The organism is Leifsonia sp. 71-9 (genome assembly GCF_001898805.1).
Classification (GTDB): Bacteria; Actinomycetota; Actinomycetes; order Actinomycetales; family Microbacteriaceae; genus Leifsonia.
In genome coordinates, this window is sequence record NZ_MKVJ01000021.1 from 289,100 (window position 1) to 402,967 (window position 113,868).

General features: G+C 71.2%; 103 protein-coding genes and 1 pseudogene (2 of these 104 only partly in view). 58 read left to right on the forward strand and 46 right to left on the reverse strand.

The window, feature by feature from the left end; genetic code table 11:
• From BGO91_RS17940 to BGO91_RS17970, 7 genes are all read left to right on the forward strand, one after another.
• On the forward strand, positions 1-400 hold the 3' end of the coding sequence (locus tag BGO91_RS17940) for a TIGR03364 family FAD-dependent oxidoreductase (RefSeq protein WP_290474099.1). 755 nt of this gene lie to the left of the window's left edge; the window shows 400 of its 1,155 coding nt (coding positions 756-1,155); the start codon falls outside the window, past its left edge; the stop codon is at positions 398-400.
• A gap of 33 nt (positions 401-433) precedes the next feature.
• Positions 434-1,372 carry an HAD family hydrolase gene (locus BGO91_RS17945; RefSeq protein WP_290474100.1) on the forward strand — a complete coding sequence of 313 codons (939 nt, stop codon included), beginning with the start codon at positions 434-436 and terminating at the stop codon, positions 1,370-1,372.
• Positions 1,369-2,532: an alcohol dehydrogenase catalytic domain-containing protein gene (locus BGO91_RS17950; RefSeq protein ID WP_290474101.1), complete on the forward strand. Its 1,164-nt coding sequence runs from the start codon at positions 1,369-1,371 to the stop codon at positions 2,530-2,532. Before BGO91_RS17945 ends, BGO91_RS17950 begins: the two co-directional genes overlap by 4 nt.
• 68 nt (positions 2,533-2,600) lie before the next feature.
• Positions 2,601-3,266 carry a TIGR00645 family protein gene (locus BGO91_RS17955; protein ID WP_290474102.1) on the forward strand — a complete coding sequence of 222 codons (666 nt, stop codon included), beginning with the start codon at positions 2,601-2,603 and terminating at the stop codon, positions 3,264-3,266.
• A 31-nt stretch (positions 3,267-3,297) separates the two neighbouring features.
• Positions 3,298-3,918 (forward strand): uracil-DNA glycosylase, encoded by a 621-nt coding sequence (locus BGO91_RS17960; RefSeq protein WP_290474103.1) that lies wholly within the window; start codon positions 3,298-3,300, stop codon positions 3,916-3,918.
• Between the two features lie 80 nt (positions 3,919-3,998).
• A complete protein-coding gene (locus tag BGO91_RS17965; RefSeq protein WP_290474104.1) occupies positions 3,999-4,577 on the forward strand; it encodes a PadR family transcriptional regulator in 579 nt (192 codons plus the stop codon).
• A 13-nt stretch (positions 4,578-4,590) separates the two neighbouring features.
• Positions 4,591-6,279, forward strand: coding sequence for a DHA2 family efflux MFS transporter permease subunit (locus BGO91_RS17970; protein ID WP_290474105.1), 1,689 nt, complete (start codon positions 4,591-4,593; stop codon positions 6,277-6,279).
• Between the two features lie 85 nt (positions 6,280-6,364).
• On the opposite strand, the gene BGO91_RS17975 is transcribed toward BGO91_RS17970, so the two are convergent.
• The 3 genes from BGO91_RS17975 to BGO91_RS17985 are packed head-to-tail and all read right to left on the reverse strand — an operon-like array spanning position 6,365 to position 8,737.
• Positions 6,365-7,279: a phosphoribosylaminoimidazolesuccinocarboxamide synthase gene (locus BGO91_RS17975; RefSeq protein WP_290474106.1), complete on the reverse strand. Its 915-nt coding sequence runs from the start codon at positions 7,277-7,279 to the stop codon at positions 6,365-6,367.
• A gap of 22 nt (positions 7,280-7,301) precedes the next feature.
• Entirely contained in the window at positions 7,302-8,036 is a 735-nt protein-coding gene (locus BGO91_RS17980) for an SDR family oxidoreductase (protein ID WP_290474107.1), read from the reverse strand.
• A complete protein-coding gene (locus BGO91_RS17985; RefSeq protein ID WP_290474108.1) occupies positions 8,033-8,737 on the reverse strand; it encodes a hypothetical protein in 705 nt (234 codons plus the stop codon). The genes BGO91_RS17980 and BGO91_RS17985 overlap by 4 nt, the downstream gene beginning before the upstream one ends.
• A 53-nt stretch (positions 8,738-8,790) precedes the next feature.
• On the opposite strand from BGO91_RS17985, the gene BGO91_RS17990 reads away from it, so the two are divergent.
• The gene (locus BGO91_RS17990; RefSeq protein WP_290474109.1) at positions 8,791-9,258 is read left to right on the forward strand and encodes a MarR family winged helix-turn-helix transcriptional regulator; all 468 of its coding nucleotides are present in this window, start codon (positions 8,791-8,793) and stop codon (positions 9,256-9,258) included.
• Between the two features lie 17 nt (positions 9,259-9,275).
• Here BGO91_RS17990 and BGO91_RS17995 read toward each other — a convergent pair whose 3' ends face one another.
• On the reverse strand, positions 9,276-9,626 hold the full coding sequence (locus tag BGO91_RS17995) for an SHOCT domain-containing protein (RefSeq protein WP_290474110.1): 351 nt from the start codon (positions 9,624-9,626) through the stop codon (positions 9,276-9,278).
• 10 nt (positions 9,627-9,636) lie between these two features.
• Positions 9,637-10,089, reverse strand: coding sequence for a DUF6325 family protein (locus BGO91_RS18000; protein WP_290474111.1), 453 nt, complete (start codon positions 10,087-10,089; stop codon positions 9,637-9,639).
• A 181-nt stretch (positions 10,090-10,270) separates the two neighbouring features.
• Between BGO91_RS18000 and BGO91_RS18005 the strand changes: the two genes are divergently transcribed.
• Entirely contained in the window at positions 10,271-11,515 is a 1,245-nt protein-coding gene (locus tag BGO91_RS18005) for an FAD-binding protein (RefSeq protein ID WP_290474112.1), read from the forward strand.
• A gap of 90 nt (positions 11,516-11,605) precedes the next feature.
• Here BGO91_RS18005 and purD read toward each other — a convergent pair whose 3' ends face one another.
• A complete protein-coding gene (gene purD, locus BGO91_RS18010; protein WP_290474113.1) occupies positions 11,606-12,859 on the reverse strand; it encodes a phosphoribosylamine--glycine ligase in 1,254 nt (417 codons plus the stop codon).
• Between the two features lie 57 nt (positions 12,860-12,916).
• Here purD and BGO91_RS18015 point away from each other — a divergent pair, with 57 nt between their 5' ends.
• The 4 genes from BGO91_RS18015 to purM are packed head-to-tail and all read left to right on the forward strand — an operon-like array spanning position 12,917 to position 16,483.
• Positions 12,917-13,273, forward strand: coding sequence for a sterol carrier family protein (locus tag BGO91_RS18015; RefSeq protein WP_290474114.1), 357 nt, complete (start codon positions 12,917-12,919; stop codon positions 13,271-13,273).
• Positions 13,274-13,333: 60 nt separating this feature from the next.
• A complete protein-coding gene (locus tag BGO91_RS18020) occupies positions 13,334-13,708 on the forward strand; it encodes a hypothetical protein (RefSeq protein WP_290474115.1) in 375 nt (124 codons plus the stop codon).
• A gap of 33 nt (positions 13,709-13,741) precedes the next feature.
• Positions 13,742-15,319 carry an amidophosphoribosyltransferase gene (purF, locus tag BGO91_RS18025; protein ID WP_021763721.1) on the forward strand — a complete coding sequence of 526 codons (1,578 nt, stop codon included), beginning with the start codon at positions 13,742-13,744 and terminating at the stop codon, positions 15,317-15,319.
• A 42-nt stretch (positions 15,320-15,361) separates the two neighbouring features.
• Positions 15,362-16,483, forward strand: a complete 1,122-nt coding sequence (purM, locus tag BGO91_RS18030; protein WP_290474116.1) for a phosphoribosylformylglycinamidine cyclo-ligase — start codon at positions 15,362-15,364, stop codon at positions 16,481-16,483.
• Between the two features lie 18 nt (positions 16,484-16,501).
• Here purM and BGO91_RS18035 read toward each other — a convergent pair whose 3' ends face one another.
• Positions 16,502-17,473 (reverse strand): hypothetical protein, encoded by a 972-nt coding sequence (locus BGO91_RS18035; RefSeq protein ID WP_290474117.1) that lies wholly within the window; start codon positions 17,471-17,473, stop codon positions 16,502-16,504.
• Between the two features lie 167 nt (positions 17,474-17,640).
• Between BGO91_RS18035 and BGO91_RS18040 the strand changes: the two genes are divergently transcribed.
• On the forward strand, positions 17,641-18,912 hold the full coding sequence (locus BGO91_RS18040) for a Calx-beta domain-containing protein (RefSeq protein WP_290474118.1): 1,272 nt from the start codon (positions 17,641-17,643) through the stop codon (positions 18,910-18,912).
• A 23-nt stretch (positions 18,913-18,935) separates the two neighbouring features.
• Here BGO91_RS18040 and BGO91_RS18045 read toward each other — a convergent pair whose 3' ends face one another.
• The gene (locus BGO91_RS18045; protein WP_290474119.1) at positions 18,936-19,481 is read right to left on the reverse strand and encodes a small multidrug efflux protein; all 546 of its coding nucleotides are present in this window, start codon (positions 19,479-19,481) and stop codon (positions 18,936-18,938) included.
• Positions 19,482-19,625: 144 nt separating this feature from the next.
• Between BGO91_RS18045 and BGO91_RS18050 the strand changes: the two genes are divergently transcribed.
• Together BGO91_RS18050 and BGO91_RS18055 are read left to right on the forward strand one after the other, a co-directional pair.
• Positions 19,626-20,840 carry a histidine kinase gene (locus BGO91_RS18050; RefSeq protein ID WP_290474120.1) on the forward strand — a complete coding sequence of 405 codons (1,215 nt, stop codon included), beginning with the start codon at positions 19,626-19,628 and terminating at the stop codon, positions 20,838-20,840.
• A 28-nt stretch (positions 20,841-20,868) separates the two neighbouring features.
• Entirely contained in the window at positions 20,869-21,471 is a 603-nt protein-coding gene (locus tag BGO91_RS18055) for a response regulator transcription factor (RefSeq protein WP_290474121.1), read from the forward strand.
• A gap of 9 nt (positions 21,472-21,480) precedes the next feature.
• Here BGO91_RS18055 and BGO91_RS18060 read toward each other — a convergent pair whose 3' ends face one another.
• Positions 21,481-22,179 (reverse strand): DUF998 domain-containing protein, encoded by a 699-nt coding sequence (locus BGO91_RS18060; RefSeq protein WP_290474122.1) that lies wholly within the window; start codon positions 22,177-22,179, stop codon positions 21,481-21,483.
• An 80-nt stretch (positions 22,180-22,259) separates the two neighbouring features.
• Here BGO91_RS18060 and BGO91_RS18065 point away from each other — a divergent pair, with 80 nt between their 5' ends.
• The 6 genes from BGO91_RS18065 to BGO91_RS18090 all read left to right on the forward strand — a co-directional run bounded on the left by BGO91_RS18065 (position 22,260) and on the right by BGO91_RS18090 (position 27,078).
• Positions 22,260-22,868: a TetR/AcrR family transcriptional regulator gene (locus tag BGO91_RS18065; RefSeq protein WP_290474123.1), complete on the forward strand. Its 609-nt coding sequence runs from the start codon at positions 22,260-22,262 to the stop codon at positions 22,866-22,868.
• Positions 22,869-22,905: 37 nt separating this feature from the next.
• A complete protein-coding gene (locus BGO91_RS18070) occupies positions 22,906-23,484 on the forward strand; it encodes a helix-turn-helix transcriptional regulator (RefSeq protein WP_290474124.1) in 579 nt (192 codons plus the stop codon).
• 154 nt (positions 23,485-23,638) lie between these two features.
• The gene (locus BGO91_RS18075) at positions 23,639-24,562 is read left to right on the forward strand and encodes an ABC transporter ATP-binding protein (protein ID WP_290474125.1); all 924 of its coding nucleotides are present in this window, start codon (positions 23,639-23,641) and stop codon (positions 24,560-24,562) included.
• Positions 24,559-25,302 (forward strand): ABC transporter permease, encoded by a 744-nt coding sequence (locus BGO91_RS18080; protein WP_290474126.1) that lies wholly within the window; start codon positions 24,559-24,561, stop codon positions 25,300-25,302. The genes BGO91_RS18075 and BGO91_RS18080 overlap by 4 nt, the downstream gene beginning before the upstream one ends.
• Before the next feature lie 25 nt (positions 25,303-25,327).
• Entirely contained in the window at positions 25,328-26,473 is a 1,146-nt protein-coding gene (locus BGO91_RS18085) for a histidine kinase (RefSeq protein WP_290474127.1), read from the forward strand.
• Positions 26,470-27,078, forward strand: coding sequence for a response regulator transcription factor (locus tag BGO91_RS18090; protein WP_290474128.1), 609 nt, complete (start codon positions 26,470-26,472; stop codon positions 27,076-27,078). The genes BGO91_RS18085 and BGO91_RS18090 overlap by 4 nt, the downstream gene beginning before the upstream one ends.
• Before the next feature lie 13 nt (positions 27,079-27,091).
• On the opposite strand, the gene BGO91_RS18095 is transcribed toward BGO91_RS18090, so the two are convergent.
• Positions 27,092-27,304, reverse strand: coding sequence for a DUF3073 domain-containing protein (locus BGO91_RS18095; RefSeq protein WP_290474129.1), 213 nt, complete (start codon positions 27,302-27,304; stop codon positions 27,092-27,094).
• Positions 27,305-27,445: 141 nt separating this feature from the next.
• Between BGO91_RS18095 and BGO91_RS18100 the strand changes: the two genes are divergently transcribed.
• Entirely contained in the window at positions 27,446-28,519 is a 1,074-nt protein-coding gene (locus tag BGO91_RS18100) for an NAD(P)-binding domain-containing protein (RefSeq protein ID WP_290474130.1), read from the forward strand.
• 677 nt (positions 28,520-29,196) lie between these two features.
• Here the strand turns inward: BGO91_RS18100 and BGO91_RS18105 are convergent.
• The 5 genes from BGO91_RS18105 to BGO91_RS18125 are packed head-to-tail and all read right to left on the reverse strand — an operon-like array spanning position 29,197 to position 35,288.
• On the reverse strand, positions 29,197-31,194 hold the full coding sequence (locus BGO91_RS18105; RefSeq protein ID WP_290474131.1) for a glycogen debranching N-terminal domain-containing protein: 1,998 nt from the start codon (positions 31,192-31,194) through the stop codon (positions 29,197-29,199).
• A complete protein-coding gene (locus BGO91_RS18110; protein ID WP_290474132.1) occupies positions 31,191-31,979 on the reverse strand; it encodes a Type 1 glutamine amidotransferase-like domain-containing protein in 789 nt (262 codons plus the stop codon). Before BGO91_RS18110 ends, BGO91_RS18105 begins: the two co-directional genes overlap by 4 nt.
• A complete protein-coding gene (locus tag BGO91_RS18115; RefSeq protein WP_290474495.1) occupies positions 31,976-32,875 on the reverse strand; it encodes a carbohydrate ABC transporter permease in 900 nt (299 codons plus the stop codon). The genes BGO91_RS18110 and BGO91_RS18115 overlap by 4 nt, the downstream gene beginning before the upstream one ends.
• 8 nt (positions 32,876-32,883) lie before the next feature.
• Positions 32,884-34,023, reverse strand: a complete 1,140-nt coding sequence (locus BGO91_RS18120; RefSeq protein WP_290474133.1) for a carbohydrate ABC transporter permease — start codon at positions 34,021-34,023, stop codon at positions 32,884-32,886.
• A gap of 14 nt (positions 34,024-34,037) precedes the next feature.
• The gene (locus BGO91_RS18125) at positions 34,038-35,288 is read right to left on the reverse strand and encodes an extracellular solute-binding protein (protein ID WP_290474134.1); all 1,251 of its coding nucleotides are present in this window, start codon (positions 35,286-35,288) and stop codon (positions 34,038-34,040) included.
• Between the two features lie 402 nt (positions 35,289-35,690).
• Between BGO91_RS18125 and BGO91_RS18130 the strand changes: the two genes are divergently transcribed.
• Positions 35,691-36,743, forward strand: a complete 1,053-nt coding sequence (locus BGO91_RS18130; RefSeq protein WP_290474135.1) for a LacI family DNA-binding transcriptional regulator — start codon at positions 35,691-35,693, stop codon at positions 36,741-36,743.
• 21 nt (positions 36,744-36,764) lie between these two features.
• Here the strand turns inward: BGO91_RS18130 and BGO91_RS18135 are convergent, their stop codons facing one another.
• The 5 genes from BGO91_RS18135 to pxpA are packed head-to-tail and all read right to left on the reverse strand — an operon-like array spanning position 36,765 to position 40,968.
• Positions 36,765-37,739 (reverse strand): biotin-dependent carboxyltransferase family protein, encoded by a 975-nt coding sequence (locus tag BGO91_RS18135; RefSeq protein ID WP_290474136.1) that lies wholly within the window; start codon positions 37,737-37,739, stop codon positions 36,765-36,767.
• A complete protein-coding gene (locus BGO91_RS18140; protein WP_290474137.1) occupies positions 37,729-38,625 on the reverse strand; it encodes a carboxyltransferase domain-containing protein in 897 nt (298 codons plus the stop codon). Before BGO91_RS18140 ends, BGO91_RS18135 begins: the two co-directional genes overlap by 11 nt.
• On the reverse strand, positions 38,622-39,965 hold the full coding sequence (locus tag BGO91_RS18145; RefSeq protein WP_290474138.1) for an acetyl-CoA carboxylase biotin carboxylase subunit: 1,344 nt from the start codon (positions 39,963-39,965) through the stop codon (positions 38,622-38,624). The genes BGO91_RS18140 and BGO91_RS18145 overlap by 4 nt, the downstream gene beginning before the upstream one ends.
• Positions 39,962-40,210 (reverse strand): acetyl-CoA carboxylase, encoded by a 249-nt coding sequence (locus tag BGO91_RS18150; RefSeq protein WP_290474139.1) that lies wholly within the window; start codon positions 40,208-40,210, stop codon positions 39,962-39,964. The genes BGO91_RS18145 and BGO91_RS18150 overlap by 4 nt, the downstream gene beginning before the upstream one ends.
• A gap of 26 nt (positions 40,211-40,236) precedes the next feature.
• Entirely contained in the window at positions 40,237-40,968 is a 732-nt protein-coding gene (pxpA, locus tag BGO91_RS18155; RefSeq protein ID WP_290474140.1) for a 5-oxoprolinase subunit PxpA, read from the reverse strand.
• A 116-nt stretch (positions 40,969-41,084) separates the two neighbouring features.
• Here pxpA and BGO91_RS18160 point away from each other — a divergent pair, with 116 nt between their 5' ends.
• The 8 genes from BGO91_RS18160 to BGO91_RS18195 all read left to right on the forward strand — a co-directional run bounded on the left by BGO91_RS18160 (position 41,085) and on the right by BGO91_RS18195 (position 50,972).
• The gene (locus tag BGO91_RS18160; RefSeq protein ID WP_290474141.1) at positions 41,085-42,524 is read left to right on the forward strand and encodes a PucR family transcriptional regulator; all 1,440 of its coding nucleotides are present in this window, start codon (positions 41,085-41,087) and stop codon (positions 42,522-42,524) included.
• A 44-nt stretch (positions 42,525-42,568) separates the two neighbouring features.
• The gene (locus BGO91_RS18165; protein WP_290474142.1) at positions 42,569-43,150 is read left to right on the forward strand and encodes an antibiotic biosynthesis monooxygenase; all 582 of its coding nucleotides are present in this window, start codon (positions 42,569-42,571) and stop codon (positions 43,148-43,150) included.
• Positions 43,151-43,307: 157 nt separating this feature from the next.
• Positions 43,308-43,793: an aromatic ring-opening dioxygenase LigA gene (locus BGO91_RS18170; RefSeq protein ID WP_290474143.1), complete on the forward strand. Its 486-nt coding sequence runs from the start codon at positions 43,308-43,310 to the stop codon at positions 43,791-43,793.
• Positions 43,794-44,119: 326 nt separating this feature from the next.
• A complete protein-coding gene (locus BGO91_RS18175) occupies positions 44,120-44,971 on the forward strand; it encodes a DUF4097 family beta strand repeat-containing protein (RefSeq protein WP_290474144.1) in 852 nt (283 codons plus the stop codon).
• A complete protein-coding gene (locus BGO91_RS18180; RefSeq protein WP_290474145.1) occupies positions 44,968-45,609 on the forward strand; it encodes a PadR family transcriptional regulator in 642 nt (213 codons plus the stop codon). Before BGO91_RS18175 ends, BGO91_RS18180 begins: the two co-directional genes overlap by 4 nt.
• A gap of 294 nt (positions 45,610-45,903) precedes the next feature.
• Entirely contained in the window at positions 45,904-48,036 is a 2,133-nt protein-coding gene (locus tag BGO91_RS18185; RefSeq protein ID WP_290474496.1) for an APC family permease, read from the forward strand.
• A 129-nt stretch (positions 48,037-48,165) separates the two neighbouring features.
• On the forward strand, positions 48,166-49,530 hold the full coding sequence (locus BGO91_RS18190; protein ID WP_290474146.1) for an NAD-dependent succinate-semialdehyde dehydrogenase: 1,365 nt from the start codon (positions 48,166-48,168) through the stop codon (positions 49,528-49,530).
• Between the two features lie 176 nt (positions 49,531-49,706).
• The gene (locus tag BGO91_RS18195; RefSeq protein ID WP_290474147.1) at positions 49,707-50,972 is read left to right on the forward strand and encodes a Glu/Leu/Phe/Val dehydrogenase; all 1,266 of its coding nucleotides are present in this window, start codon (positions 49,707-49,709) and stop codon (positions 50,970-50,972) included.
• A 58-nt stretch (positions 50,973-51,030) separates the two neighbouring features.
• On the opposite strand, the gene BGO91_RS18200 is transcribed toward BGO91_RS18195, so the two are convergent.
• The 4 genes from BGO91_RS18200 to BGO91_RS18215 form a co-directional block, all read right to left on the reverse strand.
• Positions 51,031-51,564: a GNAT family N-acetyltransferase gene (locus tag BGO91_RS18200; protein WP_290474148.1), complete on the reverse strand. Its 534-nt coding sequence runs from the start codon at positions 51,562-51,564 to the stop codon at positions 51,031-51,033.
• Positions 51,565-51,718: 154 nt separating this feature from the next.
• Positions 51,719-52,837: a hypothetical protein gene (locus tag BGO91_RS18205; RefSeq protein ID WP_290474149.1), complete on the reverse strand. Its 1,119-nt coding sequence runs from the start codon at positions 52,835-52,837 to the stop codon at positions 51,719-51,721.
• A 141-nt stretch (positions 52,838-52,978) separates the two neighbouring features.
• On the reverse strand, positions 52,979-53,764 hold the full coding sequence (locus tag BGO91_RS18210; RefSeq protein ID WP_290474150.1) for a peptidase dimerization domain-containing protein: 786 nt from the start codon (positions 53,762-53,764) through the stop codon (positions 52,979-52,981).
• Between the two features lie 21 nt (positions 53,765-53,785).
• Entirely contained in the window at positions 53,786-54,304 is a 519-nt protein-coding gene (locus tag BGO91_RS18215) for a M20/M25/M40 family metallo-hydrolase (RefSeq protein ID WP_290474151.1), read from the reverse strand.
• 122 nt (positions 54,305-54,426) lie between these two features.
• Between BGO91_RS18215 and BGO91_RS18220 the strand changes: the two genes are divergently transcribed.
• The gene (locus BGO91_RS18220; RefSeq protein ID WP_290474152.1) at positions 54,427-55,188 is read left to right on the forward strand and encodes a MerR family transcriptional regulator; all 762 of its coding nucleotides are present in this window, start codon (positions 54,427-54,429) and stop codon (positions 55,186-55,188) included.
• 99 nt (positions 55,189-55,287) lie between these two features.
• Here BGO91_RS18220 and BGO91_RS18225 read toward each other — a convergent pair whose 3' ends face one another.
• On the reverse strand, positions 55,288-56,457 hold the full coding sequence (locus BGO91_RS18225) for a hypothetical protein (protein ID WP_290474153.1): 1,170 nt from the start codon (positions 56,455-56,457) through the stop codon (positions 55,288-55,290).
• Positions 56,458-56,840: 383 nt separating this feature from the next.
• Positions 56,841-57,401 (reverse strand): annotated as a pseudogene (locus BGO91_RS18230) (membrane protein); the annotation flags it as partial.
• 81 nt (positions 57,402-57,482) lie between these two features.
• On the opposite strand from BGO91_RS18230, the gene BGO91_RS18235 reads away from it, so the two are divergent.
• Complete coding sequence (locus BGO91_RS18235) at positions 57,483-58,961, forward strand: PLP-dependent aminotransferase family protein (RefSeq protein WP_290474154.1); 1,479 nt, start codon at positions 57,483-57,485, stop codon at positions 58,959-58,961.
• On the opposite strand, the gene BGO91_RS18240 is transcribed toward BGO91_RS18235, so the two are convergent.
• A complete protein-coding gene (locus BGO91_RS18240) occupies positions 58,925-59,863 on the reverse strand; it encodes an SDR family NAD(P)-dependent oxidoreductase (protein WP_290474155.1) in 939 nt (312 codons plus the stop codon). The genes BGO91_RS18235 and BGO91_RS18240 overlap by 37 nt on opposite strands.
• Positions 59,864-59,970: 107 nt before the next feature.
• Between BGO91_RS18240 and BGO91_RS18245 the strand changes: the two genes are divergently transcribed.
• The 3 genes from BGO91_RS18245 to BGO91_RS18255 all read left to right on the forward strand — a co-directional run bounded on the left by BGO91_RS18245 (position 59,971) and on the right by BGO91_RS18255 (position 65,210).
• Complete coding sequence (locus BGO91_RS18245) at positions 59,971-60,672, forward strand: TetR/AcrR family transcriptional regulator (RefSeq protein WP_290474156.1); 702 nt, start codon at positions 59,971-59,973, stop codon at positions 60,670-60,672.
• A gap of 99 nt (positions 60,673-60,771) precedes the next feature.
• Positions 60,772-64,200, forward strand: a complete 3,429-nt coding sequence (locus BGO91_RS18250) for an efflux RND transporter permease subunit (RefSeq protein ID WP_290474157.1) — start codon at positions 60,772-60,774, stop codon at positions 64,198-64,200.
• Between the two features lie 95 nt (positions 64,201-64,295).
• Complete coding sequence (locus BGO91_RS18255) at positions 64,296-65,210, forward strand: arginase family protein (protein WP_290474158.1); 915 nt, start codon at positions 64,296-64,298, stop codon at positions 65,208-65,210.
• Between the two features lie 85 nt (positions 65,211-65,295).
• Here the strand turns inward: BGO91_RS18255 and hutI are convergent, their stop codons facing one another.
• The 3 genes from hutI to hutH form a co-directional block, all read right to left on the reverse strand.
• Entirely contained in the window at positions 65,296-66,462 is a 1,167-nt protein-coding gene (gene hutI, locus BGO91_RS18260) for an imidazolonepropionase (protein ID WP_290474159.1), read from the reverse strand.
• Positions 66,462-68,201, reverse strand: coding sequence for a urocanate hydratase (hutU, locus tag BGO91_RS18265; protein ID WP_290474160.1), 1,740 nt, complete (start codon positions 68,199-68,201; stop codon positions 66,462-66,464). The genes hutI and hutU overlap by 1 nt, the downstream gene beginning before the upstream one ends.
• A gap of 100 nt (positions 68,202-68,301) precedes the next feature.
• Entirely contained in the window at positions 68,302-69,852 is a 1,551-nt protein-coding gene (hutH, locus tag BGO91_RS18270) for a histidine ammonia-lyase (RefSeq protein WP_290474161.1), read from the reverse strand.
• A 92-nt stretch (positions 69,853-69,944) separates the two neighbouring features.
• Here hutH and BGO91_RS18275 point away from each other — a divergent pair, with 92 nt between their 5' ends.
• From BGO91_RS18275 to BGO91_RS22165, 10 genes are all read left to right on the forward strand, one after another.
• Positions 69,945-70,703, forward strand: coding sequence for an IclR family transcriptional regulator (locus tag BGO91_RS18275; RefSeq protein WP_290474162.1), 759 nt, complete (start codon positions 69,945-69,947; stop codon positions 70,701-70,703).
• A gap of 363 nt (positions 70,704-71,066) precedes the next feature.
• Positions 71,067-71,975: an ABC transporter ATP-binding protein gene (locus BGO91_RS18280; RefSeq protein ID WP_290474163.1), complete on the forward strand. Its 909-nt coding sequence runs from the start codon at positions 71,067-71,069 to the stop codon at positions 71,973-71,975.
• Positions 71,972-72,733, forward strand: coding sequence for an ABC transporter permease (locus BGO91_RS18285; RefSeq protein ID WP_290474164.1), 762 nt, complete (start codon positions 71,972-71,974; stop codon positions 72,731-72,733). The genes BGO91_RS18280 and BGO91_RS18285 overlap by 4 nt, the downstream gene beginning before the upstream one ends.
• A 156-nt stretch (positions 72,734-72,889) precedes the next feature.
• On the forward strand, positions 72,890-73,441 hold the full coding sequence (locus tag BGO91_RS18290) for a hypothetical protein (RefSeq protein WP_290474165.1): 552 nt from the start codon (positions 72,890-72,892) through the stop codon (positions 73,439-73,441).
• Positions 73,434-74,432 carry a TOMM precursor leader peptide-binding protein gene (locus BGO91_RS18295; RefSeq protein WP_290474166.1) on the forward strand — a complete coding sequence of 333 codons (999 nt, stop codon included), beginning with the start codon at positions 73,434-73,436 and terminating at the stop codon, positions 74,430-74,432. Before BGO91_RS18290 ends, BGO91_RS18295 begins: the two co-directional genes overlap by 8 nt.
• The gene (locus BGO91_RS18300; protein ID WP_290474167.1) at positions 74,425-75,462 is read left to right on the forward strand and encodes a YcaO-like family protein; all 1,038 of its coding nucleotides are present in this window, start codon (positions 74,425-74,427) and stop codon (positions 75,460-75,462) included. The genes BGO91_RS18295 and BGO91_RS18300 overlap by 8 nt, the downstream gene beginning before the upstream one ends.
• Before the next feature lie 344 nt (positions 75,463-75,806).
• Positions 75,807-76,625, forward strand: coding sequence for a SagB/ThcOx family dehydrogenase (locus BGO91_RS18305; RefSeq protein ID WP_290474168.1), 819 nt, complete (start codon positions 75,807-75,809; stop codon positions 76,623-76,625).
• A 209-nt stretch (positions 76,626-76,834) separates the two neighbouring features.
• Positions 76,835-77,272: a CPBP family glutamic-type intramembrane protease gene (locus tag BGO91_RS18310; protein WP_290474169.1), complete on the forward strand. Its 438-nt coding sequence runs from the start codon at positions 76,835-76,837 to the stop codon at positions 77,270-77,272.
• A gap of 20 nt (positions 77,273-77,292) precedes the next feature.
• Positions 77,293-78,156, forward strand: a complete 864-nt coding sequence (locus BGO91_RS18315; RefSeq protein ID WP_290474170.1) for a trans-aconitate 2-methyltransferase — start codon at positions 77,293-77,295, stop codon at positions 78,154-78,156.
• The gene (locus BGO91_RS22165; RefSeq protein ID WP_349866325.1) at positions 78,131-78,262 is read left to right on the forward strand and encodes a plantazolicin family TOMM peptide; all 132 of its coding nucleotides are present in this window, start codon (positions 78,131-78,133) and stop codon (positions 78,260-78,262) included. The genes BGO91_RS18315 and BGO91_RS22165 overlap by 26 nt, the downstream gene beginning before the upstream one ends.
• Positions 78,263-78,380: 118 nt before the next feature.
• On the opposite strand, the gene BGO91_RS18320 is transcribed toward BGO91_RS22165, so the two are convergent.
• Complete coding sequence (locus BGO91_RS18320) at positions 78,381-79,145, reverse strand: trypsin-like peptidase domain-containing protein (protein ID WP_290474171.1); 765 nt, start codon at positions 79,143-79,145, stop codon at positions 78,381-78,383.
• 879 nt (positions 79,146-80,024) lie between these two features.
• Between BGO91_RS18320 and BGO91_RS18325 the strand changes: the two genes are divergently transcribed.
• Positions 80,025-87,023 carry a glycoside hydrolase domain-containing protein gene (locus tag BGO91_RS18325; RefSeq protein ID WP_290474172.1) on the forward strand — a complete coding sequence of 2,333 codons (6,999 nt, stop codon included), beginning with the start codon at positions 80,025-80,027 and terminating at the stop codon, positions 87,021-87,023.
• Here BGO91_RS18325 and BGO91_RS18330 read toward each other — a convergent pair.
• The 3 genes from BGO91_RS18330 to BGO91_RS18340 all read right to left on the reverse strand — a co-directional run bounded on the left by BGO91_RS18330 (position 87,008) and on the right by BGO91_RS18340 (position 91,480).
• Positions 87,008-89,401 (reverse strand): excinuclease ABC subunit UvrA, encoded by a 2,394-nt coding sequence (locus BGO91_RS18330; protein WP_290474173.1) that lies wholly within the window; start codon positions 89,399-89,401, stop codon positions 87,008-87,010. The two genes, BGO91_RS18325 and BGO91_RS18330, sit on opposite strands and share 16 nt — an antisense overlap.
• Before the next feature lie 152 nt (positions 89,402-89,553).
• Positions 89,554-90,012 carry an SRPBCC family protein gene (locus BGO91_RS18335; RefSeq protein WP_290474174.1) on the reverse strand — a complete coding sequence of 153 codons (459 nt, stop codon included), beginning with the start codon at positions 90,010-90,012 and terminating at the stop codon, positions 89,554-89,556.
• A gap of 4 nt (positions 90,013-90,016) precedes the next feature.
• Entirely contained in the window at positions 90,017-91,480 is a 1,464-nt protein-coding gene (locus BGO91_RS18340) for an NAD(P)/FAD-dependent oxidoreductase (RefSeq protein WP_290474175.1), read from the reverse strand.
• 263 nt (positions 91,481-91,743) lie between these two features.
• On the opposite strand from BGO91_RS18340, the gene BGO91_RS18345 reads away from it, so the two are divergent.
• Positions 91,744-93,960 (forward strand): DEAD/DEAH box helicase, encoded by a 2,217-nt coding sequence (locus tag BGO91_RS18345; RefSeq protein ID WP_290474176.1) that lies wholly within the window; start codon positions 91,744-91,746, stop codon positions 93,958-93,960.
• Positions 93,961-94,038: 78 nt separating this feature from the next.
• Here BGO91_RS18345 and BGO91_RS18350 read toward each other — a convergent pair whose 3' ends face one another.
• The 4 genes from BGO91_RS18350 to BGO91_RS18365 all read right to left on the reverse strand — a co-directional run bounded on the left by BGO91_RS18350 (position 94,039) and on the right by BGO91_RS18365 (position 98,097).
• Positions 94,039-94,944 carry an aminoglycoside phosphotransferase family protein gene (locus tag BGO91_RS18350; protein WP_366925301.1) on the reverse strand — a complete coding sequence of 302 codons (906 nt, stop codon included), beginning with the start codon at positions 94,942-94,944 and terminating at the stop codon, positions 94,039-94,041.
• 99 nt (positions 94,945-95,043) lie between these two features.
• A complete protein-coding gene (gene gap, locus BGO91_RS18355; protein ID WP_290474177.1) occupies positions 95,044-96,042 on the reverse strand; it encodes a type I glyceraldehyde-3-phosphate dehydrogenase in 999 nt (332 codons plus the stop codon).
• 138 nt (positions 96,043-96,180) lie between these two features.
• Positions 96,181-97,128 (reverse strand): DJ-1/PfpI family protein, encoded by a 948-nt coding sequence (locus tag BGO91_RS18360; RefSeq protein ID WP_290474178.1) that lies wholly within the window; start codon positions 97,126-97,128, stop codon positions 96,181-96,183.
• A 45-nt stretch (positions 97,129-97,173) separates the two neighbouring features.
• Positions 97,174-98,097: a DMT family transporter gene (locus BGO91_RS18365; protein WP_290474179.1), complete on the reverse strand. Its 924-nt coding sequence runs from the start codon at positions 98,095-98,097 to the stop codon at positions 97,174-97,176.
• Positions 98,098-98,128: 31 nt separating this feature from the next.
• Here BGO91_RS18365 and BGO91_RS18370 point away from each other — a divergent pair, with 31 nt between their 5' ends.
• The 3 genes from BGO91_RS18370 to BGO91_RS18380 all read left to right on the forward strand — a co-directional run bounded on the left by BGO91_RS18370 (position 98,129) and on the right by BGO91_RS18380 (position 101,564).
• Positions 98,129-98,680, forward strand: coding sequence for an XRE family transcriptional regulator (locus tag BGO91_RS18370; protein ID WP_290474180.1), 552 nt, complete (start codon positions 98,129-98,131; stop codon positions 98,678-98,680).
• 117 nt (positions 98,681-98,797) lie between these two features.
• The gene (locus BGO91_RS18375) at positions 98,798-100,048 is read left to right on the forward strand and encodes an MFS transporter (protein WP_290474181.1); all 1,251 of its coding nucleotides are present in this window, start codon (positions 98,798-98,800) and stop codon (positions 100,046-100,048) included.
• Between the two features lie 139 nt (positions 100,049-100,187).
• On the forward strand, positions 100,188-101,564 hold the full coding sequence (locus BGO91_RS18380; protein WP_290474182.1) for a pyridoxal-dependent decarboxylase: 1,377 nt from the start codon (positions 100,188-100,190) through the stop codon (positions 101,562-101,564).
• A gap of 172 nt (positions 101,565-101,736) precedes the next feature.
• On the opposite strand, the gene BGO91_RS18385 is transcribed toward BGO91_RS18380, so the two are convergent.
• Genes BGO91_RS18385 through BGO91_RS18395 form a run of 3 tightly spaced genes read right to left on the reverse strand, consistent with a single transcriptional unit; the run spans position 101,737 to position 102,756 of the window.
• Entirely contained in the window at positions 101,737-101,991 is a 255-nt protein-coding gene (locus BGO91_RS18385) for a DUF6458 family protein (protein ID WP_290474183.1), read from the reverse strand.
• 13 nt (positions 101,992-102,004) lie between these two features.
• Complete coding sequence (locus BGO91_RS18390; protein ID WP_169730356.1) at positions 102,005-102,169, reverse strand: hypothetical protein; 165 nt, start codon at positions 102,167-102,169, stop codon at positions 102,005-102,007.
• A gap of 50 nt (positions 102,170-102,219) precedes the next feature.
• Entirely contained in the window at positions 102,220-102,756 is a 537-nt protein-coding gene (locus BGO91_RS18395; RefSeq protein WP_290474184.1) for a MarR family transcriptional regulator, read from the reverse strand.
• Positions 102,757-102,877: 121 nt separating this feature from the next.
• Here BGO91_RS18395 and BGO91_RS18400 point away from each other — a divergent pair, with 121 nt between their 5' ends.
• Positions 102,878-104,227, forward strand: coding sequence for a serine/threonine-protein kinase (locus BGO91_RS18400; protein WP_290474185.1), 1,350 nt, complete (start codon positions 102,878-102,880; stop codon positions 104,225-104,227).
• Between the two features lie 291 nt (positions 104,228-104,518).
• A complete protein-coding gene (locus BGO91_RS18405) occupies positions 104,519-105,496 on the forward strand; it encodes a diacylglycerol kinase family protein (protein WP_290474186.1) in 978 nt (325 codons plus the stop codon).
• Here the strand turns inward: BGO91_RS18405 and BGO91_RS18410 are convergent.
• The 4 genes from BGO91_RS18410 to BGO91_RS18425 all read right to left on the reverse strand — a co-directional run bounded on the left by BGO91_RS18410 (position 105,459) and on the right by BGO91_RS18425 (position 109,368).
• A complete protein-coding gene (locus BGO91_RS18410) occupies positions 105,459-105,908 on the reverse strand; it encodes a MarR family transcriptional regulator (RefSeq protein WP_290474187.1) in 450 nt (149 codons plus the stop codon). The genes BGO91_RS18405 and BGO91_RS18410 overlap by 38 nt on opposite strands.
• 4 nt (positions 105,909-105,912) lie before the next feature.
• On the reverse strand, positions 105,913-106,635 hold the full coding sequence (locus BGO91_RS18415) for an alpha/beta hydrolase (RefSeq protein ID WP_290474188.1): 723 nt from the start codon (positions 106,633-106,635) through the stop codon (positions 105,913-105,915).
• Positions 106,636-107,429: 794 nt separating this feature from the next.
• A complete protein-coding gene (gene argG / locus BGO91_RS18420; RefSeq protein ID WP_290474189.1) occupies positions 107,430-108,866 on the reverse strand; it encodes an argininosuccinate synthase in 1,437 nt (478 codons plus the stop codon).
• Positions 108,867-108,876: 10 nt separating this feature from the next.
• Complete coding sequence (locus BGO91_RS18425; RefSeq protein ID WP_290474190.1) at positions 108,877-109,368, reverse strand: MarR family transcriptional regulator; 492 nt, start codon at positions 109,366-109,368, stop codon at positions 108,877-108,879.
• A 59-nt stretch (positions 109,369-109,427) separates the two neighbouring features.
• On the opposite strand from BGO91_RS18425, the gene BGO91_RS18430 reads away from it, so the two are divergent.
• Entirely contained in the window at positions 109,428-110,048 is a 621-nt protein-coding gene (locus BGO91_RS18430) for an NAD(P)-dependent oxidoreductase (RefSeq protein WP_290474191.1), read from the forward strand.
• 34 nt (positions 110,049-110,082) lie between these two features.
• Here BGO91_RS18430 and BGO91_RS18435 read toward each other — a convergent pair whose 3' ends face one another.
• Complete coding sequence (locus BGO91_RS18435; RefSeq protein ID WP_290474192.1) at positions 110,083-110,649, reverse strand: M15 family metallopeptidase; 567 nt, start codon at positions 110,647-110,649, stop codon at positions 110,083-110,085.
• 111 nt (positions 110,650-110,760) lie between these two features.
• Between BGO91_RS18435 and BGO91_RS18440 the strand changes: the two genes are divergently transcribed.
• The 3 genes from BGO91_RS18440 to BGO91_RS18450 form a co-directional block, all read left to right on the forward strand.
• A complete protein-coding gene (locus BGO91_RS18440; RefSeq protein WP_290474193.1) occupies positions 110,761-111,423 on the forward strand; it encodes a hypothetical protein in 663 nt (220 codons plus the stop codon).
• Between the two features lie 1,429 nt (positions 111,424-112,852).
• On the forward strand, positions 112,853-113,266 hold the full coding sequence (locus BGO91_RS18445; protein ID WP_290474194.1) for a hypothetical protein: 414 nt from the start codon (positions 112,853-112,855) through the stop codon (positions 113,264-113,266).
• 285 nt (positions 113,267-113,551) lie between these two features.
• Positions 113,552-113,868, forward strand: the 5' portion of a protein-coding gene (locus BGO91_RS18450; protein WP_290474195.1) for a hypothetical protein. The gene runs 241 nt beyond the window's last position; 317 of the gene's 558 nt are visible here — the first part of the coding sequence; the start codon lies at positions 113,552-113,554; its stop codon lies off the right edge, out of view.

Sequence of the window (113,868 nt, forward strand, 5' to 3'; positions counted from 1 at the left end):
GCGGGAGCGGCTGGCGGCGGAGCATCCCGCGCTCGCCGCCCTCGATGTGAACCAGATGTACACGCAGCGGCCGGACGGTTCGCTCCTCGTCGGCGACACCCACCGCCTCGGCTCGGACGTCCCGCCCTTCCAGTCCGAGGAGGCTTTCGAGCTGCTGCTGGAGCGCGCCCGCGCCCTCTTCGGCACCGACCGGCTCCGCGTGCGCGAGCGCTGGCAGGGCGTCTACGCATCCGCCCCCGACGAGTTCCTGGTCGCCGCCCCGCAGCCCGACGTGCGCGTGGTGTCGGTGATGACGGGCATCGGGATGACCACCGGGCTGGGCCTCGCCGACCGCGTCGTCGACGAGCTGTTCGCCTCCGCCCCCGGCGTGCTGGCGACCGCCGGCGCACGCGCCCACTGACACGTCTGCACGAGACACGAGAAAGGCACCACCGTGACCCCTGACGGCCGCATCACCAGCGAGTTCGACGACACCGCCATCATCGAGCCCGAGGAGGACGAGGAGCTCGCCGACCTCGAGCTCGTCGTGCTCGGCCTGATCGGCACGACCGTCGCCGACGACGGTCTCGTCGAGCGTGCCTTCGTGCACGCGGCCGACGCCGCAGGGCTGACGACCACCGCCGGGGAGCGCGCCGCCGCGCTCGCCTATGTGCGGCGCACCCGGGGCCAGTCGACGCGCGCCGTCTTCCGCGGCCTCACGGGAGACGACGACCAGGCGGAGCACGCCAACGCCCTCTTCGAGTCGGCCTACGCCGACCTCGTCGCCGCCGAGGGTGTCCGCGCCGTCCCGGGTGCGGAGGAGCTCGTCGGCCTCCTGCGCGAGTCGGGGGTGGCCGTGGCGCTCACGACCGGATTCTCCCGCGCGACCCTGGACGCCGTTCTCGACGCGCTCGGCTGGGCGGACCTCGCCGACGCCGCCCTGAGCGCCGACGAGGTCGGACGCGGCGGCCCGTACCCCGACCTCCCGCTGACCGCGGTGCTGCGGACCGGGACGACCACGGTCGACGGCATGGTCGTCGTGGGCGACACGGCCACCGACCTCGCGGCCGGCATCGCGGCGGGCGCCGGCCTCGTGGTCGGCGTGCTGAGCGGATCGCACGACGAGCGCACCCTGCTCGACGCGGGAGCGGACGCCGTCGTCGACAGCGTCGCCGCCCTCGCCGAGCTGCTCGGCTTCGCCGACGAGGACGCCGAGTACGACGACGAGGAATACGACGACGAGGACGACGACCTCGCCGACTTCGAGGACGAGGACGAGGACGAGGACGACGACGAGGATGACGCCGCCGCCCTGGCAGTCTCCGCCGACGACCGCGCCGCCCCCGCCACCCCCTCCGCTCTCGCCCCTGCCGAGGGGTCGGCCGCCCGGTGACGATCAAAGCCGTGACCCCGCGCGTCGTCGCACCGCCGGCGAGCCTGGGGATGGGGGTCAGCGTGTATCCGTCGGCGACGGCGATGGTGTGGCCGGGCGAGGGGCACCGGCATGAGGCCGTCGCCGTCCCCGGCGTGCGTCTCGCGCCCGGTGACGTGCTGGTGGAGGTGGAGCTCGCGACCGTCTGCGGCTCCGACGTGCACACCGTGCTGGGTCACCGGTCGGCGCCCACGCCGCTGGTGCTCGGCCACGAGCAGGTCGGCCGGGTCGTCGCGCTCGGGCGGGGCGGAGCCAAGACGACCGACGGGCACCGGGTGTCGCTCGGGGAGCGGGTCGTCTGGTCGGTGGCCGTGCCCTGCGGCCGGTGCGCACGTTGTCGCCGCGGCCTCCCCCAGAAGTGCCTGAACCTCCAGAAGTACGGTCACGAGCGCATGCGCCGCGGCTGGGAGCTGTCCGGCGGTTTCGCCACGCACACCCACATCCTCGACGGCACTCCGATCGTCCCGGTCCCCGACGACCTCCCCGCCGCCGTCCTGGCCCCGGCCTCGTGCTCGACCGCGACGGTCGCGGCCGCCCTCGAGGCGGCCTCCGAGATCGTGCCGCTGGACGGGTCGCTCGTGCTCATCGCCGGCGCCGGGATGCTCGGCCTCACCGCGGCCGCCATGGCGACCGAGGCGGGCGCCCGCGTCGTCGTGAGCGACCCCGTGCCCGAGCGCCGCGAGCTCGCCCTGGCGTTCGGGGCCGCCGCGATCGTCGACCCGCGCGCTGCCGCCGACTCGCCGGTCGGGCTCGCGACCGCGCTCGCCAAGGCCGGAGGTCGCGCCGCCGCGCCCACGATCGCCCTGGAGCTGTCGGGGACCGCCGCCGCCGTGCGGAGCCTGCTCGCCACCGTGGACGTGGGAGGCGTGCTGGTGCTCGTCGGCTCCGTCTTCCCCGGACCCGACCTCGCCGTCTCGCCCGAGCAGCTCGTCCGCCGCCTCCTCACCATCCGCGGTGTGCACAACTACGCCCCGCGGCACCTGGAGCAGGCGGTCCGCTTCCTGTCCGACGGCGGCCGCCGCTACCCGTTCGCCGAGCAGGTGGGCGTCGTCTTCCCGCTGGAGGAGGTGGATGCGGCCCTCGCCGCGACCGGGCACCCGCGCGTGGGCGTGCGGCCGTAGCCGTTCCTGAGCGTTCTCACATGTTCGGTTCTCTAGGATCGAGCTCCCGAACCCCGTGAGGAACCCCCGTGATCGAGACCGTCGACCCGACCACCCGTCCCCGCACCACCGATTCCGAGGCTCAGCCGCCCGTGCCGCCGAGCCCGCCCACGCCGTCGCTGCAGCACCGGCAGCCCGGTCCGGCGAGCCGCGCCATCGGCTCGCTGATCTTCTTCAGCCGCTGGCTGCAGGCTCCCCTCTACCTCGGGCTGATCGTCGCGCAGGCGATCTACGTCTGGGTGTTCATCGTCGAGCTGTGGCACCTCGCCGAGAAGGTCGTCGTCGAGGGCAACATCAACGAGGCCGAGGTGATGCTGGTCGTGCTCGGCCTCATCGATGTCGTGATGATCGCGAACCTCCTGATCATGGTGATCATCGGCGGCTACGAGACCTTCGTCTCGCGCGTCAACACCGACGGGCACCCCGACCAGCCCGAGTGGCTGTCGCACGTCAACGCCAACGTCCTCAAGGTGAAGCTCGCGATGGCGATCATCGGCATCTCGTCCATCCACCTCCTCAAGACCTTCATCGAGGTCGGCGACCTCGGTGCCCCGGGCGCTGAGAATGTGACCGGCGACACCTACACGTCGCAGGGCGTGCTCTGGCAGGTCGTCATCCACTGCGTCTTCATCCTCTCCGCCGTGGCGCTCGCCGCGATCGACCGGATGTCGAAGAAGTCCGACGCCGGCCACTGACGCCGTCGGTGCCAGGTGGCATCGTGGAGGCATGAGCGACGACCCCCTCGCGACCTTCTTCCGCCTCCTGGCCGAGGTGCCGGTGCCGCCCGACGCCGAAGCCCTGTACGGGAGCGACCCCGAAGGCCGTCGCCGCGAACGCAACCTGCGCCGCTACCTCGCGATGCCGCACGCGCCGGTGCTGCTGCTCGGCGAGGCGCCGGGATGGCGCGGGATGACGATCACCGGCGTCCCGTTCACCTCCGTCCGCGAGGTGGAGGCCGGGGTCGTCCCCGAGCTCGCCGCGCTCGAACTGCCTCCCGAGCCGCAGGCACCGTGGGAGGCCTCCAGCCGCGACGTGTGGGCGGCCTTCCGCTCGTGGGAGGGGCCGCTCCCGCTCTCCTGGCCGGTGTATCCGCATCACCCGTTCGTCCCCGGCGACCCGCGCACGAACCGCACGCCGCGCCCCGCCGAGGTGCGCGCCGGTGCACCCGTCGCGCTCGAGCTGATCCGCGCCCTCGGGGTGGAGACCGTCGTCGCCGTGGGTCGCAAGGCCCAGGGCGCGCTTGCGGTGGCGGGCGTGGAAGCGCCGGCCATCCGGCACCCGGCTCAGGGCGGCGCACGCCAGTTCACGGAGCAGCTGCTGGCGCTGAATGCGGGGATGCGCGGCTGAGGGTTGACATCCGAATCCTTCGCCGCGTACTATTCCACACGGAATAATCACCACGGAACAATCGATCCGGAACAACACACATGACTCCCACCCCCCTCACCCCGCTCGCCGTGGCGGCGCTCGCGCTGCTCGCCGAAGGGCCGACGCATCCGTACGAGATGTACCAGACCCTCGTGCAGCGCTCGGAGGACCGGCTCGTCAAGGTGCGCCCCGGATCGCTCTACCACACGGTCGATCGGATGGCCGGCAACGGCCTCGTCCGGGCGACCGGCACCGAGCGCGAGGGCAACCGTCCCGAGCGCACCACCTACGAGATCACCGCCGAGGGCACGCAGGCCCTCCGTGAGCGGATCGCCGACATCGTCGGCACACCCGTCAACGAATATCCGGAGTTCCCGGTCGGGCTGGGCGAGTCCAACAACCTCCCCGCCGAGACCGTCGTCGCCCTGCTCCGGCAGCGCGTCTCCCTCATCCGCGAGGACATCGAGCTCCTCGACGAGGCGATCCGCAAGGTCAAGGCCAAAGGCCTCCCCGCCCGGTACTGGATGGACGTGCGCTACCTGCGCGCGATGGCGGAGGCCGACGTGGCCACGCTCGAGGCCCTCATCGACGACCTCGTCTCGGGAGAGATCTCCTGGGACGACCACAAGCAGCACTGAGAGAAAGACACCCATGGAACGAGAACTGAAGCCCTGGCCGGCCCTCTGGGCCCTGGTCGTCGGGTTCTTCATGATCCTCATCGACACCACCATCGTGTCGGTGGCCAACCCCTCCATCATGAAGGGGCTCGACCTCGGCACCGACTACAACGCGGTCATCTGGGTCACCAGCGCGTACCTGCTCGCCTACGCCGTGCCCCTGCTCATCACCGGCCGCCTCGGCGACCGGTTCGGCCCGAAGAACATCTACCTGGTCGGCCTCGTGATCTTCACGCTGGCCTCCGCCTGGTGCGGGTTCGCCGGCGACATGCCCGGCGGCGGCATCGGGATGCTGATCACCGCCCGTGTCGTGCAGGGCCTCGGCGCCGCACTCATGACGCCGCAGACGATGGCGGTCATCACCCGCATCTTCCCGCCGGACCGCCGCGGTGCGGCCATGGGCCTGTGGGGCGCCGTCGCCGGCGTCGCGACCCTGATCGGCCCGCTGCTCGGCGGCATCCTGGTCGACACCCTCGGCTGGGAGTGGATCTTCTTCATCAACGTGCCCGTCGGCGTCGTCGCGTTCATCCTCGCGATGCGTCTCGTGCCGAAGCTCCCGACGCACTCGCACAGCTTCGACATCCTGGGCGTCATCCTGTCGGCCGTCGGCATGTTCCTGCTCGTCTTCGGCATCCAGGAGGGCGGCACCTACGACTGGGGCGTCATCTGGGGCCCGATCAGCGTGTGGGGGCTCATCATCTCGGGCATCGTCGTGCTGATCGCGTTCGTGATCTGGCAGGCGATGAACAAGAAGGAGCCGCTGCTGCCGCTCCCGCTGTTCCGCGACCGCAACTTCTCGCTCTCGAACGGCGCGATCACGACCGTCGGCTTCGCCGTCACCTGCATGGCGCTGCCGCTGGTGTTCTACTTCCAGACCGTCCGCGGCCTCACGCCGACCGAGTCGGCGCTGATGCTGGCGCCCACCGCCGTGTTCTCCGGCGTGCTCGCGCCGCTGATGGGTCGCCTGATCGACAAGATCAACCCGAAGTACATCGCCGCGCCGGGCCTCCTGCTCTTCGCGATCGCGCTGTTCCTCTACTCGCGGATGCTGACCCCGGATGTGACCATCTGGTGGCTGCTCATCCCGAGCGCCCTCATGGGCATCGCGATGTCGGGCGTCTGGGGGCCGATCTCGGCGACCGCGACCCGCAACCTCCCGATGAACCAGGCGGGCGCCGGCTCGGGCGTCTTCAACACCACGCGTCAGATCGGTGCGGTGCTCGGCAGCGCGTCCATCGCCGCCCTGATCTCCAGCCGTCTCGCCGTCGACCTGCCGAAGGTCCCCGGTGGTGGCAACGTCAACGAGGCCGCCGCCGGCACGGAGCTGCCGCAGTTCCTCCACGCCGGGTTCACCCAGGCGATGTCGGAGGCCCTGCTGCTCCCCGCGGCGGTCGCCTTCCTCGGCGCGCTGATCGTGATCTGGTGGGCGAAGCCGAAGCCGCCGGCGTGGGGGCCCCGTGCCGACGCCGCGCGTGACGCTGCCGCAACCGAGGCCGCCGGTGCCTCGGCCGGGGCTGCGGGAGGCCACGGTGCGCACGCCGCGCCGGTCCCGGTCGACGCCGTGGTCCACGGATCGCACGCCGCCGACGTCCCGCCCGCGACGGACCTGTCCGACGGCGAGGAGCCGCCGCACGGCCTCCACGCCGCTCCGGTCACGGACTGACGCTCCGGCGCTCCGACAGCACGAAGCCCTCCCGCCGTTCGGTGGGAGGGCTTCGTCGTGCGTGCGGGCGCGAGCGCGCCGGGCGTCACGCCCCGGTCAGTCGCTCCAGCAGCTCGCGGTACCGCGCGGTCGTGCGCTCCACGATCTCGGCGGGCAGCTCGGGCGGGGTGCCGGTCTTGTCCCAGTTGGCCGCCAGCCAGTCGCGCACGATCTGCTTGTCGAAGCTCGCCATGCGCTCCTCGGCGGTCCCCGCGGTCGCGTAGACCTGCGCATCCCAGTACCGGCTGGAGTCGCTCGTGAGCACCTCGTCGGCCAGCGTGATCTCGCCGGTCGCGCGGTCGGCGCCGAACTCGAACTTGGTGTCCGCGATGATGACGCCGCGCTCCTCGGCGATGCCCGCCGCGCGCGAGTAGACCTGCAGCGAGAGACGGCGCAGCTCCTCCGCGATCTCGGGACCGACGAGCTCGACCGTGCGCTCGAAGCTGATGTTCTCGTCGTGCTCGCCGAGCGGCGCCTTCCACGCGGGGGTGTAGAGCGGCTCGGGCAGGCGGTCGCCGTTGCTCAGGCCGTCGGGCAGCGGGATGCCGCACACGCTCCGGCTCGCCTGGTACTCCGCCCAGCCGCTGCCGGTGAGGTACCCGCGCACGACGCACTCGATCGGGAACATGTCGAGCGGCTTCACCAGCATCGCGCGGCCGGAGACCTCCACCGGGATGCGCTCCACGACGCGATCGTCGGCGCCATCGCGGCGCAGCTCGTGGTCGGGGACGAGGTGGTTGGGAACGTCGTCCAGCTGGTCGAACCACCACAGGCTGAGCGCGGTCAGCAGCTCGCCCTTGCCCGGGACGCCCGGCGACAGCACGTGGTCGAAGGCGCTCACCCGGTCGCTGGCGACGACCAGGACGGCGTCCGCGTCGTCGAGACCGGTCGCGCCCTCGGGCACGTAGAGGTCTCGGACCTTGCCCGAGTAGCTGTGGACCCATCCCGCCAGTTCGCTCACCCGTCCATCGTAGGGGCTGGCGTCAGGCCGACTTGCCGCCGTCCACGGGCAGGACGACGCCCGTCACATACGAGGCGGCGGGGGAGGCGAGCCACGCGACGGCGGCGGCGACCTCGTCGGCGCGACCCATCCGCCCGACGGGCATCTGCGCCCCGACGTGGGCGCGAGTCTCCGCGCTCTGCGCGAGGATCGGGCCCGATTCGATGGGGCCGGGCGCAACGGCGTTGACGCGGATGCCGCCCCGGGCCTCGTCGAGGGCGGCGGTGCGGGTCAGCCCGACCACCGCGTGCTTGGCGGCGACGTACGCCGACATCCCGGGAGCCGCTGCCATGCCCGCGCTCGAGGCGACGTTGACGATCGCACGCGGCCCGTCGATGGCCCGGAGCGCCCGCAGTTCGGCGCGCATCGCCACGGCCACGCTGCGGAAGGTGACGGCGACGATCGCATCGAACTCGGCCGGATCCTGGTCGGCGAGCGGGACGGGCCGGTGGCCGCGTCCGACGTTGTTGACGCAAACGGTGAACGCCCGCTCCCGGGCCAGCCGCTCGATGGCGCCGGTGAGGGCCGCGTCGTCCGTGGCGTCCACTGCGATCGGCGCCCCGCAGTCGATCCCCTCGGCGCGCAGTGCGACGACCAGCTCGTCGAGCGCGATCGCGTCCCGGGCGAGCGGCAGGATCGTGTGGCCGTCGGCCGCGAGCGCACGGCAGATCTCCCGGCCGATGAGGCCGTTCGCGCCGACGACGAGCGCGGCGCTCACGCTGCCGCCCGGTTCCGCTCGCGCACATCCCGCCGGTCCGTCGGGAAGAGGAAGCCCGCGACGACGAGCCACGCGATCCCGCCGAAGCGGGCGATCGGCAGCAGGAACTGCAGCGGCTCGATCGCGAGCGAGAGGAAGGTCAGCTCCGCCAGCGCCGCGATCACGAGCCCCGACCACGCCAGCCAGCGCGGCACCAGTCGCAGGATGAGCGCGGGGACGGCCATCCCGGCGACGAGGAGGCCGAGACCGGTGGCGTAGCCGACGCCGCCGGTGAGGAACGCCGCGAACGAGAACGCGAGCGCGAGCCGCGGGTCGGTGGTCAGCTCGGGCCGGGAGAGCAGGAAGGTGCTGAACGCCGAGATCATCAGGAGGACCGACGCCGTCAGACCGCCGGCGAACCCGATCGAGGGGCCCGGGACGCGCACGCCCAGCCGCTGCAGGCGTGCGAAGGCGGTGGCGGCGAGGATGCCGAGCGGGACGGCCGAGCCGAACTGGAGGAGCGCGACGACCCGGAGGGCGACGGGATCCTGCTGAGCGTGAGCGGCGACGGCCGCGGCCCCCGCGTAGGGCGAGACGAACGCGTCCGGCCCGGCGGCGGCGAACCCGACGACGAGGGCGAGGAGGACGAGCGCGGCGTGCACGACGGCGAGGCCGCCGAGCGGTGGTCCGCCGGAGCGCCGCTTCGTGGGTGAATCGTTCATAAACGTAATCGTTACATAGTGTAATCGTTACACGCAACAGCTATTCTGTTCAGGTGAGCTCCCCATCCGACGCCGTGCCGCCGCGCACCGCCTTCCTGCTGGCGCAGGTCGGCGCCTCCGCCGCGGACCGCTTCCAGGCCCGCGTCGCCGCGCTCGGACTCAGTGCGCGCGAGGCCGGAGCGATCCGGATCATCGGCCAGCGGCCGGGGATCAGCCAGCGGGAGGTCGCCCACGCCCTCGGTGCGCCGCCGAGCCGGATCGTCGCTCTGCTCGACGAGCTCTCGTCGGGCGGGCTGGTCGACCGCGAACGCAACGAGGCCGACCGGCGCAACAACGCGCTGTCCCTGACCGCCGAGGGGCGCGCGATGCTGGGCCGCCTGCGCGCCGTGGCCGAGGAGCATCAGGCCGACGTGCTCGCCGCCCTCGAACCCGACGAGCGCGTCACCCTCGCGGCGCTGCTCCAGAAGCTGTCCGCCGGCACCGGTCTCACGCCCGACGGCCACCCCGGCTACCGCGGCTGACGCCGGGCGGGGGAGGCTCAGCCCAGCAGCTTCGCCTTCGCCGCGGCGAACTCGGTGTCGTCGAGGAGCCCCTGCGTGTGCATCGTGGCCAGCTGCTGCAGCTGCGCCATGAGATCGTCGGCGGCAGAAGCGGGTGCCGCAACCGCCTGTTGCGGCTGCTGCTGCGCGACGGCCTGCTGAGCCGCCGCCTGCATCTGCGCCTGCTGCTGCTGGGCCTCGTACTGCTGCTGCTCGTAGCTGTCCTGCGCGCGCTGCTGCTGCCGGCGGGCCATGCCTCCGGAGACCGCGGTGGCGGTCCCGGCGACGACGGCGGTGCGCGCCGCGAGCCCGAGCAGTCCCGGGCGTCCCATTCGTCCGATGAACGGCATGGTGTCCTCCTCAGCCTTCCGCGCCCGCGGGCGCGCTCTCGTCGAAGTCGCCCGCGACGATCGCATTGACCACCGGCGCGGGGATGCGCTCGGTGTGCACGACGGTGCCGCCGGCCGCGAAGAAGCGGCTGGCCAGGTCTTTGGCCCACACGTGCTCGATCACGAGCACCGCACCGGCCCGGCCGGGCTCGATGAGGTCGGCGATGTCGGTCACGTCGTCGTCGCCCGCCAGGCCGCTCGCCTCGAGCTGCACGTCGGCCATCCCGATCTGATCGCCGATCTCCTCCAGCTCGAGCAGCTCGACGCTCCCGTCGACGCTCCGCCGGATGATCAGCAGGTCGAGCAGCCGCACGGTGCCGCTCGCCACGAGGTCCAGGATGGCCTGCACGACCCCCGGCGACGGCAGGTCGCTGTCGAATTGGGCGACGATGAACTCCGCGGGTCCGTACTCGAATTCGGCCACCGTGGTCCTCCTCCTGCGGCGGACGCCGCTCCTGGGGCCGACGCTACCCGTGCCCGGTGCGGCGCGGCAATGACCGACGTGGGCGATCTGAGCGGACCGCGTCGATGCGCACGTTCACATCCTTAGACTGAAGGCGGTCGAGGGGCGCGGGCATCCGCATCCCGGTGCGAAGGAGGACCACGTGGACGAATGGAACTGGGCCGGCAACCACCGCTACGCCGCGAGCCGCATCGCGACGCCGCGGAGCGTGGACGAGCTGCGCGAGCTGATCGCGGGTGCGCGGTCGGTGCGGGCCCTCGGCAGCCGCCATTCGTTCAACGACCTCGCCGACACCGACGACCTCCTGGTCAGCACGGCCGGTCTGCCGGGCGGCGTGCGCATCGACGCGGAGGCGCGCACCGCGACCGTCGGCGGCGGGGTCCGCTACGGCGACCTCGCGCGCGAGCTGGAGGCTGCGGGCTGGGCCCTCCACAACCTCGCCTCCCTCCCGCATATCTCGGTGGCGGGCGCGATCGCGACCTCCACCCACGGCTCCGGCGACCGCAACGGGACGCTCGCGACGGCGGTGGCCGGGCTCCGCATCCTTCGTGCCGACGGCGAGGTCGTCGAGCTGCGTCGCGGGGACGACGACTTCGACGGCGCGGTCGTGTCGCTCGGAGCGCTCGGCGTCGTGCTCGAGGTCACCCTCGACATCCGCCCCACCTTCACCGTGCGGCAGCGGCTCTTCGGCGGCGTGCCGTGGGAGGCGGTCACGAGCCGGTTCGACGAGGTCACCTCGGCGGCCTACAGCGTCTCGCTCTTCACGAACTGGGACGAGGAGGCCGTGAGCCTCGGCTGGATCAAAGAGCTCGCCGACACACCCTCCCCGATCGGCGACGACTTCTTCGGCGCCCCCGCGCTGACCGAGGCCCGGCACATGATCGCGACGATGGACGTGCGCAACACGACCGAGCAGCTCGGCGTGCCCGGACCGTGGAGCGAGCGGCTCGCGCACTTCCGCTTCGAGTTCACGCCGTCGAACGGCGCGGAGATCCAGTCCGAGTACCTCGTGCCGCGCGCCAACGCGGTGACGGCGATCGACGCGGTCCGCTCGCTCGCCCCGCTGCTCGCGCCGCTGCTGCAGATCAGCGAGATCCGCACGGCGGCGGCGGACGACCTCTGGCTGTCGAGCGCCTACGGCACCGACGTGGTCGGCCTCCACTTCACCTGGGTGCGCGATCAGGAGGGCGTGGAGGCGGTGCTTCCGGCGCTCGAGGACGCGCTGCTCCCCCTCGGCGCCCGCCCCCACTGGGGCAAGCTCTATCTCGACCTCGCGGGCGTCGTTCCGACGCTCTACCCGCGCCTCGACGACTTCCGCACCCTCGCCGAGCGCTTCGACCCCACCGGCCGCTTCCGCAACCCCTTCCTCACCCGCCTCCTCGGCTAGCCGGCCCGCGAGCACAGGAAAAGTGCTCGATTCCGCCCGGCTTTCGAGCACTTTTCCTGTGCTCGGCGGCTGACTCGCGGGCCGGGTGGGTCAGGAGACGCGGGCCGCGATGTCGGTGCGGTACTGGGAGCCGTCGAGGTGGATGCGGCCGACGGCCTCGTAGGCGCGGTCGCGCGCCTCGGCGAAGGTCGTGCCGCGGGCGACGACCGAGAGCACGCGTCCGCCGGTCGCCAGCAGCGCGCCCGACTCGTCGCGGGCCGTCGCGGCGTGCGCGATGGTGACCTCGGGAACGCCCGCGGCCTCCTCCAGCCCGGTGATCGGGCGGCCGGTCAGCGGCGCCTCCGGGTAGCCCTCGCTCGCGACCACGACGGTCACGGCCGTGTCGAGCGCGAACTCGGGGCGCGGCATCCCGGCCAGCGCGCCGGTCGCGGCCGCGAACAACAGCGACGACAGCGGCGTGACCAGCCGGGGGAGCACGACCTGGGTCTCCGGGTCGCCGAAGCGGGCGTTGAACTCGATGACGCGAATGCCGCGCTCGGTCATGATGAGCCCGCAGTAGAGGAGGCCGATGAACGGCGTCTGCTCGACGGCCAGCCGGCGGACGGTCGGCAGCGCCACGGTGTCGATGACCTCGTCGACGAACGTCTCCGGCAGCCATGGCAGCGGCGAGTACGCGCCCATGCCGCCGGTGTTGGGGCCGGCGTCGCCGTCGAGGAGGCGCTTGTAGTCCTGCGCCGGGCTGAGGGGGAGGACGGTGTGGCCGTCGCTGACGAGGAAGAGGGAGACCTCCTGGCCGTCGAGGAACTCCTCGATCAGCACCCCGCCCTGGGTGAGGTAGTGCTCCGCGTGGGCGAGCGCGGCGGCGCGGTCCTCGGTGACGAGCACGCCCTTGCCCGCGGCGAGTCCGTCGGCCTTGATCACATAGGGGGCGCCGAGGTCGTCGAGGGCCGTCTCGACCTCGGCGAGGGTCCCGGCGCGCACGGCACGGCCGGTGGGCACGCCCGCCGCCTCCATGATGCGCTTCGCGAAGGTCTTGGAACCCTCCAGCTGCGCGGCGGCCTTGCCCGGGCCGAAGACCGGGATGCCGCGGGTGCGCAGCGGGTCGGCGACGCCGGCGACCAGCGGGGCCTCGGGACCGATGACGACGAGCTCGATGCCGTTCTCGATCGCGTACTCGGCGACGGCGGCGCCATCGAGCGGATCGAGCGCGGTGTCCACCGCGACGTCGGCCGCGATCCCCGCGTTGCCGGGGGCGGCGACGATCTCGTGACCCGCCTCCTCCGCGAGGAGCGCGGTGATGATGGCGTGCTCGCGGGCACCGGAACCGAGGACGAGAATCTTCACGCGACCATGCTAGAGGGCCGCGGTGAGTGCCCGCCGCCCCGGTGGGAGGATGGACGCATGGCCCGAGCGAAGATCCCCGACTCCGAGGGCGGCCCCGCGGTGCGTGCGGCGCTCGCCGAGGGCGCCGACCGCAACACCACCGCGACCGCCGTGCGCTACCTCCTGCAGCTGCTGGCGGAGCGCGCGCCGGGCAACACCGTGGAGGTGCGCGTGCCGCCGTTCGGGGCGACCCAGTGCATCCCGGGCCCCCGCCACACGCGCGGCACCCCGCCCAACGTCATCGAGACCGACCCGACGACCTGGCTCGCGCTCGCCTCCGGCGCTCTGACCTGGGACGACGGCCTCGCCTCCGGCTCCGTGCACGCGTCGGGCCAGCGCGCGTCCCTCGACGGCCTGCTCCCTCTCCGCTACTGAGCGGGGGAAGCCGCTGCCGGGGTGGGCGTCCACCCAGGCGGCGTAAGGGACAATGGACGCATGACCGATAATCCGGAGGAGCAGGCGTCCGTCACCGAGGCGGAGGTGCGGGTGCACCGTTCGCCGCGCTACTTCCGGTTCATGCTCACCGGCGCCATCCTGTTCGCGATCGTCGCGCTGGTGCTGACGTTCGCCTTCCCGGAGAATCCGACGTACGACCGGGGCACGGTCTTCGGCTTCCTGCTCGCGATCTGCGTCGTCGTGGGCGTCGCACTCGGCTCCCTCGTCGCGCTGCTGATCGACCGGGCGACCTCCCGGCGCGCGCGCAGCGTGCAGGCCGATAGAATCGACGTGCACATCCCCGCGGAGGAGCCCGGCGACGAGCTGCAGAGCGACGAGCCGAAGAGCGACCGGCCCGCGACCCCCGAGAGCTGAACATCACGACACACCTTGAGAAAGGGGTCCGCTGTGGCCGGAGGCGACGGTCTTCTCACCCACGATCTGCTGCCCGGTGAGAAAGGACCCCAGGACGCGTGCGGCGTCTTCGGCGTCTGGGCTCCCGGTGAAGAGGTCGCGAAACTCAGCTACTTCGGCCTCTACGCCCTGCAGCACCGCGGGCAGGAGTCGGCCGGCATCGCGACCAGCGACGGCGACAAGATCCTCATCTACAAAGACATGGGTCTCGTCTCGCAGGTCTTCAACGAGAACGCGCTCAACTCGCTGACCGGCCACATCGCCGTCGGCCACACGCGCTACTCGACGACCGGCGCCTCCAGCTGGCAGAACGCGCAGCCGACCCTCGGCCGCACCGCCAGCGGGACCGTCGCTCTCGGTCACAACGGCAACCTCACCAACACCGCGCAGCTCATGCAGCTCGTGCACGAGCGGTACCCGGAGCTCGACGGCGAGCTGACCCGCGGCAACACCACCGACACCGCGGTCGTCACCGCGCTCCTCACCGGCGACCTCGACCACACCCTCGAGGCGACGGCCCTGGAGGTGCTCCCGCGTCTGCGCGGCGCCTTCTGCCTCGTCTTCATGGACGAGCACACCCTCTACGCGGCCCGCGACCCGCAGGGCGTGCGCCCGCTGGTGCTCGGCCGCCTCGAGCGCGGCTGGGTCGTCGCGTCCGAGACCGCGGCGCTCGACATCGTCGGCGCGAGCTTCGTGCGCGAGGTCGAGCCGGGCGAGCTGATCGCCGTCGACGAGAACGGCCTGCGCACCACCCGCTTCGCGCCCGAAAAGCGCGCCGGCTGCGTCTTCGAGTACGTCTACCTCGCGCGTCCCGACACCACCATCTCCGGTCGCGGTGTGCACGAGGCCCGCGTCGAGATGGGCCGCCAGCTGGCCCGCGAGCACGCCGTCGAGGCCGACCTCGTCATCCCGACTCCCGAGTCCGGCACCCCCGCCGCCATCGGTTACGCGCAGGCGTCCGGCATCCCGTTCGGGCAGGGCCTGGTCAAGAACTCCTACGTGGGCCGCACGTTCATCCAGCCCTCGCAGACCATCCGCCAGCGCGGCATCAAGCTCAAGCTGAACCCGCTCAAGGAGGTCATCAAGGGCAAGCGTCTCGTGGTGGTCGATGACTCGATCGTGCGCGGCAACACGCAGCGCGCGCTCGTCTCGATGCTGCGGGAGGCCGGAGCCGCCGAGGTGCACGTGCGCATCTCCAGCCCGCCCATCACCTGGCCGTGCTTCTACGGCATCGACTTCGCCTCGCGGGCCGAGCTCATCGCGACCGGCCTCGGCGTCGAGGAGGTGCGCCAGTCCATCGGCGCGGACAGCCTCGGCTACCTGTCGGAGGACGGCATGATCGGCGCCACCGAGCAGCCGCGCGAACTGCTCTGCACGGCCTGCTTCACGGGCAAGTACCCGATCGAGCTTCCGGATGCGCACCACCTGGGCAAGAACCTGCTCGAGCGCCCGCAGGAGACCGTCGCCGACACCGACACCGGTGCGGACGCCGCCTCCGACGGCTGCGAGCCGGGACCGGACTCCGAGTACGAGCGCCTGCTCTCCTTCGGGGACCCGGGCCGCCAGGAGTAGGCCAGGGGGAGGGGCGGCCCCGTCGCCCGGTACGATTGGCGGGTGACCGAACCCACCGCATCCTCGTCCTCCTCCTACGCCGCCGCGGGCGTCGACACGGCCGCCGGGGACCGCGCGGTCGAGCTCATGAAGGCCGCCGTCGCCCGCACCCAGGGCCCCGAGGTCTTCGGGGGAGTGGGCGGCTTCGCCGGGCTCTTCGACGTCTCGTTCCTGAAGGACTTCCGCCGGCCGTTGCTGGCGACCTCCACCGACGGCGTCGGCACCAAGGTCGCCATCGCCCAGGCGATCGACAAGCACGACACCATCGGCCAGGACCTGGTCGGCATGGTGGTCGACGACATCATCGTGGTGGGCGCGCGCCCGCTGTTCATGACCGACTACATCGCCTGCGGCAAGGTCGTGCCCGAGCGCATCGCCGCGATCGTCGCGGGCATCGCGGGCGCCTGCGAGGCCACCGGCACCGCTCTGGTCGGGGGCGAGACCGCCGAGCACCCCGGGCTGCTCGGCCCCGACGACTACGACGTGGCGGGAGCCGCCGTGGGCGCGGTCGAGGCCGACGAGCTGCTCGGCGCCGAGCGCGTGCGCGACGGGGATGTCGTGCTCGCGATGGCCTCCTCCGGCCTGCACTCCAACGGCTATTCGCTGGTGCGCCACATCCTGGCCCAGCGCGGCATCGGCTTCACCGACCACTCCGACGAATTCGGCGGCCAGGTGGGCGAGGCCCTCCTGGAGCCGACCCGTCTTTACACCTCCCCGCTGCTGCGCGTGCTGCGGGAGCCGTCGCTGCGCGGCGCCGTGCACTCGCTCAGCCACGTGACCGGCGGCGGCATCGCGGCGAACCTCGCCCGCGTGCTCCCGGTCGGCTCCTGGGTCGAGGTGGAGCGCTCGACGTGGTCGCCGAGCCCCGTCTTCCGCATCCTGAGCGACCTCGCGGGCAGCACGCTCGAGTCGTCCGAAGGCACCTGGAACCTCGGCGTCGGGATGTTCGCCGTCGTCGCACCGGAGGCCGCCGACGCGGTCGCCGCGGCGATCACGGCCGACGGCATCCCGACCTGGCCGGTGGGCACCGTCTCGACCTCGGCCCGCGACCTCACCGGGTTCGAGCAGGGTGCGAAGGGCGTCGACGGAGGCGCGGTGCGCTTGACGGGTTCGTACGCCGGTTAGGCGCCCCGCCACGCGCCCTCACACCGGCGACGCGCCCGCGCCCTCCGCCATCGCGAGGAGGGTGCTCGCCGGCTCCTCCGGATCGTCGAGCGTGATCGCGAACTGGCGGTCGTCGTGCTGGGTGATCACGAGGCCAGGGCCTCGCCGGAGGATGATCGCCGATCGTCCCGGCATGACCCGGTACCCCCAGCCGCCCCACTGCATCGGTTCGAGCGTCGTGACCTCGATCGCCGCGATCTCCGCGGGGGCGATGCGCTTCAGCGGGATGCCCAGCAGCCCGGACGTGATGCGGAGGCCTCTCGCGTCGACGGTCACCCGGAAGACGCAGAAAGCGGCGACGATCAGCACGACGGCGAGATAGACGACCGCCGTCCACCCCAGCGCGCCGATCCCATCGCGGGCGGCGGAAGGCGCGAAGAGCACGACACCGAGGATCAGCAGCAGGGCCGTCGCGCCGAGGAGCAGCCGGGAGGTCACCGTGCGGCTCCACGGACGGGCGGGAAGCGACGCTGCTGCGAGCGGGCGGTCGGCGTCGGCCGACAGCTCGACCGGCGGAGTCGACCCCCGGGGCAGGAGTGCGAGCTGGACCAGGCCGTAGCAGGGGGCGGCGAGCGTCACCAGGGCCCAGGCGCCGATGCGGACCGTGAACGGGTCGGGCACATCGAGCGACGGGACGGTGCTCCCGAGCCACATGCCCAGCACGAGCGCGGCGGCGCCGCCGGTGAACGCGCCGGTCGCCCGGGGTCCCCATTCGCCCAGCCTCCCGGCGAGCACCACGATCGACCCGATGAGCGCGGATGCCGTGCTCACTCCGAGCAGCCATCCGAGGAAGACCGGGGCGCTCGTCACCGCGTCGGCCGGTCCGCCGACGCCCCAGTGCGTGGGCAGGTGGGCGGGCAATCGGCCCTTCCACAGCATCCATGTCCAGAGGATCGTCGCGGCGGGCACCCACAGGGTCAGGATCGCCAAGGCTCTGCGCAGACCGTTCATCCGGAGTCTCCCATCGTCGTTGACAGCATGCATAATCTAACATGGCAGCATTGCGAACCGCTCTCGGGCACGGCTGGTCGAGCGACGACGTCGCCGAGCCCCTCCTCGACCGACGCCCCCTGTTCTGGTCGGAGCGGCGCGCCGCCGTCTCTGGATAGAGTGACGGGGTGACCCGCCTGTCTGCCCACCTTCGCGTGGCGAGCGCGGCGGGCATCGCGGCGGTCGCCGCCCTGTTCGGAGCGGCGCCGGCGGCCCTCGCCCAGCCCGAGCCGGGCGTTCCCGCGGCCGGAACCGTCACTCCGCTCGTCGACTGCGTGCAGGATGCGCCGCTCGGCGCCGTCACGGCGCGCAGCGTCGTGCTGGGCTACCGTTCGACCGCCTCCGCGCCGGTGACGCTGCCCGCGGGCGGCGGCGAGAACGACCTGACCTCGGGCGCCGGGGACCGCGGCCAGCCGAGCACGTTCCTCCCGGGCGAGCACCACGGCACCGCCCTGCTGACCTTCGACGCACAGGCCGAGCCCGCCCTCGGCTGGCGGGTTCAGGGCGCGGTCCCCGCGATCGACGCCACGGCGCCCGCCTGCACGGACGCGACCGTCGTGACCCTGAACGCTCCGTCGAGCGCCGAGGCCGGCCGATCGTTCGTCACGACCGCCGCGGTCTCCCGGCTCCTGATGGGCGCGGCGGACGGCGGCTCCGTCGGCTTCTCGATCGACGGCGAGGCCGAGACGGTCGTCCCGGTCGCGGGAGGCTCGGCGCGCGCCGAGCTGACCGCACCGGCCGCCGGCTCCCACACCCTCGTCGCCCGCTACCTCCCCGCGGACGGCTCCGGGCTGAAGGCGGCGACCGCCTCCACGGTCCTGACGACCGCGGTCGCGAGCGGGCCGCTCTCGGTCGCCGCCAACAGCGTCGTCGCGGGCAGCACCTCCGCGGTCGTCGTGGTGACGCGGGCCACGGCGAACGGGGAGGCGACCGTCGACTACACGACCGCCGATGGCACGGCGCGGGCCGGAGCGGACTACACCGCGACCTCCGGGACCGTCGTCCTCGCCGACGGGGTGCGCGAGGCGAAGGTCCGCATCCCCCTGGCGTCCCGAGGCGCCGGCTCGCCCTCCGCGACGTTCTTCGTGCTGCTGCAGCGCGCGTCGACCTCCGTCGGGTCGGCGTCGGCGACGGTTCTGCTCCCCGCGGTGGCGACGCCGCCCGCGGCCGCGGCAGCCGGACCGGCTGATCCCGCCGCCGCCTCCCTCGCGATCGCGGGGCCGGGCGACTCCGACGGACCGGCGTCCGCCCTCCCCGTCGCGGACCCGACCGCACGGGCCGCCGGAGCCGCGGGTCAGGACCTCCTGCTCCTGATCGTCGGAGCCATCCTCACCGTCGGCGGCATCGCCGGGGTGGTGAGCGTCATCCGCGGCGTCACCCTCAGCAACGCGAACGCCTGACGACGCGCTCGGCGGCCGCCGGGTCAGCTGAGCGTCGTCACCACTCCACCGATGAGCAGGGCGACGACGACGGTCCAGCCGACGATCGCGACGCCCTGCCAGATCAGGATGCGCCCGCGCCCGACTCCCGCGGCGGCGAGCATCGTCGCGGTGAACTGGGTGGGCAGGAGCAGCGGTCCGAGGAGGCTCACTCCGGGAACGCCGTAGCGCTCGAACGCGCGCTGGAACTTCGCCTTCCGCGGTGAGACCTCCGGCGCCGGGTCGTCACCGACGCCCGGTGCGGGTTCGTGGCCGGCGGCGACCGCGGCGGCCTGCACCCGGGCCCGGCGGCGCGTGACGACGGCGCGACGTGCGCCCGAGCCGAGGAGGACGAGCACGGCGACGCAGGCGAAGTTGCCGATGATCGCGGCGATGATCGCGATGGCGGGAGTGATGCCGCCGATGATCCCGATCGTCGCCGCGCCCTCGCCCTCGACGAACGGGATCGCGCCGGCCGCGGCGACGATCAGCGGCTGGACGAGGTCGGGCACGTGGCCGACGAGGTCTTGGAGGGCGTCGACGAGGTTCATGCGGGTGCTCCGATCGGTCGGTGGTGCGTGCTCCTTCCGAGTCCATCGGTCGCGGGCGGCCGCCGGTAGTGTGCGGGCGTCACCGGTTCCCGGGCGTTCCGCTCGCGCCGCCCGTGACATTCGTCACGCCCCTACGATGAACGGGTGGGATACGGGGCGGATGCGGCGGAGGCCGCCGGTGCTGCCGCCACCGCACGGCTGGCGCCGCGGCTGACCCGGGGAGTGTCCGCGACCTGGTGGTACACCTTCGGCACCGTCGTCTTCTTCGTCGTCGTGCTCGTGCTGTTCTGGGAGGTGGCCCTCCTCGGAGCGCGCACCGGCACAGGGTCCGTGGTCGCCGTGGGCATCGCCGGGCTGGTGTGGGTCGCCGCCACGATCCCGATGCTGCTCGACTACCGGCGCAGGGACGAGGGTGCGGCGCCGCTGCGTCGCCGGTGGGCGCTCGTCCCGCTCCTCGTCGCGCTCGCGTGCTCGGCCCTGCTGGCGTACGCGACAGGGATCTGGGTGATCGCGGCCGTCCCCGTCGTCGAGGCGATCGTGCTGTTGAACTGGGGGCCGGGCATCCGTCTCCGCGTCGTGCTGGTGCTGACCCTCCTGCTCGGCGCGCTCTGGGCGATCGACGTCCGGTTCAGCTTCCCGGCCGGCAGTGGGCCGACCTGGTTCCTCGTCGGCGTCTACTCGGCCTCCCTCCCGGCGGTCACCATCCTGTCGCTGTGGTGGTGGGATGTGGTCCTCACCCTCGATCGCGCCCGCGCCGCGGAGGCGCGCCTCGCCGCCACCCAGGAGCGGCTGCGGGTCGCGACCGACGTCCACGATCTCCAGGGGCACCATCTGCAGGTCATCGCGCTCCAGCTGGAACTCGCGGAGCGGTTGATGACGAGCGACCCCGAGGGCGCGCTCGACCAGGTGCGTGCCGCGCGCACCAGTGTGGACGAGGCGCGTCAGGGGACGAGGGACCTCGCGCTGCGCTTCCGTTCCGTCCCGCTGCGCGACGAGCTCGCGAACGCGGTCGACCTGCTGCGCGCCGCGGGGGTCGCGGCCGAGTCGACGGTCGACCGCGACGCCGACCACGCACCGGCCGCGATCCTCGGGCCGGTCATCCGGGAGGCGACCACGAATGCGCTGCGGCACGGCGGCGGCCGGTGGGCGGCCCTCTCCCTCACCAGGGAGGCACGCACGTGGCGCCTCGCGATCGAGAACGACGCGGAGGACCGGGCCTCCTCCGGAGACGGCGGGGGATCGGGACTGCCGGGGATCGCCCGTCGTGTCTCCGCAGCGGGCGGCGCGCTGGCGGTCGAGCACCGAGCGCAGTCGTTCCGGCTCGTCGTGACCCTCCCGATCGACGAGGCCCCGGCATGATCCGCGTCCTGATCGAGGGGACTCCGGCATGATCCGCGTCCTGATCGCCGACGACGAGGCGATGATCCGCTCCGCGCTCGCGGCGCTGCTGCGGCTGGAGGCCGACATCGACGTCGTGGCGGAGTGCTCCGACGGCGAGCAGGCGCTCGCCGAGGCGCTCCGCACGACGCCCGACGTGTGCCTGCTCGACCTCGAGATGCCGGGCCTCGACGGGGTGGAGGCCGCGGCCCGGCTGACGCGCGCTCTCCCGACCCGCTGCATCGTCATCACCCGTCACGCCAGGCCCGGGGTGCTGCGCCGCGCGCTGGCGGCGGGTGTCTCGGGCTTCCTCCCCAAGTCGCGCGATGCCGCGGAGCTCGCCGACGTGATCCGCTCCGTCGCCGCCGGCCGGCGCTACGTGGATCCGGAGGTCGCGGCCGACGCCCTGAGCGACGAGCGCTCCCCGCTCACCGAGCGGGAGCTGGACGTCCTCCGCGCAGGCCGGCGCGGCGAGACGACCGGCCAGATCGCCCGGGCGCTGTCGCTGGCGCCCGGCACGGTGCGCAATCATGCCTCCGCCATCATCGGCAAGCTCTCCGTCAGCACCCGCCAGCAGGCCGTCCGCCTCGCCGAGGAGCGCGGCTGGATCTGACGGCCGCCGTCAGCCGGCCGCCGGCACGACGATCCGCCCCGCCGCGGCCGCCTCACGGTACATCCAGACGGAGACCCGAGCCAGCCAGGCCCAGGCGAGGATGACGACGACCGTCAGCACGATCGTGGCGACGGCCGAGCCTCCCGACGCCGCGATCGCCACGAAGCCGACCAGGAGGAGCGCGCCCACGACGATGCCGGCCGCCGCCGCTCCGGTCGACCCCGCTCCGGCCGACCCCGCGCGCAGGCGGCGGGCCATGGCGAACGACCAGACGGCGAAGGCCACGAAGCCGAGCCCGCCGGCGAGCAGGTGCAGCATCCCGTGGACGCTGAAGCCCGACCCCGCCGCGTCGGGCAGCGCGGCACCGGCAGCGACGAGCAGGACGCCGTAGATCAGCAGGTACGCCCAGGCTGTGCGGCCCGGTCCGCTCGGGAGGTGGCGGCGGTACCCGATGGCGGCGGCCGCGGTCATCAACCCCGTGAGGACGAAGACGGCGATGTGGATCCAGCCCGCGGCGCCGAGCGACAGGAGACTCCAGCTGTCCGTCGCGAACGAGAAGCCGGGCGTCAGGAGTCCCTGCACGACCGAGCAGACGACGTAGAAGGGCCCGGCGAGCACGCCGTAGCCCAGGAGCGACTTGGTGACCCGCGCCTCGGGGGTGCAGTCGACGCGGGAGGTGGACGAGTCGCCTGGCAGTGTTCGCGACATGAGCATCCAATCTGAACTGAACCGTTTAGTTTGATCAGGATAGGCTGGCTGCAGCGACCCGGTCAAGGGAGGGGCTCATCGTGCGCGAGCGCAAGACGGCGGAGATCATGACGGCCGCCCGCGAACTGTTCCTCCGCGACGGCTTCGCCGGCACGACCATCGAGGCCATCGCCGCCTCCGCGGGCGTGTCCAAAGCAACGGTCTACAGCAACTTCTCCGACAAGGACGCGCTCTTCGTCGAACTGCTGGAGGTCGTCACCGCCGAGGCCGGCGACATCCTGCGCTCGGCGACGGCCGGGCTGGAAGGCGCCGCCCCCGTGCGCGACCGGTTCCTGACGGTCGCTGGCGTCCTCGTGCGGGGCGTGCTGCGCCCGGAGGTCGTCAGCCTGCGTCGCCTGGCGATCTCGCAGGCGGTCCGCTTCCCCGAGGCGGCCGCACGGTACTGGCAGGCCGGCCCGGCCGCGACGATCGAGCTCCTCGCCGAGCGGATCCGTTCGTTGGCGGCCGAGGGCGCACTCGCCGCTCCGGATCCCGCACGCGCCGCCACGCAGTTCGCCTACGCGCTGGTCGGCCCGCTGCAGGACCGCCTGCTCCTCGATCCCGGGCACACGTTCACCGATGCTGAGGTCGAGGCGCACATTGAGGCGACGGTGGATGCGTTCCTGCGGGGGTTCGCGGTCGAGGGCTGACCCTTGCTCGAAATTTAGCTCCAGCTATAATTTATCCATGTCCGATCTGATCCGCAGCACGCGTGCCTCCCTCGGCGTGACCGGCGGCGAGCTCGCCGAGCGGTTGGGGATCACGGTCGGCGCCGTCTCGCAGATGGAGCGTGCCGAGCGGGAAGGGCGGATACGGCTGGGCACCCTTCGGCGCGCGCTGAATGCGCTCGGTCGTCAGCTGATGCTCGACGAAACGCCGGAATCGGCCTACTCGCGATTCGGGGCGGAGCGCACGACCGAGGCGATGCAGGCTGCGCTGGACGACGGCGACGAGGCATACGCGCTCCGCCTGCTGACCCAGGCTGCGCAGGTCGTGCGCGACCACGGCGCTGCCCTGTCGGACAGGGAATTGGAGAGCCGCCCCTCCCGGCTCGCCGATCGTCGGTGGGAGACCCTCTTCCGCGCTGTGTACGGTCGCGCCCTCCCCGCGAACCGTCGACCCGCGTGGGCGGTTCCGCAGCGCTTGCCGCGCCGTTGGTACGTCTCGCAGTTCGAGTCGTTGAGGAGGCGCGCGGATCGGTCGACTCCGACCGATCTGCGTGAGCTCAACATCCTCATCGACGAACGAAGCCTGATGCGCGCATGACCGGCGGCGGCGCAGCGGGCGCGGCTCGTGTCGAAGAACTCATCGGGCTCCTCCAAGAGCGGCTCCGTGCCAGAGCGCACCCATGACATTCATCACCCCCACCTCCTGACACCCGCCCTGCCCACCCGCCCGCGCACGGCGGCACGCTGAGAGGGTGAATCAGACACCCGCCATCCGCCTCGCCGGCCTGCGCAAGTCCTTCGGCTCGCTCACCGCCGTCGATGGCGTCGATCTCACCATCCGCCCCGGCGAGGTGGTCGCCCTGCTCGGCCCGAACGGTGCCGGCAAGTCGACGACCATCGACCTCGCCCTCGGTCTCGCGCGCCCCACCTCGGGGACCGCGGAGCTGTTCGGCGCCGAGCCGATCCGCGCCATCCGGGAGGGGCGGGTCGGCGCCATGCTGCAGGGCGGCGCCCTGCTCCCCACGCTCACCGTCGCCGAGTGCGTGGCCCTCGTGGCCTCCGCGCACCGGCACCCGCTCAGCGTCGCCGAGGCGCTCGAGCGGGCGCGGTGCACCGAGATCGCCAAGCAGCGCGTCGCCAAGCTGTCCGGCGGCCAGATGCAGCGCGCCCGGTTCGCGGTCGCCGTCGTGTCCGACCCCGACCTGCTCTTCCTCGACGAGCCGACCGCCGCGATGGACGTGGAGGCCCGGCGCACCTTCTGGCAGTCGATGCGCGAGTTCACGGAGGAGGGTCGCACGGTCGTCTTCGCCACGCACTACCTCGACGAGGCCGACACGTACGCCGACCGGATCGTGATGCTGGCGCGCGGCCGCGTCGTCGCCGACGGAACGCCGGCCGAGGTCAAGGCGGTCGTCTCCGGCCGCCGCATCCGGGCCACCGCCGGCTTCGCCTGGAGTCCGGCGGTCGAGTCGGCGCTCGCCGCACTGCCCGGTGTGCGCAGCGTCGAGCACCGCGCCGGCCAGCTCGCCCTCGTCAGCGACGACTCCGACAGCACGTTGCGGGCGCTCCTCGCCGGCTACGACGACATCCACGACATCGAAGTGACCGCGCACACGATGGACGAGGCCTTCCTCGCCCTCACCGAGGCGCACGAGACGGAAGGAGCGACGCGATGAGCATCGCCTACCTGGGGCGCGAGTCGCTCCGCCAGCTGAAGAACATGCGCTCGATGGTGTTCACCCTCGCGGTCCCGCTCGTGATGCTGATCGCGTTCGGCGGCACCTTCGGCGGCCACGGCCAGGTGGATGCGGTGACGCACCTGCCGTGGATCGTGGTCACCACCATCCAGGTCGCCGCGTACGGGGGCATGATGGCGGCCCTCTCGCAGGCGTTCGGGATCGTCACCGAGCGTTCGATCGGCTGGAACCGCCAGCTGCGGATCACGCCGCTCTCGGGCACCGGGTACCTCGTCTCCAAACTGGTCGCCGCCCTCGCCCTCGCGCTGGTGAGCATCGTCGTCATCGTCGGGGTGTCGCTCGTGCTGTACCACCCTCAGCTGTCGGCCGGGAGCTGGCTGCTCGCCGCCCTGGGCATCTGGTGCGGCGTCATCCCGTTCGCCCTGCTCGGCATCCTGATCGGGCAGTTCGCCAAGCCCGAGTTCGCGCAGCCGCTCTTCATGGCGGTCTTCATGGGGATGGCCGTGCTCGGCGGCCTCTGGATCCCCCTCCAGATCTTCCCGCTCTGGGTCGCGAACGTCGCGAAGGCGGTGCCGTCGTACTGGCTGAACCGCGTCGGCCAGCTGGGCGCCCTGCAGAGCGGGGACGCCCTGACCCCGGCGCTCGTGCTCGCCGCCTGGACCGTCGCCCTCGGAGCCCTGGTCGTGTGGCGCTACCGCCGCGACGCCGCGCGCGGCTGACCCGGCCGCTGATTAGGGTAGGGACGTGTTCAGCAACGAGGTCGACGAGCGCCGGCCGGCGGGGTTCCGCGCCCGCCTGACCCACAAGTCCGCCGTGCGCTGGTACCCCGGCGCGATCATCGGCCTCGTCTACCAGATCTCGGTCCTGGGCGGCCTCTGGACCTCCGACGAGTCCCTCGCCGAGAAGACGGTCGCGACCGTCATCCTCGTGATCGTCTACGCGGGCTTCCTCGCCCTCCCGCCCCTGCTGTGGTGGGAGGGCGAGCGCACGCGGCTGATCGCGATCGCCGGGTACTTCGCGCTGACGCTCCTGCTCTTCCCGGCCATCGGCGAATACACCTGCTGGACGTGGGTGTACGTCGCGTGTGTGATCGGGATGGTCGTGGCCCGGCCGGTGCTCTCGACCCTCCTCATCGTGGCCCTGGGCGCGCTGCAGCTGGTGGTGTTCGTCGTGGCGGGCGGGTTCGACGACTACTGGTTCATCGCCCTCGTCACCGTCTCGATCGGCATCATGATGAGCGCGTTCGCCCGCCAGCTCGACGCGCTCCGCAAGCTGCGCAGCGCGCAGGGCGAGATCGCCCGGCTCGCCGTGGTCGAGGAGCGGTCGCGATTCTCGCGCGACATGCACGACGTGCTGGGCCACTCCCTCACCGTCGTCACCGTGAAGTCGGAGCTCGCGCGCCGCCTCGTCCCCGTCGACCCCGCGCGGGCGGAGGCCGAGCTCGCCGACATCGAACGCCTCACCCGCTCCGCGCTCGCCGATCTGCGAGCGGCCGTCGCGGGCTACCGCGAGATGAGCATCTCCACCGAGCTCGCCGCCGCACAGGCCAGTCTCGCCGCCGCCGACATCACCGCCCACCTGCCGCGCAACGGCGACGAGGTCGTGCCCGACCTGCGCGAGCTCTTCGGCTGGGTGCTGCGGGAGGGTGTGACCAACGTGATCCGGCACTCCGGCTCCCGCAACTGCTGGGTGACCGTCGGCCCCGACACGCTCGCGATCGAGGACGACGGCCTCGGGCCCGCGCCCGTGGGGTCCGTGCCCTCCACAGCGGCCGTGCGCGGCTCGGGACTGGCCGGCCTCGCCGAGCGCGCCCGCACCTCGGGAGCGACGGTCGAGATCGCCGCCGGCGAGCGAGGAGGCACCCTGCTGACCGTCCGGAGGACCGCATGACCATCCGCCTGCTGCTCGCCGACGACCAGGCCCTCGTGCGCGGCGCGCTCGCCGCCCTGCTCGACCTCGAACCCGACCTGGAGGTCGTGGCTCAGGTGGGCCGCGGCGACGAGGTCGTCGACGCCGCCCGCGAGTCGGCCGCCGACGTCGCCCTGCTCGACGTCGAGATGCCCGGTCTCGACGGCATCCAGGCGGCGACCGCGCTCCGTCGGGCACTGCCCGGCTGCCGCTCCCTGATCGTCACGACCTTCGGCCGCCCCGGCTACCTGCGCCGGGCGATGGAGGCCGGAGCCTCCGGATTCATCGTGAAGGACACCCCGTCGGGCCAGCTGGCGGACGCCGTGCGCCGTGTCGCCTCCGGCCTGCGCGTCGTCGACCCGACCCTCGCCGCCGAGTCCCTCGCCTCAGGGCTCTCGCCGCTGACCTCGCGCGAGGCGGAAGTCCTGGCTCTCGCGGGCGACGGCGGCACGATCTCCGACATCGCGCGGCGCCTCCACCTCAGCGAGGGGACGGTGCGCAACCATCTGTCGAGCGCGATCGGAAAGACCGCAGCGCGCAACCGGTCTGACGCCGTGCTGATCGCTACGCGGCAGGGGTGGTTGTGACGGACGGGACGCGTCAGGCGCGCTTGGGCGTCTCGGTCTCTTCGTCCTCGTAGCCGTCGCCGGAACCCTCGGGCTCGTAGTCGGCCCACGCGGCGTATTGGTCGTCCTCGTGGTGTGAATGTCCGGTCAGCTCGCGCTCGAGCGCGTCGTAGTTGACAGTCGGGCTGAACGACTTCAACTCACGTGCGATCTTGGTGTGCTTCGCCTTTTGACGGCCGCGCCCCATGCGTGACCCCCTTTTGGTCCCAGCCCGGGGGCAGGGCTCCCGGGGATCCGAACAGAAACAATAAAAACTAGCATCGAGTTTAGCATGCAGGTCCCTATGGACCCGGAGTATGCGCACAGCCGGACATGATGGGATGACAGCGTGACCACGAGCAGGACCGAGACCCAGGTCGTCGTGATCGGTGCCGGCCAGGCGGGGCTCGCGGTGGCCTACTATCTGCGGCGGTTCGAGCTCGTCCCCGGCGAGGATTTCGTCCTGTTCGACCGCGGCCCGCACACGGGCGGCGCGTGGCAGCACCGCTGGGATGCGCTCAAGCTCGGCAGTGCCCATCACGTCAACGATCTGCCCGGGATGGCCGAGGTCGGACTCAGCTTCGACACCGCCGACCGCTCCCTCCCCGCCAAGGACATCGTCGCCGGCTACTACCGGCGCTACGAGGAGCACTTCGACCTCCGGGTGCAGCGCCCGGTCGCGGTGTCGAGCGTCTTCAACCGGGGAGCCGACCTCGTCGTCGGCCACTCGCAGGGCGAGACCGTCACGCGCGTCGTCGTCAACGCCTCCGGCACCTGGGGCGCGCCCTTCATCCCCTGGTATCCCGGAATGAACACATTCTCCGGACGGCATGTGCACACCTCGAACTACGTCTCGGCCGAGGAGTTCGCCGGCCAGTCGGTCGTCGTGGTCGGCGGCGGCACCAGCGCGATCGGCTTCCTGCTCGAGCTGGAGGGCATCGCCGGCGAGCTGGCCTGGGCCACGCGGCGCCCGGTCGACTTCCGCGACGAGTCCGAGCTCACGATCGAGGGAGGTGTCGCCGCCGTGCAGCAGCAGGACGCCGCCGCCCGCGCCGGCGCCGCCCTCCCCAGCATCGTCAGCGGCACCGGCGTGCCGCGCACCCGCCGCATCGCCGCCGGCATCGAGCGCGGGCTGCTCGTCGAGCGACCCATGTTCACCGCGATCGAGCCGGACGGCGTCCGCTGGAGCGACGGCACCGTCACCAAGGCGGACGCCATCGTCTGGGCGACCGGCTTCCGGCCCGAGCTGCGGCACCTCGCGCCGCTGAAGCTGCGCGAGAAGGCCGGAGGGCTGACCGTCGCCTCCGGCGCCTCCTGGCAGGACAGCCGCATCTTCCTCGCCGGCTACGGCCCTCAGGCGAGCACCATCGGCGCCAACCGCGCCGGCCGCGTCATCGCCCGCCAGATCATGGCCCAGCTGTAGCCGCGCCCCGCGCCGTGCCGCGCGCCCCGCTCGCGAGGTGCGACTAGTTGCGGCCATCCCGCGCGAATACCCGCAACTACTCACCCTTCGTGCGCGACGCCCGCGCCCCGGTCCCGCGAGATGTGACTTGTTGCGGGTGCTCGCGCCCGGATACCCGCAACAACTCACCTCTCGCGCGAAACGCGCGCGCGGCTTCGCGCGAGAGGTGACTTGTTGCGGGTATTTCGCGTGAATACCCGCAACAACTCACCTCTCGGGTGAAGCGCGCGCGCCCGGTTTCGCGAGGGGTGACTCGTTGCGGGTGTTCGGTGGGGGATATCCGCAACTACTCACCTCTCGCACTAAGCGCGGCTCCGTTGTTCCGCGAGGTGTGAGTTATTGCGGGTATTCGGTGGGGGATATCCGCAACTACTCACCTCTCGCGCGAAGCGCGGGACTTTGGTTCGCGAGGGGTGACATGTTGCGGGTGTTCGGTGGGGGATACCCGCAACTACTCACCTCTCGCGCGAAGCGCGCCTGCTCTGGGGCGCGAGGTGTGAGCTGTTGCGACTGGTGCGCGTGGATACCCGCAACAACTCACCCCTCGGGAGGGCGGGCGGGAGGGAGGGAGGCCGACCGCCGCACGCAGAAGAGGCCGGACGCGGGGAGCGTCCGGCCTCTTGGGCGTCAGGTGTCGGTCAGGGGATGTCGACGTCGCGGGGCTCGCCCGCGAAGCGGATGCCGCGCACGTGGGTGTTGGCCGCGGCGGAGCCGGGGTCCACGTCGAAGCGGCCGGCGGGGGCGTCTGCGCTCAGGCCGAGGCGGGCGCTGAGGACGGCGACGGCGGCGGCGGCGGACCATGCCTGGGGGCGGCAGGCGGCCGGGTAGGGGATGGGCGCGGCGGTCTGCTCGGTGCTGTCACCGGCGTGCAGCTCGGGCATCCGGTAGCCGAAGCCGTCGGCGGCGGCGAGGAGGCCGTCGGAGAGCTGCTCCGCCTCGGCGGCGAAGCCCTCGCGGGCGAGACCGGTGATGACGATGGCGGTGTCGTGGGCCCAGACGCTGCCGCCGTGGTAGCTGAGCGGCCAGTAGCCGCCGGCGGCGCTGGACATCGTGCGGAGGCCGTAGCCGGACGACAGCTCGGGCGACGCAAGGCGGCGGGCGATGAGCTCAGCCTGGCCGGGCTCGAGGATGCCGGTGCCGAGCAGGTGGCCGATGTTGCTGGTCACGGAGTCGACCTTGCGCTTGGACGCGTCGAGCGCGATCGCCGGGTAGGCGCCGGCGGGGTCGTCGATCCAGAAGGAGGCGGCGAAGCGGGACTTGAGCGCGGCCGCCCAGTCGCGCCACTCCTCGGCGCCGTCGCGGCCGAAGGCCTCCAGGAGGGCGGCGCCGCCGATGGCGGCCTCGTAGGCGTACCCCTGCACCTCGCACAGCGCGATGGGGCCGTCGGCGAGGGTGCCGTCGTTCCACTGGATGGAGTCGCCGGAGTCCTTCCAACCCTGGTTCGCGAGGCCGTGGCCGGTCGTGTCGACGTACTCGAGGAAGCCGTCGCCGTCGCTGTCACCGTGGTCGCGCATCCAGAGCAGCGCAGCCTCGAGCGCGGGCAGGAGGGCCTCGACCTCGTCGGCCGGCATGCCCCAGCGCCACGCGTCGTGCAGGAGCGTGATCCAGAGCGCGGTGGCGTCGACCGTGCCGTAGTAGAGCGGCGGGAGCACGACGCCCTCGCCCGGGATGGTCAGGGCGGACGGGCGCAGCTCGTGCATGATCTTGCCCGGCTGCTCGGCCGTCTCGCCCACCGTCTCGGTGCCCTGGAGGGCGGCGAGCACACGGAGGGTGGAGGCGGCGAGGTCGGTGCCGAGCGGGAGGAGCATCCGGGCGGCCCAGATCGAGTCGCGGCCGAACAGCGTGAAGAACCACGGAGCACCGGCGGCGAGGAAGACGTCGTCGGGGCGGGCGGTGGTCGTCATGCGCAGCGACTGCAGGTCGGCCAGTGCGCGCTCCAGCCACGAGGCCAGGCGCGAGTCGCCGGTGGAGGCGCTGAAGGCCGCCCAGTCGGCGGAGGGGCCGGCGCCGGCGACCACGGCGGTCGGGTCGTCGACGGCGATCTCCCACGAGAGGGTCGTGGCGCTGTTGCCGGCGACCTCGACATCCCACAGCAGGGTCGCCGCGGTGCCGTCGGACTCGATGCGGGCGCCGTCGGCGCGCAGGACAGCGCTGACGAGTCCGGAGACGAACGTGAGCGTGGAGCCGTCGACGGACGTCTCGACCGGGTGCTCGGCGCCCGAAAGACCGGCCTTGACGACCTGCATCGGACTGAAGTCGCCGCGGACGCCGACGGACACCGTGGTGGAGACGGGCTCGCGCAGCGCGTTGCGGACCACCACGGTCTCGCGCAGCACGCCGGCACGCACCTCGCGGGTGCGCTCGACGCGGACGCGGGGGTCGGCGGTGGAGTCGTCGAGGCCGCGTGCGAGCGAGGTGAAGACGGCGGTGGCGGCGTCCGGGCCGGCGGTCGCGATGTGCTCGAGCGTCGATCCGGCGACCGAGAGGCCGATGCGGTCGAGCACGCGCAGGTCGGAGTGGAAGAAGCCGTGGATGCCGACGCCGTCCACGTCGCCGTCGGCGGTGGACCAGGCCTGGCTGGGCGCGGTCAGGACCACGACGCTGTCGTGCAGCAGGGGTTGGAGCGGGTGGGTCATCGTGGCTGTCGCGCCTCCTCGTTAGGGGGTGTGAATGTGGATCGGTCGGTGGATTCGTGGGGGAGGACGCGCGGCGCCACGCGCGTCTCGGTGACGGAGCCGTCGGTGCGGTGCAGCTCCCAGGCGGAGGCGCCGTCGCGCTCGGCGACCACGTCGACGAGTTCGCGCCCGCGGTAGACGAGGCCGACGCCCTCCTCGAGGGCGTAGCCGTCGGCGAGGGTGCCGTCGGCGATGGCCGCGAGGTGCGCGGGCCGCCGCTTCGGGTCGGAGTCCCAGTGCACCCCGAGGGAGCCGGGGAGCAGGCCGAGACCGTCCGGCACCGCGCTGATGCCGGGGCCGTAGGAGGCGGTCGTGCCGCCTTCGTGCCAGCACAGTGCGCCGGCGGAGCCTCCGGCGAGCACGACCCCCGCCTGCCACGCCTCGGCGAGCAGACGGTCGAGGCCGTGTGCGCGCCAGACGGCGAGCAGGTTGACGAGGCTCCCCCCGCTGACCCACACGATGTCCTGGCGGAGCAGGTGCTCCCGCAGGTCGGGGGTGTTGGGGTGCGGGAAGAACCGGACGTGGCTGGCCTCGACCCCGGCGAGGCGGGCGGCCTCGAGCTCGGCGCCCTCGACGTGGCGCTGGTCGCCGCCGGCCGTGTTGATGTGCGTGACCCGCGGAGCGCGCCCGGTCACCCGGGCGAGCTCGATGGCGTGCTGGAGCAGCGGGCCGTAGACCGAATCGGTCCAGTCGCCGCCGTTCAGGCCGCCGCAGGTCGCGACGATCGTGGGCGCGGCGGCGGTCACTCCTTCACCGCTCCCTCGCTCGAGTTCATGATGCGGCGCTGGAAGATGAAGAACATCACGGCCACGGGGATGGTCATGAGCGCGGCCGCCGCCAGCTTGATCGGGAACTGGTTGCCCTGGCTGAGCTGCCCGCTCGCGAGCCCGGCCACGCCCTTGGTCAGGGTGGTGAGAGCCGGATCCTGCGTGGAGACGATGAAGTGCGCGAGCTCGTTCCACGATCCCTGGAACGACAGGATGATGATCGTGACGAGGGCGGGACGCGCCATCGGCAGCACGATCGACCAGAACACGCGGAACGTGCTGGCGCCGTCGATCCTGGCCTGCTCCTCCACGCTGGCGGGGATCGACTCGAAGAAGTTCTTCATGATGAAGACCCCGGCCGCGTCCGTCAGCAGCGGCAGGATCATGCCCGCGTACGAGTCGTAGATGCCGAGCTGGTTGATCACCAGGAACTTCGGGATGAGCAGCACGACCATCGGCACCGACATGACCGCGACGAGCGCGGCGAAGATGACGCCCCGGCCGCGGAAGTGCAGGCGGGCGAGCGCATAGCCGGCGAGCGAGTTGAAGAATACGCGGCCGAGGGTCACGAAGATCGTCACGATCGCCGAGTTCGCGAACCAGGTCGGGAAGTCGGAGTTGAGGAAGAGCTTCGTGTACGCCGCCGTCGTCCACACCTGGGGGATGAGGGAGACGGGGTGGGCCGTGGCATCCGCGTCGGTCTTGAACGACGTCGCGAGTTGGATGAGGAACGGCAGGATGTACACGACCGCGAGCACGACGAGGATCGCGTAGCTGACCGAGGTCGCGGCGACCGTGCCGTTGGAGCGGCGGCGGGGCGGACGCGCCGCGGGTGCGGCGGCCGGCTTCTCGGCGCCGGACGGCGCGGAGGACAGTGTCGCGGTCATCGCTTCGGCTCCTTCTCCGCGGCTGCGGCGGTCGTGCCGGCGGGTACGGCGGTGCTCGCCGTGACAGCGGGCTGGTAGAGGCGCATCCGGCGCTTCGAGACCGCGCGCTCGCGCAGCACCCAGCGCTGGAAGATCGTGAACAGCACGATGATGACGAACAGGATGAACGCGATCGCCGCGCCCTGCCCCCAGTTCTGGTCGACGAACGACGTCTTGTACGACTGATAGGCCGGGGTCAGCGTCGTCTTGCCGGGGGCGCCCTTGGTGCCCGTGTAGATCTGGTCGAAGACCTGCCAGCAGCCGATGAGGCCGAGGGTCAGCACGGTGAAGAGGGTCGGGCGCAGCTGCGGGAGGGTGATGCGCCAGAAGCGCTGCCAGCCGTTCGCGCCGTCCATCATGGCGGCCTCGGTGATGTCGCCGCCCAGGTTCTGGAGCGCGGCGATGAAGAGGAGCATGAACGTGCCGCTCGTGGTGAACACGGCCATGATGATGTACGCCGTCATGGCGACGGACGGACCGCCCAGCCAGTCCCACCAGGAGACGCCGAGCAGGGTGTTCTGAGTGAGGGCGCCGGGGCCCTGCCGCACGCCGAAGATGCCGAGGAAGTTGTGGACGATGCCGTCGGGGTCGTTGAACCAGTTCGGTCCGTTGATCCCGATCCACGACAGCATCTGGTTGACGGCGCCCGTGGTGCTGAAGAGGAAGAGCCACAGCACGGTGATGGCCACCGAGCTCGTGACGGAGGGGAAGTAGAAGGCGGTGCGGAAGAAGCCGCGCCCGCGCAGGACGGCCCGGTTGACGAGGACCGCGAGGCCGAGGGAGACGGCCGTCTGGATCGGCACCACGAGGACGACGTACCAGGCGTTGTTCTTCAGCGACATGCCGAAGTCCTGCTCGGCCAGGCCGCCGCCCGCGAGGATCGACGTGTAATTCTTCAGTCCGATGAAGTTGACGTCGGAGGAGAAGGGGCTGCCCCGGCCTCCCCAGTCGGAGAAGCTCACCCACAGTGCCATGAGCACGGGGACGACGAGGAACACGCCGAGCAGGATGATGACCGGGGCGGTGAACAACCACCCCGAGGCGGCCTCGCCGCGCCGGATTCCGGAACGGCGAGACCGACTCGTGGTTTGCGACATGGGAGGGTTCGCTCCTACTTCAGCAGTGCTTCGAGGTTCTTCTGGGTCGCGTCCAGGATGGCCTTCGGGTCACCCGTGGCCAGCGACTCCAGCTTGCTGTTGAGGTCGGTGACGACGTCGGCCGAGCCCTTCGCGGTCGGCACGCCCTTGGCGTAGTCGGCGGCGGAGAGGAACGGGACGAGCGCCGGGTTGGCCGACTTCCACTCGGAGGCGGCCGACTTGATCGACGGCATCGGGCCGAAGGCCTTCGAGAAGGCGAGCTGGTCGTCCTTGCTGGTCAGCTGCTCGACGAGCTTGAGCGCGGCGGCCTGGTTGGGGCTGTCGGCGGCGATGCCCCAGCAGTTGGTGAACTGCAGGGTGCCCTGGCCGGCCGGGCCGGCGGGGAGCTCGGCGACGGTGTACTTGACGTCCGGGTAGTCGGCCTTCAGGCCACCGGTGATCCAGTTGCCCTCGATGGTCATCGCTGCGAGGCCCTTGCCGAACGCCTCGCCGCCCCAGCCGGCGCCGAGGTCCTTGGCGTACTTCAGCTCGCCGCCGTTGAGCAGCGTCTTGACGTAGTCGAGCGCCTTCACGTTGGCGTCGCTGTTCGCGGTGGCCTTGGTGGAGTCGTCGTTCATGAGGTTGCCGCCGGCCTGGACCATGAAGGAGCCGATGCGGGCGTACTCACCGGAGATGCCGAGGCCGACGTGGTCGGCGGTGGTCAGCTTCTTGCTGACGGACTCGAGCTGGTCCCAGGTCTTCGGGATGTCGGCGTCGGTCAGGCCCGCCGCCTTCCACATGTCGTCGTTGATGATGAGCTGCAGGGTCGAGAAGTCCTTCGGCGCGCAGTAGAACTTGCCGTCGTAGGTGAAGGACTTGACCAGGCTCGGGTAGAAGTCGCTCTTGTTGCTCAGCTGGTCGCCGTAGGCGAGGAGCGAGCCGTTGGACGCGTAGCCGGCGAGGGCGTCGGTCGACAGGTAGAACACGTCGGCCGGCTTCTTCGCCGCGAAGCCCTGTGAGAGCTGCTGGTTGAGGTCGGTGGCCGCGACGACGGAGGCCTTGGTGCCCGAGCTCTTCGACCAGTCGGAGACGGCCGACTTGACCGCGGTGGTCTCGGCGTCGCCCGACGAGCCGATCATGACCGTGAGGGCCTTGTCGGACGACGTGAGCTTGCCCGAGTCGCTGCTGCTGCTGCCGCTGAAGCCGGACCCGCAGGCCGTCAGCGCCAGGGCGGTCGCGACGGCGACGGCGCCGCTCGCGATCCACCTGTTGGTGTTCTTGCGCATGTGTTTCTCTCCTTGGTGTGAGCGTGCCCGACGGATCGGGCGCGCAGAGGGTGGGGGCGGGAAAGTGTGGAGGGATCAGGTCGGGGCGGACGCTGTGGAGGGGGCTGTGCGCGTTGCCGCCGCGCCGACTGTAATCGAGCGAACCTGCGAGGAGGCCGCCGGGGGACGACGGAGCGGTGAAGGGACGCTGCGCCTCGGTGCGGGCATCCGACCTCCTCTGGTCCGTCGTGCTGCGGTTCATGGAACGATCCGTGTCTTGAACGATCAAATCGTGACGTGCTAGCGTCCCTTTTGAACGATCAAATCGGATTGCAGTCACCATAACCATGGCCTTCCCGGCCTGTCAAGCGGGCGGACGATAGGGTCGAGATCCAGCCACGACCGCGTCGAGAGGAGGCCGCCATGGGTGCCCAGCCCACCGTCAGTGACGTCGCCGACGCCGCCGGCGTCTCCCGGCAGACCGTCTCCAACGTGCTCAACGCGCCCGAGCTGGTGCGCCCCGCGACCCGGGAGCGCGTGCAGGACGCGATCGGGCGCCTCGGCTACCGGCCGCACGCCTCCGCCCGCCGGCTGCGCACCCAGAAGAGCTCCACGATCGGCATCCGGCTCGACCCGATCACCCAGGACGGCATCTCGGGCAGCATCCTCGACCGCTTCCTCCACTCCTTCACCGAGCAGGCCGATCGCAAGGGCCTGCGCGTCCTGCTCTTCACGGCCGACAGCCCGGACGACGAGATCGCCCAGTTCCGCCGCCTCTCGGACGCGGCCGACGTCGACGGCTTCGTGCTCACCTCCACCTTCCACGGCGATCCGCGCACCGAGTGGCTGATCGAGCACGGCCAGTCGTTCGTGACCTTCGGCCGGCCGTGGGGGATCGACGACATGACCGATCCGCAGCACCTCTGGGTCGACGTGGACGGACGCTCCGGCCTGCGGGATGCGACGGCCCATCTGCTCGCCCAGGGCGCCCGCCGGATCGCCTTCCTCGGCTGGCCCAGCGGGTCCGGCACGGGCGACGATCGGCGCGAAGGATGGCTCGAGGCCATGCGCGCCGCGGGTGCGGTTCCCGAGTCGGACCTCCCGGCGCTGCAGGCGGTCGCGGAAGACGGCGTCACGTTCGGCGCCGACGCCATGCGCCGGCTGCAGGCCACCGCCGGGCCGGACGGCATCGACGCGGTCGTCTGCACCTCCGACTCGCTCGCTCTCGGCGCGCTGACCGTCGTCGGGAGCCGCATCCCCGTGATCGGCTACGACAACACCCCCGTGGCCGCCTCGCTCGGCTACTCGAGCGTGGAGCAGCCGCTCGACGCCGTCGCCGCGGGCGTGCTCGAACTGCTCACCGGCGCCCACGGCGGCCGGGTGCGCGCCGACGACGACCTCACCGACCCGCGACACCGGCTCGTCGCCCCGCGCCTCGTCGTGCGCGGCGGTCCTGCTCTCATCGCGCCCCGCTGACGCCCGCCCCGGCGCCCGCGGTCAGTCCATCAGCGAGCGGACGACCTCCCGCAGCCGGTCACGCCGCGCGCGTCGCTCGCCGAGCGCCTGCTCCATCGTGACGGGAAGGAACCGCGTCAACGTGCCCGGCGCCGCGCGCGCCAGGACGTCCATGTCGGCGGTGATCACCGTTCCGACGGTCGCGTAGCCTCCGCCCGAGACGGCATCGCGATGGAGGACGATCGGTTGCGTGCCTCCCGGGATCTGGATGGATCCGACCGCGTAGCCGGCATCGACGATGTTCGAGGGGTCGTGGCCCGCTCCGAACGGCTGGGGCCGATCGCGCCATCCCACGCCCGGACCGTTGTAGCGCAGCCCCATGCGGTCGGCCGTCGGGGTGAGGATCCATTCCTCCTCCACCAGGCGGCGGGCGCCCTCGGCGGTGAGGAGGTGGTGATAGAGGCCGAGCATGACCCGGATCTCCTGCTCCTTCGCGAAGAGAGGGCGAGCGCTCTCGTGGATCGACGATCCGCGCGGAAGGGGCGCCGTCGGGGATCCGACGGGCAGCCGATCGCCGGCACGGAGCGCACGGCCCCCGACTCCGCCGATCGAGCCGATCGCGTACGTCGACCGACTCCCGAGCGCTCGGGGCACGTCGATCCCGCCGCGGACGGCGACGTAATAGCGGGTGCCGCCGCGGATCATCCCGAAGGAGAGCTCGTCGCCCGGCTCGAGCTCGATCCTGGTCCATTGCTCGCGCAGCTCGCCGTTGACGCGGACGTCGGCGGGCGCGCCGGTCACGGCGATCGTCGCCCCCGTCGCGGCCACGAGCACGGGCCCCACGTAAGTGCACTCGAGGACGGCGCAGTCCGCGGGGTTGCCGACGAGCGCGTTGCCCAACCGGGCGGACTCCCGATCCATGGCGCCCCCTTCGGGGAAGCCCAGGCTGTAGTGGCCGGCTCTTCCTTCGTCCTGGATCGAGGTCGCGAGGCCGGGTTGGATCACGTCAAGCGTCACGGAGCTGCTCCTTGATCTTCTCGTTGGACCCCGCCGGGTCGGCGAGCGCGAGGGCGGGGTCGAACAGCACGGGCGCCTGGCGATAGCGGTAGCTGCCGGCTTCGACCTCGCGCTGGATGTCCTCGTGCTCCTCCCGACCGATCGGACGGAAGGAGACGATGTCGCCCGGGCGGAAGAGCACGGACGACTCGTGGAAGTCCGGGAGTCGTTGCTCGGGGTCGTAGATCGGCGGGGCGACCACTCCGAACATCTGGTAGCCGCCGGCCCCGCGGACGGAGTAGATCGCACCGAAGCATCCGCCGTGGCCGACCGTCAACCGCGGAGTGTCCGTGCGCGGGCTGAGGTATTTGGGCACGACCAGTTGCCTGTCGCGTTCGACGAGTTGGTAGAGGAACGGGAGGCCGGCGACGAACCCCACCATCGAGACGATCCACGGCTGCTCGTGGTGTCGGCGGATGAACTCGGCCGGTCCGTCGAGCCCGTTGAGCTCCGCGGCGTACTCCAGATCGGTTTGGTGGGGCGCCTGGTGATATCCCTCGCGGAACCGCGCTCCGACCTCGGCGGTGAACGGATCGTCGTACCAGACCGGGACCTCGACGACCCGGGTCGCGAGGGGACGCGACGCGCCCGCGGACGATGCCTCGACCTCCCGCACGACCTCTTCGAGGCGGGCGAACGGGAGCGCGTCGGGATCGAAGCGGACCAGCATCGACGCGTTCGCCGGGCAGATGTCGATGATCCCGGGCAGGTCGCGCTCCTTCAGCCCGGCGCTCATCGCCATCACCGTGACGTTCGCTCCGAGGCTCATCTCCTCGTCCACCTCGACGAAAAGGAACTCGTCCCCGCCCCAGCTCAGGCGCGCCCGGCCCGCGCCTGCGTCTCTCACGACGTCTCCAGCACGGCGAGGGATTCGACGAACGTGGTGGTGTGCGTCGCTTCGGCGAACGCGTCCGTCGCGAGCAGCCGTCGGTGCAGCGGGAGGGTCGTGGCGATGCCGTCGATGCTGGTGCGATCGAGTGCGTCGAGCATCGCGGTGATCGCCTCCGCGCGGGTCGGGGCGTGGACGATCAGCTTGGCGACCAGGGAGTCGTAGTAGGGCGTGACGGTGGAGCCGGACGCGTAGCCGGTTTCGACGCGCGCCCCGGCGGGCCAGTCCATCCGCTCGATGCGGCCCGGGCTGGGGAAGAATCCGCGCTCGGGATCCTCGGCGTTGATCCGGCATTCGATGGCGTGCCCGCTGAACACGATGTCCTGCTGCTCCATCCCCAGGGGTTCCCCGTCCGCGATGCGCAGTTGGTGCTGCACCAGGTCGATGCCGGTGATGGCCTCGGTGATCGGGTGCTCCACCTGCAGGCGCGTGTTCATCTCGATGAAGAAGGCCTCGCGGCTGACGGGATCGTAGAGGAACTCGACGGTTCCGGCGCCGATGTACCGCGTCGACTCGGCCAGGCTCACGGCGGCCCGTGCGATGCGCTCCCGCACCTCGCCCGGTAGCTCGGGGGCCGGGGCCTCCTCGAGGACCTTCTGCGATCGTCGCTGCATCGTGCAATCGCGGTCGCCCAGGTGCACGGCGCGCCGGCCGTCGCCGAGGATCTGGACTTCGACGTGCCGCGCGGAGTCGACGAAGCGCTCGAGGTACACGCCGTCGTCGCCGAAGGAGGCGGCGGCTTCGGCGCGCGCCGTCGCGAGCGATGACAGCAACGCCTCCTCCTCCCGGACGAGCCGGATCCCGCGTCCCCCGCCTCCGGCGCTGGCTTTGACGAGCAGCGGGTAGCCGATCGCGCGGGCGATCGCCAGGGCGTCCGAGTCGGAGCCGAGAACGCCGTCCGACCCGGGCAGCACGGGGACGTGCGCGGTGCGGGCGGCGGCGATGGCGCGGGCCTTGTCCCCCATGAGCTCGATGCTGTCCGGAGCCGGGCCGACCCAGACCCGGCCCGACGCGATCACCCGGCGAGCGAACTCCGCGTTCTCGCTGAGGAACCCGTAGCCCGGGTGGACCGCGTCCGCTCCCGATGCGTCGGCGGCTCCCAGCACGGCGTCGATATCCAGGTAGGACGCCGGCGCGGCGGCGGGACCGATCACGACGACCTCGTCGGCCACGGTGGCGGCGAGAGAGTCGCGGTCCGCCTCGGACGCCACCACGACGGTCCGGATCCCGAGGGCGTGCGCGGACCGGACGATCCGGACGGCGATCTCCCCGCGGTTGGCGACGAGGAGCGTCTTCATCGGAGGCCGTCCGTCGCGAGTGTGACGATGACGTCACCCGGGGAGACCGCACCGAAGTCCTCGACCTGGAACGCGCCGACCCGGCCGGCGGTGGTGGCCTGGATCTCGGTGAACTGCTTCATGATCTCCACGATGCCGATCGTCTGACCGGCGTCGACCAGGTCGCCCTCCTGGACGAAGACGTCCTTGTCGGGTGCCGGTCGGCGGTAGAAGATGCCCGGGAGGGGCGAGATGATGTCGGACACGTCGGATGAGACCTTTCGTCGGTTGTTCACGTGGTCAGGGCCGCGCGCACGGCGCGCGCGACGTCGATCGAATTGGGTGCGTCCGAGTGGACGCAGACCGTGTCGAAGCGGAGCAGGAGCGGGCTGCCGTCGATCGCCGGGATGGGCAGCCCGGCGATCGCGCGCCGCACCCGGTCCGCTGCGGCATCGGGGTCGGTCCGATGCGCCGAACGGACCAGGGCGAGAGTGCCGTCGGGGTTGTAGTCCATGTCGACGTACAGCTCCCCGACGAACGGCACGGACTCCTCGGCGCACACCCGTTCGTGCGCGGTGCCCGACAGCCCGAAGAACGGGACGTCGAAGACGCGGACCGCACGGGCGGCCGCGCGCATCAGCTCGTCGTCGGCGGCGAGCATCCCCCAGAGAGCGCCGTGCGGCTTGATATGACTGAGTGCGAGACCGGCCCGATCGAGGAACCCGACGAGAGCTCCGGTCTGATAGACGATGAGGTTCTCGACCTCGTCCGGAGACAAGGCCATGGCGCGCCGCCCGAACCCTGTGAGGTCGGGAAGCCCGGGATGAGAGCCGACGGCGACCCCGTGCTCCTTCGCCAGGGCGACGGTCGACGCCATCACCTGGGGATCGCCGGCGTGGAAACCGCACGCGACGTTCGCGAAATCGAGCACCGGCATCAGCTCGGCGTCGCTTCCGAAGGAGTGCAGCCCGAACGCCTCGCCCATGTCCGAATTGATGGTGGGGAACCTACGCTGGTCGACCATGCCGACCACGCTAACGGCGACGCGGAGGGGGCGCGCTGGTGCATATGCCCAAGTAGGTATGACGATATCGTGCAAGTGCACGAAGCGAGAGGAACGGGGGCGGCGCGGTGAGGGTGATGGATCTGCTGGAGGACTCCGCGCTCGATGTGGAGCTGCGCGCTCCCGTCCCTCCCGACCGGCTGAACCGCACGATCACCGCCTGCGCCCAGACGGAGCTGATGGATCCCACCCCGTTCCTCAGCCGAGGCGAGTTCGTGCTGACGCTCGGGATGGGCCTGCACTTCGTGGACGCGCGGACGTGGGACGCCTACGTCGAGAGACTGATCGCCGCCGGGGCGAGCGGTCTCGGGTTCGGTCTCGGCACGATCCACATGACGACGCCGATCGGCCTGGTCGGCGCGTGCGAACGGCAGGGGCTGCCGCTCGTCGAACTCGACGCGGGGTTTCCCCTGGTCAAGCTGAGCCGGCACATCTGGGAGGGTCTCGCGGCCGAGCGATACCAGGTCGCCCGGCGCGGGTGGGATCTCGCGAACGAGTGCACGCAGCTGGCCACCGAGGGCGCGGCACCCGCGGTCATCCTCGAGCGGGTGGCCGAGCGGATCGGCGGCAACGCGGCGTTGGTCGACCCGGCCGGGTTCACCCTCGCCCGGGCGGGGGACCTCCGATTCGAGCCCGGCGCCGGCTCCCGCACCACCCTCGCCCTTCCCGGCGGTGAGCGCGACGGATTCCACCTGCGGCTCGAGACTGAGGGCGACGCCGTGCTGCTCCAGCCGCTGCTGGGACCGACGGCGGCCGTTCTGGCGATGCAGCTCTCCTACACGCTCGCCGCCCGGTCCCCGTTGCACTCCCACTCCGCTGCCCGCTTCATCGAAGCGCTGAGCGACCGGCGAGGCGTCGCGCCCGAGGTGCTGCGGCCGCTGGCCGTCGATGCCGGATTCGCACCGGACGACACGTGGGACGCCGTCGTCCTCCGCCGCCCGGAGGCGGTCTCGAGTGCGGTGCTGCGGCTGGTGACCTGGCGGTTGCGGGTGCTCCTCGAGGAGAAGTACCGGTGCGTGCGCTTCTACGACGAGGCGTACCAGGCGACGCTCGTCATGCAGGGCGTCCGGGATTCGGGCGATCTGAGCGATGTGCTGCGGTCCGCCGTCGATCAGGCGGAGGGGATCGACGCCGGGTACACCCACGGGATCGCGCTCGACGAGCTCAGCATCGTCATCCAGGTGGCGCGACGGGCCGAGCCGGTCGCCGGTGTGCATCCACTGCCCATCGTCGACCTCGGTGCACTCGTGGGCGCGCTGCCCAACGCGGGACTGACCGCTCTTGCGCGCCGAACGCTGGGCCCCCTCCTCGACGGAGACGGCGTCCTCTACCGCACGCTGGAGGCCTACCTGGAGCTCGGCGGCTCCGCGAAGCTCGTCTGCCAGCGCCTGTTCATCCACCGCAACACACTGAGCTATCGGTTGCAGCGGATCGAGCACCTGCTCGGCGTCGACCTCGGCGACGGCCGTGCGCGGGCGACGCTCCTGTTCGCCCTGGAGATCGTCTCCGGGCGATAGGTCACCGAAACACCGTCGTAACGATCGGCGGCGACAATGGAGACATGTCTCCACAAGAGTCGTTGCAGGATGCGCCACAAGCGCTCCGCCTTCCGATCACCGTCTCCATCACGCGCCGCGTCGACGGCAGCCGTCTGCCCGAGGTCACCCGCTGGGTCCAGTCCGGCGTCAACCTCGCGAACACCTACGAGGGGTTCCTCGGCTCGGGCTGGGTGCGCGCCCACGCCGATTCCGACGAGTGGCACATGCTCTACCGCTTCGCCGACGCGGGCACGCTCGAGGCCTGGGAGGCCTCCGACGACCGCGCGACCTGGCTCTACGACGGCCGCGAACTGGTCGAGGTCTCGCGGGTGGAGCGGCGCACCGGCATCGAGGGCTGGTTCGACGCCCCGCAGCCGGGCGTGCCGGCCGCGCCGCCCCGCTGGAAGCAGGCGGTGACCATCTGGCTCGGGTTCTTTCCGCTGTCGCTCCTTTTCACCTGGCTGACCGTCACGTTCGTTCCGGGCTGGCACTCGCTGTGGCCGCTGGCGACCGTGCTCATCAGCACGCTCTGCCTCACGCCGACCATGACGTACCTCCTGCTGCCGTTCGTCACCCGGATGCTGCAGCCCTGGCTGCGCCGCTGAGCGCCGCCGTCGCCGACGCCGGCGTTCCTGTCGGGATCCTTGCGCCCTTTGGCGAGGAATGTCGAATATCGAACTTCTACAGCGCGTAGAATTCGATCGTGCGGTAACCACCGCACGCGACGATGCGGCGGGATTGCCGCCGCCGGAAGGATTCATCGTGACCGTTGCAACAGAGACGCGATCGGCAACTTCGACCTGGGCCACTCGACTGGTGCGGCCGGTGGGGATCCTCGCCGTCATCGCCGGACTGGTCATGGTGATCGCGGGCGGCGTGGTCTGGGGCGTGGTGAGCAGCCAGCTGCAGGCGCAGAAGATCACCGTGAGCGAGGACGCGGCCGCGTTCGGCGGGCAGACCGTCGCCGGACCCTTCACCGCCCTCGCGCAGGCCGACATCATCAACACGCACGCGGAGAAGCTCTCGGGCGGCAAGACCTACGCCGAGCTGGAGCAGGACGACCCGCTGCGTCCGATGGTCATGAACGCCTCCTTCCTGCGTGCGTCGCTCTTCACCTCTGTGGTCTCGTTCGGCGTGGCGGCGTTCGCCATGGGTGCGGGCGTGATCATCGCCCTGCTGGGCTGCGCCATCTCGCTCATCGCTCCGCGCCGCGCGGGCGCCGGCGCCGCAGCAGCGCCGGCGGTGTAGCACGGGTGGGATCGGTTCCGCGTCGATCCGGAGGCGGCGCCGCGTGACCCACGAGCGGTGGTCGGAGCTCAAGCGTGCGACCAGGCTGCGGCTCGCGGCACGAGCGGCTCACTAGACCGAAGGGGCGGTACGTCGACACACGTACCGCCCCTTCCGCGTGCCCGGGGCGCACCCTGACCCGACCCTGAGCGCACCCTGATTCCTCTCCGCGGGGGTTGCGATGATCGCAACTCGCGATATATCGTGACTCTGTCAACATCGCGATATATCGCGAGTCACCGTAGCAACAGAGCCGCGTGGCAGCGGCATCAGGAGAGGTCAAGAAGATGGCACAGGAGAAGTGGCTGGTCCAGCCCGGCGAGAGCCGCACGATCGACGTGGAGCTGGTCCGCACCCTCAAGGTCGGTTTCATCGGCGGGCAGATCGACGTCATCGCGCACGACGAGCCCGGCGCGCGCGTCGAGGTGCACTCGGTGCAGGGGCGGGATCTGAAGATCACGATCGACGGCGACCGGCTCGAGATCGATCACCCGCAACTGCGCTGGGACAACTTCATCGAGGTCTTCAAGTCGATGCGGTCCAACGCCAAGGCGGACGTCAGCGTGCTGGTGCCGCGCGACGTCGCCCTCAAGTTCGGTGTCGTCTCGGCGACGGCGCTGATCTCGGGCCTGCACACCGACGCGCGCCTCAGCACGGTCTCCGGCGATGTCGTCGCCGACGGGCTGGTGGGGGACATCGAGCTCAACTCGGTCAGCGGCGAACTGTCCGTGCGCGACCACGCCGGGCGGATCAACGCGCACACCGTCTCGGGCGACGTGACCGTCAGTGGCTCCATCCGCAAGCTCTCCGTGGACGGCGTCTCCGGCGATGTGATGGCCGACATCTCGGGCACACCTGACGAGATCGCCATCAACACGGTCTCGGGCGACTCGACCATCCGCATCCCGGAGGCGATCGGCGCGCGCTACCGGGCGAACACGGTCTCGGGCCGGGTGCAGCTGGACAACGTGGTGGTCGTCGGCTCCGTCGGAAAGGGGTACACCGGCACCGCCGGCACCCTCGACGGCTCGTGGGTCGACATCAACGTGAACTCCGTCTCCGGCGCCGTCTCCGTGCTGCGCGGAGCGCGGGCGTCGCAGGAGGGTGCACGCCAGGGCGGCGAGGAGGCGTCGGCGTGACCCCCGTCTTCGCCCACGGCAGCCTCCGGCTGTACCTCCTCAGCCTGCTCGACGAGTCGCCCCGGCACGGGTACGAGCTCATCCAGGCCCTGAGCGACCGCTTCGGCGGCACGTACACGCCGAGCGCGGGCACCATCTACCCGCGGCTCGCCAAGCTGGAGGAGGAGGGCCTCGTCACCAAGCAGGCCGACGGCCGCAAGACGGTCTACGCCATCACCGAGGCTGGCCGCCGCGAACTCGCGGAACGCGAGCATGAGCTCGACGCGATCGAGGACGAGGTGACCGACTCGGTGCGGCGGCTCGCCGACGAGGTGCGCGCGGGCGTCGACGACGCCATGCGCACCCTGCGCGCCGAGCTGGCCTCGGCCGCCCGCGAGAGCCGACGGGACGCCACACGCTTCGATCCCCGGCGGGAGGCGCGCGACGCGGCCCGAGAGGCGTCTCGCGACGCGCGGGCGGCGGCCTCCTCGGCGATCCGCGAGGCCGATGTCGCGCTCAACGACTTCCGCCAGCAGCTCCGCACGGAGCTGCGGCTGCAGGCCTCGCGCGGCACCCTGCCCGACGACATCGTGACGCTGCTCAAGGACGAGCTGGTGCGGGTGCGCCGCTCCGTCCTGGAGGCGCTCGCGCGACGCTGACGGGATGCGCCATGTCGTCGCTGCGGTTCTACCTGCGCACGGCCCCGCCCCGGGAGGAGGTGCCGGACGCGCGATGCACAGCAACTCCCGGCCAACGTTCTGAGAGATCTCAGAGAGAGGCTCCGACCCCCGTTCCGCCGCGTCATTCCGCGGATGTGGAGGGGTTGCGGATGCGAAGGCCGAGCCTTGCAGAAACGCAACAGGGCACCCCCTCGACGCGCCGACTTGACAGGGTATTGGCAGCGAGTAGTGTCGTCCCTCGTGACAAATGAGGGGAGATCCCCGAAGCGCTGGTTGATCGGCGACCCGCTTCCGAGCGAAAAGCTCGAAGGACAGCTGCTCCCGAAGCACCTCGCCCTACCCATCTTCGCCTCCGACGCACTCTCGAGCGTGGCCTACGCCCCGCAGGAGCTGCTGATGATCCTGCTGCTCGGCGGGCTCGCCTTCCTGAGCTTCGCGCCGTGGGTCGCGGCGGCGGTCGTCGTCCTGCTCGTCACGGTGGTCCTCAGCTACCGCCAGCTCGTCAAGGCATACCCCTCGGGCGGCGGCGACTACGAGGTCGCCCACAAGAACCTCGGCGAGAAGGCCGGCCTCATCGTGGCCTCGGCCCTGCTCGTGGACTACGTGCTCACGGTCGCCGTGTCCGTCGCGTCCGGCGTCGACAACGTGATCTCGGCGCTGCCGTTCCTGGCTCCGTGGCGCGTCGAGTTGGCGGTGCTCTGCGTCATCCTCATCGCCGCGGTGAACCTGCGCGGTGTGCGCGAGTCGAGCAAGGCGTTCGCCCTGCCGACCTACATCTTCATCGGCAGCGTCTTCCTGATGATCGTCACGGCGCTCATCCGCACGGTCTTCGGCAATGCGCCCGTCGCGGAGTCGGCCGGCTATCAGGTCCACGCCAGCAGCCTGACGCAGGCGGCGATGGTGCTGCTGCTGCTCCGCGCGTTCTCCAGCGGCTGCTCGGCCCTGACGGGTGTCGAGGCCGTCGCCAACGGCGTCCCCGCCTTCCGCACCCCGAAGATCCGCAACGCCCGCGTCACGCTCGGCCTGATGGGCGGCATCGCGATCGTCCTGTTCGCCGGCCTCACCGCCACCGCGCTGATCAGCGGCGTCCACTACGCCGAGAACCCCTGCGACCTCCAGGGCTGGGCCCAGTGCGCGACCTCGCCGCAGCGCAGCCTCATCGCCCAGATCGCCGCGGCGACCTTCGGCAACAACACGTTCTTCTTCTTCCTCATCCAGGCCGCGACCGCGATCGTCCTGCTGCTGGCGGCGAACACCGCCTTCAACGGCTTCCCGCTGCTCGGCTCGGTGCTCGCCCGCGACTCCTACGCCCCCAAGGCGCTCAACACCCGCGGCGACCGTCTCGTCTACTCGAACGGCATGATCGTCCTGGCGCTCGCCGCCACGGCCCTGCTGCTCGTCTACCAGGCGAACCTCACGCAGCTCATCCAGCTCTACATCATCGGCGTCTTCGTCTCGTTCACCCTCGGCCAGTCCGGGATGGTGAAGCACTGGATCTCGCTGCTCAAGGAGGGCGGCCAGACCGGCCGCGAGCGCAGCAGCATCGTCCGCTCGCTCTGCATCAACGCCTTCGGCGCCTGCCTGACCGCGATCGTGCTCATCGTCGTGACGATCACGAAGTTCACCCACGGCGCGTACCTCGTCTTCATCTTCATGCCGGTCCTGTGGTTCCTGATGCTCGGCGTGAACCGGTACTACCGGGACGTCGAGAAGGAGATCGAGGTCGACCCGATCACGACCTTCGGCTCGGTCGGCGACCACGCCATCGTGCTGGTCGGCAAGATGCAGAAGCCGGCCCTCAAGGCCCTCGACTACGCGATCGCCGCCCGGCACGACTCGATCGAGGCCATCCACGTCTCCATCGACGAGGAGGCGACCGAGGAGCTGCAGAAGCAGTGGATCGAGCAGAACATCCACGTGCCGCTCACGATCATCGAGTCGCCGTACCGCGAGTTCGGCGTCCCGCTGATCAAGTACCTCAAGCACCGGCGCGAGGAGCACGGCTCCGAGGTCACGACGGTCTACCTGCCGCAGTACATCGTCGGGCACTGGTGGGAGGGCCTCCTCCACAACCACCGCGCCCGCCGCCTCGCCAAGCAGCTGATGCTCTGCCACGGCGTCACCGTCGCGCTCGTGCCGTGGCTGCTCGACTCCTCGTCGCTCATCTACGGCCGCCGCTCGCGCCCGCTGCCCGGCCAGGACCGCCGCGGCGAGCCCGTGCGCGCCATCGCCCGCCGGCCGCTGGTGCCGGCGTCGAAGCCGCACGCGCGCATCCACATCCACTCCACGCCGCTCGCCGTCGGGCAGCCGGACAACTCGGTGCCGGATGTGCCCGAGGTCGTGGGCGAGACGACGGGCGAGACGCTGCCGACGCCTCCGGAGACCCCCACGCCCACCAAGCGCTGAGCCTCCTGCGCTCTGTACACTGTGTCGGTCCCGGTCTGAGAACTCGGACGTCGTGTCGAGGCGATCCACACGGATGGCGCGTAGGGTCGCAAGAGGGCCTGACGCCATTCATCGCAGAAGAGGAGTGCCATGAGCTACGCCGTGACCAATCCCGCCACCGGCGAGACCGTGAAGACTTTCGAGCCCATCGGCGACGCCGAGCTCGAGGCCGCGATCACCGCCGCCAGCGACGCCTACCGCGGCTGGTCGAACTCGTCCACCGTCGAGGAGCGCGCCGCCCTCATCCGCCGCGTCGGAGAGCTGCACGTGGAGCGCCGCCAGGAGCTGGCCGACATCATCGTCCGCGAGATGGGCAAGCCGGTCGAGCAGGCGCTCGGCGAGGTGGACTTCGCCGGAGCGATCTACGAGTACTACGCCGACCACGCGGCGGAGTTCCTGGAGGACGAGCCGATCACGCTGCTCGACGGCGAGGGCACCGCGGTCGTGCGGCGCTCGGCGCTGGGCGTGCTGCTCGGCATCATGCCGTGGAACTTCCCGTACTACCAGGTGGCCCGCTTCGCCGGTCCGAACCTGGTGATCGGCAACACCATCCTGCTCAAGCACGCGGAGCAGTGCCCGGAGTCGGCCGCGGCGATCGAGAAGATCTTCCTCGACGCGGGCTTCCCCGTCGGCGCGTACGTCAACATCTACGCCGGTCACGACCAGATCGAGAAGGTCATCGCCGACCGCCGCGTGCAGGGCGTCTCGCTGACCGGTTCGGAGCGGGCGGGCGCGGCCGTCGCCGAGATCGCCGGCCGCAACCTGAAGAAGGTCGTGCTGGAGCTGGGCGGGTCCGACCCGTTCATCCTGCTGTCCACCGACGACCTCGACGGCACCGTGCAGAACGCCGTCGACGCCCGTCTCGACAACAGCGGCCAGTCGTGCAACGCGGCCAAGCGCTTCATCGTCGCCGACGACCTGTACGAGTCGTTCCTCGAGAAGTTCACCGCCAAGCTCGCCGAGGTGGAGGCCACCGACCCGACCAGCGAGGAGTCGGCCCTCGGCCCGCTCTCGTCGCTGCGCGCGGCGGAGAACCTCGAGGACCAGGTCAACCGCGCGGTCGAGAACGGCGCCACCCTGGTGCGCGGAGGCGGCCGCAACGGCGCCTTCTTCGAGACCACCGTGCTGACCGACGTCACCCCGGAGAACCCGGCCTCGCAGGAGGAGTTCTTCGGACCGGTCGCGCAGGTGTTCCGCGCGAAGGACGAGGCCGACGCGGTCCGCATCGCCAACGACACCCCGTTCGGGCTGGGCTCGTACCTCTTCACGACCGACGAGGAGCAGGCGCACCGCGTCGCCGACCAGATCGAGGCAGGCATGGTCTTCGTGAACCTCGTCCTCGCCGACGGCGCCGAGCTGCCCTTCGGCGGCGTGAAGCGCTCCGGCTCGGGCCGTGAGCTCGGCCGTTTCGGCGCCGACGAGTTCGTCAACAAGAAGCTCATCCGCATCGGCTGATCCGCCGGATGCACCGCGAAGCCCCGCGCACCGCCTGGTGCGCGGGGCTTCGTGCGTCCTCGGCGCCCGATGTGACACGGCGTCTATTCGGGACGAGGGGATTCGACAGAGCGTCGAACGCATCCGCGTCGCGGGATACGTACCGTGGGCCTCACACAAGTGCTTGAGGAGGAGCCGTGGCCCTGACGTTGGATCGGACGGAAGCGAACCCGCTGGATGAGGCGATCGCCCAATTGGACGGCGCGATCGCGACGCTCGGCTACGACGCGGGGATACGCGACATGCTCGCCACCCCGCGTCGCGAGATGACCGTGGCCGTGCCCCTGCGGGCGGATGACGGGACCGTCACGGTCTTCACCGGCCACCGCGTCCAGCACAACTTCTCGCGCGGTCCGGCCAAGGGCGGCCTGCGGTTCAGCCCGCACGTCACGCTCGAAGAGGTGCGGGCGCTCGCGATGTGGATGACGTGGAAGTGCGCCCTCGTGGACATCCCGTACGGCGGCGCCAAGGGCGGCGTGCGGATCGACCCGCGCCTCCACTCCGAGGCGGAGCTGGAGCGGGTGACGCGCCGCTACACCAGCGAGATCCTGCCCATCCTCGGGCCGGAGCGCGACATCCCGGCGCCCGACATCGGCACGTCCGAGAAGACCATGGCGTGGATCATGGACACCTACTCGGTGGTCTCGGGATACACCGTCCCCGGCGTCGTCACCGGCAAGCCGCTCAGCCTGGGCGGTTCGCTCGGCCGTGCGAGTGCCACCTCCCGCGGCGTCGTGCACATCGCGCTGGCGGCCCTGCGCCACCGCGGCATCGCGCCGGCCGGAGCGACGGCCGTCGTGCAGGGCTTCGGCAAGGTCGGCCGCGACGCGGTCTTCTTCCTGCACGAGGCCGGCGTGTGCGTCGTGGGCATCGCCGACCAGTACGGGGCCGTCTACAACCCCGCCGGCATCGACCCCGAGCGGCTCGCCGCGCACGTCGACGCCACCGGCTCGGTCGTCGGCTACATCGGCGCGGAACCGGCCGACAGCGCCCAGGTGCTGGAGCTCGACATCGACCTCCTCATCCCGGCCGCCGTCGAGGGCGTGCTGACCGAGGAGAACGCGCCGCGCGTCACGGCCCGCGTCATCGTCGAGGGCGCCAACGGGCCGACCACGGCCGCCGCCGACGCGGTGTTCGCCGCCAACGGCCAGCTCGTGGTGCCGGACATCCTCGCCAACTCCGGCGGCGTGATCGTCTCGTACTTCGAGTGGGTGCAGGCCAACCAGGCCTACTGGTGGCGGGTGGACGAGGTGGAGGCCAAGCTCGAGGAGCGCATGCTCGCCACCTGGCGCGACGTGCTCGAGTCGGCCCGCGCGCGCGACCTCACGCTGCGGGCGGCCGCGACGGCCCTCGCCGTGGAGCGGGTCGCGGAGGCGCACCGGCTGCGGGGGCTGTACCCGTAAGTCGCGAGCGGTCGGGGTGCCCGGGTGCTCCGGCTCCGGGTGCTCCGGCTCCGGGTGCTCAGACCGGCCGCGTGAACAGGTGGACCGTGATCGCCTGGCCGTCGTCGTGGATGTGGATGTCGCGCTCGGGATCGGCGACGAAGCCCAGGCTGCGATAGAGGGCGTGGGCGCCGGTCATGTGCTCGCCGCTGTTGAGTGCCACGACGCTGTAGCCGCGCCGGCGGGCCTCGTCGAGGGTGAACGCGGTCAGGCGGGCGCCGATGCCGCGGCGCCGAGCGTCCGGGCTCACCGCGAGCAGGCGGAAGTACAGCTCGCCCTCCCGGAGCGCGCCGCCGAGGTCGTGGCCGTCGCGCAGGATGGAGACGGTCCCGACGAGCGTGCCGTCCGCGTCGGCCGCGACCCAGACGTCGTACTCCTCGGTGCGGCCGGCGGTGTCGAGCAGTTGGGCGCGGTAGCCGTCGCTGATCGTGTAGTCGTGCTGGTAGGCGGCGAAGCTGAGCTCGCCGACCGCCGCGTACTCGGCCGGGTCGGCCAGTCGGATGACGAGACCGTCCTCCGGTGCCGTGGTCGATGCCGTCTCCGTCGCGCTCATCGCTCTCCTCGTGTTTCGCCTGGTGGTCGCATGAAGCGCAACGCGCGTCCCCGCCTCCGTCTTCCCGGATACGCGAAAGGTGAGTCGTTGCGGGTCCGCAGGGGCGGACATCCGCGACGACTCACCTCTCGGAGGCGCTAGCGGGGCGAGCGGGCTAGCGGTAGAGCGGGGTGCCGTCGGGGGCGGCGGGGACGGGGGTCCCGTCGAGGTGGAGGGGCCAGCCGAGCTGTTTGCCGGCGGGGACGGAGCCGAAATCGGGGCGGCCGTCCGGGCCGGCCGAGAGCGGGGTGCCGTCGCTGAGGTGCGGCCAGGCGAGCGCGCGCGGCGCGACGGGCGGCGCGGCCGGTGCTTGGGCGGCGGCCGGAGCCGACGCTGCGGGCGCCGTGGGAGCCGGGGCGGCCGGAGCCGGTGCTGCGGCGGCCGGTGCTGCCGGCGCAGCCGACGCCACGGGAGCAGTGGGCGCTGCGGCGGGTGCGGGAGCCGGGGCCGCCTGCGGTGCCGGAGCGTAGCCTCCCGGAGCCGGAGCCGGAGCCGGAGCCGGAGCCGGAGCAGGCGCGGTGAACGCGGGAGCGGCGGGGATCGGCTGGCCGTACCCTGCCTGCGGGTACCCGGCCGGAGCGTAGCCGGCGGCGGCGTAGCCGGGCGTCGCGTGCCCGGCGGCGCGCTGCTCGCGCGAACCGAGCAGCCCCCACAGCGGCACCAACACGAAGCAGACACCGGCGACGATGCTGATCGCTCCGATGAAGCGGCCGTAGAACTCGTAGTCCCACAGCGAGTTCAGGGAGTGCGGGGCCGGCAGCGTCACGAGCACCGCGATGAGGGCCAGGGCGGCGAGGGCGACGACCGCGAAGATGTCGGTCGGGCGGCTGCGCCAGCGGTTCCAGATCAGGCGCAGGAGGTCGCCGAGCCCGAGCATCGCGCGCACCCAGAGCAGGGTGCCGATGGCGAGGAAGAACGCGCCGAACTGGTCGCCGACCGAGAACGGGCTGAGCCAGATGATCCCGATCCAGAGCAGGAGCAGGTAGGCGTCGGCCCCGAGCGAGGAGAGCTCGAACCAGGAGGGGCGGAACCGGCCGATCAGGGAGTCGAGCCAGACGAGCAGGGCGAAGACGACCAGGGTGACGTTGGTCGCGATCACCCGGCCCAGGGTCTCGCCGCTCACGCCGAACAGCACGAAGCCGATGGAGAGCAGGGCTGCGAGGATCACCGCCCCGATGAGCACGCGCGGGGCCCACCCGCCGATCGCACTGTTCCGGATGCCAGGTGTCGTCACGTTCGCACGCCTTTCCACGGTTTGCACGGAGGCGCGATCGCCCCCGTGAGTCACGCTAACAGAACGGTGCCGCGGCACATCCGGGCGGGCACCGACATTCCGCTCCGGGTGGACCGCGGCGGCCGGGCCACGCGGGAGGCGTCAGGCCGATCGGAGGATGCGCGCCGTCGTGCGCACGCTGAACGCGAGGGCGTCGAGCGGGATCCGTTCGTCGACGGCGTGGTAGTGGCCGAAGGCGTCGAAGTCGGCGTCGGTGCGCAGCGGGACGAAGCCGTACCCGGTGACGCCGATCCGCGCGAGGTGCTTGTTGTCGGTGCTCGCCGGCATCAGGAAGGGGACGAGCACGCCGTCCGGATCCTCCGCCGCCAGCGCGGACGCGAAGACGTCGAGCAGGGGACCCTCAGAGGCCGCCTCGATCGGCGGGATCCAGCGGTCCCAGCGCAGCTCGACCTCCTCGCCCACGAGCGCCTCGACCTCGGCGCGCAGCCGCTCCTCCGCGCCGGGCACGACGCGGACGTCGAACTGGGCCGTCGCCTCCGCCGGGATGACGTTCGACTTGTAACCGCCGGCGATGACCGTCGGGGACACCGTGTTCCGCAGGCCGGCTGCGACCAGCGGGCCGGCGATCCCGAGCCGGTCGAGGGCGGCGGGGAGGTCGTCGACCGTCAGAGTCTCGCCGAGCAGCTCGGAGACGCGGCGCGCGAAGGCCTCCACGGCGGTGGTCGGCTCGAGGGGGAACCGGTGCTCGCCGATCGCGGCGACCGCTCGGGCGACCCGGGTGATCGCGTTGTCGGAGGTCGGCCGCGAGCCGTGCCCGGCCGAACCTCGCGCGGTGACGTCGAGTCGGCCCACTCCCTTCTCCGCCGTCGCGACCAGATACCCCCGGCGGTCGCCGAACGGGACGGAGAAGCCCCCGACCTCGCTCACGGCCTCGGTGGCTCCGGCGAATCACTCGGGCCGGTTGTCGATCAGCCAGCGGACGCCCCACACGCCTCCCGCCTCCTCGTCCGAGAAGAAGGCGAAGATCAGGTCGCGCGCCGGGACGACGCCTTCGCGGCGGAAGGCCCGGGCCGTCGCCACCAGCGCGGCCGCGTGGCTCTTCATGTCGAGGGCGCCGCGGCCGTAGAGGAATCCGTCGTGGAGCTCGGCGGCGAACGGTGGATGCGTCCAATCGGCGGCCTCGGCCGGGACGACGTCGAGGTGGGCGTGGGCGATCAGCGCGCCCCGCGACGCGTCCGCGCCCGCGAGCCGAGCCACCAGATTGCCGCGGCCCGGCGTGGACTCGGCGTAGTGCGTCTCGTAGCCGGCCTCCTCCAGCAGCGACTGGACGAGCCGGGCGGCGCGAGCCTCCCCGTCGCCGATGGTGCGCGGGTCGCCGGTGTTGACGCTCTCGATTCGGATGAGGTCGCGGGCGATGCGGAGGGTCTCGGCCTCGAGCAGGGCGGTGTCGGAGACGGCGGCGGTCATGCCCGCGATTCAACCCCATGCGGGCCTCGCGTCCAAGGCTCTGTGACACCGCTTGACCTTGACGTAACGTCAAGATCTACCGTGATCAACGCACACAGCGACACACGAGGGAGGAGCCGCGCATGGACTGGTCCATCCAGGACATCGCCCGCATCGCCGGGACGACGAGCCGGACGCTGCGCCACTACGACGACATCGGCCTGCTGCGGCCGAGCCGCGTCGGGGGCAACGGCTACCGGTACTACGACCGGGACTCCCTCGTGCGGTTGCAGCGCATCCTGCTGCTGCGCGACCTCGGGCTCGGCCTGCTGGCCATCGCCCGGGTGCTCGCGGACCGGGAGGAGGCGGTGCCAGCGCTGCGCGACCACCTCGGGTGGCTGCGCGGCGAGCAGGATCGGCTGGCGCGGCAGATCGCGTCGGTCGAGACGACGATCCACGCTGTGGAGAAAGGAGCGGAGGTCATGGCAGAAGAGATGTTCGACGGGTTCGACCACACGCAGTACAAGGAGGAGGTCGAGCAGCGCTGGGGTCGCGAGGCGTACGCGTCGTCCGACCGGTGGTGGCGCGGGTTGACGGCGGAGGAGCGCCAGGGGTGGAAGGAGCGCCAGGAGCGCCTCGCCGCCGACTGGACCGCGGCCGCCGGCCGCGGCGTCGACCCCGCGTCGGACGAAGCGCAGGAGCTGGCTCGGCGGCACGCCGACTGGCTGGCCGACATCCCGGGCACCCCCGGCCACGGGGCGGGCGGTCCGCCGGCCGCGTACCTGACCGGCCTCGGCGACATGTACGTCGCCGACCCGCGCTTCGGCGCGAACTACGGCGGCGCGGAGGGGGCGGAGTTCGTCCGCGACTCCCTCCGCATCTACGCCGCCGCCCACCTCGGGTAGGCCTCGCGAGCGCCGAGGAGGCGGACGATCCGCCTCCTCGGCGCTTTTCGCGCGAGTTCGTGCCGCCTCGGTGGCGCTGCGAGGGGAGGCTCGCGCCGCTCAGCGGGAGAGGCGGCGGTCGAGCAGGAACGCGGCGATGGTCGCGAGCACGAGCAGCGCGGCGCCGGCGAACAGCGTGGCCGAGCCGAGCGGCAGCAGCACGCCGACGAGGGCGGCGCCGAGCGACGAGAAGCCGACCTTGATGCCGGCCATCGTGACGAACACCTGCGCCTCGGCGCCGTGCGGCGCGTACGCCGTGCGCGCCGCGAGGCTGGCGGTGAAGAGCACTCCCGTCGCCGCGCCGAGTGCCGCGTACACGACGACGGCGAGCGGGAACGTGAGGGCCAGGAGGCCGGCGGCGAGCATCCCGAGCACCCCGAGCGTGCCGCGCAGGACGAGCCGATCGGCTTCGCCGCGGAGCGGGACGGCGATCAGCACGAGCGAGACGGCGAGGTTGCCGAAGCCGTACGCCGCGGTCAGCGTCGCCGACTGCGCGGGAGGCTGCGCGAGGGAGGCGGCCGTCGCCACCGCGATCAGCGGGACGGCCCCGAGCGGGATGGCCGTGACGGCCGTCGCGACCGTCGTCCGCCGGAGGCCGGGCACGCGCACGAGCATCCCGATGGCCTGCAGGATGTTGACGGCGGGGGCGGGGCGGTCGCGGCCCTCCCGATCGGGCCGGGGGAGGAGCAGCACCAGCGCGGCGCCGACGAGGGCCGCGGCGGCCGCGCCGAGCACCGAGACGGCAGGACCGGCCGTCGCGGCGACGGCTCCGATCGCCGCGGGGCCGGCCGTGCCCGCGATGCCGTAGGTGGCCGCGTCGACGCTCTGGGCGCGGCGTTGTGCGACCGCATCACCGCCGACGATGCCCGCGAGCTGGCTGCTCATCCCGCCGGTCAGGAGGGGGCCGGCGGCGCCGGCGACGAGGAGGGCGATCGCGCCGAGCCACGGTGCGGTTCCGATCGCGGGGACGGCGACGGCCAGCGCCAGTCCGTAGAGGGCGCCCGCCGCGGAGAGCACCGCGCGCTTGGCGTGCGTTCTATCCAACAGTTGCGCGGCCACTGGCCCGAGCAGGTGCGGCAGCGTGATGCATGCCGCCAGGAGGCCGGTCCCGGCACCGAGGCGGTGCTGCTGCGCGAGCAGGACGACGCCGATGACCGCGGCCGCATCCGCCCCGCGCAGGAGGCAGGCCGCGACGACGTACACCGCCAGCCCGCTCCGCCTCCCCCGCACTCGACGCACCGTACTCCGGTGGCGAAGGGGTGGTGAGGACTCGGGTGGGGGCGCCGCTAGGCGCGGCGGGCGCGGGTGCGGCCGTTGAGGCGGTCGTCGAGCCAGTGCGCGGCGATGAGGCGCGAGGGGCGTGTGGCCTCCTCGGGCGTCTCGACCGGCTGCGCGGGCGCCCGGTCGGGCTGCGCCCGGCGCACCAGTGGGCCGTGCGCGTGGTCCGCGAAGCGGCTGCGGGCCGCCGCGTCGGACTCGAGCAGGATGCCGTCGCGCACGTCGACACGCGCGGCATCCTGCTCGTCCCGAAGGCCGGTCCCTTGCACGGCCGTGCCTTCGAGCTCGCCCTCCAGCGGCGCGGCCGTTGCAGCGAGCCGCGGCAGCCGGATGGCGAAGAACGGGATGGTGATGGCGCAGAGCGGCCCGATCAGCAGCGCCTCGGCGAGGGTGCCGACGCCGACGTTGCCGCCGAGGAACCAGCCGATGATGAGCACCACGATCTCGATGCCCGTCCGCACGGCCCAGATCGGCCAGCCGGTGCGGGCGTGGAGGCCCGTCATCAGGCCGTCGCGGGGGCCCGGCCCGAGCTGGGCGCCGATGTAGAGGCCGGTCGCCACGGCGAGCAGCGCGAGCCCGGCGAGGAACACGAGGATCTGCGCCCACAGCTCCGTCTGCTGTGGGATGATCCACAGCCCGAACTGCGCGCTCGGCCCGACCAGCAGCACGTTCAGCACGGTGCCGAGGCCCGGGCGCTGGCGCAGCGGGATCCAGAGCAGCAGCACGGCCAGCCCGACGACGTTGGTGATGAGGCCGAACGCCCACCCGCTGTGGATCGACAGGCCCTGCGCGAGCACATCCCACGGCGACACCCCGATGGCGGCCCGCACCATCAGCGCGATGGCCATCCCGTAGAGGAAGAGGCCGATCAGCAGCTGGACGAGGCGCCGGGTCAGGAGGAGTCGAGTGGTCACCTTCACAATCCAATCGTCCGATTGGCCTTCCATCAAGATGCCAATTCGGTTAAGGTGGCATGCATGTCGGATCCGCATCTCACCGCCCGCTCGCTGGAGACCCTGCTCGGTCAGTGGCGCGGAGCCGGCTCGCAGTACCAGGAGCTCGCCGACCGCGTGCGCCTCCTGGTACTCGACGGCCGCATCCCGATCGGCACCCGCCTCCCGGCCGAGCGCGATCTCGCCGGCCGCCTCGGGCTGAGCCGCACCACGGTCGCCGCGGCCTACCGTCAGCTGCGCGAGGGCCGTTTCGTGGACAGCGTCCGCGGCTCGGGCAGCGTCGCGCGGCTCCCCGGCCCGGCTCTGGCGCTGCCCGCGGGCGGCGGCGACGGGATGCTGGACTTCACCAAGGCCGCGCTCCCCGCGGCCACCGCCCTCCCGGCCGCCGCGCGCGCCGCCGCCGAGGAGCTGCCGCACTTCCTGCCCGACTCCGGCTACGACCCGGTCGGCCTCCCGCACCTGCGCGCCGCCATCGCCGCGCGCTACACCGAGCGCGGCCTCCCGACCGAACCGGACCAGGTGCTCGTGACCGTGGGCGCGCAGCAGGCGATCGCGCTGATCGCCCGCACCTTCCTCGGCCGCGGCGACCGCGCCCTGGTCGAGATGCCGACCTACCCGCACGCGACCGAGGCCATCCGGCTCGCGGGCGCGCGGCTCGTGCCGATCACGGTGACGCCGCCCGAGGACGGCCCGCACGCGCTCGGCGTCGAGGACGACGGCTGGGACGCGGAGGCGATCGAGCAGACCATCCGCCGCGCGAACCCGGCGCTGGCCTACCTCATCCCGGACTTCCAGAACCCGACCGGCGCCTCCATGTCGCCGGCCACCCGGGAGCGCGTGCTCGCGGCGGCGGCCGCGCAGGGCACGATCGTCGTCGCCGACGAGACCACCGGGGAGCTGGACATCGACCGCGTGGGGGAGCACCTCCCGATGCCCGCCTACGCCGAGCGTACCGCCGGCGGAGCACCGGTGCTGCTCATCGGCTCGGCGAGCAAGAGCCTCTGGGGCGGCCTGCGGATCGGCTGGATCCGCGCCGACCGCCCGCTCGTGCAGCGCATGATCGCCGCCAAGCCCGCCACCGACCTCGGCACGCCGATGATCGAGCAGCTCGTCGTCGCGCGCATGCTGCCGCAGATCCCGGAGATCGTGGAGGAGCGGCGCGTGCAGCTGCGGGAGGGGCGCGACACCGTGCGCCGCCTGATCGCCTCCACCTTCCCCGACTGGACGATGCCGCCCCTGCACGGCGGCCTCGCGGCCTGGGTCGGCATCGGCGCGCCCGTCAGCTCCGCGCTCACCCTCGCCGCCCGCAACCACGGCCTGCTGATCGCCGCCGGCCCGCGGTTCGGGCTCGACGGCGCCTTCGAGCGGTTCCTGCGCATCCCGATCACGTATTCGGTGGACGAGTTCGAGCGCGCGTTCGCCGCGCTCGAACGCGCCTGGGCCGTCGCGGCGAACGAGCCAGCGCCCTACTTCGACGCGGCGGCGCTGCCCAACGTGGTCTGAGCGTCCGCTCCGGTCCGGCTCGCGGCGACCGCCCACAGCGAGGTGGGCAGGTCGCGCCCGCGGGCGCTGCGCGGCAGGCCGGCGCGATGGGTCGGGCCGGTCAGCGCCCAGCGGTCGGGTCCGTAGTAGGCGCCCTGCGCGGCCTCCGGGTCGGCGGCGGCGAAGAGCAGCGGTTCCGCACCCTGCTCGACGCCCTGCGACGGGAGCAGGGTGCGATTCGAGGGCCGCAGGGCCTTGCTCTCGCTCCGCGCGAGGTTGCGGCCCGCCGTCTGCAGGTTCGTCCGGGTGTAGCCGGGGTGCGCCGCGGTGCTGAGGAGTCCCCAGCCGTGCTCCTCCGAGAGCGCGGCGAGGTGGAGGGCCATCAACAGGTCGGCGAGCTTGGACTGCGCGTAGGCGCGCCCGGCCCGGTAGCGACGCTCCGAGTCGAGGTCCTCGAAGTGGATGCCGCCGAAGTTCGCCGTGCCGCTCGACATCGTCGCGACGCGCGGCGACGGCGACTCCAGGATGCGCGGCAGGAGCAGGTTCGTCAGCAGGAACGGGCCGAGGAAGTTGCTCTGCCACTGCAGCTCGTGCCCGTCGACGGTGACCGTGCGCTTCGGCGGGACCATGACGCCCGCGTTGTTGACGAGGGTGTCGATGCGCTCGCCGTCGGCCAGCATCCCCTCGGCGAAGGCGCGCACGCTCGCGAAGTCGGCCAGGTCGATGCGGCGCAGTTCGAGCTGCGCGCCGGGCACGCGGGCCAGGATGTCGCGGCGCGCGGACTCGCCCTTGTCGAGCGAGCGCACGGCCATGGTGACGCGCGCGCCGGCCGCGGCGAGCCGGGCCGTCGCCTCCTTGCCGGTGCCGCTGTTGGCGCCCGTCACGACGACGGAGCGTCCGGTCTGGTCGGGAACGGTGTACATGGGATCCTCCGTCGTGCTGTGGATGTCCGGTTCGATCGTGAAATAATGAACCGGTGGTCTGTTACGGACAGTAATAGACCGATGGTCTGTTAGCAAGGGGGTCCCCGATGTCCCAGCCGACGTCCCAGCCGACGTTCAGCCGGGCGCGCAGCGTCGAGCAGCGCGCGCAACGCCGGGAGGACATCCTGGGCGCCGCCCGCGCGATGCTCGACGACACCCGCGTCGCCGACCTGAGCCTCAACGAGCTGGCGAGGCGCGTCGGCCTCGCCAAGTCGAACGTGCTGCGCTACTTCGAGTCGCGGGAGGCCGTGCTGCTCGACCTCTACGATCGCGAGTTCCGCGAGTGGCTCGACGCCCTGGAGGAGCGGCTCGCGGCGACGCCCGAGCACACCGCGGGCTCCCTCGCCGCGGCGGTGGCCGAGACGGTGGCCGCGCGGCCGGTGCTGGCCGAGCTCTGCGCGAGCGCCCCGGGCATCCTGGAGCACAACATCTCGGGGGAGGTCGCGCGGGCCTACAAGCGGGGGATGCTCACGTCGGCGGCGCGGCTCGCGGCACTGGCGGAGCCCTGGATCGGAGGCGAGGAGTCGGACGCCCTGGTGTTCGTCGGGGCGGTCACGCTCGCCATCGGCGGCATCTGGTCGAGCTGCCGGGTGTCGCCCGGGATGGCCGAGGCCTACGCGCTCGACCCGGAGCTCGCCCGGTACCGGCTCGACTTCGCGTCCAGCCTCCGGACGGGCGTCGCGGTCGTGATCCGCGGACTGCGCGCCGCCCGGGTGGAGGCCCGGGTGGAGGGCGCAGCCGCGAAGTAGTACCACGGCATGAGGAACTTGCACCTTCTGCAATGAGATGCTGGACCTGCGTCATCGATGCCGCACGTCCAGCATCCACACCCGCTGAGGGGAACATCCGTGCACTTTCTCGCTGTGCTCAGCATGAAGAACCGCGCGCTGATCGCGCTCGTCACCATCGTGGCGGCCGTGTTCGGCGGTCTCGCGCTCGCCAATCTGAAGCAGGAACTGATCCCCTCGATCTCGTTCCCGCAGCTCGCCATCGTGTCGACCTACCCCGGCGCGTCGCCCGAGGTCGTCAACAACGACGTGAGCACCCCGGTCGAGGCCGCCATCCAGGGCGTCCCCGACCTCGAGAGCACCTCGGCGGTGAGCAGCACCAACCAGTCGATCATCACGGCGAAGTTCACCTACGGCACCGACCTGGCGACGGCCGAGCAGAAGATCGACCGCGCGATCAACCAGATCTCGTCGACCCTCCCCTCGGGCGTCCAGCCCCAGGTCGTCTCCGGCAGCATCGACGACCTCCCCGTCATCCAGCTGGCGGTCAGCAGCAGCGGCGACCAGCGGACGCTCGCCGACGACATCACGAAGCTCGCCCTCCCCGACATCAAGGACGTCACGGGCGTCAACGACGCGCAGCTCGTCGGCGAGGTCGGCCGGCGCATCACCATCACCCCGGACGCGGCCAAGCTCGCCGCGGCGGGAGTGAGCAGTTCGGCCGTGAAGGACGCCCTGCAGCAGAACGGCGTGCTGCTCCCGGGCGGCTCGATCACCGAGGACGGCAAGACCCTCTCCATCCAGTCGGGCAAGCAGCTCGCGTCGGTCGACGACATCGCGGCGCTGCCGCTGGTGCGCAGCGCGACGGCGGGCGCGGGCGCGTCGGGCTCGGGGGCGTCGGGGTCCGGCGCTTCCGGTGCGACGGGTGCCTCCGGTGCGGCCGGCGCGACGGGTGCCACGGGCGCGACCGGTGCGACCGGTGCCACGGGATCCGCCGCCGCCGATGCGGCAGCCGCGGCCGCCGAGCCGACCACACCGCCGACCATCGGCGACGTCGCGACGGTCGCCGAGACCGACGACCCGATCACCTCCATCTCGCGCGTCGACGGCAAGCCGGCGCTCACGATCGCGGTCACGAAGCTCCCCTCCGCCAACACCGTCGAGGTCTCGCACGGCGTGACGGAGCTCATCCCCGACCTCCAGAAGAAGCTCGGCTCGGACGCGAAGATCACCGTCGTGTTCGACCAGGCCCCGTTCATCACCCAGTCGATCAACTCGCTCACCGAGGAGGGCCTGCTCGGCCTCGTGATGGCGGTCATCGTCATCCTGGTGTTCCTGCTGTCGATCCGCTCCACCCTGGTGACGGCGATCTCCATCCCGACCAGCGTGCTCATCACGTTCGTCGTGATGTGGGCGACGGGGTACACCCTCAACATCATCACGCTCGGCGCGCTGACGATCGCGATCGGCCGTGTGGTCGACGACTCGATCGTCGTCATCGAGAACATCAAGAGACAACTGGTGCCCGGCGCCGACCGGGCGGTCACGATCGTCCGCGCGGTCCGGGAGGTCGCGGGCGCGATCACCGCCTCCACCATCACGACCGTCGCGGTGTTCCTGCCGCTGGCGTTCGTCGGCGACGTGACCGGCGAGCTGTTCCGGCCGTTCGCCCTCACCGTGACCATCGCGCTCCTGTCGTCGTTGCTCGTGGCGCTGACGATCGTCCCGGTGCTCGCCTACTGGTTCCTGCGCGCTCCGAAGGCCCGCAAGCACGAGGGCGGCGCGGCCGACGACGAGGCGGCGCACCTGACCGTCGAGGAGGCCGCCGCCTCCGGTCACGACGAGCTCGAGCACCCGTCGCGCCTGCAGAAGGGCTATCTGCCGATCATCCGCTGGACGCTGAAGCACTCGGCGATCACGATGATCATCGCGCTCGTCGTCCTCGTCGGGACCGGATTCCTCGCGCCGCTGATGAAGACGAACTTCCTCGGCGCGAGCGGCCAGAACTCGCTCACGATCACCCAGACCCTGGAGCCCGGCGCGAGCCTGCAGGCGAAGGACGACGCCGCGAAGTCGGTCGAGCAGAAGCTGCTCGACACGAAGGGCGTCGAGACCGTGCAGGTGTCGATCGGCTCCAGCGGCTCCTCCCTGCGCGACGCCTTCGCGGGCGGCGGTGGCGGCAGCACGACCTTCTCGATCACGACCGATCCGGACGCCGATCAGGAGAAGCTGCAGAACACCATCGAGAGCGAGCTCGGCTCCATCAAGGACCAGGGCACCATCCAGGTGTCGTCGCAGAGCGGGTTCGGCGCCTCCAGCGACATCGAGGTGGACGTCACCGCGAGCACGAGCCAGGAGCTGCAGACGGCGACCGACTCGATCGTCGCCGAGCTGAAGAAGCACTCGTCGCTCAAGCAGGTCACCGACAACCTGAGCGCCTCGCTGCCGTACATCGCGGTGACCGTCGACCGCACCAAGGCGGCGGAGGCGGGCCTCAGCGAGGTCGCCGTCGGCACCATCGTCTCGCAGGCGATGCAGCCGACCCAGGCCGGCACGGTCGCGATCGACAACACGACGCTGACGATCTACATCCAGAACTCGAACGCGCCGACGACCGTCGCCGCGCTCGCGGACCTGCAGATCCCGACCGCGACCGGTGTGGTGCCGCTCAGCACGCTGGCGACCGTGGAAGAGGCGAAGGGACCGGCCACCGTCACCTCGGAGCGCGGCCTGCGCACCTCCACGGTCACGGCGACCCCGGCGACCGACAACCTCTCGGTGGCGAACGGCGACGTGACCAAGGCGCTCGCCAAGGCGAAGCTGCCGGAGGGCGCGACGGCCACGATCGGCGGCGTCTCGTCGAGCCAGACCGACGCCTTCGCGCAGCTCGGCCTCGCGCTGCTGGCGGCCATCCTGATCGTCTACATCGTGATGGTGGCGACGTTCCGCTCGCTGCGCCAGCCGCTGCTGCTGCTCGTCTCGGTGCCGTTCGCGGCGACCGGCGCCATCCTGCTGCAGATCGTCTCGGGCATCCCGCTCGGCGTCGCCTCCCTCATCGGCGTGCTGATGCTGATCGGCATCGTGGTGACCAACGCGATCGTGCTCATCGACCTGGTGAACCAGTACCGCAGGCGCGGGCTCTCGGTCTCCGAGGCCGTCGTGCACGGTGCCTCCCGCCGTCTGCGCCCGATCCTGATGACGGCGCTCGCGACCATCGCGGCGCTCACCCCGATGGCGATCGGCCTCACCGGCCACGGCGGGTTCATCTCGCAGCCGCTCGCGATCGTCGTGATCGGCGGCCTGATCTCCTCCACGGTGCTGACGCTGGTCGTGCTCCCGACGCTCTACAACCTCGTCGAGGGTGCGCGCGAGCGCCGCGAGGCGCGGCGGTCGGCGAAGCGCGGCGACGGTGGCGGCGACGGCTCGACGGGTGGACCCGGCGCGGGCGAGCCCGTCACGGGAGGCCCGAGTGCGACCGGCGGCGTCGTGCCGGTCTCCGGCCCGCTGCCGCCGGTGTTCACCCCGCCCGCGGGCGGCCAGCAGCTCTGAGAGCGTCCCGGGCGATCGACACGTCGTCCGGGATCCCAGACGGGGGATGCGCGGGCTCACCGGCCCGCGCATCCCCCGCTCGGTATCGTCGCGCTATGAGCACCAGCGCGCTGTCCGTCGACCCCCTGTGGCCCCGGGCGGGTGACTGGCCGGCCCTCGATTCACTGGCCGAGGGCGCGCGGGCGGACCTGACGCTGCTGGGCATCCCGACCTGGCGCACGTCGCTGTCGGCGACCGGCGCGCACGAGACGCCCGGGGCGGTGCGCGCGGCCCTGCGTCGCTACTCCCAGCAGGCCGCGGGGCTCGCGGTCGAAGAGCTTCGGCTCGCCGACGCGGGAGACGTGGCCGAGCCGGATGGCGAGGAGGGCGAGGCGCGCGCGACCGCCGCCATGCGGGAGGCCGCCGCCCGGTCGACCGTGACCGTCGCGGTCGGGGGCGACAACGCGCTCACCGTTCCCGCGGCTCTGGGCGCGTACGGCGCCGACCTCGGAACGGCCGGGCTGATCACGCTCGACGCCCACCACGATCTGCGCGACGGGGTCTCGAACGGGTCGCCGGTGCGGCGGCTGGTGGAGGCCGGGCTCGCGGGTGCGCGCGTCGTCCAGATCGGCATCGCCGACTTCGCCAACTCGGCCGCGTACACGCGTCGCGCGGCGGACCTGGGCATCACGGTCGTCACGCGCGATGCGCTGCACGGGCGGCCGTGGGAGGACGTGATGGCGGAGGCGCTCGAGATCGCGGGTGCGGCAGGCGGTCCGGTGCACGTGGACCTCGACGTGGACGTGTGCGACCGCTCCGTGGCCCCGGGATGCCCGGCGTCGGTGCCCGGTGGGCTCGCCGCGTGGGAGCTGCGCCGCGTCGCGCGGCTGGCGGCGGCCTCCCCGCTGGTGCGGTCGCTCGACATCGCCGAGGTGGATGCCACGGCCGACGCCGCTGACGAGCGGACGGTGCGGCTCGCAGCGCTGCTGGTGCTGGAGGCCGCTGCGGGAGTGGCGGCGCGCGCCTCCTGAGCCGGCCGGGCGTGCGATCCAGTCGTCACAACACGCCGCATGCCGGCTGAACTGCGCGGCGTGTTGTGACGACTGGATGGGCGGCCTAGGCGCCGCCGATGACCGTGCGCGCCACGAGGGGCACCCCGGGCCGGTACGCGAGGTGCACGTACGAGGGCGCGTCGAGGACCACGAGATCCGCGCGGGCGCCGGCACGCAGGTGTCCGACGTCGTCCCGGCGCAGCGACTCCGCGCCGCCGAGCGTCGCCGCCCGCAGCGCCTCCGGCACCGTCATCCCCATGTCGCGCACGGCGACGGCGATGCAGAACGCCATCGACGAGGTGAAGGACGAGCCCGGGTTGCAATCGCTCGCGAGCGCGACCCGCACGCCCGCGTCGAGCAGGCGGCGGGCGTCGGGATACGGGTGCCGGGTCGAGAACTCGACACCGGGGAGCAGGCCGGCGACGGTGCTCGAACCGGCCAGCGCCTCCACATCGCGATCGGTGAGGTAGGTGCAGTGGTCGACGGCGGCCGCGCCCAGCTCGACCGCGAGGGCGACGCCGTCGCCGGGGCCGAGCTGGCTCGCGTGCACGCGCAGGCCGAGCCCGCGCTCTGCTCCCGCCGCGAGGATGCGACGGGTCTGCTCGGGGTCGAACGCCCCGGTCTCGCAGAACACGTCGATCCAGCGGGCGTGGGGGGCGCAGGCATCGAGCATCGGCCCGGTGACCAGGTCGACGTACTTGTCGGGACGGTCGGCGTACTCGGGCGGGACCACATGCGCGCCGAGGAATGTGGTCTCGGCGGTGACCTCCCGTGCCAGGCGCAGGGCGCGCTCCTCGTCGGCGACGGTGAGCCCGTAGCCGCTCTTCACCTCGAAGGTCGTCGTGCCCTGGGCGCGCAGCTCGCTCGCGAACCGGCTGAGCTGGTTGCGCAACTCCCCGTCGGAGGCCGCTCGCGTCGCCGCGACGGTGCTGCGTATGCCGCCCGCGGAATACGGCCGTCCCGCCATCCGCGCCTCGAACTCCGCCGCGCGATCCCCGGCGAACGCGAGGTGCGTGTGACTGTCGACGAAGCCGGGGATCACCGCGGCCCCACGCGCATCGTGCAGCTCGTCGGCATCGCCCACGGGGGCGCTCGCGGCAGGCCCGGTCCATTCGACGCGCCCGTCCACGCTGAGGATCGCGGCATCGCGCACCAGGCCGAGGGGTCCGTCATGCGCCGGGTCGAAGGTGACGAGTTCGCCGATGCCGGTGAGGAGCGTCGCGCGGGGCATCAGTTCGCCTCGCGCTCCCGGGCGGCGTGTTCCCGGGCTGCGCGCACGCGGTCGGCGTGCTCGCGCATCGGGACGCGCAGACCGCGCTCGTCGGCGACCTCCACCGCCCGCTCGTAGCCCGCATCCACGTGCCGCATGACTCCGGTGCCGGGGTCGTTGGTCAGCACGCGCTCGATCTTCTCGGCCGCCAGCGCGGTGCCGTCGGCGACGATCACCTGGCCGGCGTGGAGGCTGCGGCCGATCCCGACGCCGCCGCCGTGGTGCAGCGAGACCCAGGTCGCGCCCGAGGCGGTGTTGAGCAGGGCGTTCAGCATCGGCCAGTCGGCGATCGCGTCGGAGCCGTCGGCCATCGACTCGGTCTCCCGGTACGGCGAGGCGACCGAGCCCGAGTCGAGGTGGTCGCGGCCGATCACGACCGGGGCGCTGAGCTCGCCGGAGGCGACCATCTCGTTGAACTTGAGGCCGGCCAGGTGGCGCTCCTTGTAGCCGAGCCAGCAGATCCGGGCGGGGAGGCCCTCGAAGGGGACCTTCTCGCCCGCCTGGGTGATCCACCGGCGCAGGTGCTCGTCCTCGGGGAACAGCTCGAGGACGGCGCGGTCTGTCGCAGCGATGTCGGCCGGGTCGCCGGAGAGCGCCGCCCAGCGGAACGGGCCCTTGCCCTCGGCGAAGAGCGGCCGGATGTAGGCCGGGACGAAGCCCGGGAAGGCGAACGCGCGGTCGTACCCGCCGAGCTGGGCCTCCGTGCGGATCGAGTTGCCGTAGTCGAAGACCTCGGCGCCGGCGTCGAGGAAGCCGACCATGGCCTCCACCTGGGCCGCCATGGAGGCGCGGGCCGCCTCGGTGAACGCCTCCGGATCCGCGGCGGCGCGGTCGTGCCACTCCTCGACCGTGACCCCCACCGGCAGGTAGCTGAGCGGGTCGTGGGCGCTGGTCTGGTCGGTCACGATGTCGATCGGGACGCCGCGGCGCAGCAGCTCCGGGAACACCTCGGCGGCGTTGCCCACCAGGCCGACGGAGAGCGCGCGGCCCTCGTTCTTCGCCGCGACGGCGCGGGTGACGGCGTCGTCGATGTCGTCGGCCAGCTCGTCGAGGTAGCCGTGGTCGACGCGGCGCTGCAATCGGGCCCGGTCGACGTCGACGATGAGCACGGCACCGCCGTTCAGGGTGACGGCGAGCGGCTGTGCGCCGCCCATCCCGCCGCAGCCGCCGGTCAGGGTCAGGGTGCCGGCGAGCGTGCCGCCGCCCGGCTCGTCGGAGCCGCCCCGCTGTGCGGCGAGCTTGCGGGCGACCGCGCCGAACGTCTCGTACGTGCCCTGCAGGATGCCCTGCGAGCCGATGTAGATCCAGGAACCGGCGGTCATCTGGCCGTACATGGTGAGGCCGAGCGCCTCCAGACGACGGAACTCGGGCCACGTCGCCCAGTCGCCGACGAGGTTGGAGTTGGCGATCAGCACGCGGGGCGCCCACTCGTGGGTGCGGAAGACGCCGACCGGCTTGCCCGACTGCACGAGCAGGGTCTCGTCCGCCTCGAGGTCGCGGAGGGTCTCGACGATCGCGTCGAACGCCTCCCAGCTGCGGGCGGCCCGGCCGGTGCCGCCGTAGACGACGAGGTCGTCGGGGCGCTCGGCCACCTCCGGGTCGAGGTTGTTCATGAGCATGCGCAGCGGGGCCTCCGTCTGCCAGCTCTTCGCGCTCAGCTCCGTGCCGCGTGCCGCGCGCACTGCTCTCGCTCCGTCCATTCTGCGTCTCCTTCGTCATCGTCTTCTGGCCGCCGAGCACAGGAAAAGTGCTCGCGCGAGGCCGTTTTTCGAGCACTTTTCCTGTGCTCGCGGGCTGGGGTCAGGCGAGGGGGTGGGGGAGGGCGGCGTCGGCGGCGTCGCGGAGGGCGCCCGAGGCGACGAGCGCGACCGCGGCCTCGATCTCGGGGGACAGGTAGCGGTCGGGGCCGGGGCCCGCGACCTGCTCCCGCAGCGCCGCGGTCACGGCTCCGGTCGCCGGGCCCTGAGCCAGCGGCGCGCGCAGGTCGGCGCCGCGGGAGGCCGTCAGCACCTCGATCGCGAGCACCCGCGTGAGGCCGTCCACCGCCCGGCGGAGCTTGCGTCCCGCCGCCCAGCCCATCGACACGTGGTCCTCCTGCATGGCGGACGACGGGATGGAGTCGACCGATGCCGGAGCAGCGAGGCGCTTGAGCTCCGAGACGATTCCCGCCGCGGTGTACTGCGCGATCATCAGCCCCGAGTCCACCCCCACCTCGTGCGCGAGGAACGGCGGCAGCCCCTGATTGCGCGCCGGGTCGAGGAAGCGATCGGTGCGGCGCTCGGACATGCTCGCCACATCCGCCACCACGATCGCCAGGAAGTCGAGCACGTACGCGACAGGGGCGCCGTGGAAGTTGCCGTTCGACTCCACCCGGCCGTCGAGCGTCAGCACGGGGTTGTCGACCGCGGAGGCCAGTTCACGCTCGGCGACCATCGTGGCGTGGGTGACCGTGTCGCGCGCGCCGCCGTGCACCTGCGGCGAGCAGCGGAGCGAGTACGCGTCCTGCACGCGCGTGCACTCCGGGCCCTTGTGGCTGGCGACCAGCGGCGAACCGGCGAGCATGGCGCGCAGGTTGCCGGCCGACACCGCCTGGCCGGCCTGCGGGCGCAGACGCTGCAGGTCGTCGGCGAACACCGCGTCCGTGCCGAGGAGCGCCTCGACGCTGAGCGCGGCGGCGATGTCGGCGGTGGTCAGGAGGCGCTGGAGGTCGTGCAGCGCGAGCGACAGCATCCCGAGCATCCCGTCGGTGCCGTTGATGAGCGCGAGGCCCTCCTTCTCGGCGAGCACGAGTGGCTCGATGCCGGCCGCGGCCAGGGCGTCCGCAGCGTCGACCAGTTCGCCGTCGACGCGCACCTGGCCCTCGCCCATGGCCGCGAGGGCGCAGTGGGCGAGCGGGGCGAGGTCGCCCGAGCAGCCGAGCGATCCGTACTCCCGCACGACGGGCGTGATGCCGGCGTTCAGCACGGCGGCGTACGTCTCGACGGTGCGCGGCGTGGCGCCGGTGCGGCCGGTCGCGAGGGTCGCGAGACGCAGCAGCATCAGGGCGCGGACGACCTCCCGCTCCACCTCCGGCCCGCTGCCCGCGGCGTGCGACCGCACGAGACTGGCCTGCAGCTGCGCGCGGCGCTCAGCCGGGATGAACGTGGTCGCGAGGGCGCCGAAGCCGGTGGAGATGCCGTAGTGCGGCTCGACGTCGTCGGCGAGGCCCTCGACGATGGCGCGGGAGGCGCGGACCGCCTCGAGCGCGTTCGGGTCGAGCTCGATGCGGGCGTCGTGGCGGGCGACGGCGACGACGTCCGCGACGGTGAGCGGGGCGGCGCCGACGATGACGGGGGCGGTAGTCAGGAGCATGCTCCGATCCTCGCCGCGCGGCCGCCGTGGCGGGCCGGTTGTACACTCGACTCTGTCCGGGATCCCAGACGGTGACCCAGCGAGGAGGCCCGATGAGCAAGGTGCCCGCCGCCGAGAACACGCTGCTCATCCTCGGTCACCTCGCCACGCAGCGCGGACCCGTGCCCGCCGCGAGCATCGCGACCGCCCTGGGCCTGCCGCGCTCCACCGTCTACCACCTGCTCTCGGTGCTCGGCGATCACGGGTTCGTCCTGCACTTCCCCGAAGCCCGGCGCTACGGACTCGGCGTCGCGGCGTACGAGCTGTCGAGCGCCTTCTCGCGCCAGCAGCCCCTCAGCCGGCTGGGCCGCCCGATCGTCGCCGGGCTCGTCGACGCCATCGGGGAATCCGGGCACGTCGCCGTGCTGCACGGCCGCGACGTCGTCTACATCGTCGAGGAGCGCGCGCCCCGCCGCCCGCGTCTCGTCACCGACGTGGGCGTGCGCCTACCGGCCCACCTGACCGCGAGCGGGCGTGCGCTGCTGGCGACGTTGCCGGCCGGTCAGCTGCGCGCCCTCTACCCCGATCGCGACGCCTTCGAGGAGCGCACCGGCGCCGGACCGCACTCCTACGCCGAGCTGCGCCGGGTGCTCGCCGACGTGCGCACCCGCGGCTACGCGACGGAGGACGGCGAGGTCACGCCCGGCTTCGCGTCCGTCGCCGTGTCGGTGCGGGATCACGCCGGGTGGCCCGCCGCGGGGATCGCGGTGACCTTCCCGCGCGAGAACGTGCCGCCGGAGGAGTGGGAGGCGCTCGCCGCGCGGGTGCGGGACGCGGCGGCGGAGCTGTCGCGGCGCATCCGCGGGGCGTGAGGCGTGCGGGCGCGAGAGCGCCGCGTGGGGTGTGACGTCCTGCGGACATCCACCTTGCCGTGTGAGCGACCGGAATGCATTGCTTCCCCCTCGACAACGCTCGCCATACGCCGGCCGCGCGGAGTGAGGCGATCCTGGCAGCGGAGGCCCCGCGCGGCGCCCTCGTGCACGGCCCATGGGGAGTCTCAGCGTGGTGAACGCCCGAGGATGCATAGTACATTCACAAATGAAGAATGGATAGAGCTGGTATTTATCAGAGCGAAAGTCTAGATTATGTGTATCCAATGACGGACACCCCGGCTTATAACCCGCTCTGTGCTCCGTACACGGACGAACGAGCGACTTAGTCCATCGGGAGGCACCATGAAGACGGCCGTGGAATTCGATCACGTCGACAAGTTCTTCAGAGATGTGCGTGCGCTCTCGAATGTGGACATCGCAGTTCATCGCGGTGAGGTGCTCGGTCTCTTGGGTGCCAACGGCGCAGGCAAATCCACTTTGCTCCGGATCATTCAGGGTGTGACGCAACCGACTCGGGGGTCGGTCCGACTGTGGGGGCGCTCGCCCGCGGATCCGCTCGTTCGATTTCAGATCGGGAGTACACCGCAGGATGATGCCATCCCTCTGTCGCTGACGACGACCGAGGTGATCGACTACGTGGGCGCCCACTATCCGCGATCACGCCCGACCCGAGAGGTCATCGCCGAGTTCGGACTGCACGCGCTGGCCAGGCGACGCGTGTCCAGGCTCTCAGGGGGCCAACGGCGGCGCGTAGCCGTCGCCTTGGCATGTGTTGGTCGGCCTGACCTCCTTCTTCTGGATGAACCGACGACCGGGCTCGACGTGGACGCGCGACACGAAGTGCTCGATCTGATCAAAGCGCAGCGCGCTCCGGATCGAACGGTGATCGTCACAAGCCACTACCTCGAGGACATCGAAATGCTCGCGTCGAGGATCGTCGTCCTCTCCAACGGGCGCGTGCGATCAGCTGGTCCTCTCTCCGAATTCATAGGAGAGAGGGCCGGCGCCCGGGTCACGCTGCAGAGTTCCGAACGACACCGCATCGCTGCCCTCCCGGGCGCTGATCGCGTCGTCGAGAAAGGCCGTCTGTTGGAGATATCCACGCCAACGCCCGATGCATTCCTGGAGGCTCTCTATTCTTCTGGCATTTCGTTTGCGGGATTGACCGTCGAGCGCGGACATCTCGAGGACTACATGCTCGAAGTGATACGCGCCGATCGGGGTGCCACGAGCGAGAGGCCGCTTCGATGAGCCTCGCACATACGGCTCGGCTGAGTTTCGTCCACGCTCGATTCCAGCTGATCGACCTCCTTCGATCGCCTGCGAGCGTCGGCTTGGGTCTCGGGATGCCGGTCGTCGCCTTCGCCTTCTTCATCGTTCCCCAGCGGTCGATCGCCGATAACCCGGTCTTTGCAACATCCGCGATGGTCGCCCTGGTTGTTTTCGGAGTGATGGCGAACAGTCTTTTCGGCTTCGCACTCGAGATCTCACAAACGCGGGAGCGGACGTGGGGCGCCTACCTCAAAGGCCTGCCAGGACCTGTTGCATCGCGGATGGCCGGATACGCGATGTCGACGGGAATTCTCGCGCTGCTCTCGGCGGTGCCCGTCGTGTTGCTGGCGTTGGTAGCGACGGCAGCGCACATCGCGTCCGAACGATGGTGGATATTCGTCGCGGTTGTCGTAGCGACTGCGGCGCCGTTCATGTTCCTCAGTATGGTCATCGGCCATCTCATGTCGTCGCGCACGTCTATCGCCGTCGTGCAAGTGCTGATGCTCGGTCTCGCCTTCGGCGGTGGGTTGTTTTTGCCTCCCGCTGCATTCCCCCCGTGGCTGGACGTGGTGTCGACGTTCCTTCCTACTCGTCACGCACTCGATCTATCGATTTGGGCGGCAGAAGGCGGTGGGTTCCCGGTGGCTGCTGCGCTGGGCTGGGGTGTATGGACATTTGCCACGGCAGCGGCAGCTCTGGCCGCCGCACGCTGGGACCGGACGCATCGGGAGGGGTGAGTGAAGTTGAGTTATTGGGGCTCGAGGCTCGAGTTGTTCTCGGATGCTCTGACGAGTGTCCGACTGCAAGACGCGCAGATTGTCGATCTAGTAGTGCCCGGCAGTGAGCGACCGGTCGAATCGCCTCCGCCGGGTGCTGCGCGAGACGCGCCCACCGTGATCTTGTCGGCACGACGGTTCGACATCGCAGACACACGAGGAAGCATCGAGGCGACGATGCTTGGGCATTTCGTCAACAGCATCCTGCTCAGGTGCTCTCCGGTGGATCGGAGCCTCGAAATCTACCGGTCGTGGGCGGCGCAATCCGGAGTTCTGATGACTGCATTCGATCCGAAAGGCGTCGCATGGCTAGCTGTCGCGGATCTCGTTGAAGCGATACCTCTCGTAGCCGCCCAGACCGAGTCCCGTCGCGGACAGGCGTTCGACGTCACCGGACCCGAACGTGTGCCAATGGACGTGCTGGCCGAGTCTCTCTCCTGCGAGCTGGGTTCTCCGGTTGTTGCCGAGACGCTGGACGCGCAGCTATTGCGTGGGCTCCTTGTACGCGGAGGCCTTGAGCAGGCGGTGGCGAAGTGGCTCGTCTCCCACCAGTTGGAGTCCTCCGACTCCCGACTTCCCGCGACATCTCCGGTGCTCGCCAGCATCCTTGGACGTCAACCGAGCTCGGTCCTTTCTCGAGACACATCAAAAGGGGTGAAACATGCGTGAACAGTTGCGTTATTCGATAGCGCCGCAGATCCATCTCGGCGTCGCACCCGACGTTGTCTTCGCTTTCGATTCTGAATCGGCCACACGCGTGGCTGCGCCAGGGATTGTGCCCTTCGTGTCGGGGCTGAACGAATCCCTGACGAGTGCGTCCGAAGGACTCGAACTACACGAAATCGCCAGCCGCCTCGGTGCGTCCGTGGATCAGGTGGAACCGATACTCGATCGCCTGGTGGACTTGAAGATGCTGGTGCGCCACACGGCGAAGGTCTCCACATTCGCCAAGCTCGCTGAGGCCAGTGCCGGCGGACAGCTCGCGGCGCACGAAATTCAGGCGAACATCGACACTTGCCGCGTGGGGATGAAAGCACCCGAAGGTTCGCTGTTGTCCCAAGCTATCGCCACGTCGCTCGTAGGATTAGGAATCGCCGTCGGTGAGCCTGACGATGCGGACTTCGTCATCGTCATCGGTGAGTCGCTGATCGATCCGACTCTGTTCGACTTCAACCGAAGGGCGCTGGAAGCCGAGGGCGCGCCGTGGCTCGCTGTGGCCCCATTCGACGGCGGAAATGCGTGGGTGGGTCCTTTTCATATTCCGAAGCGCTCAGCGTGTTACACCTGCTTTCGGTTGAGGCGATCCGCGAACTTCCCGGACGAGAAGGTTCGCGATGAACTTCTCGAACTCAGGGGGCTGACCACCGGTCCCACTGTCGTGGCCGAGCACCCGATTTCGCTTGTCCAAGCGGGAGTGGCTGCGAACCTCGTGAGCGAATGGGTAGCGCTGCGACAGTATGCGCCGTCTGCCGCGCCCGGAGCCTTGACGACCATCAGCTTGGATGGCTCGGGCATTTCCATGCGGTGGCATCGAACACTTCGAGTTCCTCGCTGCCCGGATTGCTCAACAGCAGCCGAGGTGGGCATGCCACAGACCTGGTTCCACGACGAGGCCGGAATTTCGAGCGCTGAGAGATCAGCCGAGGTGCCTGATGAATAGCTGGACCAGCGAGGCCGATGCGGCGCGAATCCTGGAGCAATTCGTCAGTCCGTTCGTCGGCGTCGTGGGACGGGAATATGAACGCTTGAACGATGTCGATGACGTTCGCGGCTTTTCGTACGGCTGTCACTCCACCGATGCGCGACGACTCCTCGGCTCGCAAGCGAATCTCTACAACGGGGGAGGGAGCAGGAGCCGCCAGGCAGCCCGACTCGCAGGCATTGGCGAGACTGTCGAACGGTACAGTGCCGCGTATCTTCCCCCCGCTGCCGCTGCCGCTGCCGCTGCCGATGACCACATGTCGATTCGTGCAAGCCGTCGCGAGATGTTGGAGGCGGATCGCCTGGTGTGGGGTCCCGAGGAGTTGGAGCTCTTCGCTGAGCAGCAATACGAGGACGCGAGTTTCCCCTTTCATCGACTCACCCACGACGTCTCGATCCGGTGGAGACGAGGGAGGGAGGTCGCGAGCGATCAGGAGATCTGGGTCCCAGCACAACTGCTTCACTTCGTCGATGCATGGCCGGACGAGCCGCGCATCGGCTACGTGACGAGCAACGGCCTCGCCTGCGGCATCCAATTCGTTGAGGCCCAATTGTCGGGACTCTTCGAAGCCATCGAGCGTGACGCCTTCATGCTCGTCTGGTACAACCGGCTGAGCCTGCCCCACCTTGATATCGAAAGCGATCCGCGGTTGGCGCGACTCGTGGAACGTCACATCGGACCGACTGGACTTGATCTGCATCTCATTGATCTATCCGGACTCTCTGGGGTGCCCACCGTGCTGGCTGTCGTCCGCAATCTGCACTCCGACGTGGCACCGTTGGCGCTGGGCGCGGCCTCCGCGGCGACCGCCGAACGGGCGGCGGAGAAGGCCGCCTTCGAGGGCCTTCATACTCGAACATGGATGAATCCGAGCAGCGCGCAGGCAACACGCTCCATAGCGAAGACTGGAACGTCGACATTCGGTCATTTGATGATCACGTTCGCCTGTTCGCGGGCCCTGACATGGTTCCAGCGGCCGATTTCCTGACGTCGAACGAGTCGCGCGTCCCGTTTTCGGAGATCGCCCGATTTGACGACACGGAGCCGATGGCGCTTTGGACTTCACTGATCGCGCATCTGGCGGGTCAGGGGTATGAGGTCGCATCGTTCGATCTGACCAGCCCAGACGTACTCGAGGGTGGTGCACGCGTCGCCAAGATCCTGGTACGCGGGTTCTGCCAGCTGGACGCACCGCACAACGCGCGAATGCTCGGGAGTACGCGACTGCGCGTCCATGCGAGGAATCTCGGACTGAGCGATAGGCATTTCGGACTGGCGGATCTCAATCCCGTACCTCACCCCTTCCCGTAAAACGACGAGAGATGAAACACCATGCCAGACTTCGAATCTCACGCTACGAATCTTGTGGACATCGTCTACGGAAACGAGACTCTACGATTCGACGACCCTGCTGAGAATTGGTTCGAGTCGTCAAAGATCTACCGAGATTCCATGCCATGGGACGCGCCGGGAGTTGCTGGTCTGCTGCGGTCCCCTGCGCTGCAGCAGATGACGGCGCGCGCGGGGAAGCGTTTCACGAATCGTCCATCGATTCCCCTGCCAATCGCATCCATGCCGACCACTGCGCTCGCCCGAGTACTGCAAGACAGATTCAGCGACGACCACTTTGCCGCGGGCACCATCCCGCTTCCGGTTGTCGGAGGAATTCTCGAGGCGGGCTATGGAGTCATTGACCGAGCGTACGGCCTCCGACGACCTGTGCCGTCTGGAGGGGCGCTGTATCCGTTGGATCTCTACGTTTTTGCTCGCGACATCGACGGTTTGAGTAGGGGGCTGTACCACTTCGATCCGTTCCGCAAGCTTCTCCTTCGGCTGGCGGATTTCGACGATAAGAAGTTTCTGGAGGCCACGCTGAGAGAAGACGCCCTTCAGAACCTTGCCTTCTCCGTCGTCATATCAGCGACATTCTGGCGGTCGCGGTTCAAATACGGCTCGCGCGCATATCGGTTCGCGCTCCTCGAGGCCGGCCATGTCATGCAGAACATGCTTCTAGCGAGCACTGCCTTCGGCATCGGGTCGCGCCCCTACGGCGGGTTCGTCGACGATGAACTCACAGAGTTGCTTGTAGGACAGAACGGCGTCGATGAAGCGCCTCTCTACATGTTTATGGCGGGTAGGCGAGCGGCATGAGGGAATCGTTGTTCGTATTGCCCTGCGTGCATCTTGCCGTGCCAGTCCTCCAGCGCGTCCTGATTCGTGCTCGTGTTCACCACTCACCGCGCCGCCTTCCAGCCGTCTCCTACGGGTACGACATCGCCACCATCGCGATCGGAGCGGCCGTAGTAACAGCCGTTGCGCTAACTGGGAATACGCCATCATCCCGCGGAGGATGCGCGACCATGCTCAATGTCGTCATCGCCCTGCTCCTCGGAGCTGCCTTCCCCGTCATCGTGGCCTTCTGCAGTGGGAAGCGCACGCGACTCACCCGCGCGGATATTCGACCGGGAAGGCTCGTCTTGCTGGCGGCGTCGGCAGCGGGAGAGGAGACGATCTGGAGACTTGGCATCCTCACGGCGTTCGCAGCGACGAACACTGGCCTGGCCATTGCGATATTCCTGTCCGTCCTAGGCTTCATCGTTCTTCATGCGCTTGCCTTCGGATGGAACGTTCTGCCATACATCGCGATCTTCACCGTCGTGATTACCCCAGTCTTCTTTGCGTTGAGCTGGCTAGGAGCGATTGCATTTCACATTGCCCACAACGTTGTTGTGGCATCCACGACGAATTCGTCGCCACCTCAACGATCTGCGTCACCTGCGTCGCAAGTGGTCTGGTGAGTGGGATGAACAACAGCCACGTGAGTCTGACCAAGGAGAGGCCTGTCGAGCAAGCCCGCAGGTGGTTTATAGACGCTGAGCTCAAGGCGGTCAGCAGTACAGTCGATTCCCGCGAATCGTCGTTCAGCGGGCGGGTCAGCGCAGCTGTCGCTCTCGGCCGGTTCGTATCGTCGGCCGAACGGCTGCCGCGCTCGATTCTCGACATCGGGTGCGGCCGGGGCGACCTCCTTCGCGAGTTCGCAATGCTCGACCACGACATACGATTGTTTGGGTTCGATCCCGATGTGGATGCAGTGTCGCGTGCCCGTCGGGTGGCAAGCAACGCCAAGGTCTGGGTGGGTTCCGCTGAGCTTGTTTCGTCCTATATCCCGCTGGGTGAAGCTGTCGACCTCATCCTGGTCAACTTGACCGTGGGTCTGTGGGAGGAACCACGGCGAGGTCTCGCTGCTGCTGCGCGACAGCTCGCTCCGGGGGGCATTCTCTACATATTTGACCTCGCGCGCACGCGTAGCCGCTCCTTGGTCCAAGTCGGTCGCAATGAACTCGAGCGCCGATATCTCGAAGACCAGATCGGGGCGTCCTTCACGATCGACGAGTTCGGTTCGTTGCTCGAATCAGTAAGTCGGGAGCTGCCCGACATCAAGAGCGAATGGGCTCTTGGGGGTCTGGGCGGTTTCAAAGCCCCGGATCCACGGTTTTTCGAGCTGCTCCGGTCGCCACATGTTGCCGCGTTGAACGCACATGCTGCGGACAACCATCCCTCACCCGCTCCGCTCGAAGATGATTTCTTGCACGGATGGCTTCGAAGAGTCCGCACTCCTCCCCGGTGTTGTTTCCAGAGAGGAGAGGGGGTGAAAGATGACTGTGACGATTCCCCCTGTTGAGAAGTTGACCGTGTCGGTGCACGGCGAGGGTTCCTTCCTCTTCGAGCCGACAGCAGCGCGATGCTCGTGCACGACGATCGCATGCTGCTGCTGTTCGTGGGGCTAAATCCCAAGGACAGCGGGGCTCTCTGAACGTGTCGCCGTTCGGAGAGCCCCACACCGTGTGCGAGTCGTATGTCGCCTGCGAACGTCGCCCATCAGAGGAAATGGCGATACACGCCACCTCATCCCGCGGCCAGCGTGAGCGTCGCCTCCCTCTCGCGACCGGCGCGCACGTAGCCGACAGCGACCTCGTCGCCCGGGTCGGAGGTGATCTGCAGGGCGGTCAGCACGTCGACGCTGCTCGCCGGCGCGCCGTTCAGGCTGGTGACGACGTCGCCCGTGCGCAGGCCGGCACTCGCGGCGGGGCCGCCGGCGTCGACGGACTGGACGAACAGGCCGTCGGTGATCCCGTACGCGGCGGCGACGCCGGGCGGGATGGGCAGGACCTCGAGGCCGGTGGTGGGGTAGGCGACCTTCCCAGTGTCGATCAGCTCGTGCGCGATGCGCATGGCCGACGACTCGGGAACCGCGAAGCCGATGCCGACGCTGCCCGTGCTGCTCTGGCCTCCACTGCCCGGGACGGTGGCGATGGCCGTGTTGACCCCGACCAGGCGTCCGCGGCAGTCGACGAGGGCGCCGCCGGAGTTGCCGGGATTGATGGAGGCGTCGGTCTGGATGGCGCCGACGAGCACGGCGTTGCGGTCGTCGTCGCTCGGGACGGGGACGGTGCGGCCGAGCGCGCTGACGATGCCGGCGGTGACGGTGCTCGAGAGCCCGAGCGGTGCGCCGAGGGCGACCACCGGTTGGCCGACGGAGAGTCCGCCGGAGTCGCCGATGGAGATCACCGGGAGCGGTTCGTCGTCGTCGACCTTGACGACGGCGAGGTCGGTCTTCGGGTCGCGGCCGATCAGGCGGGCGTCGAGCTCGTGGCCGTCGCTGAAGCGCACCGAGAGGGCGCCTCCCGAAGCGGGGGGGGGAGACGACGTGATTGTTCGTGAGGATGTAGCCGTCATCGGTGATGATCTGGCCGCTTCCGTTGCTCCTGCCGCCCGAGGACGAGGTGACGGAGATGGTGACGATGGTGGGCAGGACGCCGTTCGCGACGGAGGCGGCGTCGCAGGATCCGCTGGTGCCCGCGGTGACGGCGGTGGTCGCGATGGTCCCCGCGATGAAGCCGCCAGCGATGAGGGTGAGCGCGGCTCCCGTCACGAGCAGGGCGGTGGCCCAGCCGGCGCGGGTGGGGGTGCCGGGATCGTCGGTGGGCGGCTCGGGCGCGGCGGCTGCATCCACAGGGGCGGCGGCCGGATCGGGTGCGGCGGCCGGATCGGGTGCGGCGGCCGGATCGGGCACCGGTGAGGCGGCGGCACTCTGGTGCGCGGGCGGATCGGGAGTCGGCTGCTGGTCCGTCATGGCGCCTCCTGGAGGGTGTGGCGCCAGGCTAGTGGGCGGGATGCGCGCCCCGCTACGCCCATTCGCGCCCCGATTCGCACCCCGACATTCGTGCCGAATGTCGGGAAAGGCGGCGCCATTCACGACATTCGTGCCGAATGTTGCGGAGAGGCGGGAGGGGGGAGGTGCGCGCGGGAGAGGCGCCGGGCGGGGCGGGCGGGGCGCGGGGGAGTTCACGGGTCGGACACGTGTAGGCAGCCTGCCGGACACCGGGTGGGCCCCTTTCGTTCCATGCGGGATCGATAGCCTCGCTCTCGGTTCTCGCAGGCGCTTGACGAAGACGGCGCCGGTAGGGTTAGCTCTCTGCCATGACAGCGCTGTCACACGCGGGGTCATCCGGTCACACCTTCACCAGAACCAGAACCAGGAGCTCATCCATGCCCCGCACGTCATTTGCGCCTTCCGCGCATCCGAGGAGCCGCGCGTTCGCGGGCCGGCTCGCCGCCGTCGCCTCCGCCGTCGCGCTGGTGGCCTCCGGGACCGGCCTCACGGCGCTGCCGGCGCAGGCGGCGCCCGACGCGGCACCGGCAGCCACGGACTACACGTCGTTCGTCGACCCGTTCGTGAGCACGGCGGGCGACGACGGCAACGACCTCCCGGGCGCGCAGGCGCCGAACGGTCTCGCCAAGGTGAACCCCCTCACCACGCCGAACCGCAACCACACCGGCTACGACTACAACGAGAAGAAGATCGCCGGCTTCACCCAGACCAACCTCGACGGCGTGGGCGGTTCGGGAGGCGGCGGCGACATCCTCGTCGTCCCGACCGAGGTCGGCTACTCGGCCCGCCCCTCCACCGGCTCGTACGCGCACCCGTACTCGCACAGCGACGAGGACGCGACGCCGGGCTACTACCGCGTGGGCCTCGGCGAGATCGCCGGAACCGACGGCGCCGTGACCGCGCCGGGCGGCACGATCAACGCCGAGGTCGCCGCCGCGACCCGCACGGCGATGCACCGCTACACGTTCCCGGCGGGCAAGACCCCCTCGCTGGTCTTCGACCTCAACAACAACTTCACCAGCCGCACCGGCTCCTCCATCACCACGACGACGCTCGCGGACGGCCGCATCGCGCTCTCGGGCACCTTCGCGGGCAACTTCAACGGTGCGTCCTACGCGATGTCGTACTACGCCGAGACCGCCCAGAAGGTCGCCTCCGCGCGCACCTGGGCCGATGGCTCGGCGCTCGACGCGACCACGAACCGCACCGGCACCGACACCGGCGCCGTGCTCACCTTCGACCCGGCCGCCGGCGCGCAGGTCGAGCTGCGCATCACGCTCTCGCCGATCAGCGCGGCCCAGGCCCAGATCGACCAGGCCAACGAGGTCGGCGGCAAGACCTTCGACCAGGTGCGCGCCGAGACGGCCGCCGCGTGGAACGCCCGCCTGGGCGCGGTCGACGTGACCGCCTCGACGAAGAGCGACCCCGACGGCACGCTCACCAAGCTCTTCTACACGCACCTGTACCGGATGTTCGCGGTGCCGACCAACGCCACCAGCACCTCCGGCACCTACCGCGGCGTCGACGGCGCGGTGCACCAGGTCGACGACTACACGTATTACGACGGCTGGTCGTCGTGGGACGACTTCCGCAAGTACTCGGTGATCGCCTACGTCGACCCGACGCTGTACCGCGACATGATCCAGTCGCTGATCACGCTCTTCGCCGACCAGAACGCGTCCGGCGCGGCCAACCTCGCCAGCCTGGTGCAGGGCGTCCCGACGGTCCGCTGGGAGCGCTCCGCCGTGATCGTCGCCGACGCGCTGTCGAAGGGCTACACGGGCTTCACCCGCCTCGACGAGGCCTACCCGACCCTGCACAACCTCGTCGGGTACTACTCCGGCCAGGAGCTGCGCCAGGGCTACATCGCCGACCGCCCGGGCTCGTCGCTCGAGCGCGGCTACGACCAGTGGGCGCTCGCGATCATCGCCGACGCCCTCGGCAAGACGGACGAGGCGAAGGACCTGCGCGCCCAGGCGGCCCTCCCCTTCCAGAACGTCTTCAAGGCGGGCGCCTGGACGGCCGCCGACGGCACCAAGGTCGGCCTGCTGACCCCGCGCAACGCGGCGGGCGACTGGACGAGCGTCGACTACGAGCGCTTCGAGGCCGCCAACCTCTACCAGGGCACCCCGTGGCAGTACAACTGGTACGGCGCCTACGACATGGCCGGCACCATCCAGGCCATGGGCGGTTCGAAGGCAGCCAAGCTCGCCGTCGAGCACATGTTCGGCGAAGACGCGGCGACCGACGACGGCACGGGGATGCTGCACTCCAACGCCAACGAGATCGACCTGCAGGCGCCCTACCTGTTCAACTACGTGGGCGAGCCGAGCCTGACCCAGAAGTGGGCGCGCGCGATCTACACGAAGCCGACCTGGAACCGGTACATCGCGACCGGCAGCACCAACGAGGCGCCGAGCGGCAACGGCGAGTTCACGCCGCCGATCAAGACGAAGGTCTACAAGCTCGACCCGGCCGGCTTCCTGCCGACGATGGACAACGACGCGGGCACCATGTCGACCATGTTCGTCGCCGCGGCGATCGGCCTCTTCCCGGTGACCGCGGGATCGTCGCAGTACCAGATCGGCTCGCCGTTCTTCGACTCGACGAAGATCACCTACGACACCGGCCGGTCGTTCACGGTCTCGGCGGGCAACGTCTCGTCCGACAACTTCTACATCCAGTCGGCCACGCTGGGTGGCGCCGCTTACAACAACACCTGGGTGGATTACTCCTCCATCGTCGGCGGCGGCACCCTCGCCTTCGACATGGGCGCGAAGGCGACCTCGTGGGGTGCGGACACCAAGCCCGCCTACTCGATGAGCACCGGCTCCACCGGCACCCCGGGCAACCCGGGCGGCGGCGACGGCGGCAGCGCGAAGACCTACCCGGTCACCGCCTCCGCGACCTCCCTCGCGGCGGCGGCGGACGGAACCGTCTCCGGCTCGATCGTCCTGACCCTCGGGGGCGGGGCGACCTTCACCGGCGCCGTCGGCTCCAGCATCACGGGCACGGGAGGCGCGACCGTGAGCGGCCTGCCCTCCTCCGTCACCGCCGACCTGCGCGTCACCACGGCGACGACCGCGACCCTCCGCCTCTCGGGCACGCTCACGAAGAACGCGCGCTTCCACGTGAACTTCGCTGACGCGGCCCTCGGCAGCGGAGCCACCGCGGCAGCGCTGACCGGCCAGGGCGTCTCCGACCTGTCGGCGCTCGAGCTCACCGTCTCCAACGCGGACCGCGTCGCCCTGCAGAAGCTGGTCGACCAGGCCGCGCTGGTGCAGCCGGGCAACTACTCGTTCGCCTCGTACAGCGCGCTGACCAAGGCGCTGACCTCGGCCCAGAAGGTGCTCGCCGACGCGTCCGCGACCAGCTCCAAGCTGCGCAGCGCGACCAGCGTGCTGCAGGCCGCGATCGACGGCCTCGGTCTCGACCAGGGCGCCTACCGGGTGCTGCAGGCCGAGCAGTCCGACGAATGGTCGGGGGGCTCGCTCAAGAACGAGGCCTACCAGTCCACGGGCGACCTCGGCGGCGTGACCACCGGCTCGTGGGTGCGCTACAACAACCTCGACTTCGCCGGTTCCACGCCCAAGCGGATCGCGATCCGCTACGCGAACTCGCAGGCTGCGAACGCGGCGCCCTCGACCGCGACCGTGCACGCCGGGGACGAGAACGGGCCGGTCGTCGGCACCGTCAGCCTCCCGGGCACCGGCAGCTGGGGCAACTACGTCACCGTCACGGCGGCGGTCACCGACCCGGTCGCGCTCGCCGCGGCCAAGCGGGTCACCTTCACCTTCGCGGCGCCGGCCGGCCAGGCCTGGGTGTCGAACTTCGACTGGTTCCAGTTCTCGGCGACCGCATCGGACGGCGCGGCACCGGTCGTCGTCGAGGCGGAGGCCTGGAAGACGAACAGCGGAGGCGGCCTCAAGTCGGAGCAGTCAACCTGGAGCGACGGCGCGGTCACCGACCTCGGCGCCACCTACGACAAGGCGTGGCTGGACTACGGCACCATCGACTTCGGCACCACGCCGATCTCCGAGGTGGCCATCCACTACGTCAACAACTCGTCCCGCTGCGGGGCGAACTCCAGTGTCGACGTGTACCTCGACGGCTACGACCCGGCGAACCCGGGCACGCCGTACGCCAACGTCCCGCTCGCGGTGACGGGCTCCGACTGGGTGAAGGCGGGCACGGCCTCCGTCACCCTGCCGAAGACGATCACGGGCAGCCACCGCCTCTACCTGGTGCTCCACACCACGCCGGACGCGAGCCACCCGTACGTCGCCAACATCGACAACGTCACCTTCGTGCCGACCAAGAACACCACCACGGTGCTCGAGGCCGAGGCGTGGAAGACGAACAGCGGCGGCGCCCTGAAGAGCGAGACTTCCACCTGGAGCGACGGCACCGTCGTCGACCTGGGCGGCACCTACGACGGCGCCTGGCTCGACTACGGCACCATCGACTTCGGAGGGACCGCGGTCACGCAGGTCGCGACGCACTACGTGAACAACTCGGCCCGCTGCGGGACGAACTCGCGCATCGACCTCTACCTCGACGCCTTCGATCCGGCTGCCCCCGGCACGCCGTACGCGACCCTCCCGCTCGCGCCCACCGGCGCCGACTGGGTCAAGTCCGGCACCGCGCAGCTGGCCCTGTCGAAGTCCATCACGGGCAGCCACCGGGTCTACCTGGTGCTGCACACGACGGCGGATGCGAACCACCCGTACGTCGCCAACATCGACAAGCTGACCTTCACCACGGGCGTCGACAAGACCGCGCTGCGCAGTGCGATCGACACGACCGCGCCGCTGGCCGACAAGACCGGCGTCTACGGCTCGATCGACTTCGCGGTCTTCCTCCGCGAGCTCGCCGCGGCCAAGAAGCTGCTCGCCTCCGACACCGCCACCCAGAGCGCGGTCGACGCCCAGGCGCGCAGCCTGAGCCTGGCCGCCAGCCAGCTGACCCCGGTCTCGCGGCTCACCCTCGCCCACCTCGTGAGCGTGGCGTCGGCCGTGACGAACCAGCGCTACACCGACGCGTCGTGGGCGGCCTTCCAGTCCGCACTCGACGCAGGCAAGGCCGTGCTGGCGGACGCCGCTGCGACGGACGAGGCCCTCCAGGCCGCGGCCGCCGCGCTCTCCTCCGCGCAGGACGGCCTCGCCGCCAAGCCGGTCGTGGCTCCGGCCACGCCGATGTCGGTGACCGCCACCGTCAGCGGATCGAGCGTCGCCGTGCGCTGGACCGCACCGGCGGAGGACGGCGGATCGCCGCTCACCGGCTACCTCGTCACCCTCGACGACGGCCACACCATCACGATCGGCGACCCGACCCAGCTCTCGGCCGTCTTCACCTGGCTGAAGGCGGGGCAGGCCTACACCGCGCAGGTCAGCGCGCTCAACGCGACGGGAGCCTCCGCCCCCTCGACCGCGGCACCGGCGACCCCGCAGGCGGCCCCGGCCGTGGCGGAGACGTTCGCGGCCCTCGCGTCCACGCCTTTCCCGAGCGGCACGATCACCGCGTCGTACCCGTCCGACGCCTGGCCGGCGACCCCGACCGGTGTGGACTACAACGTGTACATCCTGCGCGGCTTCTCCGCCCTCGGCACCGGCACCCTCGGCGCCAACGAGAAGGTCGCCGACCTGAGCACGATCTCCGCGGAGAACGACAAGAAGGTCATCGCGATCAACCACGCCGCCACCAGCGCGCAGGTCGACCGCGCCCAGCGCGACGCCGACAACTCGCCGGCGACGACGATGACCGACGCCCTCGGATCGCGCCTCGGCACGCTCTACGCGGCGGCCATCGGCGCGGGCAAGCTGCCGAAGACGCAGGCCATCCTCGACCGGGTGGCCTCGGGACTCGGCGGTGCGGATGCCGCGAAGCCCTACTTCCAGTACCTCCGCCCGTACGTGCGGATGGGCCTGGCCAGCCAGGGCGGCCTGATCTACGACAACAAGACCGGCGGTTACGACGGTCTGGCGGGCAGCGGCTCCTACCCGAGCGGTCACACGTTCGGCGGGTACACGTTCGGCACGACCATGGCGACCCTGCTGCCGGAGCTCGCTCCGCAGCTGCTCGCCCGCGCCTCCGAGTACGGCAACAACCGCATCATCCTGGGCTTCCACTACCCGCTCGACGTCATGGGCGGCCGGATGGACGCGCAGGCGACGGTCGCGCACCGCTGGGCCGACCCGGCCTTCGCCGACCTGATGCTCCAGGCGCACGACGAGCTGGAGCAGGTGCTGGTGCAGGAGTGCCAGGCGAACGGGTACGGCGACACCCTCGCCGTCTGCTCGGGCACGCCGTACGCCGGCCTCGACGACGCCGCAGCCACCGACCTCTACACCCAGCGCCTCGACTACGGCTTCACCAAGGTCGCGGCGACGGGTGCCAAGGTCACTGTGCCGGCCGAGGCGGCGAGCCTGCTCACCACCGCCTTCCCGGACCTGACGGACGCGCAGCGCACGCAGATCCTGGAGCAGACGGCCCTCGACTCGGGCGACCCGCTCGACCTGACCGCCCAGGGCGACGCCAGCTGGGAGCGCCTCAACCTGGCCAAGGCGCTGACCGCGCAGGTGAAGCTGAACGCCGACGGCACCGTCACGGTGACCAACTACGCCGACGCCACCCAGCGCAGCGTCGCGACCGCCTCGGCGATCCGCGTCGCCGGCACCGCGCTCGACGGCTTCGACCCGGCCACCCGCACCTACGTGGTGGACTGGCCTGCGGGCCGCGCCCTTCCGGCGGTCACGGCGACGGCCGCGGCCGACGGCGCGACGGTCACGGTGGCCGAGCCGCTCACGGCCGGCTTCCGCTCGCTCGCGGCGGTCGACGACGCCTCCACCCGGTCGCGCACCGTCACGGTCACCTCGGCGGACGGCAACACGAGCCGGACCTACACGGTCGCGTTCTGGATCACCGCCGACGCGCACCTGCCGGGCGGGGTCGTCGACCCGGGCACCGGCGGGGGCACGGATCCCGGTAACGGCGGCACGGACCCGGGCACCGGCCCCGGCACGGGCGGCGGATCGGGCACGACCCCGGCCGACAACGGGAGCGGCTCGATCGCGGGCTCCGGCAGCGGCGACCTCGCCGACACCGGTGCGGCCGACCTGAGCCTGGCGGCTCTGGGCGCCCTGCTCGCGCTCGCGCTCGGAACAGCGCTGGCGGTCCGCCGCCGGCGCCGGCACCGGCACCCGCTAGCCGCGCCTCGCGCACGACAGCCCGGACACCCGATGGTGTCCGGGCCGTCGGCGTTCGTCACCTCACTGTCGCGAAACGCAGCCAGTGGTCACGACATGCCGCGCGCGCACGTGCGCAGACGGCATGTCATGACCACTGGTCGCGGCCGCCGCCCTCACACGCCGACGTAGCGCGCCAGGTGCTCGCCGGTCAGCGTCGAGCGTGCGGCGATCAGGTCGGCGGGGGTGCCCTCGAAGACGACGTGGCCGCCGTCGTGGCCCGCGCCCGGGCCGAGGTCGACGATCCAGTCGGCGTGCGCCATCACGGCCTGGTGGTGCTCGATGACGATCACCGACTTGCCGGAGTCGAGCAGCCGGTCCAGGAGGCCGAGGAGCTGCTCGACGTCGGCCAGGTGCAGGCCGGTGGTCGGCTCGTCGAGCACGTACACGCCGCCCTTCTCGCCCAGGTGGGTGGCCAGCTTGAGGCGCTGGCGCTCGCCGCCGGAGAGGGTGGTGAGCGGCTGGCCGAGACTGAGGTAGCCGAGGCCGACATCCTCCAGCCGGTCCAGGATGGCGCTGGCCGCGGGGGTGCGCGCCTCCCCGGCCCCGAAGAACTCGCGGGCCTCGGTGACCGGCATCGCGAGCACCTCGCTGATGTCCTTGCCGCCCAGGGTGTACTCGAGCACGGACGCCTGGAACCGCTTGCCGCCGCACTCCTCGCAGACGGTGGCGACGCTCGCCATCACGCCGAGGTCGGTGTAGATCATCCCGGCGCCGTTGCAGGTGGGGCACGCGCCCTCGGAGTTCGCGCTGAACAGCGCCGGCTTCACGCCGTTCGCCTTGGCGAACGCCTTGCGGATCGGCTCGAGCAAACCGGTGTAGGTCGCCGGGTTGCTGCGCCGCGACCCGCGGATCGCGCCCTGGTCGATCGAGACGACGTCGTCCTGCGACGACACCGACCCATGGATGAGCGAGCTCTTGCCCGACCCCGCCACCCCGGTCACGACGACCAGCACGCCGAGCGGGATGTCGACATCCACGTCGTGCAGGTTGTTCGCGGTCGCGCCGCGCACTTCGAGCGCGCCGGACGGGGTGCGCACCGCCTCCTTGACCGCGGCGCGGTCGTCGAGGTGTCGGCCGGTGAGGGTGCCGCTCGCGCGCAGCCCCTCGACCGTGCCCTCGAAGCAGATCGTGCCGCCCGCGGTGCCGGCCCGGGGACCGAGGTCGACGACGTGGTCGGCGATCGCGATCGCCTCGGGCTTGTGCTCCACGACGAGCACCGTGTTGCCCTTGTCGCGCAGGCGCAGCAGCAGCTCGTTCATCTTCTGGATGTCGTGCGGGTGCAGCCCGATCGTCGGCTCGTCGAAGACGTACGTCACGTCGGTGAGCGACGAGCCGAGGTGCCGGATCATCTTGGTGCGCTGGGCCTCCCCGCCCGAGAGCGTTCCGGAGGGCCGGTCGAGCGAGAGGTAGCCGAGTCCGATCTCGACGAAGGAGTCGAGCGTGTGCCGCAGGTTCGCCAGCAGCGGCGCGACCGTCGGCTCCTGGATGCCCCGCACCCACTCCGCCAGGTCGCTGATCTGCATGGCGCACGCGTCGGCGATGTTCACGCCGTCGATGCGGGAGGAGCGGGCGCCCTCGTTCAGCCGGGTGCCGCCGCAGTCCGGGCAGACCGCGAAGGCGACGGCCCGGTCGACGAAGGCGCGGATGTGCGGCTGCAGCGCGTCGCGGTCCTTGGAGAGGAACGACTTCTGGATCTTGGGGACCAGGCCCTCGAAGGTCAGGTTGATGCCCGAGATCTTGACCTTGGTCGGCTCCTTGTAGAGGAAGTCGTTGCGCTCGGTCTCGGTGTAGTCGCGGATCGGCTTGGTCGCATCCAGGAACCCGGACTCCGCGTACTGCCGCACCGCCCAGCCGTCGGCCGTGTAGCCCGGGATGGTGATGGCGCCCTCGGCGAGCGACTTCGTCTCGTCGAACAGCTCGGCGAGGTCGATCTCGTTGACCGTCCCCATCCCCTCGCACCGCGGGCACATCCCACCGGTGAGGGTGAAGCTGCCCGCCGCCTCTTTGCCGGTGCCGCGCTCGATGGTGACCGCGCGGTCGCCGTGCACCGACGCGACGTTGAACGAGAACGCCTGCGGCGATCCGACGTGCGGCTGCCCCAGCCGGCTGAACAGGATGCGCAGCATCGCGTTGACGTCGGTCACCGTGCCGACCGTCGAGCGCGCGTTGGCGCCCAGCCGCTCCTGGTCGACGATGATCGCGGTCGTCAGCCCCTCCAGCACATCCACGTCGGGCCGGGCCAGCGACGGCATGAAGCCCTGCACGAACGCGCTGTACGTCTCGTTGATCATCCGCTGCGACTCGGCCGCGATCGTCCCGAACACCAGCGAGCTCTTTCCCGAGCCGGAGACGCCCGTGAAGACGGTGAGCCGGCGCTTCGGCAGGTCGACGCTGATGTCCTTGAGATTGTTCTCGCGGGCGCCGTGCACCCGCAGCAGGTCGTGCGAGTCGGCGACGTGCGTGTCGGCGATGCGCGTGTCTCCGACAGGCGTGGTGGGCGTGCTCATCGATCTCTCCCTCGGTCCGGCGCCACCCACGCTAGCGCCTGGGACCGACGGTTCGCGCGCTCGTTCGTCGAGCGGTCGCGACACGCCCTTCCCGGCACCGGATCACGCTTTGAACGGTCGCTGAGAGACGGGTGAGGGAGCCTCATTCTCCCTCAGGAGAGGATGCCCGGTCCCGCGCTCCGCCATCCCCGTGCCGCCCACTCCAGTCGGCGCAGCGACTCGCGGTTGCGCACGTGCAGCGCGACGTCCGCGAGGGGCGCGGGGATCAGCCGGGCCGGGCCGGCGACGGGGTGCTCTTCCATGCGCACGAGGCAGTCGTCGCCGTGCGGGCGCACGTCGATGACGACCCGCTCCTCGCCGAAGGGGCGCGTCTTGGCCTGCAGCACCATCCGGCGCGGCGGGTCCCATTCGTCCACGCGAGTCTCGTCGTTCAGCACGAACGGCCAGACCCCGATGGAGTGGTGCAGCTTGGAGCCGGCCGCCGGGTAGGTGTCGTCGGCCGCGCGCATCCGCGACGCTCCGACCACCCAGCTCGGGTACACCCAGGGGTCGGCGAGCACGGCGAAGACCTGGTCGGGCGTGCAGCGGAATCGGCGGACGGTCACGGACATGGCGTCACTCCTCGGGGGCGAGAGACGGCATGCGGGTCACGCCGAATTCGTGGCGCAGCGCGCTGCGCGCCGCGTAATACCCGCCGAGTCCGTGCACACCCGGTCCGGGAGCGGCGGAGGCCGACGCGAGATAGAGGCCGCGCCCGGGCATGCGCCACGGGTCGGGCGAGAGGACGGGCCGGACGATCAGCTGACGCAGGTCGGGCATCCCGGTGGAGATGTCGCCGCCGAGGTAGTTGGGGTTGTAGAGCTCCATCTGGTCGGCGGTGCGGGAGGTGCTCGCCAGGATGAGGTCGCGGAAGCCCGGCGCGAAGCGCTCGAGCTGGCGGATGACGGCCTCCGTCCGATCGGCAGCGGAGCCGTGAGGGACGTGCGTGTACGCCCAGAGGACGTGCTTGCCCGCGGGGGCGCGGGTGTCGTCGAAGAGCGACGGCTGCGAGACGAGCACGTAGGGGTCGTCGCCGATCGCGCCGCGCGCCACCTCGCGCTCGGATCGGGCGACGGCGGCACGGGTGCCGCCCACGTGCACGGTCGCGGTCTCGTTGAGCTCGGGGTTCGCCCACGGCACGGGGCCCGCGAGCGCGAAGTCCACCTTGCAGACGCCGTTCCCGCTGCGGAACCGGGAGACGCTGCGCTGGTAGGAGGGCGCGAGCCGGTCCTCGCCGAGCCGGGCCGCCGCGCGCACGTGCGTGTCGAAGACGACGATGCGCGACTCCGGGAGGTCGCCCAGGCTCGTGACCTCGGTGCCGGTGACGAGCTCGCCGCCGTGCGCCTCCAGATCAGCCACCAGGGCGTCGGCGATGCTCTGCGAGCCACCGATGGGCACCGGCCAGCCGCGCGCGTGGCCGTAGGCGGCGAGGGTCAGGCCTGCGGCGGCACCCGCGACGCTCGGGAGCGCGAGGGTCGTGTGCGCGAACGCGCCCGTCAGGAGCGCGCCGGGCTCCTCGGTGCGGAACGGAAGGTTCCACCAGGGGCCGCCCTGCAGCAGCGCGGTCGCCCCGAGCCGGGCGGCGACGAGGGGATGGCGCGGGAGGCCGACGATCGCCGAGCCCGTGAACTGCGCCACCTCGTCCGCGTGCCGTGCCAGCGGTCCGATGAGAGCGCGCCAGGCCGCGCCGTCCGGGCCGAGGGCGTCCGCCGTGCGCTCGATGTCGCGGTACGCCACCGCGGCGCGGCCGCCGTCGAGGGGATGCGCGTACGACGCGGTCGGCGTGACGAACCGGACCCGTTTCTCCAGCCCGAACCGGCGGAAGAAGCCGGATGCGAACGCCAGCGGGTGCACGGCCGAGCAGATGTCGTGCCGGAAGCCGGGGAGCGTGATCTCCTCGGTCCGCATCCCGCCGCCGGCGGTGGCGTTCCGCTCGTACACCCGCACCGACAATCCGGCGCGGGCGAGGGTGACGGCGGCGGACAGCCCGTTCGGGCCGGAGCCGATCACGACGGCGTCGAGCGAGGAGTCGGAGGGCATACCTCCTGTATACCCCGTGCTCTCGAAACCGGTTCCGGGATCGGCAGCCGCTTCACAGCCTCCGTCCTGTATCGTTGGGAGGTCGGCTCTTGACACCGCGCATGTCGCGCGGATGGGTTTGTAAGTCAAGCGGGCCGGTTCTGCACCCGATCAGAGGTGCGGACAATCACGATGTGAACGGCCCCGGACGATGTTCGACGGGGATTCCCCGGTGCGCTTCTGCGTGCCGCCGCGCACCTGAGACAACCCAGGAAGAATCACGCATGCCCCCGTACAAGAAGAACGACCGACCCAAGCAGGTCGGCAGCAAGAGCCCCAAGCACCGCGGCTACCGCGCCGAGGAGCAGACCGCCGGCAAGAAGGCCCGCTGGACCGCCGAGGACCGCGCCACCCGTGGTGGCAGCGCCGAGCGCGGCCGTGCCGTCTACGGCACCCGTGGCGGCAGCTCCGACGCCGCCGGCCGCGGCCGCAGCGAGCGCCCCAACTGGGAGCCCCGCGGCAAGGACGCGCGCCGCACCGAGCGCGAGTGGGACAGCCGCGGCCGTGCCGGTCGCGATGAGCGCCCCCGTCGCGATGCCGACGAGCGCCCCCGCCGCTCCTTCGACGACCGCGCCGACCGTCCGCGCCGCGACGACGACCGTCCCCGTCGTTCGTTCGACGACCGTGGTGACCGTGCCCCGCGTCGCGACTACGACGACCGTCCCCGTCGTTCGTTCGACGACCGTGGTGATCGTGCTCCGCGTCGTGACAACGACGACCGTCCCCGTCGCTCCTTCGAGGACCGCGGCGATCGTGCTCCGCGTCGTGACAACGACGACCGTCCCCGTCGCTCCTTCGAGGACCGCGGCGATCGTGCCCCGCGTCGTGACAACGACGACCGCCCGCGCCGTTCGTTCGACGACCGCGGCGGCCGCCCCGAGCGTCCGCGTCGCGACGCCGACGACCGTCCCCGTCGTTCGTTCGACGACCGCGGTGACCGTGGCGACCGTGCCCCGCGCCGCGAGCACGACGACCGCCCGCGTCGCGACTTCTCCGACCGTCCCCGCCGTTCCTTCGAGGACCGCGGCGACCGTGCCCCGCGTCGCGACTTCGACGACCGTCCCCGCCGTTCCTTCGACGACCGTGGCGACCGCGCCCCGCGCCGCGACCACGACGACCGCCCGCGCCGCGACTCCTCCTTCTACCCCTCGCGCGACGACAAGCCCGCGTTCAAGGCGCAAGACGACGTCGTGCTCGAGCGGCTCGAGGCCGAGGCCATCCAGGCCGCGGACGTCGACGGCGTGACCTTCGCCGACCTGGGCTTCGGCGGCAACGTCGTGCGCGCGCTCGCCGAGCTCGGCGCCGACAAGCCTTTCCCGATCCAGGCTGCGACCGCGCCCGACGTGCTCTCCGGCAAGGACGTGCTCGGCCGCGGCCGCACCGGCTCCGGCAAGACCATCGCCTTCGGCGCCCCCATGGTCGAGCGCCTCATGCAGCTCTGGGCCGAGTCCGGCAAGGCCGGCGGCAAGCGTCAGATCGGCCGCGCCCCCCGCGCGCTCATCCTGGCCCCGACCCGCGAGCTCGCCCTCCAGATCGACCGCACGGTGCAGCCCATCGCCCGCAGCGTCGGCCTCTTCACCACGCAGATCTACGGCGGCGTGCCCCAGGGCCGTCAGGTCGGCGCGCTGCAGCGCGGCGTCGACATCGTGATCGGCACCCCGGGCCGCATCGAGGACCTGCTCGAGCAGGGCCGCCTCGACCTCAGCGAGGTCGTCGTCACCGTCCTGGACGAGGCCGACCACATGTGCGACCTCGGCTTCCTCGAGCCGGTGCAGCGCATCCTGCGCGAGACGTCGGAGGGCGGCCAGAAGCTGCTCTTCTCGGCGACCCTCGACAAGGGCGTCGCGCAGCTCGTCGACGAGTTCCTCGTCGAGCCCGCCGTGCACGAGGTCGCCGGCGAGGACCAGGCGTCCTCGACGATCGACCACCGCGTGCTCGTCATCGAGCACCGCGACAAGCCGGCCATCATCGAGCAGCTCGCCGACCGCGAGGGCAAGACCCTGATCTTCGCCCGCACCCGCGCGTTCGCCGAGATGCTCGCCGACCAGCTGGACGACGCCGGGATCCCCGCCGTCAGCCTGCACGGCGACCTCAACCAGTCCCGCCGCACCCGCAACCTCGCGCAGCTCACCAGCGGCCGCGTGAACGTGTTGGTCGCGACCGACGTCGCCGCCCGCGGCATCCACGTCGACGACATCGACCTGGTCATCCAGGCCGACGCCCCGGACGAGTACAAGACCTACCTGCACCGCTCGGGCCGCACCGGCCGCGCCGGCAAGCAGGGCACGGTCGTCACGCTCATCCCGCGTCAGCGTCAGCGCCGCATGAACGAGCTGCTCGACCGCGCCGAGATCGAGGCGGACTTCGTCCCCGCGATCCCGGGCGACCAGCTGCTCACCGACCTCGCGCAGGCCGGCGCCCTCGCCGCCGCCGAGGCGTAAGCGACCCTCGCACCACGAAGCCCCCGTCCGCTGCACAGCGGGCGGGGGCTTCTGCGTGCGCGGAGCCGGATGCGGTGTTCAGCCGGCCAGCTGCGCGAGCGCGTGACGGCCGATCCCGCCCATGCGGGGGTTGTCGTCCGAGTGGGCGGCGAGGGCCGTGCCCATGGTGACCGCCCAGCCGCGGGCGCGTCGCCAGGTCGCGTCGTCGACGGTCCCGTCGAACGCGGCGCGGAACGCCTCCCGCGCGGAGCCGTCGAACGTGAGCCAGGCCGTCGCCAGGTCGGTCGCGGGATCGCCGGCCGTCACGTCGCCGAAGTCGATGACCGCGGCGAGCCCGTCCACGCCCTCCGCGGTGCCGTCGGCCGAGTGGAGCACGAGGTTGCCGGGGTGGAGGTCGCCGTGCAGCCAGAGCGCCGGGCCGTCCCACACGGGTGCGGCCAGTGCGTCCTCCCACGCCGCGGTGAGCGCGGTCGTGTCGAGGCGGGCGGCGAGCAGTGCGATGCGATCGCGGACGGCCGCGTCGCGCGTGGCGAGCGGGACGCCGCGCACCGGGTTGACCGGCGCATCGGCGGGCGCGGGGATATGCAGAGCGCGCACGAAGGCCGCGAGCGGTTCGGCGATCACGGCCCGGGCGGGGGCGTCGACCGAGGCGCCGTCGACCCCCTCCAGCCACCGGATGATGCTCCAGGGCCACGGGAAGGTCGCGCTCGGCACGCCGACGCGGACGGGAGCGGGGACGGGCACCGCGACCCGTTCGGCGATCGCGCCGAGCACCTGCTGCTCGTGCTCGATCAGGTGCGCCGCCACCTCCCGGCGCGGCACGCGGACCGCGAAGTCGTCGCCGAGGCGGAAGATGCGGTTGTCCCAGCCGTCGGAGACCAGCCGGAGCGGCCCCGCGAGGTCCGGGTGCTGCTCGGCGATCATCCGGCCGACCAGCTCGGCGTCGGCGGAGATGTCCGAGACAGGGGTCGAGCTCTGATTCACGCGCTCGACGCTAACAGACACGCCCGCGAGACGTGAGTCGTCGTGGGTGCGGGCCTACCCGCACCCGCAACGACTCACGTCTGGCAGGCGAGTCCGGGCTCAGGAGCGGGCGAGCAGGGTGAGGGTGTCCACGACGCGGTTGGAGAAGCCCCACTCGTTGTCGTACCAGGCGACGACCTTCACGTGCGTGCCGTCGACGCGGGTCAGCGCCGAGTCGAAGATCGACGACGCCGGCTGGCCGGTGATGTCGCTCGACACCAGCGGGTCCTCCGAGTACTCGAGGATGTCGGCGAGCGGCCCCTCTGCGGCGGCGCGGTAGGCGGCGAGCACCTCGTCGCGGGTGACCTCGCGCGCGACGGTCGTGTTGAGCTCGACGATGGAGCCGACCGGCACGGGCACGCGGATGGAGTCGCCCGACAGCTTGCCGTCGAGGCCCGGGAGCACGAGGCCGATCGCCTTGGCGGCGCCGGTCGTGGTGGGCACGATGTTCACGCCGGCGGCGCGGGCGCGGCGCGGGTCGCGGTGCGGGCCGTCCTGCAGGTTCTGCTCCTGCGTGTAGGCGTGCACCGTGGTCATGAAGCCGTGCTCGATGCCGGCGAGGTCGTCGAGCACCTTGGCGAGCGGCGCGAGGGCGTTCGTGGTGCAGGAGGCGTTGGAGACGATGGTGTGCGACGCCGGGTCGTACTCGTCGGTGTTCACGCCGTAGGCGAGCGTCACGTCGGCGCCGTCGGAGGGGGCGCTCACGAGCACACGCTTGGCGCCGGCGCGGAGGTGCGCGCGGGCCGCGTCGGCGGAGGTGAAGCGGCCGGTGGCCTCCAGCACGATCTCGACGCCGAGGTCGGCCCAGGGCAGGTTCTCGGGGTCGCGCTCGGCGAGCACCTCGATGCGCTGTCCGTCGACGACGAGGGTGCTGCCGTCGACCTCCACGGTGCGGCCGAGGCGGCCGAGGGAGCTGTCGAAGCGGAGCAGTTGCGCGAGGGCGTCGGGCGCCGTCAGGTCGTTGACGGCGACGACCTGGAGGTCGGTGTCGCGCTCGAGGAGGGCGCGGAGGGTGTTGCGGCCGATGCGGCCGAAGCCGTTGATGGCGATGCGGGTCATGGGGTGGTTCCTTTCGTTCCCGGTCCGCCATCCATGCTCCGTCGCCAGCGCGGCCCGCGAAAGTGGCTCCCACGACAGTGCACGCAAGCATCGCGCCAGCGTGTGTGCCACCCCTCGCGAGGATCCCGCCAGGGCCCGTCAGGCCGAGAACGTGTGGCGGTACTCCGTCGGGGAGGGGCCCAGGATGCGGTGGAAGTGCAGGCGCAGGTTCGACCCCGTCCCGAGCCCGACCCGGTGCGCGATCTGCTCGACGCCGAGGTCGCTGCGCTCCAGCAGTTCGCGCGCGAGGTCGACGCGTGCCCGGAGCACCCACTGCATCGGCGTGTAGCCGGTGTCTTCGACGAACCGCCGCGAGAAGGTCCGCTCGGAGACGTTCGCGTTGCGCGCGAGCTCGGCCAGGGTGAGCGGTCCGCCCAGCCGACCCAGCGCCCACTCGCGCGTCTCGGCGAACAGGTCGCCGAGCGGCTCCGGCACGCTGCGCGGCACGTACTGCGCCTGGCCGCCGCTGCGGTACGGCGCGGCGACGAGGCGCCGCGCGACGTGGTTGGACAGCCCGACCCCGTGGTCGCGGCGAACCAGGTGCAGGCAGAGGTCGATCCCGGAGGCGGCGCCCGCCGAGGTCAGCACATCGCCCTCGTCGACGAACAGCACGTTCTCATCCACGCGGATGAGGGGATGCCGTTCGGCGAGGGCGCGCGTGTAGTGCCAGTGCGTGGTCGCCCGCCGGCCGTCGAGCAGCCCGGTGGCCGCCAGCGCGAAGGCGCCGGTGGAGATCGCGGCCAGGCGGGCGCCGCGCTCGTGCGCCCGGCGCAGCGCCGCGACGACGGCCGCGGGCGGCTCCGTGCTCGCCGGCTCGCGGTATCCCGGAATGAACACGGTGTCGGCGCGCTCGAGCGCGTCCAGCCCTTCGGCCACGTGGTACGACAGCCCGTCGCCTCCGGTGACGAGCCCCGGCTCCGCGCCGCAGACGCGCACCTCGTACGGCATGCTCGGCCGGTGGGCGAACACCTGCGACGGGATGCCGACGTCGAGCGGCTTCGCGCCCTCCAGCACGAGGACGGCGACGCGGTGGTCCCGGGCGGTCATCGGAGCTCCTTCCGCGGGCCGGAGGACACGCCCGCGCGCCGGAGTCTAGCCGAGGCCGGGAGGCGTCTCACGGCGCTTCGCCGGTCGCAGCTCGCTGACGATCACGCCGGCGACGATGAGGGCGGCCCCCGCGATCGCGATCGGGGGCAGCCGGTCGCCGGCGATGCGCCCGACGACGCCCGCCCAGACCGGCTCGCCCGCGTAGATGATCGTGGCACGGGTGGGGGAGACCGAGCGCTGGGCCCAGTTCATCGTGAGCTGGATGACGCAGCTCGCGATGCCGAGGCCGACCCCGGGCAGCAGCCACGCCCAGGAGAACGCGGGTGCGGCCTCCCCGACGATCGGCATGGCGAGGAACCCGACGCCTCCCGCCACCAGCAGCTGCACGATCGTGACGCGGCCCACGTCGACCGATTTCGCGAACAGGCCGATCAGGAGGATCTCGGCCGCGATCGGCAGCGTGCTCACGAGGGTGGCGATCTCGCCGGGCCCGAGCCCGATGGTCAGCGCGTCCGGCCCGGCCAGCAGCATCAGCCCCACGAAGGCGAGGCCGACGCCCACCAGGGTGAGCGGTCGCGGCGCCCGGCGGAACACCACCCACTGGAGCAGCGGGACGAGCGGCACGTACAGAGCGGTGATGAAGGCGGAGGTGCTGCTGCTGATCGTCTGCAGGCCCATCGTCTGCAGGCCGTAGCCGAGGGCGATGGAGACGCCGATCGCCGCGCCGGCACCGACGTCGCGCCAGCGCATCCCGCGCAGCGAGCGGTGGAAGATCGCGAGGCCGAGGAGCCCGGCCACCGCGAAGCGCAGCCCGACGAAGAACCACGGCCCGCTGTGCTCCATCGCCAGGTGCACGATGAGGAAGGTCGATCCCCAGAGGGCGGTGATCGCGAGGAGCGCGGCCTCCTGCCGGCTGACGGGGAACCGCCGCCGCGCGGGGTCGCGGGTCCGATCGGGTGTGTGCAGCATCCTGCACATCCTATGGTGCAGAATGGTGCACATGCCAGACCACGGCTCCGATGTTCTCGCCCACGTCGCCGGGAACCTCCGCCGCCTCCGCCAGGAGCGCGGCCTCAGCCAGGCGACCCTCGCGGAACGCTCCGGGATCAGCAGGCGCACGATCATCAACCTGGAGGCGGGGGAGGCCAACATCAGCCTCTCGGGGCTCGACCGCGTGGCCGGGGCGCTCGACACCGACTTCATCACGTTGGTCGCCGAACCGTCCGCCCTCCTGACCGCGGTCAACGCCGTCGCCTGGCGCGGAGCATCCGCCGAGAGCGTCGCCGCGCTGGTCGGCGCCGTCCCCGCCCGCACGGACGCCCAGCTCTGGACGTGGGCGCTCGCCGCGGGCGACCGCTACGACGCCGAGCCCGACCCGGCGGGCTGGCACGAGATCGTCTTCGTCACCGCCGGGCGGCTGCGCATCGAGCGCGAGGACGGGGTCTCGGAGCTCGGCGCCGACGAGCACGCGATCTACCCCAGCGCGCAGCGGTACTCGTATGTGCCGGTCGGCGCCGAGACCGCGCGCTTCGTGCGGCTCGTGGTCTCGTGACGCGGCCCCGATAGCGCGGATCCGCCACGTCGTATCGCGAATCCACTCCTCAACTTGTCTGAGGAGTTGTGCATTCAATACAGTCGCATCCTGCCCGCTCGAACCGTGGAGGATGCCGTGCCCACCCCGACCCCCCTGCCGCGCCGCCGCGCCCGATTCTGGTCGCTGGTGTCGACGCACACCATGAACGACTTCCAGACCGGCGCCGTCGCCGCCATGCTGCCCTCCCTCATCGCGCAGCAGCACTACGACTACGCGGCCGCCGCCGGCATCGTGCTCGCCTCCACCGCGCTCTCGAGCATCACCCAGCCGGTCTTCGGCTGGCTCAGCGACCGGCTCGACCTGCGGTGGATGGTCCCCGCCGGCCTCGCCGTCGCCGCCGCGGGCCTCACCTCGGGCAGCTACTGGCTGACCTGGGTCGTCGTCGCGCTGTCGGGCGTGGGCGTCGCGGCCTACCACCCGCCCGCGACCGTCGAGGCACGCGCGGCCGGAGGCGGCACCAACCGGTCGATGAGCATCTTCTCCGTCGGCGGGAACGTCGGCGTCGCCCTGGCGCCGCTGCTCGTCGGGCTGACCGCGGGGACGCTCGGGCTGGGGTCGACACCGTTGCTCCTGGTGCCGACGGCCGCCGTCGTTGTCGTCTACCTGGCGGTGCGCCGGCGGCGTGTGCCGGAGGTCCGCGTGGAGGCCGCCCCCGTCGTCTCCCGCACCGCCGCAACCGCCTCCACCACCACCGCACCGGACGCCTGGGGCCGCTTCGCCTGGCTGCTCGTGGTCATCTCCTTCTGGTCGCTCGCGTACCTCGGCACGACGTCGTTCATCGCGCTCTACGTCGCCCAGCGCTTCGGCACGGACGCGGGCGTCGGCGCGATCGCGCTCGCGGTCTTCCCCGCGGCCGGGGCGATCGGGACGCTGCTCGGCGGGTTCCTCGCCGACCGGTTCGGGCGCCGGGTCGTCATCCCGCTCGGTTACGCGGTGGCGGCGCTCGCCGCCGTCGGCATCGTCGCCGCGCCCGCCGCGGGCATCGCCATCGCGGCGACCGCCCTGCTCGGCGCGGCGCTCTTCGTCCCCTTCGCCCTGCACGTCACGCTCTCGCACGCCTACCTCCGCCGGCACATCGGCACGGCGAGCGGAGTCACCCTCGGGCTCTCGACGACCCTCGGCGGGTTCCTGGCTCCGGTCCTGGGCGCGATCGCGGACCGGACCTCCATCACCGCGGTCTTCGTCGTGATCGCGGCGGCGCTCGTCGTCGCGTTCATCGCGTCGCTCTTCCTGCGCGACCGACGCGATCCACTCGACGTGGGCGGCGACGCCGGCACGGGCCGGACTGCGGGCGAAGACGCGATCGAAGAATCCGTCGCGGGATAGCGGGCACGAGCTCGGTCTCGTCGCCTTCGCTCCCGAAAGCGCACGATACGAGCATCAAGGCGCAACACTGCGCACGAAAGCTGCGCACAGCGCCGCACTTGTGCTCATTCCGTGTGAAAGCATGGTCCGCGGAGGTCCCATGAACACCCAGTCCCCGCTGTCCGCCGACCGGATGCACGCCGTCACTCCTGAGACCCGCGACCTCGTCGACCTCGTGCTCGACTACTCGCGCCGCCGCATCCTGAGCACCGACACCCCGCTCGACAAGCCGCTGCCCGAGCACGAGCTGCGCCGCCTCGCCGGGCAGACCGTCTCCGAGGGCGGGATGGGCGCCGAGCGCGCCCTCGCCGTGTTCGAGCACGTGCTCGCCCCCGCCTGCATCACGACCGACCACCCGCAGTACCTCTCGTTCATCCCGACGGCCCCGACCAAGGCGGCGACCGCGTTCGACCTCGTCGTCTCGGCCAGCGCCGTGTACGGCGGCTCGTGGCTGGAGGGGTCCGGGGCGGTGTACGCCGAGAACCAGGTGCTCTCCTTCCTGGCTGCCGAGTTCGGACTCCCCGCGACGGCGGGCGGCGTGTTCGTGCAGGGCGGGACGCTGGGCAACCTGTCCGCACTCGTCGCGGCGCGCGACCACGCCCGGGCCGACGGCCGCTCGCCGTCGGACCGCTGGGTGATCGTCTGCAGCGCCGAGGCGCACTCCTCGGTCGCATCGGCGGCCCGGGTGATGGATGTGGACGTCGTCCCCGTCTCGCCCGGCGAGTCCGGTGTGCTGACCGGCGAGGCCGTCCGTCCCGCGCTGGAGGAGTACGGCGACGCGGTCTTCGCCGTCGTCGCGACCGGCGGATCCACGAACTTCGGCATCGTCGACGACATCGCCTCCATCGCCGCGCTGAAGGACGACTTCCCGTTCTGGCTGCACGTCGACGGCGCCTACGGCCTGGCCGGGATGCTGTCCCCGCTCGCGCGTCCGCGGTTCGCCGGCGTCGAGCACGCCGACTCGGTGATCGTCGACCCGCACAAGTGGCTCTTCGCGCCGTTCGACGCCTGCGCGCTGATCTACCGCGACCCCGAGTCCGGCCGCCGCGCGCACACGCAGCACGCCGAGTACCTCGACACCCTGACGGACGCCGCCGAGTGGAGCCCGTCCGACTACGCGATCCACCTCACCCGCCGCGCGCGCGGACTGCCGTTCTGGTTCTCCCTCGCGAGCCACGGCGCGGCCGCGTACCGGGATGCCGTCACGGCCTCCCTGCGCCTGGCCGAGCGGATCGCGACCGAGATCGAGCGGCGCGACGGCTTCCGGCTCGTCCGCAAGCCGCAACTCTCCGTCGTCGTGTTCGAGCGCGACGGCTGGACCCGCGAGGACTACGCCCTCTGGTCGGCCCGCCTGCTGGACGAGCAGCGCGCGTTCGTCACCCCGAGCTCGCACGCGGGCCGCCCGAACACCCGGTTCGCCATCCTCAACCCGCTGACGACCTTCGAGGACCTGGTCGCCATCCTCGACACCATGTGAGGGGACCCGATCGCGAAGCGCCGCATTCGGCCGCGAGACGTGAGTAGTCGCGGGTGTCGGGCCCCTCGCACCCGCAACTACTCATGTCTCGCGGGTCGGTGTCGGCCGGTGCCCGCACGCGAAGGAGCCCCGCACCGGAATGGTGCGGGGCTCCTGTCGTCGATGGGTGTCGTCAGAGCACGTCGTCCGACTCGCCGGTGCGGCGGGTCACACGCTCTCCCGTCGCGGGATCGACAGCCGTGCGCGTTGTGGCCACACTGCGGCGGCGGCGCGACATCAGCACGATCCCGAGGATGATGCCGATAAGTCCGGCGATCATCAGGATGTAGCCCACGAGGTGCAGATCGATCCAGTCCACCTGGACGTTCAGGGCGAACGCCAGGATCGCGCCGATGACGACGAGGACGATCCCTGTTCCGAGGCTCATGCGACGACTCCGGTCAGACCCGGCGACTGCCGGTCAGCATGCGCACGAGCCAGACGATCACCGCCAGCACGAGCAGGATGATACCGACCCACAGCAGGAAGTTCAGCGACTGGACGAAGCCTCCGGTGAGCAGCAGGACGATCGCGATGATCGCGATGATGATGAGCAGGATGTTCATGGAGAGTGTCCTTTCCTTGACGCACACCATCGAACAACTGTTTCGGTTGCCTAGTAATCCCCTTGACTGCGACGTCTTTCGGGTCTAGACCGCGCGCGATCGGACGCGATGCGGTCGACGGTCTCGCGCATCCGGGTGAGGAACCTCGTCACCGTCTCGGCCTCGTCGGGGCTGAGCTCGGCCGACGCCGCCGCGAGCTGAGCGTTGGCCTCGGCCAGCAGGGGCCCGGTCTCGCCGAGGGCGGCACGCGTGGGCAGCAGGGTGATCGAGCGCCCGTCCGTCATGCTCCGCCGCCGCTCGACGAACCCGCCGCTCTCCAGCCGGTCGATCAGGGCGGTGGTGGAGGCGGACGAGATCCCGAGATAGCGGCTCAGATCCTTCGCGGCGGTGAGCCGGCCCGTGGCCGTGTTGTCGAGGATGAGCCGCAGCGCCAGCAGGTCGTTGTCGCCCATGCCCATCGCGGCACCCGTCCGGCGACGCATCGCCGCCTCCGCCGCGCGGTACACCTGGAGGGCCTCGAGCACGCCGGTGTCAGGCCGGGGCGCTCCGCCCCCGATGCCGTCCGCACGCTGCTCCCGATCTCCCACGTTCCCCAGCCAGGCCCGGGAACGCCTCCCGTGCAAGGCCCCCCGGCACGATTCTGAGCGTATTCACGGTGGAGAATGTGCGCCGACCTCCGCCTCCCGAGCGTGCGCGTATGCTCGCACGGTGGATCCGCTACTCGACCGGTACGAGCTGCGCGACCGGCTCGGTCGCGGCGGCATGGCGAGCGTCTATCGCGCCTACGACAGGCAGCTCGGCCGGTTCGTCGCGATCAAACTGTTCCCGCCGGGGACGGCCGCCGACGACGCCCGGCGGCGCGGGGAGGCGACCGCCCTCGCCCGGCTCTCGCACCCGCACCTCGTCGCCCTGTTCGACGCCCATCTCGCCGGCGACGGCGACACGACCCCCAGCTTCCTCGTCATGGAGCTCGTCGACGGGCAGGACCTGCGCTCGCGGCTCGACGACGGGCCGCTCCCGGCCGACCAGGTCGCCACCCTCGCCGCGGACGTCGCGGAGGCGCTCGCCGTCGTCCACGGCGCCGGGATGGTGCACCGCGACCTCAAGCCCGCCAACATCCTCCTGGCCTCCCCGAACGTGCCCGGGCGTGCGCCGAGCGCGAAGCTGGCCGACTTCGGCATCGTCCACCTCCTCGGCGCCGAACGGCTGACCACGGCCGGGACCGTCATCGGCACGGCGGGCTACCTCAGCCCGGAACAGCTGCACCGCGCCGAGCCCGGACCCGCGTCCGACGTGTACGCCCTCGGTCTCGTCGTCCTGGAGGCGCTCACGGGCGTGCGCGAGTACCCCGGCACCGCAGTGGAGGCTGTCGCCGCGCGTGCTGCCCACGACCCGCGCGTGCCGGACGACCTCCCGGACGGCTGGCGCGGGATGCTGCTCGCGATGACCAGCGCGGACCCGGCGCTGCGGCCGACCGCTGCCGAGGTCGCCACGATGGCGGCCGTGATGGCGCCGGAGCTGGCGGGATGGATGCCGCGGGTGGGTGAGGTGCCGGCCGTGGGTGAAGTGCAGGGGGATGCGCTGGCGGTGGGAGGTGCTCAGGCCGTGGGCGGTGCGCTGCCGGTGGGTGATGCGCCGACGGTGGGTGATGTGCCGACCGTGGCGATGCCCGCGGCGGCCGACTCGACCGAGCCGACGCGGATGCTCGCCCCTCCCGCGCGCAGGCGGCGCCGTGTCGTCGGCGTCCTCGTGGGGGCGGGTGCGGTCGTCGTCGTGGCGGTGATGCTCGCGCTGGGCGCGATCCTGGCGCCGGCCGGCGGCCCCGCCGACACCGGCCCCACGCCGCGGCCGACGCCGAGCGTCCAGGCTCCGCCGCAGACCGTCGCTCCCGCCGTCGTCCCGACTCCCGCTCCCGCGCCCGATCAGGGCACGACCGGGGTGGACGACGGCGGCAAGGGCGGCGCGGGGAACGGGAAGGGCAACAACGGGAACGGGAACAACGGGAACGGCAACGGCAACGGCGGGAAGGGGAACGGGAAAGGCAACGGGAAAGGCTGACCGCCGTCCCGCCGCCCGTCCCGCCGCCGACCGGACCGCACCCTCCCACCGCCGCCCCCGCCACCCTCCCCGCGTTACCGGCGTGTGACGTTTCCGGCCCGCATGTTACGAGTTGCCGCCTTTCCTCGCCCGGCCGCCGCGGGCCCGGTAAGAAGGAAGGGTGATGGTTCTCACTCTCCTCGCCTGGGCGATCGTGGCCGTGTGCCTGGTCGTGCTGGTCGAGGTCGTATTGCGGGATGTCGCCGACCGTTAGCCCGCACCGGGTACGGTCGAGGGGACGAGAGGACCTCCATGAGCATCGCCGCGATCGTCGTCAACCCTGTGAAGGTCGACGAGCCCGCCCTTCGAGCCGCGCTGTCCGCAGCCGAGGAGCGCTGGGGCTGGGAGCCGACCCTCTGGCTCGAGACGACCGAGGAGGACCCCGGCGCCGGCCAGACCCGGGAGGCGCTGGAGCGCGGCGTCGACGTGGTGATCGCCGCCGGCGGGGACGGGACGGTGCGCATGGTCGCCGAGGCGCTCCGCGGGCACGGCACCCCGCTGGCCCTGCTGCCCTCCGGGACCGGCAACCTCCTGGCCCGCAACCTCGGGCTCACCCTCGACGACGTGGAGCACTCGCTCGACAGCGCCTTCGGCGGCGAGGACCGTCCGATCGACGTCGGCGTGGCCGAGCTGCGCGACGCCGCCGGCGCGACCGCGGAGCACGCGTACCTCGTCATGGCCGGGTTCGGGATCGACGCCCAGATGATCGCCGCCACCGACGACGACCTCAAGGCCAAGGCCGGCTGGCTCGCCTATGTGAAGGCGATCGGCACCGTGCTGCGCGATAAGAACGAGCTGCGGCTGCGGTACCGCCTCGACGGCGGGCGGGTGCACTCCGTGCGCGCGCACACCGTGATCGTCGGCAACTGCGGATCGCTGCCGGCCAACATCCTCCTGCTGCCCGAGGCCGCCGTCGACGACGGGGAGTTCGACATCGTGGTGCTGCGCCCGGAGGGGTTCTTCGGCTGGCTGCAGATCGTCGCGAAGGTGTTCTGGGAGAACGGCGTGCTGCGCCGCACCAGCGTCGGCCGGCGACTGATGGGATCCGGGCACGAGATCCACGCGATGAACTACCTCAAGGGGCGCGAGCTCGTCCTGCGCCTCGACCGCCCGCAGCCCGTCGACCTCGACGGCGACCTGTTCGGCGAGGTGATCGCGATGCGCACCCGCGTCGATCCGCTGAGCTTGACCGTCAGGGTGCCGGCGACCCCGGACGCGGCGACGAGCTGACGATCCGGACGAGGGCCGCCCGGAGTGCCGCCGGGTCGTCGACCTCCGGGAACACCTCGTCCTCCAGTCCGCGCACCTGTTCGAACGCCACGCGCCCGGCCGCGGTGATCGCGAGGACGTGACGGCGGCGGTCGGACGCGTCCGGCTCGCGCGTCACCAGACCCTCGCGCTCCAGCCGGTCGACCGTGCGCGACATCGTCTGCGCCTCCACCTGGGCGATGCGGGCGAGGTCGGCCTGCGAGACGACCCCGAGCTCCAGCATGTGCAGGACGATCAAACCGGCGTGGGTGAGCCCGCGGGCATCCAGCGCCTCGGCCCAGGCCCGTTCGACCGCGCGGGAGGCGGCGCCGAGCAGCCGGCCGAGCGGCCAGTTCTCCGGTCGGTGCAGATCGTCCTCGGCGCGTGCGTCCATCGCCTCAGAATACTGAGGCGAGTGCCGCGGTGATCGCATCGCGGGCCCGGTCGTCGCTGATCGTGGCCGTCCCGTCGCCCGGCTGCAGGCCGTAGTCGCCGAACTGGCCGTGCGTCATCCCGGGCACCTCGACGAACGTGGCGTCGGAGGGGAGGAGGTGCGCCGCATCCCGGATCTTGGCGGGCGTGCTGAGGCCGTCGTTCCCGCCGCCGATCGAGAGCACCTCGAGAGTGGTCTTCGAGAGGTCGTTCGCGCAGTAGCTGCCGAACAGGATGAGCCGGCTGACCGCCGGGTCGTCGGCCAGCTGGCACGCGCGCACGCCGCCGAGCGAGTGGCCGCCCACCGCCCAGTCGGTCACGCCCGGCGCGAGGCTCGTGAAGGTGCTCAGCGGGCGCGTGTCGAAGAACGCGAGGTTGAGCGTCGGCTTCGTGATCACGACCGTCAGCCCCGTCTCCGCCACCGCACCGGAGAGCTTGTAGAGGTACGCGTACGGGTCGACCCGCGCGCCCGGAGCGAACACCAGGCCCTCGCCGGACGCCTCGCCCGTCGGCGACATGACCACCGCGTCGCCCGCATCCCGGATCTGCACCGCCGGATCCGTCCACGCCGCGATCGCCGCAGGCCGCTCGCCCATCATCGGCGTGTTCGCCCAGCCGAGGAACCCGATCACGACGAGCACCAGCACGGCCGCGACCCAGCTCGCGATGACCCCGATCCGCTTTCCCATCCCCCCACCCTACGCCGGATGCTCAGCCAGCTGACTATCTCGGGTGCGGGGGCGGGTGCGGGTGCGTGTGCGCGCTCGCTCCGCCCGCGAGGGGTGAGTAGTTGCGGGTAAGGCGCCCCGAACACCCGCAACTACTCGCATCTCGCGCGATGCGGGCGGGGCGGGCGTGGACAGGCTCCTGCGAGGGGTGAGTTGTTGTGGGTAAAGCGAGCCGGATACCCACAACTACTCGCATCTCGCAAGATGCGGTCGGCGTGGGTGTGGACAGCCTCCCGCGAGGGGTGAGTTGTTGTGGGTAAAGCGAGCCGGATACCCGCATCTGCTCACCTCTCGCGAGCTGCGGGAGGCGTGCGAGTGGCCGCGCGCCTACGAGGGGTGAGTTGTTGCGGGTAAAGCGAGCCGGATACCCGCAACTACTCGCCTCTCGCGAGACGTGGGAGGCATGGGTGTGGATGGGCTTCTGCGAGGGGTGAGTTGTTGTGGGTAAGGCTGGCCGGATATCCGCAACTACTCGCATCTCGCGAGACGTGGGAGGTGTGCGTGTGGACGCGCGCCTACGAGGGGCGAGTTATTGCGGGTCAGGCGTCCCGAGCACCCGCACCTACTCTCACTCCGCGAGGGGTGAGTTGTTGTGGGTAAGGCGGGCCGGATACCCGCAACTACTCGCCTCTCGCGAGATGCGCGAGGGGCGGGTGCGGACAGGCTTCCGCGAGGGGTGAGTTGTTGCGGGTAAGGCGGGATGGATACCCGCAACTACTCACCCCTCGCGAGGCGCGAAGCGCAGCGCGTCCCGCTCAGTCGGTGCCGGAGTCGAAGGCGGCGCCTTCGGAGCTGGCGTCGATCTCGCGGGAGAGGGCGTCGTCGGTCTCGTCGACGTCGAGCTCCAGGATGGCGCGGGCGCTGCCGGCCTCCAGGGTTCCGACGAGCTCGGCGGTGGGGCCGCCGATGAGGCCGGAGGCCGCGTACTGCTCGAGGCGGGAGCGGGAGTCGGCGATGTCGAGGTTGCGCATGGTCAGCTGGCCGATGCGGTCCGCCGGGCCGAACGCGGCGTTGCCGACGCGCTCCATCGACAGCTTGTCCGGGTGGTAGCTGAGCGCCGGGCCCGTGGTGTCGAGGATCGTGTAGTCGTCGCCGCGGCGCAGGCGGAGGGTGACCTCGCCGGTGATGGCGGAGCCGACCCAGCGCTGCAGGGATTCGCGCAGCATGAGCGACTGCGGGTCGAGCCAGCGGCCTTCGTACATCAGGCGGCCGAGGCGGCGGCCCTCGTTGTGGTAATTGGCGACCGTGTCCTCGTTGTGGATGGCGTTGAGGAGGCGCTCGTAGGCGATGTGCAGGAGGGCCATGCCCGGCGCCTCGTAGATGCCGCGGCTCTTGGCCTCGATGATGCGGTTCTCGATCTGGTCGGACGCGCCGAGGCCGTGGCGGCCTCCGATCGCGTTCGCCTCGAGCACGAGCGCGACGGCGTCGCTGAACTCGACGCCGTTGAGGGCGACCGGGCGACCGCCGTCGAAGCGCACGGACACCGTCTCGGGCGCGACCTCGACGTCTTCGCGCCAGGCGGCGACGCCCATGATCGGGTCGACGATGTCGAGACCGGCATCGAGCTCCTCGAGCCGCTTGGCCTCGTGCGTCGCGCCCCAGATGTTCGCGTCGGTCGAGTAGGCCTTCTCGGTGGCGTCGCGGTACGGGAAGCCGCGGGCGACGAGCCACTCGCTCATCTCCTTGCGGCCGCCGAGCTCCTCGACGAACGCGGAGTCGAGCCACGGCTTGTAGATGCGCAGGCGCGGGTTGGCGACGAGCCCGTAGCGGTAGAACCGCTCGATGTCGTTGCCCTTGTAGGTGGAGCCGTCGCCCCAGATCTCGACGCCGTCCTCCATCATCGCGCGCACCAGCATGATGCCGGTGACCGCGCGACCGAGCGGGGTGGTGTTGAAGTACGTCTTGCCGCCGGAGCGGATGTGGAACGCGCCGCACTGGAGGGCGATCAGGCCCTCCTCGACGAGCGCGGCCTTCGCGTCGACCAGGCGCGCGATCTCCGCGCCGTACTCGTGGGCGCGGCCCGGGACCTCGCCGATGTTCGGCTCGTCGTACTGCCCGATGTCGGCGGTGTAGGTGCAGGGGATCGCACCCTTCTCGCGCATCCAGGCGACCGCGCAGGAGGTGTCGAGACCTCCCGAGAACGCGATGCCGACTCGTTCACCGACCGGGAGACTGCTCAAGACTTTGGACACGCGCTCCAGTTTAGTGGGGCGTGCTGTGGGCGGGGGCGTCGAGTCCGGGGTGGACGCCCGCGGGGTATCCGGACGTCGCCGCCAGCTTCGTCAGGGTCGCGATCAGGGCGGTGCGCTCGGTGTCGTCGAGGGAGGCGAGCGTCGCCTGCTCCAGCTCATCGGCGAGCCGGTCGCCGGCGACGAGCACGTCGCGCGCCGCGGGCGTCAAGTGGATGGCGTACGCCCGGCGGTCGTCCGGGTGCCGCCGCCGCTCGACCAGGCCGCGCTCCTCCAGGTCGTCGATCATCCCGACCATGGAGTTGCGGTGCAGTCCGAGCGCGGTGGCGAGCTCCTGCTGCGTGCGTCCCTCCTGGTGCGACAGGTGCGCGAGGACGCCGAAGCGGTTGGGTGTGATCCCGAGCGGCGCGAGCGCGGCGGTGAACCGCTGGGCGCTCTGGAGGCCGAGCTGCGAGAGCAGGAAGCTGGCGCGCGTCTCGAGCGCGGGGATGTCGGCGGGCGGCATCCCGACATCGTACCAATCAGTGATTGCACGGCGCTGTGATCATCACCTACTATGACGATATGAAACTGACCATCTTCGGAGCGAGCGGGCGCACCGGCCGGCTCGTCGTCGCTCAGGCCCTCGAGCGCGGCGATGCGGTCACGGCCGTACTGCGTCGGCCGGCCACGGATGCGGACCCTCGCCTGACGGTCCACGTCGTCCGCGACCTCTCCGACACCGCCGCGCTGCGTGCGGCGATCGAGGGCGCCGATGCCGTGCTCTCGGCGATCGGACCGCGGTCGCGGAAGGACGCGCCGGTCGCCGGCCCCGCGACGCGCCACATCCTCACCGCCGAGCCCGGCCGCCTCGTCGTCATCAGTGCCGCTCCCGTCGAGCCGCCTCCGGCCGACGACGGCTTCCTCAGCCGACGCATCGCCCTGCCGCTGGTCGGCCGCATCCTGCGCCCGGTCTACGACGACCTGCGCGAGATGGAAGCGGCGCTGCGCGCGTCCTCCGCGGCCTGGACCGCGCTGCGCCCGCCGACGCTGACCGACCGCGCCGCGACCGGACGCTACCGCACGCGCATCGGCGGCAGCGTCCCGCGCGGCTTCACCGTGTCCCGAGGCGATCTGGCCGCCGGGATGCTGGACTGCCTCGGGCGGCCCGAGACGATCCGGGAGGCGGTCGGGATCGCCGGGTGAGTGGGGTGGCCGCGTCATGCCGTACCCCCGCGCGCTACCCCCGCCCGTCCGTCGCCGGAGCCGGGCACTCGCCGCCCGGCTCGGTGAGCAGCTCGAAGTGCCACATCTCGTTGGCGTACGTCTGGCAGATCCCCCATTCCGCGCCGAAGCGGTTGAGGAAGTCCATGGCGTCGGCCGTGGCGATGTCGACGGCGTCGCCCGCCACGTGGGCGGAGTCGGCGCCGCGCTTGACCCAGCGGGACGCCTCCTCCTCGCTGCCGTACTGCTGCACGGCCTGCGCGAACAGCGTCTCCTGATAGCGCTCCGACCGCCAGCCGTCCGCGATGGTGATCTCGGTGCCGCGGTCCGCCGCCGACGCCTGCGCCTCCCGAAGGGCGCCGAGCAGGGCCGGGTCGAGGCGCTGCACCGCGGGCTTCCCGCTGTCGAGCGGAAGGGACGAGCCTTCGGGGATGTACCCGTCGTCGTCGCCCAACGGCCCCGTCTGCGTCGCGCGCTCCGCGTCGGGGGTGGTCTCGGAGGCCGCGGACGCGCATCCGGTGAGGGCGAGAAGGGCGGACAGGGTGAGCGCGGTGCAGAGCAGACGTCGATGGGGAACGGGCATGATCCCACCGTCGCAGCGGTGGAGAACTCCGTCATCCACCGCTCGGCGCATCCGTATCCGTCGAGCGAGGGATCTGCTAGACAGGAGGGACATCCACGAGGGGGGATCACCATGGGGGTACACCGTCCGCTTTCCGCTGCCGCCGCGCTGGCCACGGGCGCGCTCGCCGCGACCGCGCTGGCGCTCGCGCTGACCGGCTGCACGCCGGCGAAACCGACGCCCGGCTTCGTCGAGGTCACACCCGGCCTGTCGACCTCGGCATCACCCACCGCCGACGCAGAGACCGTCGCCGCCGACCCGGCGCAGCCCTCCACGTGGACCATCGGCTTCGATGGCGTCGGTCCGCTCGTCCTCGGCACCCCGTCGACGGAGCAGCACGACGTCCTCGCCGCCTTCGAGCCCGAAGTGGCCGCCGACGGCTGCGGCCTCGACTTCGTCTCGACCCCCTCCGGCCTCCGCGTCGGAACCGCCGAATCCGCCGCCGACGGCGTCACCTCCATCGTCCTCAACGTCGACATCCCCGCCGAGGCGAGCCCCGGCCCCCGCACCGCGAACGGCATCGGGATCGGCTCCACCATCGACGACCTCGTGAAGGCCTACCCCGACGCCCACAAGACCTCCGGCATGGGGGAGGGCCTCATCACCTACGCGGTGACCGACGCCTCCGGCCACTCCATCGTCTTCGGCGCCTGGCGCACCGACCCGGCGATCACCACCATCCAGGTCGGCACGGGCGACCAGATCACCGCGGAGGGGTGCGGGATCACGGCGTGAGGCCCGGCCGCCACCCGAAACCCAACGGAACGCTAGTACCCGGTCACGTGACGGAATTGTTCTGAACGTCCCATCACGAATAGTGACCCGGACGGGAGGTGTTACGAGGCGCGCAAGGACTCGCTGACGTTCCAAACGAACTGCGGGGGTGGAGGGAAGCTTTGCGCTCCTGATTTCTGGGCAACCTCAGTATGATCCAGCGCCCGGATCTTATGACGACGACGCGACCAAGGCGAAGGGTGACGCGCACTCCGTCAAGGGGAGGTGGGCGCGGGAGGGTGTGCCGCTATTGCCAACGATTGACCTCTGTGGCCTGCCCCGTCCAGGGGGTGCAGAAGCGTATCGCTCATGGGCAGCGCAGAAACGCGCAAATATGCGGCTTGAGGCGGCAAGGAAGGCGGAAGACGAGAGGCAGGAGCCTTCCGCCGGCGAGGGACACTGCGGAAGCGCTTCGGCTAAGGTCGCAATCGGTCTCAACGGTTCGTTCTGCGAAGCCCGAATGCTTGGCGGGTCTGTCGGCCTCGGTCTCGGAGATGGGGCAACAATGACGGATGTTCAGACGGCCGCGCGAACCGCGGCTGACCTCGAAGGGCTTTCAAATGGGTTTCAAGGCGGGGTCGTCGCTGGGGTGGGCGTAGTTGGCGAGCAATGCAGGGTGGATTATTCATGGCTCCTCTACTGAGCTCCGCCCAAAGAAGGCTTTCGTGCTGTTTCGTGATCGTCGGCTCCGCGGCCGCCTGGATCGCCTTGACAATCGGAATCTGCGCCTTTTTCGTCGTTACGCTTCGCGCTCCGGTGTGGGGCCTGATGGTCGCGCTGCTGAGCTTCCTTGTCGGGCTTGCGCAATTCGTCTGCGCTTTCGTTGTGTGGGGATCGCGACGTTTCCGTCCGACGTGGGGGCGGACCTCGTTGGAGCGTATAGTCACTCGGCACCTTTCTGGTCTGCCTGTGAGAACGAATATCCTCCTCGGTTGCGGGCTGGCCATCGGGGTCGCCTTTCTCGTCACTGACGCGACGATCGGCCGCGCGGAAACGGGCACCTCGTCATGGGGCGGTTGTGCGATCGCTCTGTGGATCGCCCTCGGCACGATTGTTGTAGCTCCGGTCGCCGCCGGGAACCCGAATCGTCGAAGGCGCCCCTAGCGACCGCGAACCGGCGCCGGGAAAACACATGAAACGAGGCTTCATGCGCGTCAGCGCTGCGTTTTCCCGGCATGGTGCACGACGCAGCTCGCGGCAGCGACCGAATGATCTCGCAAACGGTGTGCTCCTCAGAGCGATTCGTCGTTTTCCTTCTTCGAGCGATGAGATCGAATCGCTGCTGGTAAGGGCGGTTCGTCATCGAAAGCGACCGGGTTCGTCGTCCACGGTCGCGAAGCCGGGCGCATTCTGAGCAACAATTGCCACGTGACGAGGGGGATTCAACCGGATGACAGGCGACAGAGAGCTATTTGCGAGACGGCTCGATGCAATCAACGAGCGCGTGTGGCGAGCATTCGACGCTGAAGAGTTCGTTGTCCAAGTGGATCCGTCAATGGAATCGCTGATCATCATCGAACCGCGCCACGAAGAGCATCGGATGGCTGTGGAGTTTGCGTCTGCGCTCGCGGTGCGTGATTGGGATGATCTGCTCGACGGCGTTCTTCGACCGCGAATAGCTCAAAGCGAGGAGGATGCGGTGGTATCAGAAATATCCGCGCGCCTCTGGGACGCGGCCATGATCGCGCCTGCGTACGTGGATCGACTGGTTTATCGACACGGGTATTTTGACGGTGTTGCCAATCCCCTCAAGCTGCCGCCGAGACTCCCACCGGGAGATGGGCCACTCAAATGGGAGACGTGAAGGGTCGGGCGGGACCCAGGCCTTGACCCCTCACGAGTCGCACCCCGGCAGGGTCGGAGTCGACTTCGCTGGTGTTAATGCACGACGAGGAGATTTGGGTCAGACGTGTAGGTTCGTACCCGGGTTGCATGTCGCAATCGGTCGGGGAAGTGCGAAGACACACAAGCTGTGGTGATGATGTCGATTCGAGCCAGATTGCTGAACGCTGGTCCTGTGGTGAACGGAGAGCGTCGGACATTCGCCGCTATTTACGAGGCTTCCGTGATCGCAGGATGCGTGTCGTCCGTGGCGAGCCTCACCGTCGTGGTGCTCGTCCTGAGAGGTGATCTGCCCGTCACCGCTCTCGAGCCGACGGCCTGGACTTCATTCTCCGTTCTGGTGACGATCTCGGCCATCCTGATCTGCCTCGCCGTGACGTTCCGCGGCCACAGACGCTTGCCGCCGCTGGCTAAGCAGGCGCGTGTGCGCTTCGTGGTGCTGCTGTCGACCGCTGTCGTCGTCGGCGCCGCGACCGCTGGGATTCGGGGCATTGTGCCCTCCGATGTGTGGTCGATGGGCGATATCGGAACGGATGGCAGCACTTTCTGGTACTACGGGCGCGA

What these genes read in the sequence shown, in the direction of transcription:
- BGO91_RS17960 (WP_290474103.1), top strand. Translation starts at nt 3,298, where the DNA reads ATGAGCGACGACCCCCTCGCGACCTTCTTCCGCCTCCTGGCCGAGGTG.
- BGO91_RS17965 (WP_290474104.1), top strand. Translation starts at nt 3,999, where the DNA reads ATGACTCCCACCCCCCTCACCCCGCTCGCCGTGGCGGCGCTCGCGCTG.
- BGO91_RS17970 (WP_290474105.1), top strand. Translation starts at nt 4,591, where the DNA reads ATGGAACGAGAACTGAAGCCCTGGCCGGCCCTCTGGGCCCTGGTCGTC.
- BGO91_RS17985 (WP_290474108.1), bottom strand. Translation starts at nt 8,737, where the DNA reads ATGAACGATTCACCCACGAAGCGGCGCTCCGGCGGACCACCGCTCGGC.
- BGO91_RS17995 (WP_290474110.1), bottom strand. Translation starts at nt 9,626, where the DNA reads ATGCCGTTCATCGGACGAATGGGACGCCCGGGACTGCTCGGGCTCGCG.
- BGO91_RS18015 (WP_290474114.1), top strand. Translation starts at nt 12,917, where the DNA reads ATGGCCCGAGCGAAGATCCCCGACTCCGAGGGCGGCCCCGCGGTGCGT.
- BGO91_RS18020 (WP_290474115.1), top strand. Translation starts at nt 13,334, where the DNA reads ATGACCGATAATCCGGAGGAGCAGGCGTCCGTCACCGAGGCGGAGGTG.
- BGO91_RS18035 (WP_290474117.1), bottom strand. Translation starts at nt 17,473, where the DNA reads ATGAACGGTCTGCGCAGAGCCTTGGCGATCCTGACCCTGTGGGTGCCC.
- BGO91_RS18045 (WP_290474119.1), bottom strand. Translation starts at nt 19,481, where the DNA reads ATGAACCTCGTCGACGCCCTCCAAGACCTCGTCGGCCACGTGCCCGAC.
- BGO91_RS18055 (WP_290474121.1), top strand. Translation starts at nt 20,869, where the DNA reads ATGATCCGCGTCCTGATCGCCGACGACGAGGCGATGATCCGCTCCGCG.
- BGO91_RS18060 (WP_290474122.1), bottom strand. Translation starts at nt 22,179, where the DNA reads ATGTCGCGAACACTGCCAGGCGACTCGTCCACCTCCCGCGTCGACTGC.
- BGO91_RS18070 (WP_290474124.1), top strand. Translation starts at nt 22,906, where the DNA reads ATGTCCGATCTGATCCGCAGCACGCGTGCCTCCCTCGGCGTGACCGGC.
- BGO91_RS18080 (WP_290474126.1), top strand. Translation starts at nt 24,559, where the DNA reads ATGAGCATCGCCTACCTGGGGCGCGAGTCGCTCCGCCAGCTGAAGAAC.
- BGO91_RS18090 (WP_290474128.1), top strand. Translation starts at nt 26,470, where the DNA reads ATGACCATCCGCCTGCTGCTCGCCGACGACCAGGCCCTCGTGCGCGGC.
- BGO91_RS18095 (WP_290474129.1), bottom strand. Translation starts at nt 27,304, where the DNA reads ATGGGGCGCGGCCGTCAAAAGGCGAAGCACACCAAGATCGCACGTGAG.
- BGO91_RS18105 (WP_290474131.1), bottom strand. Translation starts at nt 31,194, where the DNA reads ATGACCCACCCGCTCCAACCCCTGCTGCACGACAGCGTCGTGGTCCTG.
- BGO91_RS18120 (WP_290474133.1), bottom strand. Translation starts at nt 34,023, where the DNA reads ATGTCGCAAACCACGAGTCGGTCTCGCCGTTCCGGAATCCGGCGCGGC.
- BGO91_RS18125 (WP_290474134.1), bottom strand. Translation starts at nt 35,288, where the DNA reads ATGCGCAAGAACACCAACAGGTGGATCGCGAGCGGCGCCGTCGCCGTC.
- BGO91_RS18130 (WP_290474135.1), top strand. Translation starts at nt 35,691, where the DNA reads ATGGGTGCCCAGCCCACCGTCAGTGACGTCGCCGACGCCGCCGGCGTC.
- BGO91_RS18145 (WP_290474138.1), bottom strand. Translation starts at nt 39,965, where the DNA reads ATGAAGACGCTCCTCGTCGCCAACCGCGGGGAGATCGCCGTCCGGATC.
- pxpA (WP_290474140.1), bottom strand. Translation starts at nt 40,968, where the DNA reads ATGGTCGACCAGCGTAGGTTCCCCACCATCAATTCGGACATGGGCGAG.
- BGO91_RS18160 (WP_290474141.1), top strand. Translation starts at nt 41,085, where the DNA reads ATGGATCTGCTGGAGGACTCCGCGCTCGATGTGGAGCTGCGCGCTCCC.
- BGO91_RS18165 (WP_290474142.1), top strand. Translation starts at nt 42,569, where the DNA reads ATGTCTCCACAAGAGTCGTTGCAGGATGCGCCACAAGCGCTCCGCCTT.
- BGO91_RS18175 (WP_290474144.1), top strand. Translation starts at nt 44,120, where the DNA reads ATGGCACAGGAGAAGTGGCTGGTCCAGCCCGGCGAGAGCCGCACGATC.
- BGO91_RS18190 (WP_290474146.1), top strand. Translation starts at nt 48,166, where the DNA reads ATGAGCTACGCCGTGACCAATCCCGCCACCGGCGAGACCGTGAAGACT.
- BGO91_RS18200 (WP_290474148.1), bottom strand. Translation starts at nt 51,564, where the DNA reads ATGAGCGCGACGGAGACGGCATCGACCACGGCACCGGAGGACGGTCTC.
- BGO91_RS18215 (WP_290474151.1), bottom strand. Translation starts at nt 54,304, where the DNA reads ATGACCGCCGCCGTCTCCGACACCGCCCTGCTCGAGGCCGAGACCCTC.
- BGO91_RS18220 (WP_290474152.1), top strand. Translation starts at nt 54,427, where the DNA reads ATGGACTGGTCCATCCAGGACATCGCCCGCATCGCCGGGACGACGAGC.
- BGO91_RS18235 (WP_290474154.1), top strand. Translation starts at nt 57,483, where the DNA reads ATGTCGGATCCGCATCTCACCGCCCGCTCGCTGGAGACCCTGCTCGGT.
- BGO91_RS18240 (WP_290474155.1), bottom strand. Translation starts at nt 59,863, where the DNA reads ATGTACACCGTTCCCGACCAGACCGGACGCTCCGTCGTCGTGACGGGC.
- BGO91_RS18245 (WP_290474156.1), top strand. Translation starts at nt 59,971, where the DNA reads ATGTCCCAGCCGACGTCCCAGCCGACGTTCAGCCGGGCGCGCAGCGTC.
- BGO91_RS18255 (WP_290474158.1), top strand. Translation starts at nt 64,296, where the DNA reads ATGAGCACCAGCGCGCTGTCCGTCGACCCCCTGTGGCCCCGGGCGGGT.
- hutI (WP_290474159.1), bottom strand. Translation starts at nt 66,462, where the DNA reads ATGCCCCGCGCGACGCTCCTCACCGGCATCGGCGAACTCGTCACCTTC.
- hutU (WP_290474160.1), bottom strand. Translation starts at nt 68,201, where the DNA reads ATGGACGGAGCGAGAGCAGTGCGCGCGGCACGCGGCACGGAGCTGAGC.
- hutH (WP_290474161.1), bottom strand. Translation starts at nt 69,852, where the DNA reads ATGCTCCTGACTACCGCCCCCGTCATCGTCGGCGCCGCCCCGCTCACC.
- BGO91_RS18275 (WP_290474162.1), top strand. Translation starts at nt 69,945, where the DNA reads ATGAGCAAGGTGCCCGCCGCCGAGAACACGCTGCTCATCCTCGGTCAC.
- BGO91_RS18280 (WP_290474163.1), top strand. Translation starts at nt 71,067, where the DNA reads ATGAAGACGGCCGTGGAATTCGATCACGTCGACAAGTTCTTCAGAGAT.
- BGO91_RS18285 (WP_290474164.1), top strand. Translation starts at nt 71,972, where the DNA reads ATGAGCCTCGCACATACGGCTCGGCTGAGTTTCGTCCACGCTCGATTC.
- BGO91_RS18295 (WP_290474166.1), top strand. Translation starts at nt 73,434, where the DNA reads ATGCGTGAACAGTTGCGTTATTCGATAGCGCCGCAGATCCATCTCGGC.
- BGO91_RS18300 (WP_290474167.1), top strand. Translation starts at nt 74,425, where the DNA reads ATGAATAGCTGGACCAGCGAGGCCGATGCGGCGCGAATCCTGGAGCAA.
- BGO91_RS18305 (WP_290474168.1), top strand. Translation starts at nt 75,807, where the DNA reads ATGCCAGACTTCGAATCTCACGCTACGAATCTTGTGGACATCGTCTAC.
- BGO91_RS18310 (WP_290474169.1), top strand. Translation starts at nt 76,835, where the DNA reads ATGCTCAATGTCGTCATCGCCCTGCTCCTCGGAGCTGCCTTCCCCGTC.
- BGO91_RS22165 (WP_349866325.1), top strand. Translation starts at nt 78,131, where the DNA reads ATGACTGTGACGATTCCCCCTGTTGAGAAGTTGACCGTGTCGGTGCAC.
- BGO91_RS18325 (WP_290474172.1), top strand. Translation starts at nt 80,025, where the DNA reads ATGCCCCGCACGTCATTTGCGCCTTCCGCGCATCCGAGGAGCCGCGCG.
- BGO91_RS18330 (WP_290474173.1), bottom strand. Translation starts at nt 89,401, where the DNA reads ATGAGCACGCCCACCACGCCTGTCGGAGACACGCGCATCGCCGACACG.
- BGO91_RS18335 (WP_290474174.1), bottom strand. Translation starts at nt 90,012, where the DNA reads ATGTCCGTGACCGTCCGCCGATTCCGCTGCACGCCCGACCAGGTCTTC.
- BGO91_RS18340 (WP_290474175.1), bottom strand. Translation starts at nt 91,480, where the DNA reads ATGCCCTCCGACTCCTCGCTCGACGCCGTCGTGATCGGCTCCGGCCCG.
- BGO91_RS18345 (WP_290474176.1), top strand. Translation starts at nt 91,744, where the DNA reads ATGCCCCCGTACAAGAAGAACGACCGACCCAAGCAGGTCGGCAGCAAG.
- gap (WP_290474177.1), bottom strand. Translation starts at nt 96,042, where the DNA reads ATGACCCGCATCGCCATCAACGGCTTCGGCCGCATCGGCCGCAACACC.
- BGO91_RS18360 (WP_290474178.1), bottom strand. Translation starts at nt 97,128, where the DNA reads ATGACCGCCCGGGACCACCGCGTCGCCGTCCTCGTGCTGGAGGGCGCG.
- BGO91_RS18365 (WP_290474179.1), bottom strand. Translation starts at nt 98,097, where the DNA reads ATGCTGCACACACCCGATCGGACCCGCGACCCCGCGCGGCGGCGGTTC.
- BGO91_RS18370 (WP_290474180.1), top strand. Translation starts at nt 98,129, where the DNA reads ATGCCAGACCACGGCTCCGATGTTCTCGCCCACGTCGCCGGGAACCTC.
- BGO91_RS18380 (WP_290474182.1), top strand. Translation starts at nt 100,188, where the DNA reads ATGAACACCCAGTCCCCGCTGTCCGCCGACCGGATGCACGCCGTCACT.
- BGO91_RS18385 (WP_290474183.1), bottom strand. Translation starts at nt 101,991, where the DNA reads ATGAGCCTCGGAACAGGGATCGTCCTCGTCGTCATCGGCGCGATCCTG.
- BGO91_RS18390 (WP_169730356.1), bottom strand. Translation starts at nt 102,169, where the DNA reads ATGAACATCCTGCTCATCATCATCGCGATCATCGCGATCGTCCTGCTG.
- BGO91_RS18405 (WP_290474186.1), top strand. Translation starts at nt 104,519, where the DNA reads ATGAGCATCGCCGCGATCGTCGTCAACCCTGTGAAGGTCGACGAGCCC.
- BGO91_RS18410 (WP_290474187.1), bottom strand. Translation starts at nt 105,908, where the DNA reads ATGGACGCACGCGCCGAGGACGATCTGCACCGACCGGAGAACTGGCCG.
- BGO91_RS18415 (WP_290474188.1), bottom strand. Translation starts at nt 106,635, where the DNA reads ATGGGAAAGCGGATCGGGGTCATCGCGAGCTGGGTCGCGGCCGTGCTG.
- BGO91_RS18425 (WP_290474190.1), bottom strand. Translation starts at nt 109,368, where the DNA reads ATGCCGCCCGCCGACATCCCCGCGCTCGAGACGCGCGCCAGCTTCCTG.
- BGO91_RS18430 (WP_290474191.1), top strand. Translation starts at nt 109,428, where the DNA reads ATGAAACTGACCATCTTCGGAGCGAGCGGGCGCACCGGCCGGCTCGTC.
- BGO91_RS18435 (WP_290474192.1), bottom strand. Translation starts at nt 110,649, where the DNA reads ATGCCCGTTCCCCATCGACGTCTGCTCTGCACCGCGCTCACCCTGTCC.
- BGO91_RS18440 (WP_290474193.1), top strand. Translation starts at nt 110,761, where the DNA reads ATGGGGGTACACCGTCCGCTTTCCGCTGCCGCCGCGCTGGCCACGGGC.
- BGO91_RS18445 (WP_290474194.1), top strand. Translation starts at nt 112,853, where the DNA reads ATGACAGGCGACAGAGAGCTATTTGCGAGACGGCTCGATGCAATCAAC.